The organism is Hydrogenophaga sp. IBVHS1, assembly GCF_002127265.1.
In the GTDB taxonomy this organism is placed as follows: domain Bacteria; phylum Pseudomonadota; class Gammaproteobacteria; order Burkholderiales; family Burkholderiaceae_C; genus Hydrogenophaga.
On the sequence record NZ_NFUU01000003.1, the window covers coordinates 108,451 to 221,228 of the forward strand.

The following is a 112,778-nucleotide window of genomic DNA, read 5'->3' on the forward strand; positions in this document are numbered from 1 at the left end:
ATGACGCGGGCACCGACTCCGTCGCCGCCCTGGTGATTCCCGCCGCACTGAGCCGCGAGCGCACCTTCGACCTTGATGCAACCCTGCTGGTGCATGTGCTGCCGGAAGCCCGGGAGAGCTGGCTTGAACTGAACGTGGAGGTGGACGGCAAGCGTGTATGGGCTCGCCGCATACCGAGCCACAACCTTGGCGAGACCGACAGCCTTGAGTACCACTGCCGCCTGGCTATCAAGCCAGATGTCGATTGCCGCGTGCGCGCCAAGGCGAACTGCAAGGGCGCCCGGGTTGCTTCGCTGATTCTGGAAGCTCGGGAGACGGATTTTTGAGTGCGGCTGCGGCCTCCCCGCCCTCTCACTGCAAATGGCAACTACGCAGCGAGAGCCGCCATCCGCGCTCGCAAAAAGCGCCAAGGTTCTTTGCCATAAAGCTGCCATCCGAACGGCGGCGCTCTTGTTGAATCAACGTCAGGTTTTGGGGGCGCTGCCGACATGGGGGAGAGCTGGGATGGCAATCGCATCTTCCGCCGCTGCTTGTTCAGGTTGGGATGCTCGCAGTGATGAACGCGTAGTCCCCAGCCTCCGAGGCGTATCGGGCCTTGATCGAGGCGAAGTCGCCACTAAGTACATCCGCCTCCAACTTGGCTAGCCCGTCTTGAACTTCTGCAGCGTTGGCCAGATTGGCGAAAGAGCTGATGTTGGCGCGAACGGCCGGCTCCAGGTAGAGCTCGGGACGATGTTTGCCCGAATAAAGGAACATATCTTCAAGCTGGCTGGTAACGAAAAATGGTGTGACCTCAACCGACTTGAACCCTGCCTCGTTCAGCGCCGCTCGAATCTGGGACTTGGATGGCATCTTCTTGATGGAACGAGCCATCATTTCCGGGAAGTAGTGGCAAAGCCAGTAGTCGCGCATCTGCTCTGCCAGGCCTGTGAAGATGACGAACGCACCCGAGCGAAGCGTTCTGCGAACTTCGCAGAAGGGCGATCTCAATGATGAGAAGTGGTGGATGGCCAGTGTGCAGATGGCGCCATCAAACGCAGCATCTGGAAATGGAATGGCGTCGGCACTCGACTGCACCCAGGCAATGTTCCTCGATTTTTCCCGTGCTTGACGCAGCATGGTCTCGGAGACATCGATGGCGCTCCACTCCCCGCCCAAACTGCTGAGGGCAACGGTGTAATTGCCAGTCCCACATCCCAGATCGAGGTAGTTGCCAGCAGGCGTCAGGCGCAGCTCTTGAGCGAGTTTCTGTGCAATGGACGGATCAGCCCGCCGTGATCTCTCGTATGTGTTTCCGATGGTGTCGTAGAGCGCGAGCACCTTCCGGCTCAAATCTGTCAAATCATTGCTGCTACGTTCCAGCGCGGTTGGCTTCCCGACCATGGCTCTGCTCCAAACGGATGTGCAATGTGGAAGCTAAATCACGAGCATGAGGACAGCTGTCGACAGAGCGACAGAAAAATACTTGGGCAGCCCGGCCCGTTCCGTGCCTACGGCGGGTGTTCCCATCTTGGTGGGTAGCAGCTTGCAAGCTGGAAGCTAGACTTCAGCAATCGGCCAGAAGCGGACATTCCAATATGAACGTCATGCTCTTGTTAGAGACTAGGGGCGGGAAAAATGGTGACTATGGGAGGTGGCAGATTGAGGCGAATGCTCAAAGTCTTATTGGCACTTGCCAGTGCTTCACTCTTGACCGGTTGCAGCAAGACAGCAAATTGGGAAGAAGAGGCACCCCTAAATACGGGTGAGACCATTTGGGTTAAACGATCGCAGGACTATTCAATATCGGGGGACTCAGGGAACCCTATGGATTTAGGTTGGCATCCGATTGATGAGCACGCTATTGAATTCGATTGGGCAGGCAAGAAGTATCGATATTCGGGTGATGCTCGACCGATGCTTCTTGCTATTGATAATGACGTGAATCAGCCTGTGCTAGTGTCAATATTTAGCATGTCTGGATCGTATTACAAGGCCAACTATTTTCGTTGCAATAGAGCGTACTACGTCGCCTTCATCTATGACCCGGAAAAAGCAACATGGTCGCCGCAAGCCGGAGACGCGCCTTGGCTAAATCAGCTTAAAAGCAATCTGACCATTGATTTTCATGATAGTTTAAGACTACAGGGAAGAATCACTGCTATAGCAAGAGAGCAAAGTTGGTCATCGGATCCGAGGCGCAAATCATCGTATAAGGTGGATCTCCAAAAAACGAATCTTCGTGACCCCGGCATTCAGTGCCAACAATGACTAAACCGCAAGGAACGCCACCGGCCAGTAGCCGACGTTCGAGGCATTCGACACAACGACTCTAAGGAGGCACGTATGAATAACGCCCTGAAGTTTGTGATGTGGACAATGGTTGCCTTTTCGCCCACCATCATTATCTTTCTGGGTGCCGGCGTGGGTCTTATTGACGACGGGGAAAGTTTTGCCGCTTTGTCCACCGGAGTCGCGTTCATACAAGCCTTTTTCATAGTTCCATACGCCGTTTGGATTGGGGGGTATTTCAAACGGAACCCAGAAAAGTACACAGCACCCGGCTGGCTTCTGAGAATTCTGGACGTGCTCCCAATAGGATTCATCGTGTTTGTGATTTTGTACATCCGTTTCAATGGGGACTGATCGTCGAAGTTGCATCTGAGAGTTGCTGAAATCATCACGCCAAGCAAACGTCTGCAAAGTGCTCACTGGGCCTGAGCCAGCATGACAGTCATCGGCCAAGAACGGACGGAGAAACTGTGCCTACACATCTCTTAATTTTCTTCGCGTTGGTAGGTACACCAGTCCTCATCTACGGGCTAGGCGCACTGAATATCATCAGTTCGCGCACGCGAGATGTTGCAATTGGCACGTTGCTGGCCGCTCTTTCACTTGCCTTTCTTGCCGCATGGGTCATCTTCTTTCTTGATTCGGGTGTACTGCCAGGCAACCCCAAGCGAGGTCCTTTAGCAATCTACTCCAGTGAGCCCACTTTCATCAGGCTTCTATATGGGGCACTCTGGCTATTCCTCAACGGGATGGGCTTTGTGGCGGCTTGCCGCATGGTGAGGTCTGCATATCGGCGTCGTTCTTGAGAGCAGTTGGACAGGCTACTTGGGGGGTTACGCAGGTCAGCTTAGGGCCCTGAGCGGACTGACGCCTTAGGACCTTACCTCGACTGGTCTTTCAGTACCCGCAGCGCAACGTAAGCCACGCAAGCGCCGAGGGCCGACCAAAGCAGGTGGTATGCAACATGGCCGGCAGGCTCACCAAGTGCTGTCTTCAAGACTTGCGCCAGACCGTTGCGGAGCGACGAGATGGTTGGCGACGGCGGTGCCAATGTGGCGGCCGCCCATGCGCTGAGCAGACTCACACCAGCTCCCACAACGAAAAAGAACCAAGCAGCAATCTTCGCTTCGCGCACGATGCTCCCTCCTCAAATGTCCAGTTCTGGCCGATCGACGACGCTGTCTATTACTGCCGATATTTTTTGGGGATAGGATGAGTTCGGCAGTCGAATGGGCCGTCTGATCCACTTCCGCGAATGCGAGTCTGAAAGAACTGACGCTTCGAGCTGGCTTGAAGTAGGCCCTGAACAGTAGCGGCATCAATTTCGCAGTAGTGGTAGTTCGTGGTCTTGAGCTGAATGACCATGTATCGCTCGGCTTTGTCGTAGCAAATTCGAGAAACGTCACTGCTCTCCCTGACGTCTGAACAGGCGAAAGCGTCCAGCACCACTGCACCGTGATACTTGACTTGGACGGTTTCCGCTGCAGCAACTTGGCAAAAAACGACAAGCGCAGAAAGAGCTAAGAATCTCAAGAGGGCCTCCCATGCCGTCAATCAGGTCGAGCACACCGCATAGTTTGCATCTCACACGGTGAGCGTGATCGTAGCTGGCTCCACCGCTGCGAGGAAGAACATCTTGGGTAGGCACGGCCATGATCTGTACGCGCTACACATGAGCATCCAGACCGTCTGAACTACGCCAAGTGCTGACCTTCAATCCGTGTGATTGCACCGGGCTGATTACCGCAAACTGAGGAGATAGTGCGGCGGTGACCGCGTCGTGAATGTCGTCAATCGTTGCACATCTGTCTCTTGCCCATTGGTGGGCCCAATGAGAGCTGTCTGTGCACTCTCTTTACGAGACGGTGGATCGTTCGCCCACTCGATGCTTACTTGGTGCTCGCTGCGCGCAGCTGTGCAAGGCGATCAGCTGAGGCCCGAATCTGCCGGGCCAGCTCAGCCGAACGCGCGGGGTTCGCGGGCAACGGCTGCCCCTTGACAATGTCGGATTCCATCGCCAGCGTTTCCTGAAAAGCGCGCGAAATGTTCAGTAGCTCGCGTCCCAGTTCGCCAGTCCGGCCGGGCAGGTACGGCACAGTGGTCTCCATGCGGCCCACGAGCTCTGCGAAGCGTGGCGCATGTATCTTGCGCGAGGCCTCATCGGCTTGAAGCTGGGTTATGCGCCCCGCCTTCACTTCCTCGGCTTCCTGGCGCAACGCCAACATCGCTGCGTCAAACTCGCTCGCCATAGCGGGAAAGTCGTTCATGGCCCGCACTTGCGCGCCCACGTTAACGACTGCGGGCGCGGTCTGGCCTACGCCCCAAAACAGCATAAGCGCCGAGCCAACCACCACTAGGGCCGAGCGTGACAGGCGCAGCTTCTGGTAGCGGTCGAGGTCGAAGCGCTCGGGCAAAGCCCAGGCCACTAAGGCGCCCGCGACTAAGCCACCTACATGCGCGCCGTTGTCGATGTTCGCCTGCGCCAAGCCCATCAGCAGCGAGTAGCCCAAAAAAGGGAGCATGCCGCTGATCAGGGGACGGCTGAAGTGTTTCGGCAGGGCGTGGCGGTGCTGGTACACGCCCACGATCAGTGCGCCTGCGATACCGAACACCGCGCCTGAGGCGCCAACCGAGACCTTGGTCTGCGCCGAGAACTGGAGGCTTGCTACGCTGCCGGCCAGGCCGGACACGAGGTAGATCAGCAGGAACTGCGTGTGCCCGTAGATGCGTTCAAGCAGCGCCCCGATGCTGTAGAGGCCAAGCATGTTGAAGGCTAGGTGTATCAGTCCAGCATGCAGGAAGGTGGCCGTAAGCAGCCGCCACCATTCGCCAGCCTGCACAGCCGAAGTGGCGTTGCCGCCCCAGGCGTAAAGCAGAGCAGGGTCACCGCGCAGGGCTGACGCGCCGAGCGCCACCATCGCCATCCAGACTAGGACATTGATGCCAAGCAGGCTCCAGGTGACCCAGGTGCGTGGAGCCAGGGCCTCAAGGCGCTCCTGCCATTCGCGAGCCTCTCGCAGTGGATTGGCTTCAGCCCGGGCGGCGGTGGGGGGGCCGTCGAGCAGGGCCATGCCGGTGGGGCGCAGGCGCGAGGCGATGGCGTCGAGAAGCGCTTCCTGGTTGGGAGTGGAGAGCGCGTGCAGTCCGGCCAACGGGCGTGATGGATTGCGCCCGTGGATGAAGTCGCGGCGATCGGGTAAGCCTAGGTGCGCACGCAGCCTGAGTTGCAGCATCTGAGCGCCGTTGGCGTTGCTTACTTCGGCGCTGTCAATGTCGGCCCATCGAAAGCGCTTGGTATCGCCAAGAAAGTAAGGCGACTCAATGACATCCGGGGTGAGAGTGAAGACCGGGCTGCCTTGCTTTGGAAGCTTGCGCATCACCAAGCCTTCGAAAGCCAGAACCACCAGCAAAAACACCCCCAGCACCACGGCTAAGGGGCCCATTCCGCCTCCGCTCTGCAGCCCGGGCGCCAAGCCGATGGGAATCCCAATGGTTAGGCTGCCATATAGCCACCAGCGCAGGCGCCTGGGTTGTTTGAGATCTGCAGAAAACGTGAGCGGTGGGTCGAACGGGCTGGATGTCATCGCCCCTCCCTGGGTGTGTGATGAAAGGTTGGGCGGCAATTTAACGCGCTGGCACTCGACGCGCGGCTTTCTCAGCCCCGACCAGTTCGACCAAGCTTAACAAGCTTAGGCTGATGGTCTCTGGAAGAAGATTGCAAGTAAGAGGCCGTCGGCGCAGATAAGTGTCTGGATGAGAGGTCCGGGAGATCCTGACCTCATGAGCTTGGCGACGGGGCTCCACCAGTTCCTAGACAGGAAGGACGTGACCGTGTTCCAGGAAGCCGTGCCTTCTCATGGGGGAGAGGCTTGGATACAGCGAGAAGCACAAAGTCGAGTGGAACTACCTGAACAATGGGACCCATGAAGAGGACCGGGCTGAAGAGTTTGATGCCGCGATCGTTCGGCGCATGCTCGAAACCGTCATCAAGCTCGACGAGGCGATTGAGGCTCCGCAGTCCTGATACTGGTCATCTGGACCCCTGACATGCTTTCCGGGCGACCCGCCCGGCGGCAAGCGGTCGATGGTCGGCGGATACTGGAGGGGAGCAGACGCGTTAGCGCTGGCCGCAGGATCAGCCCGAATGCCCGCTATTGCCGCCGACAGCAGGCTCTCGACATGAAGACCTGACGGACAGCAATCGCTGCACAGTCGACCTCTGGCCATTAGACGACCGCTGCAGACTGAAAGCAGCCGATGGGATGTTTCGAAAGCGGAGGTTCAACGTAGAGTCAGGCTTCACTCGCACGGCCACGCAGTCTGACGAACCGGAGATAGAGCGCAGCCAGTAGTCCTGCGGGAAGTGCTGCGTACGCAAAGGTGAACATCGCGAACTTGAGAGCGGCCATGGAAGAGTAGGCAATGGCCAGCATGGCTGGAAAGCGGGCTGGATCCGAGAGCATGACGAAAGAGATCGCGTTTTCTACTGCGTCGGCGAGCGGGGCGATCGTGGAGAGCGCCGCAGCTAAGACCATGTACTTCCGCGCCTTCGAACCTTCCGAGCAAGCCCGTGAGACGGCAAGCAGCGCTGAGGTGTGCAGTATCAAGACCGAGCCGATGAAGAGGAAGTCAACGAGCTGCGTGTAGACATACTGGTCAAGGGTGCGATTTGCTATCAGGAATGCGTACCAATCCTTGATCTTCTCGTGGTCGAATGACAACTGCGCCGTCCAGTACGGAACGGGGAACTTCGATGCGGAGTACGCGGCGTTCAGCAGGCCGGAGGCCCAGAGATTGAGCGCCAGTCCCGTAAGTGCCAAGACGACAAGTTGACGATTTGATGCGAGCGCCTGATAGCGGTCGAATGCCTTGAACATTGCTTCATCTCCTGGAGGTTGATACAGCAAATGATCTCAACGCAGTCTTTTCTCCGCTTCTCACCCAGGTCGCGATTTGTATCGATTCATGTCACAGCTCTTGAATGCGCGGTGCACGTGCAGCCCAGTGCTTGAACTGAGGGGCGACCAACTGGCGCAGCCAGTTGAGCATCCTCTCGATAGCCGGGTTGTGCGGACGACCTGCTGCTGGTCGGGCCTGATGGGCGACAGGTGCGCCTGGTGCGCAACTTCAAACGTGATCAAACCCTCTACGACTGGACGCGCTACATCGCTCATTGAGCGAAAGCCCGGTGCGCTGCACCAAGACGACCACCGCCTTGCTTGATCGACTCAAGTACTACTGCCACATCGTGGAGACGGGCAATGAGAGCTGTTGCTTCATGCATTCCTGTGCCGCTGGAGCAGCAGCACCAGAGAATCCATCAAACCAGTGGCTCAATATTCGACGTGATCAACTGCGCAGAGCCTGACAAGCCCGTCGGTTTGAAAACGAAACCGTTGTCAGGGCTCAAGGCATTGCTGCAGATCAGCCAAGAGGAGATTGATGAGCGGGTTACTGGGGCGATTGATCGGTTGGACGACATCCACTTCGTAGACGATGGATGGACTCAAGCTGACGCAAACCAAGCCTGAACCGCTTGAGAAACGTGGCGTGATCGGGTTCACCACCGCCAAGCCAATACCGCTGCGCACCAGCGCGCAAAGCGATGTTGCGCTGCTGGTTTCAGCCACAATCTGCCGCTTTATACCGTGCTGATCCAGCATGGCATCCAACCGACGGCGATAAGGATCACGTGAGCCGTAGCTCACAAATGCTTGGCCCGTCAAATCTTGCAGCCGAAGGTGTTTTTTTCGTGCCAGTGGATGCGTGGGCACCATGATCACAACTTCATTGCCTCTGAACAGCGAGGTGGTGACAGTTTGCGCTATCGGATGTTTATGCTCAACCAGACCCAGGTCAAAACGTTGCTCTGACAAAGCGCCATCAAGCTCGGGAGAGTCCAAGGCGCTGATGCGAATGAGCACATCGGGATGCCTGCTGTGGAACCGCTCACAAGCCTTGGGCAGCAGGGAATCGCAAAGCGCTGGCAGGGCTGCAACCGATAGCGTGCCGCTCTTGAATTGACGCAGAGCTTCGGCGCGCGCACCAAGCTCGACCAGCCCTGTAAAGCTGCGCTCGACCTCCTCATAAAAAGCCAGCCCCTGCGCGGAGGGCGCAAGCCGTCCCTTCACACGCTCAAAAAGTGCAAAACCCAGCACCTGCTTGAGTCGCGCCAGATCACGACTGACGGCGGGTTGTGACGTAAAGAGCAGTTCGGCTGCGCGCGTTGCGCTGCCACTCAAAACAACGGTACGAAAGGTTTCGATCAGGCGATGGTTGAGTCGCACAGAAATAACATATCAAAAATGAATGGTAGGCGCATAAAGAAGCATTGTACTGATATCAACCGCCAAGCCATAGTCGCTCTGTGTAGAAACTTCGGATTCAAATCATGAGCTCCTCTGCGAACATACCTACAGCTGCCGTCACCCAAACACACTTTGCGATTGACGCTGTCAATCAAGTACGGCGGATAGCTGAGCGTGGCAAGTACGACAAGGCGACGGTGTTTGATATCGTTGACCGTGCGCTTATCGCCCATGTTGCTTTCGTCGAAGACGGTCGTCCTGTCGTGATTCCGATGACCTGTGCACGCTGGGGCGACGAGCTGCTGATTCATGGCGCACGCAAATCTCGCATCCAGCAGGCAGTGGCAGACATGCCGGTGTGTATCACCGTGACGTTGCTGGATGCGCTGATCTATGCACGTTCAATCTTCCATTCATCCATGAATTACCGATCTGTCGTGGTCCACGGCATTGCACGAGTTATTCAAGACGAGGCTGAGAAACTGAGGGCACTGGAAGCGATGAGTGACCACTTGATGCCCGGTCGTTGGCAAGAGGTTCGGCCACCGCTGTCCAAAGAGTTGAAGGCGACCGAAGTGCAGCGTGTCGAAATCCTGTTTGCCTCAGCAAAAATCCGCGCAGTTGGCGTGCTGGATGACAAAGCAGACTACACGCCCGAGCAGTGGGAAAGCACCTGGGCAGGCGTTGTTCCGCTTGCGATGGGACGCGGACGACCGCTGACTGATTCGAGTGTTGTGAGCGGAGTCGAGCCGCCCCGCAGCGTTGTGCGCGCAAATTGAAAGTTTCACCTGAATGCGTTCCCGCTTGGGCCGGTGCGCGCGGTTGCAAACCAATCTCATTGACTCAATGGACGATTGCCGGTCTGCAACGCCCGTATTGATGTCAAGTTTAAGCATGAGGAGTATTGATGTCTGAGCTTGAATTTCGACCGGCACTGAAGAGTGATTGCACCCATTTGGCTTTGCTAGCAGACATGGCAACGCGGTGCCTCGCCTCTCATCTCTGGTCTCATGCTGCGACTGCGGGACAGTCTGCTTTCGAGGTGGGCAGATCGATCATTCGCAACGATACGCTGCACTTTTCACATTTCAGCAACTGGCGGGTTGCAGTGCTTGATGGAGAGGTGGTTGGTGCCATCAACACCTGCCAGCTACCGCCGTCGATGTGCGAACCGCCGACTCCGTCGCAAATCCTGCCAGACGTTACACGCGCGCCGAACGAACTCAAAGCGCTCGCCGCAGGTAGCTGCTATCTGTCTGCGGCAGCGCTGTATCCCGAACACCGAGGCTGTGGATTCGGCTCAGCACTGATAGAGGAAGCTTTGTCACAGGCTCGGGGTACCGGCGCTGGGCAACTCACGCTGTTGGTCGGCAGCTTCAACACCAAGGCCCACAGGCTCTATTTGCGGTGCGGCCTTGAAGAATGGGCCAGGCGCCCCTTTACAGCATTTCCAGGGTCTGACAGCCCGGGCGAGTGGGTGCTGATGCGTAAGGCGATACCGACATGAGCCGCCAATCCCAACGGATCATCACCTTGCGGGTCGTGCCAGGTCTCTATGGCATTGCAAGGCTGGCGCGGGATGCTCCGATCCCCAGCTGGGCGAGTGGGCCGGGTTTCAGTGCGAGTGTTCGCGCCGATGATGAGCTCACGCTGGTCTGTCTGCAACAACGCATCCCAAATGATGTCGAGTGTGTATTGCACTGGCGCTGTCTGCGCAGTGTCGGGCCATTTGCATTCAATGCAAGCGGTATTGTGTTGGCGATCATCGCGCCACTATCCGCACAAGGCATCGGCATCTTTGTTGTCTGCACGTTTGATGGCGAGCATGTCCTCGTCGCTGAACAGAACTGGGCGACATCGCTGAAATCCCTGAGAGACGCCGGTCATCTTGTTATTGACTGAGCTCGAACCAGAGCTCCGACACAAGAACTTCCCCATAAGGCACGCATGTATCCATCTGCAACCAGTGACAGCCTGCCTCAGTTCATGTCTGCACCCACCATGTGTCAGTTTGCGAAAGACGGTTTGTGGGAACAAGCTTGGTCTTTTCCTTCTGATCGTCCGCCGTCGCTGCCGGAGCTTGACGGCTACCTCGCTCATCGGACTGAGGTAGCGTTTGAAGCTTTTTTTGGCCCTGCGTTCTTCGGCGTGCGCCTGTCGGGCACAACCTCTGAGGTCAAAGCTTTCGGTATCAAATGCCTCAACGCATTGAGCGCGCAGTCATGGTTCTTCGATGCGTTGCGCCGCGAGATCGGCTGCCCGGGTTTGGGACAAAAACCTGACTTTGCCGAAATTGGCTGTGTCAACGCATGGCGAAGCATTGGCGCATTCCGAATGACCGAGTTGCCACCCACTGTGTCTGAGTTTGAGCTTCTTTGGAGTCTGGTCTGCGATAGCCCGGTCGGACGCGACACCGACCACGCCAAAGCCATAGAGTTCGCATTCAAACATCCCATCGAGCACTGGTTTGGCATCCCCATCTCCGTTGAAGGCGGCCCGAATCTGGTCTCCAAAACATTGCTTGCCAGCGCTGACCAAGCGCTGATCCGCTGGAGGCACGGACGATTTCTTTGACTACCTGGTGGTTGGTTCGCGTGGTCACACGACAACCGACTTCGAGCCATACGACTCGACATCAAGCTGGTCAAGCGAGTTCGCTTGACCATTCGCCACCGTGGTTACCTCACACCTCAGAGCTTCAAGCAGCACAATCACCCCATTCGCAACCGAGCGATCTTGCAGGAATAAATGGCTCGAAAAAATCGAGTAGGCCAGTCCCAGTCAACAGAGCCAGGGCAATGACAGGTTTCGATGGACTTGCCGTCGTTCGAGCGCTGCTTGCTTCTATGACCGGAAGTTGACGTCGCGACGAGTCCATGCCTCGATGACCAGCGTCCGAGTTCAGTCTGGAGCAGCCGGCCGATCTCCAGACGTCGGATGTGCAGCGGCAGCTGACTTTGGATGCCACCGAGCGAACTCACGCTGATCGCCGCAAAGCGGCTGTTCGGTATGGCTGTCTGCCGGTGTGACGGTGATCGCGAACACGCGGACCAGCACTTCCTGCCTGCGGGACACTTGCTTCTCAACGTCGCAAACCGTCAGAACCTATGGCCTTCCTTAGCTTAGGCAGACGACAGCGCACATGATTGTTCGATCCATCCAAGCAGGCTCAGTGGATCGATACATCTGCTCGGGCGAATCGAGCCATGCGGCGCACGGCATCGCGTCCCTCGGGCACCAGTGCGGCATGCATCTGGAAGTCGTGCCACAGGCCGTGCCACTCCTGCCAGGTCACGCTCGCGTGTCCCCCTAGCAGGGCCATGTACAGGCGCCTCGCTTCGTGACAGAACAACTCCTTGCTGGAGGACTGGATGAGGACTGGTGGCAAGTGGCGCAGGTCCGTGTAGATCGGGGACACCAGTGGTGAACTGCGCAATACGGGTGCCACATAGCCGTCGCGTGTCCACGTCACCCATTCAGGAGTAAGTAACGCGTCTGTGCTGGTGGCGGGTAGGCTGGTCAGTGTCCAGTCAACACAAGGTGAAATCAGGATCAACGATCGAGGCAGCGCCATACCCAGGTCTCTGCGCTGTATGGCCAGCGTCAGTGCCAGATGGGCGCCCGTGGAGTCACCGGCGAAGATCACGTTACGCACGTCTAGGCCTTCGCTCTCCAGCGTGGCCACTGCGGCCCGAGCATCGTCCAGTTGCGCTGGAAAGGGGTTCTCCGGCGCGAGCCGGTACGCCGGCACATGCACAGGCATTCCAGTCTCTAAGGCCAACATGCGCGTGAGACTTCGATGCGTGTTGGGAGAGCACACGGTGTAGCCGCCGCCGTGGAAATAGACGATGGCAGTGTCGCTTTCCGGGGAGTGCAGGGGCACATGCCGATCACAGGGTTGGCCATTCAGGTTCAGCCGTTGCGTCATCACGCCCCTGCCCTGGGGCAAGGTCCATCGCAGCAAACCCGAGAGGAGTCGTTGGAAATGAAGTGGTGTGCGTGGGCTCATCCAGGGCCGAACAAGCCAGCGCAGCTGGGCTCCGACCAGACTAGCCTGAAGAGAAAGTTTACGCCCGGCATTAACCGACTCGTGGCAACTTGCATCTTGCTGTTGCCAGGCATCACCCGGGGCCGAGCTGGATTCGAAGGTGCTGTGGATGGTCGTTCTCATGTTGGCGAATCAGTGTGTTGGACCAGTGATGTCAAAGCGGGCTGACGGGGCGGCAGATCAAGGTACCGCTGCAATTGACGGGCCTGATGTACAGATGGCGAGCGACGCCTGGTTGCGAGAAGCCACCCGGAAAGAACGTCACGGGTCCGTAGAAGACCGACCCCAGCTCACCCTCGGCGTTGGCCTGCGTCACCAGCGCCGTTGCGCTCGCGGTGGCGGGCAGTGCCTGGTATTCGAACGTGGCAGACTGCGCTGTGTCCCTCACATACACGTTTCGGAATGCGTCGTTTCCAGCGTTGCCAGAGAAAGAGTATTCCCCGATGAAACGGTAACCCTGCTGGCCCTGGGCGTTCGCCTGCGTCAGAAAGGCGTCGGGTGTGGCGGCGGACGTGCCGGTCTGCAACTCGTAGGTGTAGCGCGCGCTGCTGCTGTCCTTGCTGTAGATGGCAACCGTACTGCCGCCGATGGCGAATTCGCCTAAAAAGAAAAAGCCCCTATCACCCTGGCCGTTGGCCTGGGTCAGGAAGCCCGCGCTGGTGGTCTGGCTGGGCAAAAGCTCATAGCTGAATGGTGCAAATCCCGCGACGTCCCTGACATACACCACGCTGTCCACCAGGAAGGTGCTGTGCGCGAACCCGCGTGTTCCCTGTGTATTCAGCTGCGCCTGCAGCCCTGCAACGGTGTTCTGCGGGTCGAGCGCTTCCCAGGTGTAGGTGGTGGGTAGGTCTCTCACGTAGAGGTTGACGAAGTCGTTGGCGCTGGATGCAAAACCGGTGAGGTAGGCGTAGCCGTTGGCTCCCTGCGCATTGGCCTGTGCCAGCAGGCCAGCGCGGTCTTCACGGTAGGTGTCAGACAGGTACACAGGCCTGACGACGCCGGCCACCAAGTTGCGGCAGGTGAGTTCCACCGATGAAACGCTAGCGCTGGCCGTGCCGGAAGCTTGGGTCAGCACACAGTTCTGTCCCGCTGGTTGGGTCAGCACGGAAACAGCGTAAGCAGCATTGGCCGCCACATTCGTAGAGAAGGTGAATCCCCCGTTGGCACTGACCGTGAGGTCGTCGGCCCCATTGTTCTGCAGCACGACGACCTTGCCTGCCCCGAGGCCGCTGACATTTCCACCGATGGTGACCGTGTTGGGCACCAATGCTTCGCAACGCACTTCCACGTTGGCGACGTTGCCCGAGGCGTTGCCGCTGCCTTGGCTCACGTTACAGCGCTGGCCCGCTGGTTGCGCGCGAACGGTCACTGCATACGCCGCATTCGCAGGCACGGCCCTCGGGAAGTTGAACGCCCCGTTACTACCCAGTGTGAGGGTGTCGGTGCCGTTGTTCGAAATGGACACACTCTGCCCGGTGGCCAAGCCGCTGAGCTGTCCTTCAATGGTGTAGGTCACTGCCGACGGGGTATCGCCGTCTCCTCCACCACCGCATGCCCCCAGGAGGGCGACCAGAAGAATCAACGAGATGCCTTTGCAGAGACCTTGAGAGCGATGCATGAAAGCTTCCTTGCCTATTGAATGATCAATTCATTTTTGATCCTGCAAAAGAAACCGTGAACCCTCCTCAAGTAGGGACGCCACTATCTCAAACTCAAGACAAATCTCAATGTTTCCAGCATGCTCTGCAAAATCTGGAAACGACCAGAAAAGGTGTTGCACTGGAACCCTACTTTAGTAGGGATGGACTCATCAGGGTATCCAGAAGGAAAATCAAGTTGCAAGCACCATCAAGATGTCAACTTAAACCCAATCCAGAATCCTCATGAAGCCAATACTTTCCATCATTCTTCTATCTGCTCTAACCTTGATTGGTGGTTGTGCAAGCACAGCGAATCCAGTGTTCAGTTCAAAAACTGAGAAAGTCTATATCTACTCCCCAGGAGAGGACAGGATTCGAGGCATGACTCCAGGAGCAACTGGTGATGTCAGATTTTGTAGCGAAGGCATTCCAGGAGCGGCCAGGAGGCGCGAGGCTTTGAAGGCTATTGCAGAGGTGTGTGGTGGAGAAAAAAAGTATGCAATCACGGGTGAGCTGATGTCTGATGCAACCGGCTCGTTCATGGGAATTTCTGTTCAATGTGTTGGCAATTCAGGCCGACAGCTTGTTTTTAAGTGTTTGGGTAGTAAACCAACACCTACTGGCTTTGCAAAATAAACAAGCAGAAAATAGTTGAGGAGCAAAAAATGAAACTCGTTAGTGTTTTGACGCTATCGCTCGCTTTGAGCGGCTGCGGCGTGATGACTGTGAGCACGGATGAGCTGAGACCGGGCTCTGCAGATGGCATCGTCCTCACTACAAATGGACGTTCATATGATCAAGTCTGGAATGCTGCAACCAGCGCGATGAGCAATGGTATGTCTATTGTGGAAAGCCATAGGCCATCGGGCACTATCAAGTCGAGGGTTGGGTCTGCCCCAATGGGAAAAGTTGTTGCCATTTTCATAACGCCGACAACACCCGATGCGCGTGAATACAAGGTTCAACTTGTTAGCAAAACTCCACAAGGATTCAATGCACCAGAGCGTCGAACGTGGGAGCCCTCTGTTATAAGAGATTTCGAGGCTGCACTGATTAAGACCAAGTGATGCGATGAATCAATAAATGGTCAACGTAGTTATTCATTTCTAGATGTAACTTATTTGCTGCATTGAAGTCTGACACGGGGCGTAGTTTCTGAATCAGGCTGCGGAAAGCATGTTTCATGCGTGCAGCACGTGATTGAGCATGGACATCCTGTCAGTCACGTCAAAGTTTTGGGTTCTCTTTGACCACTGCAAAAGATGAGGCAATCCCGATCAATAAGATTGCACTCGGGCGACAACAGTTAATGTTGGCTGAGATGCGATAAGTTTTGTGCTTATTCGCTGAACGAGGTGAATAGAACCGACCAAAACTCTGTTGGGAAATGTACTGCTGAACTCTAAATGCCCCTCCCATGCAGGTGAATCTCTGTTTTGCATTTGATAAGTCTTCTGGCAAGTCCCGAACCGAGAAAGCAGGGGGTGCCGCCCACCCTCTTTGGAAATTGCTGGGCAGCATCAACGGCGTTTTTGCTGCGCTGCAGCCAGCAATCCGGGGATGGGCGCTAAGCTTTCGCTGAACCACCCGACTCCTCCATGCAGCCAAGTCCCTACGTCATCGTGCTCGACGACCACCCTCTGGTGGGCCGCGGCATGGCGCAGTACCTGCAGTCCATCCACCCCGCTCTGACGGTGTGCGTGGCCGCCAGCTGGGACGAGGTGCAAGCGCTCCTGCGATCAAGCGGCTGCCCGCTGATGCTGGTGGCCGACGTCTGGCTGGCCGATAGCAGCAGCCTGGGCTCGCTGGCGCAGTGGCGCTTGCATTGTGGTGAAACGCCGTGGCTGGCCATGAGCGGCGACGATGACCCCTCCGTGCAGCAACGCGTGCGGGATTCAGGCGCGCAGGGCTTCGTGCACAAACAGGCCACGCCCGAGTTGTTTGGTCGCGCATTTGCAGCCTTGCTGGCGGGTCAGCGCTGGTTCGAGTCCGATGCATCGCACTCCGGCTCTGCACCCCGCTCGCGCGAATGGGAAGTTACGCCCGCTGAACTGGGCCTGACGCCGCGACAGGGCGAGATCCTGGCCCTGGTGCTGCGCGGCCTGCCCAACAAGCGCATTGCGTTGACGCTTGATCTGTCTGAAAGCACGGTGAAAGAACACCTCACCGGCATTCTGGAACGCCTGGGGGTGAAAACCCGGGTCGAGATACTGACCCACCTGCGTGGACGGCGGCTGGTTCTGGAGCCACCGCCGTGCGCATGACCGAAACCTTCGGTCCAATGCTGCCCGTCGACACCGGCGATCTGTCGGCCACCGGCAGGGTCCAGATGCTGGATCTGACCTTCGCCCGTCACCGTCTCGGCATTGCGATCATGCCGTTCGTGGCTGTGCCGCTGGTGTGGTTCCTGTCGCGGCTGCAGGACGCCACATGGTTGGCCGTATGGGCCGGATTCTTCGTTGTGTTTGCGCTGGCGATGCTGGTCATCGGGCGGCGCTTTGCGCGCGACCTGAAAACGCTCGACGCCGGGTGTGTACTGCGCAAGTGGCAGCACCGCATCGAGCACATCGCGCTGTTGCATGGAGCGGGTCTGAGCGCGTCCGTGGTGCTCACGGCGGGGCGAGCTCCTTATGAGTTCGAGTTGTTGCTGTTTGCGTCGATGGCCTGCATCGCAGCAGCCAATGCCACCCATCAGAACGCGACGATGAGCGTCTTTCTGCGCTTCTTCTTCGCCGGCTGGGTCACATGCACCTTGCTAAGCGTCTGGGCGTTTCCGGCGCATTGGCCGTATGTATTACCGCTGTGTGTGCTGTTCACCTTTGGGGTGTACCGGGACGCCCTCATCGCCCACCGCTTCTTCGTGGACCAGGTGCGGCTGGAGGAACGCAGTCAGCAGCTGATCGAACAGCTCAAGGCAGCTCGGCAAGGCGCCGAGCTTGCACTGCAGGAGAAAAACCTCTTCCTGTCCACCGCCAGCCACGACCTGCGTCAGCCGATTCACGCCATGTCCTTGCTGGTGGAAGCCATTGCCCAGCGCAACCGGGAGCCGGGGCTCATGCCGCTGCTGGCCGATCTGAAGACCGGCATGGATTCGATGAATTTCATGTTCACCTCCTTGCTCGATCTGACCCGGCTGGAGAACGGCATCGTCGAGCAGCGTGCGGCCCCGGTGGCACTCAAGGGTTTGCTGCGCGACACCGCAACTCTGTTCAGGGAGCAGGCGGGCCAGCGCGGTCTGGCGCTGCGCATTCGGTTGCCGCGTCAGGAAGCCCACGTGTGGGCCGATCCGAGCCTGCTGCGCCAGGCGCTGGTCAACCTGGTGCACAACGCGCTGCGCTACACCGAGCGGGGTGGCATCCTGATCGGCTTGCGGCGGCGCGATTCGCATTGGCAGGTCGAGGTTTGGGATACAGGCGTGGGCATCGCAGAAGCCGACGGGCCACAGATCTTTTCCCCGTACTTCCGCAACGAGCACGCCTGGCGCCTGGACAGTGCAGGTCATGGCCTGGGGCTGGCGGTGGTGGCGCGCTGCGCGAGACTCATGGATGCGACCTTGGGTTTTCAGTCGCACCTCGGCCGGGGCTCGCGGTTCTGGCTGCGGCTGCCGGTGCATGTGGCGCCGGCCCATCGGAATCAGCCTGAAGTGGAGACATCGACACCGTTGCCACAGCTGGATGGTTGCTGCCTGGTGCTCGATGACGACCCTCAAGTGCTGACCGCCTGGAAGGCCTTACTGGAAGGGTGGGGCGTGAGCGGCCGATTCGCCACCACAGCCGGGGATGCGCTGCAACACTTGGACGCCGGCTTCATCCCCGATGCGGTGTTTTGCGACCAGCGACTTCGCTCGGGTGAAAGCGGGTTCGAGATCCTCAAGATGGTGCTGGCCCGCTGCCCACAGGCCGGGGGGGCCATGGTCAGCGGGGAGTTTTCATCACCGGACTTGCAGGAGGCCGAACGGGAGGGCTATCTGGTGCTATACAAACCCCTCGATCCTGTTGTGCTGCACGCCTTGTTATCAACGTGGCTCTGATCTGACTGGAGGACCTATGGATGGAGGCAACTGGAAAGAGATGTTTGCAGCCGCTGAAGAGGGTGATCTAGCTTTGCTCAAGTACCACGTCAGCCGCGGTGTCGATGTGAACTATGCCCATCCCGAATTTCTGTCCACGCCTTTGGTGGCGACCATCCTCGCTGGACAGGAGGAGGTTGCCCATTTTTTGCTGGCTGCCGGGGCCGACCCCACCTTGCATTCCGAGTTTGATGGCCTGACTCCTGTGCAAGCAGCGCGGCGTGTCGGCTGGACGGGGCTGGAGGACAAGCTGGTGGCTCTCGGAGCCCAGTCTCTTCCTCGCGCGGCGGCGGGCAAGAGTTGGTTCGGCAGGCTATTCAGCCGGTCTGACTCATGAAGACAACTTCGATCGAAAGGTTCAACTTGAAACCCATGACCTCACTCGAATGTGTCGGTGTGTGTCTGCTCGCGTTGGCCAGCACATCGAGCTTGGCCGCGGACGCCGGAGAACGCAGGTTCATTCGGAAAGGCATGGACGAGGGGGAGGTGGTGCTGAAGATCGGCAAGCCCGACCACGAAGCTTTCCAACGTGTTGTCAGAGGTCAACCCGAAGAAATAATCTGGACTTACTTTCCCCACGCGCGAGACCCTCAGACCATGACGATCATCACCTTTCATGGGGGCATGGTTACACGCGTCGACCGCAAGATTGCCAGGTGATGTGATAGTGCACACGGTGAGATGGTCAGCGAGTCCACCCCCACTCCCGCCAGTCTTCATTAGCCCATGTCCCGTGCTCCAACCCAGTGAGTCAAAACACGGCTTGGAGACCGGTGCGGTATGAGGTTGCCACAGCGCCAAAGGCCGCAGTCATCCTCGCGCTGCTGAACACATAAGGTCGCTCGAACTGGTACATCATTTCCTGGTTCTCCCGGAAGACGGGCTGGTACATCGCCATGATCTTCAAGATCCAGCGTGGCGCCACCTGTAGCCTGAAAGGCCGTCCTGTTGCATGGCATGCAAGGGCGACGAACTCGTTCCCTGTCAGGAGTTCGGCGCTGGTCAATGCGTGCCAGGTATGACCCCAGGCAGTGGGACTGTCGACCAACATCGCCAGCGAACGAGCAATGTCCGGCAGGTATGAAAACGAATGCAATCTGCCTGGATCACCCAGCCACTGTGGGGTTTTCCCTTGGCGCAGACGATTGAGTACGGCCGTGTCGAAGAACGCATGATTGGGTAAAGTCCCATCGATCCCGTAAAAATCAGCCGAGCGGACTATTTGCGCCACGATCTGATCGGTTCGCATCGCTGACAGCAGTGTGGTGGCAACCGTGGCACGTACCTCCCCCTTGCGACTGCACGGATTGAACGGTGTGTGCTCCGTCATCGGACCCTCGACCAGTCCGTAGGCATACACGTTGTCCAAGAACACCAGCCGGGCCTTGTGCTGGATACAGGCGTCAATCACATTGGCCATCACCCTTGGCCATTGCTCCTTCCACGTCCGCGTGTCGTAAGGCAGTCCGGCGACCAAGTAGGCAACGTCGCTTCCCTCGACTGCACGAGCAGTCGCGCGAGCGTCCAGCAAATCTGCTGTCATGCAGGAATCAGTGGCGTTCACTTTCCTGGGTGAGCGGCTAACCTGGCGAATCTGAATACTGGCAGAAAAGAGCTGCCGCGACAGTACGACAGCCAGCGGTCCATTGGCCCCAAGGATGGTGTGTAACGTCATGGAAATAATTGAAGCGCAACACTCGTATCTGCGCGGGTTGGAGAGTCAAACGCAAGCAGCTGGTACTCAGTTGCGATGACATTGAATCTTGCCCAGCCCGGTGCAATCCATGAACCCTCCTTAAGTAGGGAGAGATTGGGCACTTCAGCAGAGGCTCAGTTCGGGATATCGTTTCAGTTCTGGAAATGCACTTTTGGCCTCAAGACACACTGTCAGGCCGATTTCTTTCACAAGACGGCAATGACGAGCTCTAAGCTCAATGCCTCCAACCGGTCAGGATGCGGGTGCATGGCGGTTCGCACAGGTAGCCTGAGAACCCGCTCGATGAGCGGCACCACGCGCCGCCACTCTCATAGCCATTGGCAGAGGAACGGCGGCGACAATGCAAAAGACTTGAGCTGTTCGGGTCCTACAGCGACAGGCTTGCGGAATAGCGCCGGTGGCGCACTCTCGGCCCAGATGTCCATCACGAAAAACCGACCTCCGAACGCAGCCGTGGGCTGCCCTGAGGAAGACCATGAAGTCCGCTCCCTACTCCCCTGTCATCGACGGCTTCTCCCAGCGCGGTGCAGCGGTGCGCTACGCCGAGCAGCCGCCAACGCAAGACCTTGCCGACGTGGTACACGTTTTCTGGCAATTGCGCACGCTTGCTCCGTTGCCTGCTGACTTCTACTACCACGCAGTGCCGGACGCGTGCGTGAACCTGCTGTTCAACCAGATCGATACCGAAGTGGCCGGGGTCACGGCTCTGCACACCGAGGCCATCACGCTCAACCTGGGAACCGTTTTCCACTACGTCGGGGTGCAATTCTTTCCCGGTGCGTGGCAAGGTGATCGCGATGAGATCCAAGACCGCTACGTGGGGACCGCCTACCAGGGCGTCCTGCCCCTGGTGCGCATCAACCGGCAACTCGCGGGGCTGGACTTCGACGCAATGGGTCCGGTGCTGGCCGACCTAGTGAGGTGGTGCATCGCAAAGGGACTGGTAAGAGGCCATCCGCTGACGACCGCTATTCTGTCGCGGCTTGACGCCATTCGCACGGTGGCTGACATGGCGGCGCTGGCGGGCTTGTCGACGCGGCAGCTGCAGCGCACGCTGAGGCAGATCACTGGGTTTGCACCCCACGATCTGCTCAAAGTGCTGCGGCTGCAGCAATCCTTTCGGCGCCATCATCTCGACCTGTATGCCGATCAATCGCACTTCACCCATGCCTTCCGAGACGCCATCGGCTACACGCCTGGCCAATACCGTAAGGCCTTTGGCGTCCGATTTCTACAAGACGGCAACGAGCGCAGTGACTAGTCTGGCAGCTCCCTTTTCATTCAGGAGCATGCGATGCAAAAGCCCAACGCAATTGGCTGGTTCGACCTCTACGTAGACGACATGGGTCGCGCCACTACCTTCTACGAGACCGTCTTCCAGCGCCGGCTGGACCCCATCGGGGACCCGACCGGCGAAACGGTTATGCATAGCTTTCCAGCCGACATGGGCGTCTACGGCGCTGGCGGCGCACTGGTGCGTTCGCCGCATGGCCGCCCGGGCTCGGGGGGCACCATGATCTATTTCAGCGTGGACGACTGCGCGATAGAGGCTGACCGCGTGTCGGAGGCCGGCGGGCGATTGCTGCGCCCCAAGTTCTCTATCGGCGAATTCGGCTGGGTTGCCCTGTGCGCCGACACCGAAGGTAATCCGTTCGGGCTGAGCTCGATGCGCTGAGAGTCGGCGGCCTGATTCTTCACCGCCGCGGACTGCCTGCGGTAGGCTGCGGTGCAGCGGTCAATGAGGAGTACCCGCTCTTGGCCCAATCGAGAAGTCTAGCCATGCTCATCGCAGGTTGCTACCCATCAAGTGAGTAGCAACAAGGGTTGCCAGCTGGTTGGGTGGCCGGTCTTGGTGGTACAGCTGCCGTGCGGATGGAGGCAATTGAACGGCTGGTGATGGCCGCTGCGATCTTTCAAAGCGATGCGCCCGAATGACTCAGTTCAGTCTGAAGCAGCCTTCCGATCACCCCACCCCCGACACATTCCATCCGAAAATAAAGGCCCTGGAAGCATCACTTCCAGGGCCTTCGCTCTTCTCCCCCTACTCGTCAACCGAAGATCAGAACGGGTAGTGCCTCGGCGTCGTCTGCAACGTGATCCACCGCAGTTCGGTGAACTCGGCAATTCCCGCCTTGCCGCCGAAGCGGCCGATGCCTGAGCCCTTCACGCCGCCAAACGGCATCTGCGCTTCGTCGTGCACGGTGGGGCCGTTCACGTGGCAGATGCCGGAGTCGATCTTGCGAGCGACGTTGAAGGCGCGGGCGATGTCGCCGCCGAACACGGCGGCGCTCAGGCCGTATTCGTTGTCGTTGGCGCAGGCAATGGCTTCTTCCACGCCCTTCACGCGCACCACGCATTTCACCGGGCCGAAGGTTTCTTCGTGGTAGATGCGCATGGCGGGGGTCACATGGTCGAGCACGGTGGCGGGCATCAGGGTGGTGTCGGCCTTGCCGCCGCACACCAGCTTGGCGCCCTTGGCCAGCGCGTCGTCGATCAGCGCGTTGCAGTGGTCCACCGTGCTCATGCCGATCACGGAGCCGAGCACCACGGGCTCGGGCTTGCGCGGGTCGCCGAGCGGCAGGGCCTTGGCTTTGTCGCTGAACTTTTTCACGAATTCGTCGGCGATTTTTTCGTCGACGATGAGGCGCTCGGTGCTCATGCAGATCTGGCCGCTGTTGGCGAAGCAGCCGAAGGCCGCGCCGTTGACGGCGTCTTCAATGTTGGCGTCGTCCAGAATCACCATGGGTGCCTTGCCGCCGAGTTCGAGCACCACGGGTTTCAAGTATTTCGCGCAGGTCATGGCAATGATCTTGCCGACCTTGGTGGACCCGGTGAAGTTCACGCGGCGCACGGCCGGGTGCGCCACCATGGCTTCCACCACGGCACCAGCATCGGCCGGGGCGTTGGTGATGTAGTTCACCACGCCGGGCGGAAAGCCGGCTTCCTGAAAGGCTTCGATGATGAGCTGGTGCGTGCGCGGGCAGTTCTCGCTGCCTTTCAGAATGACGGTGTTGCCACACGCGAGCGGCACGCAGATGGCGCGCACACCCAGGATGATGGGCGCGTTCCACGGCGCAATGCCCAGCACCACGCCGGCGGGCTGGCGCACGCCCATGGCCAGAGACCCGGGGACGTCCGAAGGAATCACTTCGCCCGCCACCTGCGTTGTGAGCGCGGCGGCCTCGCGGATCATGCCGGCGGCAAGGAACACGTTGAACCCGCCCCACATGCCGGTGGCACCGGTCTCGGCAGACACGGCTTCAATGAAAGCGGGCGTCTTGGCTTCCAGTGCATCGGCCGCTTTCAGCAGCAGCGCGCGGCGTTCGCCGGGGCCGGTCTCGCTCCAGGTGCGGAAGGCTTCGGCGGCGGCTTCCACCGCCATCACGGCGTCGGCTGGCGAGGCGGCGGGTGCGCGTGTGGCCACGCTGCCGTCGAGCGGGTTGCGGCGTTCGAAGGTGGCGCCTTTTTCGGCGGTGACCTTCAGGCCGTTGATGAGCATGGACATGTCGGACATGGTGTTTTCTCCTTGGGATTTTTCAGGCGGTGGTGGCCAGAGCTTTTCGTCGATTCACGGCATCGGCCGCGCTGGTGGTGCCGGTGGCGGGGTCTTTGTCGGCGCCGAGGTAGGCCTCGCGAATCACGGTGGAGCGGGCGAGCAATTTCGCCGGGCCGCTGGCCACGAGCGTGCCGCGTTCGAGCACGTAGCCACGGTCGGCCACGGCCAGCGCCTTCTTCACGTTCTGCTCCACCATGAGCACGGTGGTGCCGGCATCTGCAATGCGGCGGGCAATCGCCAGCAGTTCGTCGACCATGCGTGGTGCCAGGCCCAGCGAAGGCTCGTCGAGCATGAGCAGGCGCGGCGCGCACATCATGGCGCGCGCCACGGCCACCATCTGCTGTTCGCCGCCGCTCATGGTGCCGGCCATCTGGGTGGCGCGTTCCTTGAGCTTGGGAAAATCGGTAAAGGCCTGTTCCAGCCGGCGCGCGCGCTCGGCCTTGGGCACCAGCCAGCCACCCAGCTCCAGGTTCTCGGCCACCGTCATCTGCGGAAACAGCTGCCGACCCTCGGGCACCAGCGCCACGCCGGCCTGCACGATTTCATGGGTCTTCTCGGCCAGTTCCTCGCCATCGAGCAGCACGGTGCCCATGCGCGGGATCAGCCCATTGAGCGCCTTGAGCAGCGTGGTCTTGCCGGCGCCGTTGGGGCCGAGCACCACGGTGAGGCCGGGCTGAATGTCGAGCTTCAGATCGCGCAGCACGAGGAAGGCGCCGTAGCCTGCAGAGAGGCCGTCTACTTTGAGGCGCGCGCGCGCACCGCCACCGAGCTCGAATGGGGTCTGGCGGTACCACATCATGCGGTGGCCTCTGCGTCTTCGCTGTCGTTCATTTCGTCGCCCAGGTAGGCCTCGATCACCTCGGCGTTGCGCACCACTTCGGCGGGTGTTCCATCGGCGATCTTGCGGCCCTGGTGCAGCACGATGACGCGCTCCACATGGCGCAGCAGCGTGGTCACGGCGTGTTCGATCCAGACCACGGTGAGATCCAGCTCGTCGCGCAGGCGGCGGATCAGGCGCGCCATTTCCTCCAGCTCGAATTCGGTGAGCCCAGCGGCCACTTCGTCGAGCAGCAGCAGGCGCGGGCGCGTGGCCAGCGCCATGCCAATCTCCAGCAGGCGCTGCTGTGAGGGCGTGATGGCAGCGGCCGGCAGATCCGCCTGCGCGCTGAGGCCGATGAGGTTCAGGATGCTCTCGGGCGTGCGCAGCACCCAGGGCACCGTGGTTTCTTCGCCCCAGAAGATGTACTTGCGCGGCCGCCGGCCGGCGAACTTGAGGCCGAAGGCAATGTTGTCGCGCACCAGCATGTCGCCAAAGGTGCGCGGCGTCTGGAAGGTGCGGGCCAGGCCGTTGGCCGCAAAGCGGTGCGGCGCCTTGCCGGCCAGTTCACGTCCCTGCACTTTCAGCGTGCCGCTGGTGGGTTTGGTCACGCCCGAGATGGCATTGAAGAAGGTGGTTTTGCCGGCGCCGTTGGGGCCGATGATGCCGACGAGTTCACCCGTCATGAAACGCGCGCTGACCGCGTCCACGGCGGTGAGGCCGCCGAAGCGCACGGTCACTTCGTGGGCGTCGAGCAAAGGCTGGGTTTCAGAAGACATTGCGGCGCTCCCGAAGTTGCTTCTCTCGCTGTTCGCGCCGCCTGGTTTCGCCGCTCAGGTCGTCCTTGATGTCCTTCCACCAGAGCTTGAAGCTGTCGCGCCAGGCGCGGAAGGTTTCGGTGCGCAGCGAAGCGAGGCCACCCGGCAGGTACAGCACCGAGAGAATCAGCAGCAGGCCGAGCGACATCATGTAGACCTGCGGCACCTGCAGGCGCAGCGTCTCGGCCAGCACGCTGAACACAATGGCCGCAATGAGCGGGCCCCAGAGCGTCATGGCGCCGCCAATCAGCGCGATCAACACAGTCTGGAAACCAATGAAGGGGTTGAACACGGTGTGCGGGTCGATGTAGGTCCAGCGCACCGACATGGCTGCGCCCACGGCACCGGCCACAGCGGCCGTCAGCGCGAAGCCGGCGATCTTCACCAGGCGCGTGTTCACGCCCAGCGTCTGCGCGCGCTGCTCGTCGGCCCCGATGCCGAGCATGGCCAGGCCGAAGCGCGTGCGGCGGATGCCGATGGACAGCGCCACGGTGACCACCGCGAGGGTGAGCACGGTGAAGTAGATGGTGTCGCGATCGGGCACCACCATGAGCACGCGGCCCACGGTGCCGGTGACGCTCTTCTCGAAGTAGCTGATGGCGTGGCGGATCAGCTCGGTCATGCCGAAGGTGAGCACCGCAAAGTAGGTGCCGCGCAGGTGCAGCACGGCCGCGCCCATGACCACCGCCACGGCAGCGGCGATGAGTGCGCCCAGCCCAATGGCCTGAACCCACGGCACCGTTTCCAGCAGCAGCGCGCTGGTGTAGGCGCCAATGCCGAAGAAGGCCGAGGTGGCCAGCGAGAGGTAACGCGTGGTGCCGCAGAACAGCGCCCAGCTCGACGACAGCGCCACATACATCAGGCAGGTGAGCGCCATCGACACGACGAACTCGCTGGCGAAGCCCGGCAACGCGATGCACCAGCCGGTGAAGCCGAAAAGGACCAACAGGTCGCGGATGAGGAATTGACGCGAGTTCATCTCAGGCTTTTCTTGTTTTTCTGGCAAAGAGGCCTTCGGGTCGAAGCAGCAACACGCCGATGAAGACCACGTAACTCAACAAGGCCTTGAGCGAAGGGTTGGTGAAATGCATGCCGATGGCTTCAATGACGCCGAGCAGCAGACCGCCAGCGAGCGCGCCACCCATGCTGCCGAAGCCACCGAGCGTGATGACGATGAGCGCGGTGACGGTGTAGGGCTCGCCCATGGATGGGCTGATGGTGTACGCCATCGAGAGCAGGCAACCCGCCACGCCCGAGAGGCCGAGGCCAATGCCGAACATGAGCGGATGCAGGCGTTTGGTGTCGATGCCCACAAGCTGCGCGCCGGTGGGCGACTGCATGAGCGCGCGCACGCCCTTGCCGAGCAGCGTCATGCGCAGCAGCACGATGAGTGCGCCGGAAAACAGCAGCGCCAGCGCAAACACCAACAGCTTGTTGACCGCGAACTGCGCGTCGCCGCCAGGCAGCGGGATGGCCAGCGGCTGCGTGAGGTAGTCGTAACCCCGCAGATCGCCGCCCCACACATACGAGATGAAGTTCTGCACCAGGAACATGAGTCCGAAGGCCACCATGAGGCCGCGCGCCTCGAACACATCGAGGTTGGGCGAAGTGGCCGTGAGCCGGCGGAAACACAGCCAGTGCACCGCCACGCCCAGCGCCATGAGCAGCCCGAACGACACCGGAATCATCCACAGCGGCGAGAGGCCGAAGGAGGTCTGCACCATCCAGGTGACGAAGGCACCCACCATCAAAAACTCGCCATGCGCGATGTTGAGGATGCGCATCAAGCCGTACTGCAGGTTCAGCCCGAGCGCGACGAGTGCGTAGATGCCGCCGGTGATGAGACCGGAGGCGATGAGTTCGAGCCAGGAGGAGAAGGACATGCGAGAGAGTGGGTGTTATCCAGGAGCACGGCGGAACCGGCTTTGCCGGGCCGCACGTGCTGCCCCCTTGAGGGGGTGACGCGCCGCAGGCGCGGCGCGGGGGTGGGTCAAATCACTTCCAGGCGGGCTTCGCGGGATTGAGTTTCGCCGTGGCCACCTTCTGCGGCCACACCACTTCAAACTCGCCGTTCTGCCACTGGCCCACCGTGCCCGGCGTGCCCACGTTCTCGCTGCCGCTGAACTTGATGTCGCCGATGATGGTCTTGTGCGTGGTGTTGGCCACGTAGTCGCGGATCGCCTTGCGGTCCAGGCCTTGCGCTTTCACCGCAGCGGTGAGAATCTCCAGGCCGGCCCAGCAGGCGCCGCTGGCCCAGCGATCGGGTTCCTTCTTCTGGCTCGCCACGTGGGCATCGAAGTAGGCCTTGGCGGCCGGGCTGGTCTTGCCGTTCCACGAGCCCATGCCGAGCACGCCTTCGGCGCCGGCCGGCGTCATCACGTTTTTGTACAGCGGGAAAGCGGTGCCCACCGAGGCGTAGAAGAATTTCGGGTTGAAGCCGATCTCCTTGCTCTGGCGGCTGGCCAGGATGGTGTCGGGCGGGTAGGTGAAGCCCACGAACGCATCGGGGTTCTTGTCCTTGATGCTGCGCAGCGTGGGGCCGAGGTCTTTCACGCCACCGGGGTAGCTGGTGTCCTGCACCAGGCTGATGCCGCTGCCCTGCAGCGCCACCTTGAGCGCGGCGTAGTTCTCCAGACCAAACAGGTCGTCCACGTACACCACCGCGAGGCTCTTGGCGCCGTTGGCCTTCAGCATGTCCACAAGCGCATCGCACATGGGCTTGGGCTGCTGCAGCAGCAGGAAGAAGTAGGGCAGCTTCATCTCGGCCAGGCGGCGCGAGAGCGCGGTGGGCGCGAGGAAGGGGTAGCCGAAACGGTTGGCGAGCGGTGCCACGCCGAAGTTGGCGTTGCTGCCCCAGGGCGGCAGCACCAGATCCACCTTGTCGCTGCCCATGAGTTTTTCGTAGGTGCGCACCACGGTTTCCATGTCGCTGCGGTCGTCGCTGCTGATGAGCTCGATCTTGCGGCGCGTGCCTTTCACATCCAGACCGCCCGCCGCGTTCTGCTGCTCGGCCCACAACAGGTAGTTGGGCTCCTGGCTCACCTGTGCGCCACCGGTCCAAGGCCCGGTGCGAGACATCGAATAACCGATGCGAACGGGCGCCGTCTGCGCCAGCAAGTGAGGAGCGACGGACATGGCGCCCACCGTGGCGGCGGCGCTCTTGATGACCAGACGTCGAGTGGGATGGACCATGGTTTGTCTCCTGGCGTTGTGGGTTGACCGAGCCCTCATGCTAAGCAGAACCGGCGCCGCACGCTATGCCGGCGGTGCACTGGGGGCTTGCCGGAGCGTGCACGGCGGTGCGGGTTAACCCTTGAAATCGCCCACTGCGCAGCTCGACCACGGCCCCGATAATTTGGTTTCCCCCTTCCAGGCACTCCACATGACTTCCTCTTCCGTGATGAGCACCGACATCGTCGCCCCGGGCGAGCGTGCGGCGATCTGGCGCGACTGGGTGTGGACGCATTTCGGCGGGCTGGAATCCGACCTGTACGGCGACACGCTGTTCGACGGGCACATGTCGGCCTCGCACGCGGGCGACGTGGTCCTGACCAAGCTGGAGGCCAACCGCCACCGCGTGCTGCGCAGCCAGAAGCTGGCGCGCGGCAGCGAGCGCGCCTACCTGAAGATCGTGGCACCGTGGCAGGGCAGTGCGGCGGTGCAGCAGCAAGGCCGCGAGGCCTGGGTGCGCCCGGGCGGCTGGGCCATCTACGACACCACGGGCAGCTACGAAATTGCCAACCCCGAGCGGGTGGAGCACCTGATCGTGATGCTGCCGAAGGACCAGCTCACCGAACGCGGGCTTCGGCTGGAGCCGCTGATGGCGCGACACGTGGGCGGCGTGAGCGGCATTGCGCGCGTGGCGCTGGAAACCATGCGCACCACCTACCAGGAGTTGCCGGGCATGAGCGAGAACGCGGCGCGGGGTGCGGGCGAGCTCATCGTGGAACTGGTGCGGCTTTCGCTGCAGGAGCTGGCGGGCAAGGGCAACGCCACCACGCAGCTCGAGGCGTTTCGCGACCGCATCCGCGAACACATCGGCCAGCACCTGCGCGACCCTTCACTGTCGCTGGATCACATCGCGCAAGCGCTGAATTGCAGCAAGCGCCACCTGCACAACGCGTTCAGCGCAGAAGACGACACGCTGGCCCACTACATCCAGCGCCAGCGCATCCAGGCCTGCATGCGCGAACTCTCCAACCCTGCACGTTCGCAGCGAACGATCACGGAGATTGCGTTCTCCTGGGGTTTCAACAACGGAGCACATTTCAGCCGGGTTTTCCGGGAGCACACCGGGCAATCGCCCAGCGATTTCCGGGAAGCTGCTTTGCGTCTGGTTTAGTCGCTGGTTTTCGCTCGCCGTCAGCGAACCGAGCAGGCCAGGGAAACCTTCAGCGCCAACTGCTGCAAAGCCTGCCAGGGGTCTGCAGGCCAGGTGGGCACCTTGAGACCCTTCACGATCCCATCCACGGTGTGAGCATCGTCCAGCCAGCGAGACAGCGTGGCCAGGTTCAACAAAGGCAAGGCCCGCTCCATGAGCTTTTCCTTCACGCCCCACACCCGGTTCTCGCGCAACGCCATTGGCAGCGGCCGGCCCGCGTCCAGCGCCGTGCGCACCCGGTGCAGCGTGCGAATGTCTTCCGACAGCGCCCAGTGCACCAGCACCGGCGCCTCGCCTTCGGCCTGCAAGCCCGCCAGCATGCGCTGCACCCGCTGCACCTGCCCGCCCAGCACCGCCTCGGCCAGCTTGAAGGCGTCGTAGCGCGCCACATTCAGCACCGCCGCCTCCACCTGATCGAACGACAGCTCGCCCGCCGGGTGCAGCAGCGCCAGCTTCTGGATTTCCTGGTGCGCGGCCAGCAGGTTGCCCTCCACCCGATCGGAGAAAAACTGCAACGTGCGCTGGCCCTCTTCACCCGCCGCCACGCGCTGGCCCTGTTGCTGCAGGCGTTGCGCGATCCAGGCTGGCAGTGCCTTGCGGTCCACGGGATCGAACTTGATGGTGGCGCCAAAACTCTCCAGCGCCGCAAACCACGCACCCTTCTGCGTGGCCATGTCCAGGCGCGGCAAGATCACCAGCGTGAGTGTGCTGTCGTTGTCCTGCGCGTTCTCGGCGATGCGCTGCAGCGCCTGCGAGCCCTCCTTGCCGGGCTTGCCGGAGGGCACGCGAATCTCGATGAGCTGCTTGTCGGCGAAGAGGCTCATGGAGCCGCCGCTGGCCAGCACCTCGCCCCAGTCGAAGTGGGCGCCGGCCACGGTGTGCACGGTGCGCTCGGTGTAGCCCTGCTCGCGCGCCGTGGCGCGAATGGTGTCGGCGGCTTCCTGCACCAGCAGCGGTTCGTCACCGTGCAGGGTGTAGAGGCTCCTCAGGCCACGCTGCAGCTGGGCGGCAAGTTGCGGCGCGGCAATCTGCATGGGCCTGCGGTCCTCAGAGCGATTTCACCGCCGCGAGCCGGCGCAGCACCTGCTGCACGATGTCGCCCTGCATGTCGCGGTACAGCATGGCTTCTTCGGCGTCCTTGGAGAGCACTGCCGTTTCGGTGAAGCTGATGTCGCGTTCGAGCAGCAGCTCGGTGTCGTCGATCAGGGTTTTTTCGTTGGCGGTGCGCAGGCGGAAAACGAAACGCGTGCGCAATTGCAGTTCGCGCACCTGGCCCGCCGCCGTCTGCCCCACCACGGCGCGCTCACGCTGGTCGGTCACCACCGTCAGCACCACCTGCGCCGGCTGGGTAGCCGGCGTGGTGGTGGAGGTCAGCACCTGCAGACCGTTGGCCTGCAGCGCCTCGCGCAGCTCACGCGCCACCGCCGTGCCTTCATTGCCTTGCAGGCGAATGGACTGAAAAGCAAACGTGGGCGCCTTGCGCAGCGCGAAGCCACAGCCCGTTAGCCCCACCGCAGTCAGGCCGGCAGCCACAAGCCGCAGGACGCGGCGCCGGGGCAGAGAGTCGGGGCGGGCAATGGCATTCATGGGTCGCACCTCAGACAACAATGTTGACCAGCCGGCCCGGCACCACGATCACCTTCTTGGGCGCGGCGCCTGCCGCCTGCTTGATGAAGGCATCGTTGGCCAGCGCGGCGGCCTCGATGGCGGCCTTGTCGGCCCCGGCGGGCACGGTCACGCTGCCGCGCAGCTTGCCATTGATCTGCAGCACGAGTTCGATTTCATCGCGCTGCAGGGCCGATTCGTCGGCCTGCGGCCACGGGGCATCGAGCAGCTCGCCGCTGTAACCCAGCTCGCTCCACAGCGTGTGCGTGACATGCGGAGTGGCCGGATAAAGCACGCGCAGCAGGATGCCGAAGCCTTCGGCCTGCGCGGCGCTGTCGCCTGCGCTGCCATCGCCCTTGAAATCTTCCAGCGCGTTGAGCATCTTCATGGCGCCCGACACCACGGTGTTGTATTGCATGCGCTGGTAGTCGTAATCCACCTGCTTGAGCACAGTGTGGATCTCCAGCCGTAAGGCCTTGGCGGGCTTGGACAGCGGTTGCTTCGCCACGCCCGCCGCCAGCGCCCCCATGCCACCGGCGGCTGAGAGCTTCACGCCGAACGCCCACACGCGGCGCAGGAAACGGTAACTGCCTTCCACCGCCGCGTCGTTCCACTCCAGCGTGGCTTCGGGCGGCGCCGTGAACATGGTGTACAGGCGCGCGGTGTCGGCGCCGTACTTCTCGATCAGGTCCTGCGGATCGACACCGTTGTTCTTGGACTTGGACATGGTGCCCACGCCCTCGTAGTCAATCGGGGTGCCCACGGGCAACTGGCCATCGCCACTGGTGGCCGGGTTTTTCAGCTTCGCGCCCACCACCTTGCCGGCTTCATCGAGCACGTTCTCCACGTCGTGGGGCCAGAAATAATCCTTGCCCCCCTTGGCCGTGCGGCGGCTGTAGATGTGGTTGAGCACCATGCCCTGCGTGAGCAGGTGCGTGAAGGGTTCGTCGATCTTCACCAGCCCGAGGTCGCGCATGACCTTGGTCCAGAAGCGCGCGTAAAGCAGGTGCAGGATGGCATGCTCGATGCCACCGATGTACTGGTCCATCGGCATCCAGTAGTCGGCGCCCTCGGCAACCATCTTCTCGCTGTTGGTCGGATCGCAGTAGCGCATGAAGTACCAGGCCGAATCCACGAACGTGTCCATGGTGTCGGTCTCGCGCCGCGCCGCCTTGCCGCACACGGGGCACACCACGCCGGCATGAAAGCCTTCGTGGTGGTTGAGCGGGTTGCCGGAGCCATCGGGAATGCAGTCCTGGGGCAGCGTGACCGGCAGGTCCTTTTCGGGCACTGGCACCGCGCCGTGTTCAGCGCAGTGAATGATGGGAATGGGCGTGCCCCAGTAGCGCTGGCGGCTCACGCCCCAGTCGCGCAGGCGGAAGGTGGTTTTCTTCTCGCCCATGCCCTTGTCGGCCAGCAGGGCAGACACCTTGTCGACAGCGGCCTTGTAGCCAAGGCCATCGAGAGCGCCGGAGTTCACGCAGACGCCGCGCTGCTTGTCGCCGTACCAGTCAGCCCAGACGGTGTTGCTGAAGGCCTCGCCTTCAACCGACACCACCTGCTGGATGCGCAGACCGTACTTGTTGGCAAACGCGAAGTCGCGCTCGTCGTGCGCGGGCACCCCCATCACCGCGCCGTCGCCGTAGCTCATCAGCACGTAGTTGCCCACCCACACCGCCACTTCCTCACCGGTGAGCGGGTGCGTGACGGTCAGGCCCGTGGTCATGCCCTTCTTTTCCTGCGTGGCCAGCTCGGCCTCGGTGGTGCCGCCGGTCTTGCACTCTTCGATGAACGCGGCCAGTGCAGGGTTGCTCGCGGCGGCGTGCGTGGCCAAGGGGTGCTCGGGCGCCACGGCGCAGAAGGTCACGCCCATGATGGTGTCGGCACGCGTGGTGAAGACATACATCCGGCCGCCACCGATCGGCGATCCGCCTTCGTCCTGGATCGTGTGCGGAAAAGCGAAGCGCACGCCTTCGCTCTTGCCGATCCAGTTCTCCTGCATCAGCCGCACCTTGTCGGGCCAGCCGTTGAGCGTGGCCTTGGGATTGCCGATCTGCACATGCTCCAGCAGTTCTTCGGCGTACGCGGTGATGTTCAGGTAGTAGCCCGGAATCTCGCGCTTTTCCACCACCGCACCGGTGCGCCAGCCCTTGCCGTCGATCACCTGCTCGTTGGCCAGCACCGTCTGGTCCACCGGGTCCCAGTTGACCACCTGGGTCTTGCGGTAGGCAATGCCCTTCTCGAGCATCTTGAGGAACAGCCACTGGTTCCACCGGTAGTAGTCGGGGTTGCAGGTGGTGACCTCGCGGCTCCAGTCGATGGCCAGCCCCATGGCCTGCATCTGCTGCTTCATGTAGGCGATGTTGTCGTAGGTCCACTTCGCCGGTGGCACACCGTTCTTGATCGCCGCGTTTTCGGCCGGCAGGCCGAAGGCGTCCCAGCCCATGGGCATGAGCACGTTGTGGCCCGCCATGCGCAACTGGCGGGCCAGCATGTCGTTGATGGTGTAGTTGCGCACGTGGCCCATGTGCAGCTTGCCGCTGGGGTAGGGCAGCATCGAGCAGGCGTAGAACTTCTTTTTGCCCTCGACTTCGCTCACCCGGTAGGCATCGGTGGCGTTCCAGTGGGCGTGCGCTGCGCGCTCGACATCTTGGTGGGCGTACTTTTCTTGCATGAACCAGGATCCGGACGGGCCGGGGACAGTGTGTAGAGGGGAGTCGGCGCGCAGCGGCGCGGGGAGATGCCGGATTTTAGGCCTTGGGCCGCTCGCCGACCCCGCAGTGGCTTTCAGCGCGCGGGAGCTGGCGAAGCCTCGGCCACGAACCCGATGCGCGAAAGCCCGACGGACTGCGCCAGACCGATGAGTTGCACCACCTGGCCGTAGGGGACGCTGGCATCGGCACGCAACTGCAGCTCGGTGGCGGGATTGCGCCGGGCGGTCTCTTCGAAGCGATCGCGCAAGGCCGCTTGAGACACAGGCTGACCGTCCCAGTGAATCTGGCCCCGGGCATCAACCTCGACCGACACAAAGGCCTCGCCGCCTGCCTGCGCGGTGGTGGGCGCCTCGGCCTGCGGCAAATCCAGCGCGAGGCGGCCCGCCATCACGGGCGCAGCGATGATGAAAATGACCAGCAGCACCAGCATCACGTCCACCAGCGGCGTGACGTTGATCTCGCTCATGGGCTGGTGCCCGACTGGTTTCTCCAACCCACCGAAACTCATGCCCCCACGCTCCGCCGCTGGCGCGGGTCGCTGCCCCCCGGGGGGGCTGACCCGCCTTGGGGCGGCCCGGCGGCGGGCCTCATTTCGCCGACTCCTTGTGCAGCAGCAACTCGCGCAGGTCCCGCGCGAAGCCTTCCAGATCGGCCTCGATGCGCGCGATGCTGCGGCCGAGCACGTTGTAGGCGAGCACGGCGGGAATCGCCACCGCCAGGCCGGCGGCGGTCATCACCAGGGCTTCGCCCACCGGGCCGGACACCTGTTCGATTCGAAAGCGGCCGTCTTGCCCGATGCCGGTGAGCGCGTGGTAAATGCCCCAGACCGTGCCGAGCAAACCCACGAAGGGCGAGGTGGAGCCCACAGTGGCCAGCAGAACCTGGCCGAACTGCAGGCGGTGCAGCACAGCATGCAGGGCGCCGCGGAGCACGCGCGTGAGTTGTTGTGATCGGTCGGCTGCGGTAGCCAGCGTGCGGGGTGCGGCGTCGTCCAGCCCACGCGCGGCCTGCAGCAGGGGCAGCACGATGCGCTGGGGATCGAAAGCCGCCAGGCGACGCTGCGCGTCGTCCAGATCGCTGGATTGCCAGAACGCTGCCGTGCTGAGGCCCACATCTTTCGCGGCGCGGCGCAGCAACCAGGCCTTCCAGACAATCACCACCCAGCTCGATACCGACATGGCCAGCAGAAGCAGCGCGACCACGCGGCCCAGCGCATCCGCCTGGGCCAGCGTCTGCAGGAGCCCCTGGCCCGCGCTGTCGGTCATTTCAGGTTGAGCACGTCGAACATGTCGTACAGCCCGGCCGGCTTGTCGGCCAGGAAACGCACCGCGCGCAGGCTGCCCTGCGCGTAGGTGGCGCGGCTGCTCGACTTGTGCGTGATCTCGATGCGCTCGCCCGTGCCGGCAAAAAGCACCGTGTGGTCGCCCACGATGTCGCCACCGCGGATGGTGGCGAAACCGATGCTGGAGGGGTCGCGCTCGCCGGTCACGCCTTCACGCGCGTACACCGCGCACTCCTTGAGATCGCGGCCCAGTGCGTCGGCGATCACCTCGCCCATCTTGAGCGCGGTCCCGCTGGGCGCATCCACCTTGTGGCGGTGGTGGGCTTCAATGATCTCGATGTCGTAGCCGGTGGACATCGCTTTGGCGGCCATCTCCAGCAATTTGAGCGTGACATTGACGCCGACGCTCATGTTGGGCGCCATGACGACGGGAATCTGCTTCGCGATCTGCGCGATTTCGGCCTTCTCGTCGTCAGAAAATCCCGTGGTGCCGATGACCACCGCCACACCCTGCCTTGCGCACTCGCGCAGGTGTGCCATGGTGCCTTCAGGGCGGGTGAAGTCGATCAGGAACTGGCTGCCCGCAAGGCCCTGCGACAGGTCGGCCGTGATGTTCACGCCCGTGGCATGGCCAGCAAAGGCGCCTGCGTCCTGACCCAGCGCAGGGCTGCTGGCGATGTCGAGCGCGCCCGAGAGCGCGCAATCGCCGCTGGCCCGCACGGCTTCCACCAGCATCTGGCCCATGCGCCCGCTGGCGCCGGCCACGCAGACCCGCAAGGGAGCGCTCATCGAGTAACTCCGGCGCCCTCCAGGGGCGGATAGTTCGCATTGGCGGGGGCGCTTGGCGGGGGCGTGACCGGGGTTCCGGGATTGCGCTCCTGAAACGCCTTGAGCTGCTCGGGCGTGGCCTCCAGTGGCAACACCTTGCCAGGCTTGCGGCGCGAATCGAGCGAGGCCACGAATTCGGTTTCGGAGGGCAGCTCATCGGCTTCGATGCGATCCAGCACGTCGCCCTTGAAGAAGGCAGTGAGTTTGCGGCGCTGCGGCTCCTGCCCCTGGCGCTTGTAGGTGAACACGTAATCCCAGCGTTCGGCGTGGAATACGCTGGTGAGCAGTGGCGAGCCCAGCACATCGCGCACTTGAGGGCGGGTCATGCCCGGCTTGAGCAGCTGCGACTGTTCGCGCGTGACCACATTGCCCTGAAGGATGTCGATCTTGTAGGGCGTGACCAGGCTGGTGAGGCCGTAGGTGCCGTCGCCGTAGCCGGAGCAGGCACCCAGGCCCACCAGTGCCAGCGCGCAGGCGAAGACCCGCAACGGGCGGGAGCGATTCTGGGCGGGGATGCCGTGATGACCGGATGGGTGCATGAGAACTGGCCTTGTGAGCGCGGCGCTCCATGTGCGAACCGACGGAAATTGCGGCGTGTGCAGGGCGCTGGCGATATGATCCGAACATTGTAGTCCCGGGCCTCCCACGCCCCGGATCAGCCCTTGCAACCGCTCGCCGTTCACTGCCATGACCAACATCGAAGAACTCAAGAGCACGGGGCTCAAGGCCACCCTGCCCCGGCTGAAGATTCTGGAGGTGTTCCAGAACGCGAAGCAACGCCACATGACGGCGGAAGACGTGTTCCGCGTGTTGCTGGAGGAGCGCTCCGACATCGGCCTGGCCACGGTCTACCGCGTGCTGATGCAGTTCGAGCAGGCCAGCCTGCTCACCCGCAGCAATTTCGAGTCGGGCAAGGCGGTCTACGAACTCAACGAAGGCCAGCACCACGACCACCTGGTCTGCCTCGACTGCGGCCGGGTGGAGGAGTTCTACGACGCGGAAATCGAAAAGCGGCAGCACATGGTGGCCAAGACCCGGGGCTTCGCCCTGCAGGAACACGCGCTTTCGCTCTACGCCAACTGCACCAAGACGGACTGCCCGCACAAAGGGCAGTCGCACAGGGCCTGAGCGCTTACTCGCCGCGCGACATGGCCGCGCGGTGGCGCGAAACGAATTCCTGGTAGGTGTCGATGCCGCGCAGTTGCAGGATGGTGTTGCGCACGGCCGCTTCCACCAGCACGGCGATGTTGCGACCTGCCACCACCTGAATCACCGCCTTGCGCACCGGCACGCCCAGCACGTCCTGGTACAGCGGCTCGTGGGGCATGCGCTCATAGTCGCGTTCCATGGTCTCCCGGCGCACCAGATGCACGATGAGTGAGAGCCGCATCTTGCGCCGCACTGCGGTCTCGCCAAAGATGGCCTTGATGTCGAGCAGGCCGATACCGCGCACTTCCAGCAGGTTCTGCAGCAGCTCGGGGCAGCGACCCTCGATGCTGGTCTGGTTGATGCGGTAAAGGTCCACGGCGTCGTCGGCCACCAGGCCGTGGCCGCGCGAGATCAGTTCCAGGCCGAGCTCGCTCTTGCCCAGACCCGATTCGCCGGTGATGAGCACGCCCATGCCCAGGATGTCCATGAACACGCCGTGCATGGAAGCACGGTCGGCGAAATGGCGCGAGAGGTAGGCGCGCAGCACGTCGATGACGAAGGCCGCCGACTCGTGCGTGGCAAACATCGGGATCTGCGCACGCTCGCACATCGCGGTAAGAGCGTCGGGCGCGGTCTGGCCATCGGCCACCACCAGCACCGGCGGTTCCAGCGTGACGATGCGCGAGACCCGACGTTTGTTGTCGTCTTCGCTCGGGCTGGTGAGGTAGGCCACCTCTCGCTCGCCAAACACCTGCACCCGGTAGGGGTGGATGTAGTTGAGGTAACCGACCAGGTCGGCACCCGAGCGTGCGGCGCGGATCGCGACTTCGTCAAAACGCCGCTCGGAAGCGCCCAGGCCAGCAATCCATTGCCACTTCAGGGCATCCCGATGGTCCTCGAAGAGGACATCGGCGCTGACGACGGTGGGTTTCAAACGGGACGACCGGCCGCAGGGCCGCCCCAAGGCTGGTCAGCCCCCTCGGGGGGCAGTGACCCGTGAAACGGTGGAGCGTGGGGGACCAAAATTTCAGGCGGCGGCGTGCGCCGATTGCCAGGAGGTGATGAGCTTGTGCAATGCAGCGGCATCGCCGGAGTTCTTCATCTGCTCGCGCAGCGCGCTGTCGCTCAGCAGCTCGGCGATCTCGGAGAGGATTTCCAGGTGCTTCTGCGTCGCCGCTTCGGGCACCAGCAGGAAAATCATGAGCTGCACGGGCTGCTCGTCGGGCGCATCGAAACCGATGGGGTTGCCCAACTGGAACACGGCAGCCAGCGGCTGCTTGAGCCCCTTGATGCGGCCATGGGGAATGGCGACGCCGTGACCCAGGCCGGTGGAGCCCAGTCGCTCGCGGGCGAACAGGCTGTCGGTGATGAGGGCGCGGTTGAGTCCGTGAAGGGTTTCGAAGAGCAGGCCCGCTTCTTCAAATGCGCGTTTCTTGCTGGTCGCGTCCACGCTGACGAGCACTTGCGCGGCGGGCAATATGGCGGAGAGTCGGTTCATGTGAGCCCTTTCGGACCGCAAATTATGCCGAGTTGGGCTGTCTTGAATAGACCGAAGGAACAAAAAAGCCGCTTGACAATTCAAGCGGCTTGCTGCATTGCAACATTCGTTACGGCCTGATCCAGGCAGGCCGTGAAGTGCTTCACATGACGCGTTTGACGGTCTCGTGGTGGTGGTCCTGCGCCTTGCCTTTGTAGGTCAGCACCTGACGATCCATGATGTCGGCCAGTTTGTCCACGGCCGCGTACATGTCGGCATGCACGGTCTCGGCAAACAGGTCGCGCCCCTTGACGTGAATCTTGCACTCGGCCTTTTGTCTCAGGTCCTTTTCTTTGAGCTTGTCGACGGATAGCAGCACCTTGATGTCGACCACCTGGTCGAAGTGTCGGGAGATGCGTGCGAGTTTGTCGGTGACGTAGCCGTGCATGGCGGGCGTGACATCGATGTGGTGACCGCTGATCGTCAAATTCATACTTGAACCTCCAATTGCTCCGGGTTGACAAAAGCCGCCGGGGGCGAAACCCCCTGCGGCCACGGGGATGTCTTGAACCCACTATGCCCATGAAAGGCGCCCGGCGCAAGCCGATACCCTGACAAAGAATGTAAAAAAATGGTGTTCATACCCCTGGGGGGAGCACGGGTTCAGGCGCGCCTGGCACCGCGCTCGCCTTGCCATCGTGCAGGTGCAACCGCCGCGCCATGAAGATGGCGGCGAAGCTGGCACACACACTGAACAGGCCGGCGACCCAGTAGTGCTGCACCTGACCGGCGGCATCGCGGCTGATGATGAATCCGCCCAGCAGCGAGGCCAGGCCCATGGCACCCGATTGCACAGAAGCGTTGAGCGCCATGAAGGTGCCGCGCAAAGGTGGGTATGCGGCGGACGTGACGAGCGCCATGCCCGGGATCATGCGGCCACTCAAGAAGACGAACAGGCAGGAGGCGATGATCAGCACCACCCACAACGGCAACCGGGGCGCCAGCGTGGTGGCCATGATGGGGAACATGACGGCGATGCCGAGCCAGTTGAAGGTGCGCACCTTGCCGTACCGATCGGTCATGCGCCCGAACAGGCGCGCGCTCACGAGCGTGGCCAGGCCGCCGCAGAGGTAGAGGTACGGAATCTGCTCGTCGACCAGACCCACATTGGCCTGCATGTAGATAGTGACGAAGGGAATGATGGTGAATCCGGTGAGCATGAGCATGGCGGTGAAACCGAACGCGCGCCGGTGATTGCGATCGGCCAGCACCATGCCGATGCCACGCCAGATGGAGGGGCGGTCGCGCTGAAGCAGGTGGTGGTCGAGCCGCGGCAGCGTCAGGCCTGCGCCCACCGCCAGCACCCCACTGAGGAAAGCAATGCCGATGAACGGGGCCTGCCAGCTCAGGTGCGAGGCGAGGAACAGGCCGATCGGCACACCGGCCACCGTGGAAAACGAAAATGACGACATCACAATGCCCATGGCGCGCCCGCGGCGCTCGAACGGCACCACGTCGGCCACGATGGTTTGTGAAAGGGCGGAGAGCACACCGCCGAACATGCCGGCCGCAATTCGGGCGGCCATGAGGAATCCGTAGCCCGGTGCGAGCCCGCAGGCCAGCGTGGCGAGGGCAAACAGCACATACAGCGTGAGCAGCAGGCGCTTGCGATCGAAGCGGTCCACATACGTGGCTGCAGCCAGACCAGACACACCAGCCGACAGCGTGTAGGCCGATACCAGCAGGCCAAACTGGGCGTCGCTGATGCCGAAGAGCCGCGTGAACTGCGGCCCCAGGGGCATCATGATCATGAAATCCAGGATGTGCGTGAACTGGATGCCAGCGATGGTGAGCAAGAGCCAGAGCTCGCGCCGAGGTGAGAGGGTGGGATGTGTCATGATTTTGGGCAGCCCGCCAATGTAAACGCAGCACTTCCCCTTGTCGCTCGACACCCTGATCACCCACAACACCCTGCTGCCCGCCACCCCCGATGCGCAGCCCGACGCCTGCGCCCTGGTGCTCATGGGGGGCGGCGCCCGCACGGCCTACCAGGTTGGCGTGCTCAAGGCGATCGCGGCGATGCTGATTGCGCGGCTGCCCGCCAAGGCACACCCGCCTGCGCCGCCACCGGCCTTTCCGTTTCAGTGGCTGTTCGGCACCTCGGCTGGCGCACTCAACGCCACCTACCTGGCCAGCCAGGCGGTGCATGGCCTGGAGGCGCTGCCGCGCCTGGCCACTTTCTGGAGCGCGCTGCGCTCGGAGAGCGTCTACCGGCTGGAGGCTCCGGGCTGGGTGCGGGCCAACCGCATCGTGGCGGGTCTCACGCTGGCGCGCCAGGTGCGGCGGCATCGCGCCCTGCTCGACACCCTGCCCCTGGTGGACACGCTGCACCGCGCCATCGATCTGGACGCGCTCGAGCGTGCGCTGGCGCAGCGGATCATCCACGTGCTGGGCGTCACCGCGTCGAGCTACACCACAGGAGAGCACTGGACTTTCTGCCAGACGCGCGCCAACCATCCGGTGCAGCCCTGGCACCGGCCTGGCCGCCGGTCCGAATTTCAGCCCATCACCATCGAACACCTGATGGCGTCGAGCGCGATCCCGTTCCTGTTTCCCGCCGTGCCGCTGTGGGTCGATGGACACAAGGAACATTTCGGCGATGGGTCCATGCGCCAGCTTTCGCCGCTGTCGCCCGCCATCCAGTTCGGTGCGCGCCGGGTGCTGGTGATCGGGGTGGGGCAGCCCCAGCGCTCGGGCATGAGCGCGCGCAACAGCGGGGACCCCACGGCCGGCACCATCGCGGGCCATGCCATGGCCAGTGTGTTCCACGACACGCTGCAGGCCGATGTGGAGCAGGCCCAGCGCGTGAGCCAGACACTGGCGCGCCTGCCGCCCGCCCTGGCGGCTGCGTTGCCCTACCGGCCCGTGGACGTGATGTCGATCCAGCCCAGTTTTTCCCTCGACGAGCTGGCCCACAAGCACATGCGCGAGCTGCCGGCGCCCACGCGCAACACGCTGGTTGGCCTGGGCGCACTGGACACAGCGCGCAGCGCCGCAGGCAGCGCAGCGGCACTGGCGAGCTACCTGCTGTTCGAACCGGGTTTCGTCAACGCGCTGATCGAGTTGGGCGAACACGACGCCTGGCGGAAAAAGGACGAATTGATGGGTTTCCTGGGCACGCCAGCGGCGCTCGGCCCGCAGGTCGCGGTGCCATAATCCGCCCAGTCCTTCACTTGGAGAGCCTCATGGAAAGCACGCCACCCAGTTGTGTGCTTTCAGCTGCCCCCGCGATCGTCTGACCGCCGCGCACCGCGCGGCACCTGGGTCGGGCGACCGGCCGGCTGAAAGCACCGCCCGAAACGCCCTTCGTCAGAACACCCAACCGCCGGGAGCGCTCCCATGCTCAACGTATTCACCCTGGCCAACGGCCGCCTGTTCCAGGAAGAAATCGAATCGCTCGAAGAACTCGCGCAATTCAAACCCATCTGGGTCGACCTGGAAGACCCCACGCCCGAAGAGCGCCGCTGGGTCAAACAACACTTCGGCCTGTCCATCCCTGAAGACGCGATGGACGAGGACATCGAGGAATCCGCGCGGTTCTTCGAGGAAGACAACGGCGAGCTGCATGTGCGCTCGGACTTCCTGATCGACGACGACGAGGACCCGCGCGCCGTGCGCGTGGCCTTCATCCTCAACGAGCACAACGACACCCTGAAAAGCCAGGGCGTGCTGTTCTCCATTCACGACGAAGACGTGCCGGTGTTCCGGCTGCTGCGGATGCGTGCGCGCCGCATGCCCGGGCTGATCGAAGACGCCAAGGACGTGCTGCTCATGCTGTTCGATGCCGACGCCGAGTACTGCGCCGACACGCTGGAAGACATCTACGACGAGATCGAGACCGTGAGCAAGCAGGTGCTCAACAGCAACGCATCGGACAACCTGCTGAGCGAGGCGCTCTCGGCGATTGCGCGGCACGAAGACATGTCAGGCCGCATCCGTCGCAATGTGATGGACACGCGCCGCGCGGTCAGCTTCATGATGCGCAGCCGCCTGCTGAATTCCGAGCAGTTCGAAGACGCGCGCCAGATTCTGCGCGATCTGGATTCGCTCGACAGCCACACCGCTTTCCTGTTCGACAAGATCAACTTCCTGATGGACGCCACGGTCGGTTTCATCAACATCAACCAGAACAAGATCATCAAGATCTTCTCGGTGGCCAGCGTTTCGCTGCTGCCGCCTACATTGGTGGCCAGCAGCTACGGCATGAACTTCGCTTTCATGCCCGAGCTGCAATGGCACTACGGCTATCCGCTGGCACTGGTGCTGATGGTGATGTCGGCGGTGGTGCCGATGCTCTACTTCCGCAAGCGCGGATGGTTGAGGTAACGCTTCAGCCTCGCAGCAGCGCCTCGACGATGGCCGCGCTGTAGCGGCTCGCCACCTCGCGCAGGAAGCGCGGAAAGTCCACGTGGGCCGCGTCGTCGGCTCGGTCGGAGATGGTGCGCACCACGGCCAGCGGTATCCCGTAGTCGTGACACACCTGGGCAAAGGCGGCGCCTTCCATCTCTACCGCCAGCGCTTCGGGCAAGGCTGCGCGCAGGGCTGCGCTTTCTGCAGTGGTGGAAACAAAACGGTCACCACTGACGAGCAAGCCCTGGTGGCAGCGCGGCGATTGCAGGCCGAAGGCGTGCACCACCTCATTGCCGAGAGCAGCCGGTAGCTCGCGCAGCACCTTGTCGCTCACCTGCGTGAGGTGCGCGGTCAGCGTAGCGTCGGCATCGAAGGTGGCGCGTCCATAGCCCGGCACTTCGTGGCGAGGGAAGATGGGCGAGGCGTCCATGTCATGCTGCAGGAACTGCCGCGCCACCACCACGTCGCCCACGCGCACGCCCGGTGCGAGGCCGCCGGCCACGCCGGTGAACACGATGCGCTGCACGCCGAAACGTTCGATGAGTGCCGTGGCGGTGGTGGCCGCAGCCACCTTGCCGATGCCCGAGAGCACCCCCACCACGTCGTGTCCATGCAGATGACCTCGCCAGAAAGTGCGTCCGCCGGACATCTGCTGTTGCTCGTCGGGCATGAGCCCGAGCACGGCGGCCAGCTCTTCGTGCAGCGCGCTGACGAGGGCGGTGGGGCCTGCCACTACTTCTTGTCGCGCAACTCGCGCCGCAGGATCTTGCCCACCGGCGTCTTGGGCAGCTCGGTGCGGAACTCCACCACCTTGGGCTGCTTGTAACCCGTGAGGTTGGTCTTGCAGTAGTCGCGCACCTGGGCTTCGGTCAGGGCCTGGTCTTTCTTGACGATGACCAGCTTGACCGCCTCGCCAGACTTGTCGTCCGGCACGCCCACCACGGCGCACTCCATCACGCCGTCGAGCTGGGCCACCACGTCTTCCACCTCATTGGGGTAGACGTTGAAGCCGCTCACCAGCACCATGTCCTTTTTGCGGTCCACGATGCGGAAATAGCCGCGCGGGTCCATCACGCCCACGTCGCCGGACTTGAAGTACCCATCGGGTGTCATGACCTTGGCGGTCTCGTCCGGCCGCTGCCAGTAGCCGGCCATCACCTGCGGCCCCTTGATGGCGATCTCGCCCGGCTGGCCCTGCGGCACTTCCACACCGTCGTCGTCCAGGCATTTCATCCAGGTGTTGGGCAACGGCACGCCGATGGTGCCGCTGTATTCGGTGCTGGTGGTGGGGTTGCAGCTGGCCGATGGGCTGGTTTCCGAAAGCCCATAGCCTTCGCAGATGGGGCAACCGGTCTTCTCCAGCCAGAGTTTCGCCACCGCGCTCTGCACCGCCATGCCGCCGCCCACAGACACCTTGAGGTTGCGCCAGTTCACGGTGTTGAAATCAGGGTGGTTGGCCAGCCCGTTGAACAACGTGTTGACGGCAGGGAAGCTGTGAAAGGTGTGCTTGCTCAGCTCTTTCAGGACCGCCGGCAGGTCGCGCGGATTGGGAATGAGAATGGTCTTGCCGCCGGTTCGCATGGACAGCATCATGTTCACCGTGAAGGCGAAGATGTGGTACAGCGGCAGCGCGCAGACGCTGGTGGGCTGCTCGCCAGCCGGCACCTGCTTCATCACGGGGTTGTTCCAGGCCTCGGACTGCAACACGTTGGCGATCACATTGCGGTGCTGCAGCACCGCGCCCTTGCTCACACCGGTGGTACCACCGGTGTATTGCAGAACCGCCATGTCGTCGGGCTTGATCTCGGGTCGCTTGAGCGTGCCTCGAGTTCCTTTGGCGATGGCGTCGTTGAAGCGCACAGCCTGCGGCAGATTGAACGCCGGCACCATCTTCTTGACGTTGCGGACCACATAGTTCACCAGCGCGCCCTTGAGCAGGCCCAGCTGGTCGCCCATGGCCGCGAGCACCACGTGCTTGACCGGTGTGTTGGCGATGCACTGCTCCAGCGTGTGCGCAAAGTTCTCGATGATGACAATGGCCTTGGCGCCAGAGTCTTTCAGTTGATGTTCGAGTTCGCGCGGCGTGTACAGCGGGTTGACATTGACCACCACCAGACCGGCCCGCAGGATGCCAGCCACGGCCACCGGGTACTGCGGCACATTGGGCATCATGATCGCAACACGATCACCCTTGACCAGGCCTTTGCCCTGCAGGTAGGCCGCGAACGCCTGGGACAGGCTGTCCGTCTGCGCGAAGCTCACGTCCTTGCCCATGAAGCTGTAGGCGGTGCGGCCTGCGTGCTTCTGGAAACTCTCTTCCATCAGATGAACGAGCGAGTCGTACTGGGCCACGTCGATGTCGGCCGGCACCCCTTCGGGGTACGCACTCAGCCAGGGACGTTGTGCCGTTGGGTCGGTCATTGGGTATCTCCTCGTCTTTGTGGTGGATGCGGTCACGCCCTGTTTGAGACAAGACGATCAAGCACCCCTATTTCTGACTGACGCGATTCTGACAGGCTGCAGCTGGCTTCGGCAGCCCGCCTACCGGCCCGCCCCCTGCGCATCGCCCACCATGGCATCCAGGGCTTCGTGGTGGAACAGATCCAGATAGGGCTGGTACCGCCAGAACCGGTTGCGACCATAGCCGGTCATTTCCTTCAGCCATCCGCGCGCTTCAAAATCGGTCACCAGTTTCGACGCCGTGGGAAAGGTGCATGACATCAGCCTGGCCACACTGCTGACCGAGACGCCAGGCTGCTTGAACAGATGATCCAGCAACACCAGCGCCTTGGCATTCCGGGCGACGGCCGACCGATGCTTGTCGCGCAGGGCCACAATGTTCTGCGCGGTCTTCGTCGCCGCTTGTGCGGTCGCGCTGACACCGCGCAGGAAAAACATCAACCATGGCTCCCAATGGCCTTGCGAGCGTATGGCGGTCAGTCGATCGTAGTACTCTGCACGGTGCGCCTTGAGATAGAGCGACAGGTACAGCAGAGGACGTGAGAGCGCACGCTCCTCGCAGAGCATGAGGGTGATCAGCAGCCTGCCCACCCGCCCGTTGCCATCCAGAAAGGGATGAATGGTTTCGAACTGAGCGTGAGCCAAGCCGCAACGAACCAGCAAGGGCACGCTCTCCCGGCCACTGTGCAGGAACGTCTCCAGCTGGCCCAACGCATTCATGAGTTCGTGCGGCGGCGGTGGAATGAACGCCGCGTCACGCAGCGTGCTGCCGCGCCCACCAATCCAGTTTTGCGACGTGCGGAATTCGCCGGGAGACTTCTCCCCGCCTCGCACGCCTTTCATCAGTTCGGCATGAATTTCGCGCAGCAAGCGCAGCGACAAGGGCAGTTCAGACAAACGCTCCAGACCATGGTTCATGGCGCGCACATAGTTGACGACTTCCTCCACATCCTTGGGAGTGTCATCGCGCGAAGCATCGGCTTCAAAGGCCAGCACATCCTCCAGGGTGCTCTGCGTGCCTTCGATCTGGGAAGAAAGGACGGCCTCATGCCGCACGTACATGGCGACGAAAAGATCCGGGTTGGGCAGCATGGATGCCAAGGCGTCCAGACGACCGATGTGGCGATCGGCCTGCGACAGCAGCGTCTGGAGCGGCCCGCTGTAAGCCACAGGCGGTTCCGGCGGGAGAGGGGCCGGAATGAAGGCTTTGTAGCCCGAGGACTGCTGAATGTAGCGGCCCGCGCGTTGAGCGTCGTCCATCAATGATTCCTTTAACAAGCCGTGTATTTTACGATCTTGTTAAAGGAATTTGCCGATTATTTTAATAAAATGGCGCGCGCTGGGCCATGTCAAAGAACGACCTGCCTCAGCGCCGTGTACGCACCAGCCTGCCCGGCTGGGAGATGAACGGGGCCGAGGCGGCTTACTCGATCGCTTTGGTCATGTCCTCGACGACCTTCTTGGCGTCACCGAACACCATCATGGTCTTGTCCATGTAGAACAGCTCGTTGTCCAGGCCGGCATAGCCTGCGGCCATGCTGCGCTTGTTCACGATCACCGTCTTGGCTTTGTAGGCTTCCAGAATCGGCATGCCGTAGATGGCGCTGCCCTTCTGCAAGGCGGCCGGGTTCACCACGTCGTTGGCACCCAGGATGATGGCCACGTCGGCCTGACCGAATTCGCCGTTGATGTCTTCCATTTCGAACACCTGGTCGTACGGCACCTCGGCTTCGGCCAGCAGCACGTTCATGTGCCCCGGCATGCGCCCGGCCACCGGGTGAATGGCGTACTTCACGGTGATGCCCTTCTCGGTCAGCTTGTGGGCCAGCTCCTTCACCGCGTGCTGTGCACGCGCCACCGCCAGGCCATAGCCCGGCACGATCACCACCGTCTCGGCGTTGCCCAGCACGAAGGCCGCGTCGTCGGCGCTGCCGCTCTTCACCGGCCGTGCCTCGGCCTTCGCGCCACCGGCGGCGGCGGCATCGCCACCGAAGCCGCCCAGGATGACGTTGAAGAACGAGCGGTTCATGGCCTTGCACATGATGTAGCTCAGGATGGCACCCGAGGAGCCCACCAGCGAGCCCGCGATAATCAGCATGGAGTTGTTCAGGCTGAAGCCGATGCCTGCGGCCGCCCAGCCCGAGTAGCTGTTGAGCATGGACACCACCACCGGCATGTCGGCGCCGCCGATGGGGATGATGATGAGCACGCCAAGCAGGAAACCGAGCGCGATCACCAGCACGATGTCGATCCAGCTCTGCGAATGCCAGAAGCCGAAAATGAAGAACACGGTGGCCAGGCCCAGCAACAGGTTGAGCTTGTGCTGGCCTGCAAAGGTGACCGGTGCGCCCTGGAACAGGCGGAACTTGTACTTGCCCGAGAGCTTGCCGAAGGCAATCACCGAGCCGCTGAAGGTGACCGCACCGATGAAGGCGCCGAGTGCCAGTTCGATGCGGTTGCCGCCCGGAATGGGTTCACCCTTGGCCACGATGGCAAACGCCCAGGGCTCGGCCACCACGGCCACGGCAATGCACACCGCCGCCAGGCCGATCATGCTGTGCATGAAGGCCACGAGCTCGGGCATCTTGGTCATTTCGACCCGGTTGGCCATGATGGCGCCAATGGCACCACCTACCACCAGCCCGCCCAGCACCCAGACCATGCCCAAGGCCTTGCCGCCAGAGAGCTCCACGATGAGCGCTGCGGTGGTGAGCACGGCAATCGCCATGCCGGTCATGCCGAAGACGTTGCCGCGGATGGACGTGGTGGGATGGCTCAGCCCTTTGAGGGCCTGGATGAAACAGACGCTGGCGACGAGGTACAGCAGCGTGACGAGGTTCATGCTCATTTGGCAGCCCCTTCGGAGGCCGCCGGTGCTTTCCGTTCCTTCTTCTTGAACATCTCCAGCATGCGCCGCGTGACGAGGAAACCACCGAAGACGTTCACCGCTGCCAGCGCCACGGCCAGCACGCCCATGGTCTTGCCCAGGTTCGTCTCGGTCAGCGCGGCGGCGAGCATGGCGCCCACGATCACGATGGCCGAGATGGCGTTGGTCACCGCCATCAGCGGCGTGTGCAGCGCAGGCGTGACGTTCCACACCACGTGGTAACCCACGTAGATGGCCAGCACGAAGATGATGAGGTTGAGGATGGTGGGGGATACGGCTTCCATGGCTTACTTCCTTTTCACTTCACCACTCTGGGTCATGAGGCACGCGGCCACGATGTCGTCGTCCATCGGCACCTGAACGGCCGTGGCGTCTTTGGGCAGCACGAGCTTGAGGAAGTCGAGCACGTTGCGCGCGTACAGCGCCGAGGCGTCAGCGCCCACCAGCGCGGCCAGGTTGGTCTCGCCAATGATCGTCACGCCGTGCTTGACCACGGTGCGATCGGTCTCGGTGAGCGGGCAGTTGCCGCCCACGCCGTTGGCGCCTTTGCCAGCTGCAATGTCCACGATCACGCTGCCCGGCTTCATGGACTTGACCATGTCTTCGGTGATGAGCACCGGCGCGGCTCGTCCGGGGATGAGTGCGGTGGAGATCACCACGTCGGCCAGCGCCACGCGTTTGGCCACCTCCAGCTTCTGGCGCTCAAGCCACGAAGGTGGCATGGGCCGGGCGTAACCGCCCACGCCCTCGGCGGCTTCTTTTTCCTCGGCGGTTTCGTAGGGCACGTCGATGAACTTGCCGCCCAGCGACTCCACCTGCTCCTTCACGCTGGGTCGCACGTCGCTGGCTTCAATCACCGCACCCAGGCGCTTGGCGGTGGCAATGGCCTGCAGACCCGCCACGCCCACACCCAGAATCACCACGCGCGCGGCCTTCACCGTGCCGGCTGCCGTCATGAGCATGGGGAAGAAGCGCTGGTACTTGTCGGCCGCCATCATCACGGCCTTGTAACCGGCGATGTTGGCCTGGCTGGAGAGCACGTCCATGCTCTGCGCGCGCGTGGTGCGCGGCGCGGCTTCCAGTGCAAAGGCCGTGAGGCCGGCGCTCGCCATGCGCTGCAGTCCGGCGGCATCGAAGGGGTTGAGCATGCCGACCACGGTGGCGCCGGGCTTCATGAGGGCGAGCTCGTTGTCGAACGGGGTGCGCACCTTGAGCACCAGATCGCAGCCCAGCGCGCCTGCGGCATCGGTGATCTCGGCGCCCACGGCCGTGTAGGCGGCATCGGGTGCGCTGGCGGCCAGGCCGGCACCGCTCTGCACCCGCACCGCATGACCCTGGGCCACGTATTTTTTCGCCGTCTCGGGCGTGACCGCCACTCGGGATTCGCCCACTGTCGTCTCAGCGGGAACGCCTATCAGCATGAGGGTCTCCTCACTCACGGGGTTGGTATGAAAGTCGGGGCGAGCTTACCTGAAACAGGCCCTTTGGCCCATGGGATGGCCACCGGCACAGATAATGCCCCGATGGACAACCGATGGAAACCCAGCGTCACCGTGGCCGCCGTCATCGAGCGCGAAGGGCGCTTCCTGCTGGTGGAAGAACACACGCCCGAAGGTCTGCGGTTGAACAACCCGGCCGGCCATCTGGACCCGGGCGAGAGCCCGGCCGAAGGCGTGGCCCGCGAGGCGCTGGAGGAAACCACCCATCGCTTCCAGCCGACCGCGCTGGTGGGGGTGTACCTCTCGCGCTTTCAGCGACCGGCGCGCGAAGGGCGGGCCGCTGAAGACGTGACCTACCTGCGCTTCGCCTTCTGCGGCGAACTGGGCGATGTGGTTGCGGGGCGAACCCTGGACACCGGCATCGTGCGCACGCTGTGGATGACACCCGATGAAGTGCGAGCCAGCGCGGCGCGGCACCGCAGCCCGCTGGTGGTTCGCTGCATGGAAGACCATCTGGCCGGGCAGCGTTTTCCGCTGGAGCTGATCCAGACCGACGCCTCGGTGCTGCAACCCTGGACTCCCACACCGTGACGCCAACCCCTGAACCCTCCCTGCGGGTGCTGCCACCCGACGACGTGCTGCGCGAGGACTTGCACAACGAGGTGCACGCACGGCCTTCGGCGCGCATCGATCTGCCGGCGCTGGTGGTGTTCGTGGCCGTGCTCAACGAGGGCGTAAGCCGCGAGCAGGAATGCGATCACCTGCGCCGCCTGCCCGGCCAGCAGGCGCTCAGCCCTGATCAGATGCGCGGCAACTTTCTCCGGCTGCGCTTCGATGAATACACCCTGAAATGGGAGCGCCACACCGAGTTCACCCGCTACTCCATCGTGCAGCCGCTGCCCGAGGGTTGCGGGCTTGGTGCGACCGATCCGCCCCTGCAGAATTTTCTGGTGACGCCACCGGGGTGGCTGGGCGAGATCCCGGGGCGCACCGTGGCCGCCATTCAGCTGGTGATGCTGCAGGCCGAACTGCCCGAGCCAACGCCCAAGGCACAGGCCACGCTGATGGCACAGGCGCAGCAATGGTTTGGCCATCGGACCGTGGTGGCCTCACAGCTCGGCGGCGGCCACTCCTGGGCGGCCACCGACTTCCTGATTCAGCCTTCGGGTTTCGAACACCTGCTGGTGATCACCCCACCGGGCACCAGCGACACGCGCGCCGGGCGCATTTCGCAGCGCCTGCTGGAACTGGAGACCTACCGCCTCATGGCCCTGCGCGGCCTGCCCGTGGCCAAGGCGCTCTCGCCCACGCTGGCCCAGGCCGAAGCACAGCTGGCCGGCATCACCGCACAGATGGAAAACAAGGCGGCATCCGAACAGGGCCTGCTCGATCAGTTGATTTCACTGGCTGCCCGCGTGGAACGCGCCACCGCAGAAAACACCTACCGCTTCGGCGCCACGCGTGCCTACGATTCGCTGGTGACACAACGCATTGCCGAGTTGCGGGAAAAGCCGATTCCCGGGACGCAGACGATCGGTGAATTCATGCAGCGGCGTCTGTCACCCGCCATGGCCACAGTGGCCGCCACCGAACAGCGCCTCACCTCGCTGTCGGAACGTGTCGCCCGCACCAGTGCCCTGCTGCGCACGCGGGTTGACATCGCCACCGAAGCGCAGAACCAGCAGTTGCTGGCCAAGCTCACGCGCGGCCAGGAACTGCAGCTGCACCTGCAGACCACGGTGGAGGGTCTGTCGATCGCGGCGATTTCGTATTACGTGATCAGCCTGCTGCTGTACCTGGGCAAGGCAGGCAAGGCCGCCGGCCTGCCCATCCACCCGGAAATCGCCGCCGGCGCAATGATCCCGCTGGTGTTGTGGGTGGTGTGGCGCGCCACGCGACGGATTCACGCGAAGCTGGACGCGACGACGCTCAAGCCACCCGTTTAGCGCGACGCCTGGTTCAGCTCGTCGCGCAGACGGTCTTCCTGCGCGCGCAATTCGGGCGTGTACGCCTCGCCAAAATCTTCGGCTTCAAACAGCGGGCGGATTTCGATCTCGGAGTCTTCCGGCATCGGGTTCGGGCAGCGCTTGACCCAATCCACCGCCTCGTCGAGGGACTTCACCTGCCAGATCCAGAAGCCGGCCACCAGCTCGTTGGTCTCTGAGAACGGGCCATCGACCACGGTTCGCGCTGCACCTGAAAAACGCACCCGTTTGCCCCGCATGCTGGGGTGCAGGCCGTCACCAGACACCAGCACACCCGCCTTCATGAGTTCTTCATTGAACTGGCCCATGGCCGCCATGTCCTCCGTGCGCGGCATCAAACCCGCTTCGGACGATGGGGTGGCTTTCACGATCACCATGACACGCATCTCGGTTCTCCTTCATGTGTGGGTTGAGGGAGCCGGCGACAACCGCCGGCTCTGCAGACACGACGAACCAGAAGCGCGGAAATCGACAGAATGCCGGTCAGGCTTGCAGCAGCGCGCCGCCCCGGCTGGTTGCTCGCGGTGACTCCGCGCTGGTGGTGATCACGCCGCCGCCCAGACACACTTCGCCGTCGTAGAGCACGGCGCTTTGTCCCGGCGTCACCGCCCATTGCGGCTCGGCGAAGTCCAGCGCGAAACCGGCATCGCCTTCGGCCTGGAACTGGCAAGGCGCGTCGGCCTGGCGGTAGCGGGTCTTGGCGGCCAGGTCTGCCGTGTCGGGTGCGTGGCCGGCCACCCAGCTGGCGTCGTGCGCGCGCAGGTGCGGTGTGAGCAACCAGGGGTGGTCGTGGCCCTGTACCACCCACAAGGTGTTCTTCTCGATGTCCTTGCGCGCCACGAACCAGGGCGCGTGTTCGTTGCCGCCCTTCTGCGCGCCCTTTTCCCGCACGCCACCGATGCCCAGTCCCTGGCGCTGCCCCAGCGTGTAGAAACTCAGGCCCACATGCTGGCCGAGCACCCGGCCCTTGTGGTCCTTGATGGGACCGGGCTCCTTGGCGATGTAGCGGTTGAGGAAATCGCGGAAGGGCCGTTCGCCAATGAAGCAGATGCCGGTGGAATCCTTCTTTTTCGCGTTCGGTAAACCGATATCGGCGGCGATGCGGCGCACCTCGGTCTTGGGCAGCTCACCGACCGGAAACAGGGTCTTGCTCAGCTGCGCCTGGTTCAGCCGGTGCAGAAAATAGCTCTGGTCCTTCAGTGGGTCCTTGCCCTTGAGCAGCTCGAAGGCGCCGTGGCGCTCGCGCACGCGGGCGTAGTGGCCGGTGGCGATCTTCTCGGCGCCCAGGCGCATGGCGTGGTCGAGGAAGGCCTTGAACTTGATCTCTGCGTTGCAGAGGATGTCGGGGTTGGGCGTGCGCCCGGCCTGGTATTCGCGCAGGAATTCAGCGAACACGCGGTCTTTGTACTCGGCGGCAAAGTTCACGTGTTCGATCTCGATGCCGAGCACGTCGGCCACGCTGGCCGCGTCCAGGAAGTCCTGTCGCGTCGAGCAGTATTCGCTGTCGTCGTCGTCTTCCCAGTTCTTCATGAAGATGCCGATGACCTCGTATCCCTGCTCCTTGAGCAGGTGCGCGCTCACCGCAGAGTCCACGCCCCCGCTCAATCCCACCACCACACGCTGTTTGCTTGCCATGGCGCGATTATCCCAGCGCCTTGCAGATTACAGTGCGGCACATGGGCTTTCACCACACCGTCGGCACGCAGCGCTTCGCGTTCGCCGACCTGCGCAGCCTTCTTGCGCGCGCCTCGCCCCGGCGCTCGGGCGACGAGCTGGCCGGCGTGGCGGCACACAGCAGCCAGGAGCGCGTGGCCGCGCAGATGGCGCTGGCCGATCTGCCGCTGGCGCACTTTCTGAACGAGGCGGTGGTGCCCTACGAAGACGACGAAGTGACGCGCCTGATCGTGGACACACACGATGCGGCCGCTTTTTCGCCGGTGGCTCACCTCACCGTGGGCGATTTCCGCAACTGGTTGCTCGGCGATGGTGCAGACACCGCAGCGCTCACGGCGCTCGCGCCCGGTCTGACGCCCGAGATGGTGGCTGCGGTGAGCAAGCTCTGCCGCGTGCAGGATCTGGCGCTGATCGCGCGCAAGTGCCAGGTGGTCACGCGGTTTCGCGGCACGCTTGGCCTGCCCGGGCGGCTGGCCACCCGCCTGCAGCCCAACCACCCGACCGACGACCTGGCCGGCATTGCGGCGAGCCTGCTCGACGGCCTGTTGCACGGCTGTGGCGATGCGGTGATCGGCATCAACCCCGCCACCGACAACGTGCCGCAGGTGATGCGCTTGCTGACGATGCTGGACGAACTGATCGCCCGCTACGACATGCCCACGCAGAGCTGTGTGCTCACCCACGTGACGAACACGCTGCAGGCGATCGAGCGCGGCGCGCCGGTCGACCTGGTGTTCCAGTCCATCGCCGGCACCGAGGCGGCCAACCGCAGCTTCGGCATCGACCTGGCGCTGCTGACGCAAGCGCGCGCGGCGGCACTCTCCCTGCAACGCGGCGAGCACGTGATGTATTTCGAGACCGGTCAGGGCAGCGCGCTGTCGGCCGGCGCGCACCATGGCTGCGACCAGCAGACCATCGAATCGCGTGCCTACGCGGTGGCGCGCCAGTTTCACCCGCTGCTGGTGAACACGGTGGTGGGGTTCATCGGGCCGGAGTACCTGTACGACGGCAAACAGATCCTGCGCGCCGGCATGGAAGACCATTTCTGCGGCAAGCTGCTGGGCCTGCCCATGGGCTGCGATGTGTGCTTCACCAACCACGCCGAGGCCGACGCCGACGACATGGACGCGCTGCTCACGCTGCTGTGCACCGCAGGCGTCAACTTCATCATGGGCGTGCCGGGGGCCGACGACATCATGCTGAACTACCAGAGCACTTCTTTTCATGATGCGCTGGCCATGCGCCAGTTGCTCGGACTGCGGCCCGCCCCCGAGTTTGAAGCCTGGCTGCAGCGCATGGGCGTTACCGAGCCGGGCGAAGGCCTTCGTCTGGCGACCAACTTGCCGGCTGCGTTTGCCCCCGCCATCGCGCGGCTGACAGCGTCATGAACGAGCCCGTGATTCCTGCCGGGTGGCAGGAACTCCGGCGCTTCACCGACGCGCGCATTGCCCTCGGCCGCGCCGGGCACAGCCAGCCCACGGCGGCGCATCTGGCCTTTCAGCTCGCTCACGCCCAGGCGCGCGATGCCGTGCACCTCGCCTTCGACCCGACCCACCTGGCCACGGAGCTCCAGTCGCTCGGCCTGCAGACGGTGCACCTGCACAGCGCAGCCGCCGACCGCGCCACCTACCTGCAGCGGCCAGACCATGGCCGGCGCCTGAGCGCCGCTTCGCGCGAGGCGCTGCAAGGCACGCCCAGGCCCACACCGCCGCCCGATCTCGCTTTCGTGATTGCCGATGGGCTCTCTGCGCTGGCGGTGATGCGCCATGCCGCCCCGCTGCTGGCGGAACTGCTGCCGCGGCTGAGAGACGATCCCCGGCAAACATGGCTCATCGCACCCGTGGCACTGGTCGAGCAAGGCCGTGTGGCCATCGGCGATGAAGTGGGCCATCTCCTTCAGGCGCGCACGGTGGTGGTGCTGATCGGGGAGCGACCGGGCCTCAGCTCGCCCGACAGTCTGGGCGTCTATTTCACCTGGGCGCCGCGTGTGGGACGCACCGACGCCGAACGCAATTGCATCTCCAACGTCCGAGACGCCGGCCTGCCGCCCGCGCGCGCCGCAAAGCGCCTGCACGCGCTGCTTTCGCAGGCGCGGCAGCGTCAGCAAAGCGGCATCGGCCTGAAGGACGAAACCGACGGCGCGCGCGACGCTCTCCCGAGCGACTGACGCGGCGCGTTACCTCTGCTGACATCGGTCACAACCCGGCTTAAGGTTCACTTCAAGCTGGAGGGTTGCAATGCCTTCACCCGCACTTTTCGCGGGGTTCATTGCACAGGACCTCCCTCATGAAATCACTCGTTGTCTCCGCACTGCTGATCGCCGCCGCTGGCGCTGCCATGGCCTCCCCCACCTGCACCGCCCCCAAGGACAGCTGGAAACCGGAAGCTTCCTTCAAGAAAGAACTTGAAGCCCAGGGTTACCAGATCAAGAACTTCAAAGTCACCAAGGGCAACTGCTACGAAATCTACGGCACCGACAAGGCAGGCAAGAAGGTCGAGATCTATTTCGACCCGGTCAGCGGCAAGGCGCTGGAACAGAAGTGAGCACACGCCCGGTCGCAGAATCGAGGCCGGTGTGGGACCCGCTGATTCGGGTCTTTCACTGGTCGCTGGTGGTCTGCGTGCTGCTGAACCTCTTCGTGGTGGACGACGAAGAGGCCTTGCACCAGTGGCTGGGCTACGCCGCCACCGCCTGGGTGGGCGTGCGTGTGCTGTGGGGCTTCGTTGGCCCGCGCCACGCGCGTTTTGCCGATTTTTTCCCCACCCCCGCGCGGCTGGCGCGCCACGTGCGCGCCCTGCTGCAGGGCAAGCCGGAGCACCACTGGGGTCACAACCCGCTGGGCGGCCTGATGGTGCTGGGCCTCATGGCCATGGTGCTCGGCCTGGGGCTCACCGGCTGGATGCAGACCACCGACACCTTCTGGGGCGTGGGCTGGGTGGAGGAACTTCATGAAGGTCTGGCCGAGTGGCTCCTGCCGCTGGTGGGACTGCACGCGGTGGCCGCGCTGGTGATGGGCCGCATTGAACGGACGCGCCTGGTGAAGGCCATGGTGACCGGTACCAAGGAACGCTACTGAATCGGCCGCGAGGAGCATGGCACACTGCCGCCATGTCCATCCAAGTCGATCCCGCCGAGGTGGAGTTCACCGCCATCCGCGCCCAGGGCGCGGGTGGGCAAAACGTGAACAAGGTCTCCAACGCGGTGCACCTGCGCTTCGCCATCCACAGCTCTTCGTTGCCCGAGCCGGTGCGCGCCCGCCTGCTGGCGCTGAGCGACCAGCGCATCACCACCGAGGGCGTGGTGGTGATCAAGGCGCAGACCAGCCGCAGCCTGGAGCAGAACAAGGCCGAAGCGCTGGAACGGCTGCAGGCGCTGGTGGACAGCGTGGCCACCCTGCCCAAAGCGCGCAAGCCCACCAAGCCCACCTTTGGGTCCAAACAGCGCCGGCTCGAAGGCAAGGCCACGCGCTCGACCGTCAAGCAGTTGCGAGGGCCCGTGCGCGGTCATGACTGAGCAAACCGCCATCTGTTTCGTTTAAGGTTTTTTTACGGTTCCTTTAAGCGCTATTTAGCAGCGCGCGCTGCACTGGATTTCTAGACTTGCCCTCCATGACTCGCAGCACATGGGGTGTTGCAGTCATCCAGAGTCTCGCCGGGCGCCGCCCGCCAAAAGGAATCACCATGCAATCCCACGCTCTCGAACTGGCCCAGGTGGCCGCCACCGCCCGCACCGGCCTCGGCCGCTTCAATCTGTACGCCGGCATCCACAAGGCCTTGCGCGCCTTCATGGCCGACACACTGCTCACGGTCGGCCGCGCCGACCCCACGGACGTTGCCGATGTGGGCCGTGCCATGGCCCAGGTGGATGAGCTCCTGGAGCTGTGTGCCGGCCATGTCGCGCATGAAAATACCTTCGTCCACCCCGCGCTTGAAGCCCGCTGTCCCGGCGTCGCTCAGCCGGTAGCGCACGACCACGAAGATCACTTGCGCCACATTGCCCACCTGCGCGATGCTGCCCGCGCCGTGACCACCCTGGAAGTCCGTGAGCGCGAGCCTGCGCTGCAGGCGCTGTATCTGGCGCTCGCCCTGTTTGTGGCCGACAACTTCCAGCACATGCATGTGGAAGAGACCGTGCACAACACCGCGCTCTGGTCCGCCTACAGCGACGTTGAACTGCTCCAGATTCACGACGCCCTGCTGGCCACCATTGCGCCGGCCGAGATGATGCTGGTGATGCGCTGGATGCTGCCGCAACTGAACGCACCCGAGCGACTGGACGTGATGCAGGGCATGCGTGCGGGTGCGCCTGCCCCCGTGTTCGAAGGCATGCTCACGGGCACCAAGGGGCTGCTCAAGCCGCGTGACTGGGCCAAGCTCGCGCGCGGCCTGGGTCTGCCGCCCGAGCCGGGCCTCGTGGCCGCTTAAGCCGCCACGTCCTCCAGCTCGACCGGGCCGCTCGCTTCGAAGCGAAAGCAACCGCGGCCGGTCTTCTGGATGCGCAGATGCGGGCACTGCTCCGCCAGCCGGCGGTGCAGCAGCAGCAGGCGGGCTTCAAGGTTGTCGGCCACGTCGGGCAGCCGAAGGGAGGCGTCCAGTCGCAATTCGCGGTTGGTGAACTCACTGCGTCCCTGGCGCTGTCGGTCCTGAAGCAGCTTCCACAGAATGGCGCCCGCCACGCCCTTGATGAGGTAGGTGTCGTTGACGAACACGCTGTGGTTGCTGCGGTAGTGGCGCACGCGCAGGGCCGGCCCGGCCTTGTGCGCCGCCAGCGCGGAGTCTGCGGGCGGCGGCGCCTGCACCGGTGGCTCGGCGCTTTCCTGCATCAGGTCGATGGCCGCCGCCAGCTGGCCCGCCAGGGTGACCAGCAGGTCTTCGTCTTCGAAACCAAAGCGCATGTCCTGCGGGCTTTCCACAAACAACACGCCGAGCAGCCGGCCGGCTGAGAGCAGCGGCACCGCGAGCTGGCTGTGCGGTTCGGCAAGGCCCGGGTAAGGGATGTCGGTGCCCGGCGGCGCGCCCTTGCCACCCGGCAGACTTTCCCGCATGGCGCGGCTGTAGAGGTAGGCGTTGGTCATGTGCATGATCCGCACCGGTGTTCGCTCTCGCGCGGCCACGCCGATGACACCGTCGCCCAAGGCAATCTCGGACCCCACGCCCGACCAGGGGTAGCCCCGGCTGGCCACCGTGTAGAGGCGCTGCGTGGCGGGGTCGAGAATGAGCAGCATCGCGTGGTCGATGCCCAGATCCCAGCCCAGCGTGGCCATGGTCGCGTCCAGCAGAGCGCCCAGCGAATCGCACTGGGCCAGCCTTGCACTGCCACGGCGCAACGCGCCCAGCATGCTGCAGCGCGGTGGCGGTTCAGGCAGCGGATCGCCGCTCACCCGCTCCACCTCCAGCACCTCGTGAATGTCCGAGCCGAGCAGGCGGAACACGCCGCTCATACCGCTGTGCGACGCAATGCTGGCGAGTTGCGCCTTCATGCTCTCGAAGACCGCGCCGGATTCTTCGGTGCGCCGGTAACGCAAGTGCAGGCGGTAGAAGCGGGCGGTCAACGGGTGCAGCAGCAGCACCGTGGAGCGCGGGTTGGCCATGAGGTTCTGGCGCGTCTTGTTGAAGAACTGGAAAGACAGCGCCACGTGCTGCTCATCCACGTAGAACACCTGCGAGATGTAGGCCACGTTCGGCGTGCCATCGGCTGCGCAGGTGGCCATGATGGCCGGGATCACGCCCTCCAGGCAGGGCCGCACCTCCGCCAGATCGGCCGTGTTCAAGCGGCCCTCGCGATCGGCTGACCCGCGCGTGGGCCTGGCGTCTGGTCGAAGGCTTCTTCCGGGCTGAACTCCAGCGCCACCACATCCTCGAGGCGGTAGGCCAGCATGGCGGCCACCAGCGTGGGTCCGATTCCGATCTTCCCCAGCTCGACGGTCATCGAGGCGAGGTATGCCTGCAGCGCAGGCACATCGGCATCACTGGCCTCGCGGACGCGCACACCCCGCGCCTTGAGCTGCACGGTGCGATGGGTACTGGGTTCGCTGAACACCACCGCCAGACGATCGGTGGTGGCCACGTTGCGGAGCAGTTGTTTCGACTGTGATCGATTGAGGTACACGGTGACGTGTTCGCCATCGGTTCGTACCTGGCTGCCGACGGCGCGCATCACGCTGGGCACGAGCTCGGCATCGCTCGCGCCCACAATCACCGAGACGCCCCGCACCATGATGGCCAGGAAGTCGGCGTTCAACTGAGGTCTGGTTCGGGGTTGGGCCACGGTCGTGAAGCTGAGCGCCTGCGATCATAGCCAGCGTCCCGCTTTCGGCCAATAGCCGAGAGCCTCGCGGGTGTCACGGCTTGCACTTTCGCACAATCGTGCTAAAGTGCAGCCCATGGACGCCCGCACACAGAAAAGCGAAATGACCCGCGCCGCCATTGTGGGCGCGGCGCTGGACCTGGCCGCATCGGATGGTCTTGAGGCCATCACGCTGCAGGCGGTGGCGGATCGCATTGGCGTTTCCAAGAGCGGTGTGTTCTCCCGCGTCGGATCGCGCGAGGCCTTGCAGCTGGCGGTCATCGAGGAGTTCGGGCGCCGTTTCATTGCCGACGTGTTTGTGCCCGCCATGCAGGTGCCCAAGGGCCTGCCGCGCCTGAGAGAAATCGTGCGGCGCTGGCTGATGCGCCTGCGCGAAGTGGAAGCCCACACCGGCTGCCTCTACACCTCCGGTGCCTTCGAGCTGGACGACCGCGAGGGCGAGCTGCGCGATCTGCTGCTGGGCGAGGTGACGCGATGGCGCGCGGCCTTGCGGCGCACGGTGCTGCAGGCCATTGAGGCCGGGCACCTCCAGGCCGATACCGACCCCGAACAACTGGTGGGTGAAATCTGCAGCCTGATGATCGGGCTGGTTCACGACGTCCGTTTTCTGCGCGACCCCCGGGCCGCCGAGCGGGCCGAGGCCACCTGGACACGCCTGGTCAGGACGTACGAGACCTGAACACCTGTCCACCGCCTTTTTTTGCCCTCATTTCGCACAGTTGTGCGATTACCGGAGAAAGACATGAGCACCGTCCCCCTTCACACCGCCTCCACCTACTACCAGGCCAGCCCGGGCACGCGCTGGCTGCGCTGGGGCCTGGGGCTTTCTGAACGCCTGTGGCCGGCGCTGGCCGTGCGCGGCGCCTATCGGCTGTTCGGCACGCCTTTGCCCCCCAAGTGGATCCACCGCAACTCGACAGCGCTGGCAGGCTGGCAAGCCACGCCCTGGGCGTTCGAGCAGGCCAGCGTGACGCTCTACCAGCCACCACCCGGCCCGCACGGCCCCGTGGTGCTGCTGCTGCACGGCTGGGGAGGCCACGCCGCGCAGCTGCTGCCGCTGGCGCAGGCGCTGGCAGCGCAGGGGTTTCGCCCCATGCTGGTGGATCTGCCGGCCCACGGCAACAGCCTGGGCAGCACCAGCAACCTGCCGCAGTTCGCTCGCGCCATCGAGTACCTGAACGCCCGCCTGCAACAGCAGGGCCACGAAGTTCGAGCCGTCGTGGCGCACTCGCTGGCGGCCAATGCGCTGGCCTTCGCCGCCGCGCGTGGCCTGCCGGCGAAGCGCCTGGTGTTGCTGGCGCCACCCGCCTCGCCGCACGAATACACGCGCCTGTTCGCTCAGGTTTTCGGTCTGAGCGAACACACCCGCATCCGCATGCAGCAAAGGGTGGAGGCGCGCGAGGGCATCCTCATGCGCCAGTTTGAACCCGATGCGGTGGGGCCGCGCGTGTCGGCAGCCACCCTGATCGTGCACGACCGGGAAGACCGCATCAACCGCTTCGCCGATGCCGAAGCCTACCGGGATGCCATCGCTGGCGCGCGCCTGCTCGAGACAAGCGGCCTCGGCCACACCCGTCTGCTGCGCGACGGCCAGGTGCTGGCGGCGGTGGTGGCGCATCTGCGGGACTGAGCAGGCGCACTCACTTCACTTCATCGATTCGCTGGGCGCGCGGCTGTGTTCGTTGTTGGTGTTGACCAGCAGGCGCAGCAGCTTCATGAATTCGGTGCGCTGGCGCTCGCTGAGCGGGCCCAGGATCTGGTCCTGCGCGCGCAGCATGGCGGGCACGGCCTCCAGGAGCGCCTTGTGGCCATCGTCGGTGAGAAAGAGCTGGCGGGCGCGCCGGTCTTCGGGTGAGGTCCGGCGCTCCACACAGCCGCGCGCTTCCAGTCGATCCACCACGCCACCGGTGGTGGACGTGTCGAGTGCGATGGTGCGCGCCAGCGTGCGCTGGTCGATGCCCGGATGGTTGGCCACGGTCTGCAAGGCAGCGTACTGCACCGGGGTAATCCCCATTTCGCCGAGTTCCTGAAGGAAGATGCCAACCGAAATCTGGTGCAGGCGGCGGATGTTGTGTCCGGGCTGGTCGTCGATGTCGATGGCCGGGGTCTGACTGCGTTTCATGGTGGTCGATGGGCTTGGCGAGTGACGAACGGAGCTTGCCGGGATGCTAGCACCCGACCTACAATCAGTACACTGATCATTAGCATACGGCTGATAAAGGAGACAACATGGAAGCGACAGCATCCGGCCTGCCCGTTCTGGTGGCGGGGGGTGGCATCGGTGGCCTGGCGGCGGCGCTGGCGCTGGTGCGCCAGGGCTTTCGTGTGAAGGTGATGGAGCAAGCGCCCGAACTCGGCGAAATCGGCGCCGGCATGCAACTCGGCCCCAACGCTTTTCATGCCTTCGACGCGCTGGGTGTGGGCGAACAGGCGCGCAAGCGCGCGGTGTACACCGACTTCATGGTGATGCACGACGCGCTGGACGAATACCAGGTGGGCCGGATTCCCACCGGTGAGGCGTTTCGGCAGCGCTTCGGCAACCCATACGCGGTGATCCACCGGGCCGATGCGCACCTCTCTTTGCTGGAGGGTGTGCAGGCGAGTGACCAGGTGGAATTTCTCACCTCCACGCGTGTCTTGCGCATCGAGCAGGACGCGCAGGGCGTCGCCGTGCACGACCAGCATGGCAACCTCCACCGCGGGCTCGCGTTGATCGGCGCCGACGGCGTGAAATCGGTGGTGCGCCAGCAGTACGTGGGTGACGAAGCGCGCGTGACCGGCCATGTGGTCTACCGCGCGGTGGTGGACAAAGCCGACTTCCCCGAGGACCTGCAATGGAACGCGGCCAGCATCTGGGTGGGGCCGAACTGCCACCTGGTTCATTACCCGCTGCGCGGCGGCGAGCAGTACAACGTGGTCGTGACCTTCCACAGCCGGCAGGCCGAAGAATGGGGCGTGACCGAAGGCAGCAAGGAAGAAGTGCAGAGCTACTTCCAGGGCATCTGCCCCAGGGCGCGCCAGCTCATCGACCTGCCCAAGAGCTGGAAGCGCTGGGCCACCGCCGACCGCGAGCCCATTGGCCAGTGGAGCTTTGGACGCGTCACGCTGCTGGGCGATGCGGCCCACCCGACCACGCAGTACATGGCACAGGGCGCCTGCATGGCGATCGAGGACGCGGTGACGCTGGGCGAGGCCTTGCGCGTGAACGGCAACCAGTTTGAAAAGGCGTTTGATCTGTACCAGCGCTCGCGCGTCGCGCGCACCGCGCGCATCGTGCTCAGCTCCCGCGAGATGGGCCGCATCTACCACGCGCAGGGCGTGGAGCGGCTGGTGCGCAACGACCTGTGGCGCGGCCGAACGCCCGAGCGTTTCTACGACGCCATGGAATGGCTGTACGGCTGGAACGTCGAAAACTGCCTCGCCAGGCATTGAAAGATCTCCCATGAACGACCTCGGAAGAATTGAAGACCTGCCGGCCGACTATGTGGCCGAGCTGCGCGCGCAGAACCTGGTGCCGCTGTGGCCCAGCCTGCGTGGCGTGCTGCCGCCCACCATCCCCACGCGCCAGACGCAGGCCACGCACTGGCCCTACAGGACCATCAAGCCGCTGCTGCTGAAAGCCGGCGAACTCACGCCCATCGAAAAGGCGGAGCGCCGCGTGCTGGTGCTGGCCAACCCGGGCCACACGCTGGAGAAGATGCAGGCCAGCGCCGCCATGTACCTGGGCATGCAGCTGCTGATGCCGGGCGAATGGGCGCCCAGCCACCGCCACACGCCCAACGCGGTGCGCATGGTGGTGGAGGGCGAGGGCGCCTGGACCACGGTGGACGGCGAGAAGTGCCCCATGCAACGGGGCGACCTGATCCTCACGCCCACGGGCCTGTGGCACGAGCATGGCCACGACGGCACCGAGCCGGTGATCTGGCTCGACGTGCTGGACCTGCCGCTGGCCTACTACCTGGAGGTGAGCTACCACCTGAATGGCTCGCGTCAGGACGTGAAACCGGGGCAAGGTGAACGCGCCTACGCGCGCGGCGGCCTGGTGCCCACGCCGGTGTTCGGCCGCAGTGGCAGGCGCTACCCCATGCTGCGCTACCCGTGGGCCGACGCAAAGGCTTCCCTGGAATCGCTGGCTGCAGACCGCCCCGACATCGATGCCGTGCAGATGACCTACGTGAACCCGGAGACCGGCGAGGACGCGGAAAACATCCTGGGTTTTCACGCCCTGATGCTGCGCCCGGGTCAGACACTGAAACTGCCCGCCCGCTCACCGGCCGTGTTGTTCCACGTCATTGAAGGCGGCGCGCGCGTGGCCACCGCTGCGCAGCCATTCGATCTGGTGGAAGCCGACACCTGCTGCATCCCCGGCTACACCGCCACCACGCTCAGCAACGCTTCGGCCAGCGCGCCGGCGTTTCTCTTCATCGCCGACGAATCGCCGCTGCACCGCAAGCTCGGCGTCTACGAAGTGCGCCCCGACAACCAGCCCCACATGCCCTGACCGCCCATGCCCACCTACCTCTTCCCGCCCGCCCCCGTCGCTGCCCTGCCCATCCGGGGGCAGACCGAGCAGTTCCCCATTCATCGCCTGTTCTTTGTCGGCCGCAACTACCACGCGCACGCGGTGGAAATGGGCAAGCCGGTGGACAAATCGGCGGAGCGGCCGTTCTACTTCACCAAGGCGCCACAGACGCTCACGCTCTCGGGCGCCACCACGCCCTACCCGAGCGAGACGAACAACTACCATTTCGAGATGGAACTGGTGCTGGCTATCGGCAAGCCGGGTTTTCGCGTGAAGGCCGAGGATGCGCAAGACCTCATCTACGGCTATGCGGCGGGCCTGGACATGACGCGGCGCGACCTGCAACTGGTGGCGCGCGACAAGGGCCGCCCCTGGGACCTGGGCAAGGACGTGGAGCACAGCTCGGTGTGCAGCGAGATCGTGCCCATGCCGGGTGTGGTGATCGAGCGCGGCGCGATCGAGCTGTCGGTCAATGGTGCGGTGAAGCAGAAGTCTGACGTGGACATGCTGATCTGGAACATCCGCGAGATCATCGCGGACCTCTCGCTCTTCTACCACCTGCAACCCGGCGACCTCATCTACACCGGCACGCCCGAAGGCGTGGGCGCGGTGCTGCCGGGCGACCGGATCACGGGCTCGGTGGAAGGTGTGGGCAGTGTCGCGCTGACCGTGGGACCGAAGGCCTGAGCACAACGGCGCTTCAGCCGGGGTCGAGCCCGCGCCGACGCATCATGTCGGCGCTCATGGCCCGCAGTGCGGCGGGCGACAGGCCCGCCAGCGCGGCCGGGTAAACGAGCCCGTCCTCATCGCGCAGGTGGCGGTCGTACAACTCGGCGAAACCGGTGAGTGTGGCCGTCTCCTGCGGGCTGAAGTGCACCCATCCCCGGGGCGGCGCCTGCGCCACCGACGCGAGCACACCGCGCGCCGCCACCCAGGCCGCTTCCATGTCACGGTGGTCCTGCTGCAGGCTCTGCACCAACCGTCGCAGCACGGCATCACCGCCCTTCAGCAGGGGCGGGAACACGTGCCGTTCCTCGTCTTCATGGTGCAACGGCGCAGCCAGATCGAAATAGCGCATCACGTCGCGCGCTGCGCTGGCCACGCTTTCGTCCCAACCCTGCGCCTGCACATGCTGCTGCAGGCTGGCCAGCAGGCGCAGCATGCGTTCGACGCGCTCGTGGCAGGCACCCAGCATCTCGAACGGCGCCTCGAAGCCCGCCGCAGGCGCTCGGTGCCCGGGCATCGTGATGGAGGTGAGCGGGACCGAACTGGCCATCTCAGCCAAGGGCCACGGCCTGGCCTTGAGGGTCGAACGGAATGAAGGCGTGCAGCTGGCCCTGGCGGATCGCTTCCACCATGTCTTGCAGCGGCTGCTCGGCCTCGGCGCTCCCGGGCTCGCGGCCCGGTGTACCGGCCAGCGCAGCGGCAAACACCATGCCCCAGGGCTGACCAAACGCTTCGGCCTCCTGCAACAGTTGATCGAACGAGTGGAGCTCGTCCAGACCCTTGTCCACGCACATCTGCGGCACCAGCGCACCGCCCTCGCCGCGCTCGAATTCGAGGCGCTGGGTCGGTGTGGCGTCGTCGGGCAGCTCGACGCCGGCGAACACGAACAGCAGGCGCTGCGGCAGCGGCTGGCTGCGCGCGGCGCTCAGCAGGTCGTCAAAGGTTTGTATGTTCACAGGGTCTCCAGGGTCAGTTGGCGTTGGGTGCCGGCGCGGGGCCGAGCGTGCTGCAGTAGTCGGCCACGGTGGGGCGCGTGCGCGCAGGCCGCCGCGCGGCCACCGTGCCCACGCTCATGAAACACAGGGCGTGTTCGCCCGCGTGAAGGCCGAAGCGGTGGCGCAGGGCCCGGGAGCCGAGCGCCTTGCCACTTGTAAGCGCCGAGCCGTAGCCCATGGCGGTGGCCATGAGCAGCATGTTCTGCACCGAGCAACCGGCCGAGAGGATGCGCTCGTGCAGATCCACCGCCGGATCACCGCGCTGCCCGTCGACCACCACCAGCAGCAGCAAGGGCGCGCGGTGCGCTTTCTCGCGCGCCTGGTCCAGTTGCTCGGGTGTGGCGCTGGCGTCGCGCTCGCGCAGGGCTTGCGCGAACACCTCAGCCAGCGACGCACGCTCGGTGCGGGGCACGATCACGAAGCGCCAGGGCAGCAGCTGCCCATGGTCGGGCGCGGCGGCAGCCGCACCCAGCAGGGCCTGCAGTTGGTCTGCATCAGGACCAGGTGCCAGCAGGCGTTTGGGCAACACAGTCTGGCGCGCGTGGATCAGGTCGGCCGCGGCACGGGCGCATTCGCGCTCCACCGCATCTGCCTCGCAGGCCATCGGCGGCATTCGCGTGAGCAGGGCGGTGTTCATCCACACACCCCGAGATGGCCGCACTGCGTGCAGTAGTCGCAGCCATCCTTGCGGATCACCGCGTGCGCACCGCACTCGCTGCACTTCTTGCCCGGCATCATGCCGGGCGTGGCCTGCACCAGCACCGGTGAAGGTTGTGTCGACGCGGTGGTCACACCGGCGCGCTGGGCAATCAGCGTCTGCACCGCATAGGCAATGGCCGCCACCACCGAGTCGTGCCACATCGGCACGTGCGTGCCGTCGGCCTTCTGGTGCGTGCCCATGCGCACGGGGCCACGGTCCCACACCACCTTGCGCATGTCGCGCAGGGCACGCTCCAGAAAGCCCCCGCGCGCGGCCAGCGAGAGCAGCCGCATGCTGGACGACACCCACTGCTGTGATTCGCCGCTCTGCCCCACGGGCATGAAGAACTCGATGGCGCGCTCCACCGTGCCCGAACCGTCGGCCGTGGGCACCGGCATGAAGGACACCAGCAGGTACAGCGTCTGGTGGCCTTCCTGTGTCCAGTACTCGATCTTGTCGGCCACAGCGGGCAACGCGCCCTTGGGCCGGCTCTCGATCACCGTGCGCATGGGATCCACGGTGGCCACGCTGGCCGTGGTTTCGGGGGTGGGCCCGGTGTCGAGCACCGACCCCAGGATGGCGTTGGGCCGGTAGGTCGCCAGGCCCTTGAGCTGCGCGCGCCAGGCCTGCTGGTACAAGCCCTTGAAGTCGTCGTACGGGTAATCCGCCGGCACGTTCACGGTTTTGGAGATCGCCGTGTCCACGAAGGGCTGCACCGCCTCCATCATGGCCAGGTGATCGACCGCCGGCATGGACAGCGCGCTCACAAAGTACTCGGGCAACTGAGCCATGTCGCCACCCAGCTCGCGGTACAGCCGCCAGGCGTGGTCTTCCACCGCGTAGTCGGTGGTGGTGCCGTCGGCCTCGCGCTTCTTGCGCCGGTACATCCACGAAAACGGGGGCTCGATGCCGTTCGATGCGTTGTCGGCAAAGGCCAGACTGACCGTGCCGGTGGGCGCGATGGAGAGCAGGTGGCTGTTGCGGATGCCGTGTGTGCGGATCGCCGTGCGCAGCGACTCGGGCAGGCGACTGGCAAACGTGCCCTCGGCCAGGTAGCCGTCGGCGTCGAATTTCGGGAACGCACCTTTCTCCCGCGCCAGCGCCACCGAGGCCGTGTAGGCCGCGTCGCGCAGGCGCTCGGCGATCTGTGCCGCCAGCGTTCGGCCTTCGGCTCGGTCGTAGCGCACGCACAGCATCGCGAGCGCATTGCCCATGCCGGTGAAGCCCACGCCGATGCGCCGCTTGGCCGCCGACTCTTCGCGCTGCTGCGGCAGCGGCCAGTAGGTCACGTCAAGCACGTTGTCGAGCGCACGCACCTGCAGGGCCACCGCCTGCTCGAAGGCCTCGAAGTCGAAGCTGGGCAGACCACCGAAGCCGAACGGGTGGCGCACGAAGCGCGGCAGGATCACCGGGCCGAGGTCGCAGCAGCCGTAGGGGGGCAGGGGCTGCTCACCGCAGTTGTGCACCACCAGCCCGTTGGCATCAAAGGCGTGCACGTCATTCACCGTGACGTCATACACCGTCTCCTCACCATCGGCCTGCAACGTGTCCACGGTGGCAACGAAGCGCTCCCGGTTGGGCGTTCTCTTGTAGTCGCTCAGCATCTGTGCCAGCCGGGCAGCTTTGTCGTTGTCTCGAAAGCCAACGCGTTCTGCAAACACATGCAGGTTGTCTCCGCTGATCACGAGTTCATGCTGGGCCTGCGTCGCGTAGTCGCTTGAGGCACCTCGACCATTGGGCAGCCTGCTCAGGCCGGCAGGGCGACGCTCCCGGTACAAGGTCGAGGCGACGCCCAGACGCAGCAGCATGCGCTGTGCGGTTCGCAACAAGTCTTCGTTGCTTTGAGACAGCCGCACGCTCACGCCTTTTTCCTGCGAACCCTGCGCACTGCCATCCGCATCAAACAGACCCCCCAGCAGACCTTCCGCGAAGCCGGAGGACTGCCGCTCCATCGCGGGCGTGATCATCTTGTTGCCGGGCGACATGCCCAACGAAAACGCGAGGTCGCGCAACGCCGCGCTGGAGAGACGGGCCTCACCCCGTCCGGCCACCGGGCGCTGGAAGCCACCAAAATCGGCCCGATGCGGCAGGCTTGCCGCTGCGGACTCAGCCGCCTGCACGATGCCAGCCGCGCCGGTGGCTGCAAATGCCACGGTGTTCTGCCCCACCACCCGCAACTCAGGTGCCCAGACGGACAGCACAGCCTTGTCTGACTTGAGGGTGCCGTCACCGATCAGCAGACCCAGCAGATAGCCCTCTGCACGGGTGCCTTCACCGTCCCAGCCTCGCAGGGTGCGGTGGTCGCCGATCACGATTTCGTCACCAGGCGTCAGGCGCGCCGCCTCGGTCCAGTCCAGCTCCATGCTGTAGCGGGTCTTGCGCGCCACCCTGCGCACACGATGATCGGCGGTGAGGCGCAACTCGTGGCCCTCGCGCGTGGTCAGGCGCCACACCGGTTTGATTCCTGTGGCGAAAAAACCGGCGCTGCGCACGGCGTAGCTCTTGCCATCGACCACCGCATGAAAGGCTTGCCCCACAAGCTCTCCAACCAAGCGTGGTCCATCTTCCGTCATGACCCACGTGTCCGCCGTCACACAAGGATTCGTCGCCTCGATCGACTCGCAGTAGCGCAGGTTGTTGTCCTGCTGGATGTGGTCCAGGAACAGGATGCCCGGCTCGGCGAAGTCGTAGGTGGAGCGCATCACCGTGTCCCACAGTTCGCGCGCCTTCAGGCTGCGGTAGACCCACAGGCCGTCGGCGCGCTGGTGGGCGCCCTGCGCCAGCAGCGCCTCGCCCGGGCGGGCGCGGTGCACCAGGTCCCAAGGCTGGTCGTCGGCCAGCGCGCGCATGAAAGTGTCGCTCACGCCCACCGACACGTTGAAGTTGTTCCAGCGCCCCGGTGTGCGTTTGGCGGTGATGAATTCGAGCACGTCGGGGTGGTCGATGCGCAGCACGCCCATCTGCGCACCGCGGCGCGCGCCCGCGCTCTCCACCGTGGCGCAGGACTGGTCGAACACATTGATGTAGCTGCACGGCCCCGAGGCCAGCGAGGCCATGGTCTTGACCGCCGCGCCGCGCGGGCGGATGCGCGAGAAGTCGTAACCCACACCGCCACCCCGGCGCATGGTTTCAGCGGCTTCGCGCAACGCTTCGTAAATGCCCGGGTAACCCTCGTCGTCCACGCCCTGAATGCAGTCGCCCACCGGCTGCACAAAACAGTTGATGAGCGTGGCCTGGATGGAGGTGCCGGCCGCGCTCATGATGCGGCCCGCGCCGATGGCGCCGGCCTGCAGGTTGTCGAAGAAGCGCTGTTCCCAGAGAGCGCGGTCCGCTTCGGGCTCCACCGAGGCCAGGGCGCGGGCCACGCGGCGGTAGATGTCGTCCTCGCTGGCCTCGCCCTCCTTGAGGTACTTTTCTTGCAGCACGTCCAGGGTGATGGGCTGCTGGCCGATGGCTGTCTGGGCGGATTTCAGGGCGTCGCGTTTCATGGTCGGGGTTACTCCGGTGGGCGGGCAGGGTCGGGGTCGATGGATGCCATGGTGCACCTTTTCCGGGGGCACGCAAGCGCCTGCCATCGCCGCCGACGCGGGCTTTCAATCGACCAGGATCTGACCATCGTGTTCCACATAAGGGGCATACGGCCCTGTGCCGCTGTTGGAGGCCAGCGAGGCGGCGATGAAATCACCCTGCTGCGCGTCGAACACGTGCACTTCGCCGTCCTCGATCACGTAGTGCCACCCGTGCAGGGTGAGCGCGCCGGCTTCCACCTCACGCCGCACCATGGGGTAGCCCATGAGACGTTCGAGCTGCAGCACCACCGCCCGTTGCTCGGTGCGGCGCATCGATTCGGCGCAGGGCTGAACGGGCAGCAGGGCCTCGTCGATCAGCTTGAGCCACGCGGTGAGCGCCACGGCCTCGGCGGGCGCGCCTTCGTAGGCGGTGCGGATGGCGCCGCAATGGCTGTGGCCACACACCACGATGCGTTCTACATGCAGGCTGAGCACGGCGAATTCGATGGCGGCCATGGTGCCGTGAAGTCCGTGCGATTGGTCGTAGGGAGGAATCAGCGCCCCGACATTTCGCACGATGAAGAGCTCACCCGGGCCAGCGCCGGTCAGCAGGTAGGGCACGAGGCGCGAGTCGGAGCAGCCGATGAACAGCGTCTTGGGGTGCTGGCCCTCGGCCACCAGATCCTGGAAGCGCTGCTGGTGGCGCGGGAAATAGTCGGAGCGGAAATGCCGCAGGCGCAACAGCAGGTCGTCCGCTGCCGTGACGACGGCGGGGTCACTCATTGAACCAGCGGGGTGTCGGCCCCTTCCAGCTCCACGCCCTCCAGCCGCGCCTGCCCCACCAGCAACTGCATGTACTGGCGCAGCGCTGTGGCTTCAGACTGAAGGGTCAGTCGCGCACCGATCTGCGCCTGCAGCTCGGCGAACTCGGGCAGACGGCCAGGCTCGCGCTCCAGCACTTCAATGATGTGCAGGCCAAAGCGGCTGTGCACCAGGCGCGGGTGCAGGCCCACGGCCTGGATGGCATCGTTCTGCAGGAACAGCGCCTTGGCCAGTTCGGGCGCGCAGTCCTGCGGCGTGATCCAGCCGAGGTCGCCGCCCTGGGCGCTCGATGGGCAGTTGGAGAGCTCCCCCGCGAGCTGCGAGAAACGATCGCCGGACACCCCCTGACGCGAGAGCTCGAGCAGCGCGGCCTCGGCGCGCTGGGCCAGTGCGTTGACCGGCACGCCCGGCGTGACCGCGAACAGGATGTGCCGCACGTGCAGCGCCTGACCCACCACAAAGCGCGGCTTGTGGGCCTCGTAGTGGCGACGGCATTCCTCGGTGCCCGGTTCAGGGGAGTGCACCTCGGCTTCGAGCAGGGCCTCGATCGCGCGGCGCGTATCGTCGCCAGGCTCGGGCGCATTCAGGCCGGTGAATCGCGGCAGCAAGCCCGCGCTCACCGCCTGCTGGCGCAACAGCTCGGTGCAGGCGCGCTCGCGCAGGGTCTGCGGGTCGAGCACCTCGCCGGCTTCGTGCAGGGCGATGCCGTTGACGCTGGCGACCGCCACCGGTGCCGCAGCGGCCTCCGGGCCTTTGCAGGCGCAGGCGCCGCTGCCGCAACCGGTGGAGGACGGTTGGGAAAGTTCCTGGTTCATGGGGGCTCCCGAGATTGAGTTGGGTTCAGCGAGGCTTGGTCGGCACACCCAGACGGCGGCTGCGCACCACCTGGTAGGGCCGCACCAGGTAGGCCGCGCTGGCAAATCCGCTCCACACGTGCACAAGGCGCGAGAACGGGAACAGCAGGAAGATCGTCATGCCCAGCACCAGATGCACTTTGTAGGGCCAGTCCATGTTGACCAGCCCCGAGGCGTCGGGGCGGAAGGTCACGATGCGTTGCGCCCACTCGGCCAGCACCAGCATGGCGCTGCCGTCGGCGTGCGAATACGAGTACGGCAATGTGATCAGACCCAGCGTGAGCTGCACCCAGAGAATGATCAGGATGGCGAGGTCGGTGCGGTGGCTGGTCAGGCGGATGCGCGGATCGAAGATGCGCCGGTGCAGCAGCAGCGACAGGCCCACGAAGCAGATCACACCGGCAGTACCGCCCGCGTAGATGGCGAGCCGCTGCTTGACCGCCGCATCCATGAAGCCTTCATAGAAAAAGTGCGGTGTCAGCAGGCCCACGGCGTGGCCAAAGAACAGGAACAGGATGCCGACGTGGAACAGGTTGCTGCCCCAGCGCAACTGGCCCTTGCGCAGCAGCTGCGAGGAATCGCTTTTCCAGGTGTACTGGTCGCGGTCGAAGCGGGCCAGGCTGCCCATGAGGAAGACCGCCAGGCAGATGTAGGGATAGACGCCGAAGAGGAAGTGGTGCAGTGAGGTCATGCCTGTGCTCCTGAAGATGAGGAAGGGTGGCGGCCAGGGGTGGTCTTCACGATGCGGATCGGTTGTGGCTGGCCGGGCCGGGCCTGACCTTCGGTGGAGCAGCCGCCGAACACCGCCGGCTCGGCCCAGCTCTCGTCGATACCGGGGTCGGCGGCCACCGGTACCGGTTCGGCTTTCTCGCCCGCGAGTTCGAGCACGGCGGCCAGCACGCTGGCGTAAGGGCTCTGCCGCTTCTGCAGCGCGCTGAAAATCACCCGCACGATGTGCGCGCTCTCGCCCAGAAACTCGCGCGCCACCGCAGCGGGCTGGGTGGAGGCGAATTCAAGCAACACGCTCAGGTGGTCGGGCAGCTCGGCCGGGCCGAAGAATAGGCCTGCCTTCTCGTAGGTCTGGATCAGGTCGATCATGGCCGGGCCGCGGTCGCGTGAATCGCCGAGCACGTGTTCGAACAGGTGCAGCGCGGTGCTGCGCCCGCGGTCGAACAGCTCGACGTAGTCCGCTTCAACATCGAGCGCCGGCTGCTGGCTCAGGTGCACCAGCAGCGCGTCGAGCTCGGTCAGGCGCATGGCCGACAAGGCGGCTTCAGTGCGCAGCGCGTCGCGCAGTTCACCGGCGTGCTCGCGCAGCTCAGCGGTGGGGTAACGAAGCAGGTGGGCGAGCACGCGCAGGGTGTGCACGGCGGGCTTTGGGGTGGTGGAAAACAAGCCCATGTCAGACCCCCGCCTTGATGGGAATCGTTCGTTTCTTCTCGCTGCCGAACAGGCTGGTCTCAGTCTGGCCCTCGGAGCAGCCGTTGCCGAAGCTGAAGCCGCAGCCGCCCTTGATGTTGAAGGTGTTCTCGGCGTATTCGCGGTGGGTGGTCGGAATCACGAAGCGGTCCTCGTAGTTGGCGATCGCCATGGTCTGGTACATGTCCTCGACCTCGCGCACGCTCATGCGAACCTGGTCGAGCACGTCCTGGTTGATCACGCCGTCCACGTGTTTGGCGCGCTGGTAGCTGCGCATGGCCAGCATGCGTTCGAGCGCGCGCACCACCGGCACCGTGTCACCCGCGGTGAGCAGGTTGGCGAGGTACTTCACCGGAATGCGCAGCTGGCTCACGTCCGGGATCGCGCCGTTGTCGCCGAGATGCCCGGCGTTGGCCGCGGCGGTGATAGGTGAGAGCGGGGGCACGTACCAGACCATGGGCAGCGTGCGGTACTCGGGGTGCAGCGGTAACGCCACCTTCCAGTCCACCGCCATCTTGTAGACCGGGCTGCGGCGCGCGGCCTCCAGCCAGTTGTCGGGGATGCCGTCGGCGCGCGCCTGCTCGATCACGGCCGGATCGTGCGGATCCAGGAAGAGGTCAATCTGGGCCTTGTAGAGGTCCATTTCGTTGGGCACGCTCGCCGCTTCCTGGATGCGGTCCGCGTCGTACAGCAGCACGCCCAGGTAGCGGATGCGGCCCACACAGGTCTCGCTGCACACGGTGGGCTGGCCGGCCTCGATGCGCGGGTAGCAAAAAATGCACTTCTCGGCCTTGCCGCTTTTCCAGTTGTAGTAAATCTTCTTGTAGGGGCAGCCGCTCACGCACATGCGCCAGCCGCGGCACTTGTCCTGGTCGATCAGCACGATGCCGTCTTCCTCGCGCTTGTAGATCGAGCCCGAGGGGCACGAGGCCACGCACGCCGGGTTGAGGCAGTGCTCGCACAGGCGCGGCAGGTACATCATGAAGGTGTTTTCGAACTCCCCCACCATGGCTTTCTGCGCGGCCTCGAAGCCGTTGAAGTTGGCGTCCTTGCTTCGCTTGGCGAACTCGCCGCCCAGGATCTCTTCCCAGTTCGGGCCCCACTCGATTTTCTCCATGCGCTTGCCCGTGATCAGGCTGCGCGGGCGCGCGGTGGGCGTGTGCTTCATCTCGGGCGCCGACTGCAGGTGGTCGTAGTCGAAGGTGAAGGGTTCGTAGTAGTCGTCAATCTCCGGCAGGTGCGGGTTGGCGAAGATCTTCATGAGCAGCTGCCACTTGCCGCCCTGTTTGGGGACGATGGAACCGTCGGCGCGGCGCGTCCAGCCGCCCTGCCACTTCTCCTGGTTCTCCCACTCCTTCGGGTAACCGATACCGGGCTTGGTCTCGACGTTGTTGAACCAGGCGTACTCCACGCCGGGGCGGTTGGTCCAGACGTTCTTGCAGGTGACGGAACAGGTGTGGCAACCGATGCACTTGTCCAGGTTGAGCACCATGCCGATTTGGGCGCGGATCTTCATGATGCCTCCCGCAGAGCCGCCTCAAGGGAGGCATGTACCCCCTTGGGGGGCAGCGAACGAACGTGAGCGTGGGGGATCATGGGTTCTCTCCTTGGGATTGGTAGGCACGGATCAGGTGGTCGTCGGCCGGTGTGTCGAGCCAGTCCACCTTGTCCATCTTGCGCACCACAACGAATTCGTCGCGGTTGGTGCCGATCGTTCCGTAGTAGTTGAAGCCGTAGCTGAGCTGCGCGTAGCCGCCGATCATGTGGGTCGGCTTGAGCACGATGCGCGTGACCGAGTTGTGGATGCCGCCGCGCACGCCGGTGATCTCCGAGCCCGGGGTGTTGATGATCTTTTCCTGCGAGTGGTACATCATCACCATGCCCGGGTTCACACGCTGGCTGACCACCGCGCGCGCAGCCACCGCGCCATTGATGTTGAACAGCTCAACCCAGTCGTTGTCCTCGATGCCGGCGCTCTTCGCGTCGTCTTCGCTCAACCAGACCACGGTGCCGCCCCGGTTGAGGGTGAGCATCATCAGGTTGTCGCTGTAGGTCGAGTGGATGCCCCACTTCTGGTGCGGCGTGATGAAGTTCAGCAGGATCTCGGGGTTGCCGTTGGACTTGATGTTGTGGATGCCTGAGGTCGCCTTCAGGTCCACCGGTGGGCGGTAGCTGCCCAGGCCTTCGCCGAAGGCAATCATCCAGGGGTGATCCTGGTAGAACTGCTGGCGGCCCGTGAGGGTGCGCCATGGGATGAGTTCGTGCACGTTGGTGTAGCCGGCGTTGTAGCTCACCGTCTCGCTCTCGATGCCACTCCAGGTCGGGCTGCTGATGATCTTGCGCGGCTGCGCCTGGATGTCGCGGAAGCGGATCTTCTCGTCCTCGCGGTGAATCGCGAGGTGCGTGTGATCGATGCCGGTCTGTTTGCCGAGCGCGGCCCAGGCTTTCACCGCCACGTGGCCGTTGGTCTCGGGCGCGAGCTGCAGGATCACCTCGCAGGCGTCGATGTCGGTCACGATCTTCGGCATGCCTTTGGTCACGCCCTCGTCCAGCGTGGTGCCATTGAGCTGGCCCAGCTGCTCCACCTCGGTGCCGGTTTTCCAGCCGATGCCCTTGCCGCCGTTGCCCAGCTTGTCGAGCAAGGGGCCCAGCGCGGTAAAGCGCTTGAAGGTGTTGGGATAGTCGCGCTCCACCACGGTGATCTGCGGCGCGGTCTTGCCGGGGATGAGTTCGCAGTGGCCCTTGCGCCATTCCTTCACGTCGAACGGCTGCGCGAGTTCGCCGGGGGTGTCGTGCATGATGGGCGTGAGCACCACCTCTTGCTCCACCCCCAGGTGGCCCACGCAGACCTCGCTGAAGGCCTGCGCAAAACCCTTGTAGATCTCCCAGTCGCTTCGGCTCTGCCACACCGGGTCCACCGCCGCCGAGAGCGGGTGGATGAAGGGGTGCATGTCGCTGGTGTTGAGGTCGTTCTTCTCGTACCAGCTCGCGGTGGGCAGCACCACGTCGGAGTACAGGCAGGTGGTGCTCATGCGGAAGTCGAGCGTGACCAGCAGGTCGAGCTTGCCTTGGGGCGCGTGCTCGTGCCACACCACCTCTTCGGGTTTGGCTTCGTCCTTGCCCAGATCCTTGCCCTGCACGCCGTTCTCGGTGCCCAGCAGGTGCTTGCAGAAGTACTCGTGGCCCTTGCCGCTGGAGCCCAACAAGTTGCTGCGCCACACGAACATGTTGCGCGGCCAGTTCTGCGGCGCGTCCGGGTCTTCGCAGCTCATGGCCAGCGTGCCATCTTTCAGCGCGCGCACCACGTAGTCCTTGGCGTCGAGCCCGGCGGCGGTGGCGTCTTTCACCACCTGCAGCGGGTTGGTCTTGAGCTGCGGTGCGCTGGGCAGCCAGCCCATGCGCTCGGCGCGCACGTTGAAGTCGATCATGCTGCCACCGAACGCGGTCTTGTCGGCCAGCGGGCTCACGATCTCTTCCATGCCAAGCTTCTCGTAGCGCCACTGGTCGGTGTGCGCGTAGAAGAAGCTGGTGCTGTTCATCTGGCGTGGCGGGCGTGACCAGTCGGTGGCAAACGCCAGCGGCACCCAGCCGGTTTGCGGTCGAAGCTTTTCCTGGCCCACGTAGTGCGCCCAGCCACCACCGCTCTGGCCGATGCAGCCGCACATCATCAAGAGGTTGATGACGCCGCGGTAGTTCATGTCCGCGTGGTACCAGTGGTTCATGGCCGCGCCGATGATCACCATGGACTTGCCGTGTGTCTTGTCGGCGTTGTCGGCGAACTGCTGCGCCACGGTGATGACCTGGTCGCGCGGCACGCCGGTGATGCTCTCCTGCCAGGCGGGCGTGTAGGCGGCGTTGTCGTCGAAGTTCTTCGCGCCACTGCCCAGACCCCGGTCAATGCCGTACTGCGCGACCTGCAGGTCGAACACGGTGGCCACCATCGCATGGCGCTCTTCGCCGGCCTTGCCCAGGCGCAGGCGCACGGCCGGCACGCGGGCGTGGTTGATGGCGCCGCTCTGCGCGTTGGCGGTGAAGTGCGGCGCGGCGTTCCCACCGAAGTAGGGGAAAGCCACGTCCACCACCTGGGTGTCCTGCACGCCGTCCTCGATCACCGAGAGCTTGAGCTTCACGTCGGTGTCGCTGCGCGCTTCTTTCGCCTGCAGATTCCACTTGCCTTCATCGGCGCGGCCGGCCTCGCCCCAGCGGAAGCCGATCGAGCCGTTGGGCAGCACGGCCTTGCCACCGGTGTCGAAGGCCACCGTCTTCCACTCGGGGTTGTTCTTCTGGCCGAGCTGGCCGTTGAAGTCGCTGGCGCGCAAATAGCGGTCGGGCACCAGGGTCTTGCTGCCGTCGGCCAGCGTGTGTTCCTTCAGCATCACCAGCAGCGGCAGATCGGTGTAGCGGCGCGCGTAGTCGTCGAAGTAACTGCTGCGCGGCTTGCCGCCGTCGGGGAAATAGAAGTTCTTCAGCACCACATGGCCCATGGCCATGGCGAGTGCGGCATCCGTCCCTTGCTTGGGGTGCAGCCAGAGGTCGGAGAGCTTGGCGACCTCGGAGTAGTCGGGCGTCACGGCCACCGTCTTGGCGCCCTTGTAGCGCACCTCGGTGAAGAAGTGGGCGTCGGGGGTGCGCGTCTGTGGCACGTTGGAGCCCCAGGCGATGATGAACGAGCTGTTGTACCAGTCGGCCGATTCGGGCACGTCGGTCTGCTCACCCCACACCTGCGGGCTGGCCGGCGGCAAGTCGCAGTACCAGTCGTAAAAGCTCATGCACACGCCGCCGATGAGCGAGAGGTAACGCGAGCCAGCGGCGTAGCTCACCATGCTCATGGCGGGGATGGGGCTGAAGCCGATGATGCGGTCGGGCCCGTGCTGCTTGATGGTATAGACGTTGGCGGCGGCGATCAGCTGGTTGACCTCGTCCCAGGTGCTGCGAACGAAGCCGCCCATGCCGCGCACCTGCTGGTAGTCGCGCCGGGCCTCGGGGTTCTCGACGATGCTGGCCCAGGCGTCCACCGGTGTCTTGGCCACATTCAATGCAGCGCGCCAGCGCTCCAGCAGACGCCCGCGCACCATGGGGTACTTCACGCGGTTGGCGCTGTAGAGGTACCAGCTGTACGAAGCCCCACGCGCGCAGCCGCGCGGTTCGTGGTTGGGCATGTCCCAGCGCGTGCGCGGGTAGTCGGTCTGCTGGGTTTCCCAGGTGACGATGCCGCCCTTGACGTAAATTTTCCAGGAGCAGGAACCCGTGCAGTTCACGCCGTGGGTGCTGCGCACGATCTTGTCGTGCGCCCAGCGGTTGCGGTAGGCGTCTTCCCAGGTGCGGTCTTCGCCGGTGGTCTGGCCGTGGTTACCTGAGAAGGTTTCCCTGGGCAGAGAGAAGTGGCTCAATCGGTCCAGAAAATGGCTCATGGGATGCTCCGGTTGGGGTGTGTTGTTGGGGTCATCTGCCGTCGATTCGGTTGTTGGTTCGGCTCGGATTGCAGGCCTGCTTTTGTGGGGGCCAATGGCAGTGGGGTGGATGCTTCCGTTCGTGTCCCCCGGCCTGCGGCCTCCTCCTTTACCTCACTGCAGCATCCACCCCACTGCCATCGGCTGGCTGCACGGCTGGGCGCAATGACTGAAGGCTTTTGCGCGCCGACATCGTCTCCAGACTCAGGCCGGCGTGGCGCGCCGCTTCGGTAGGTAAAAGGAGGAGCCCGAAGGGCGGGGGACACGGACGAAGCGGCGCGCCACGCCGGCCTGAGTCCTGAAGCAACCGTGGAGCGAAGTGACTTCATGGGTTCTTGATCTCAGCGCCGGCACGCAGGTAGAACCACCAGTTCAAGACCAGGCAGACGGCGTAGAAGATGGCGAAGCCGTACATGGCGTATTGCGGGGTGCCGGCCTTGATCTGCGCGCCGATCACCACCGGCGCGATGAAGGCACCGTAGGCGGCCACGGCCGAAGTCCAGCCCAGCACGGGGCCGGCCTGCTGGCGGTCGAAGATGACGCCGATGGTGCGGAAGGTCGAGCCGTTGCCGATGCCGCTGGCAAAGAACAGCACGATGAACAGGCCGATGAAGGCGGGGAAGTACTGCTCGGGTGTGGCCGAGCCGTAGGCCTGCATCATCACGTAGCCCACTGCGGCGGAGGCCAGCACCATCACCGCCGAGATGACCTGGGTGACGATGGAGCCCCCGACCTTGTCGGAGATCCAGCCACCGAGGGGGCGCACCGCGGCACCGACGAAGGGGCCGATCCAGGCGTAGGTGAGGGCCGAGGGCGCGTTCGGGTTTTTGAGCGTGTGCGTCATCAAGCCAGCCGCGTCCGCCACGTGCTGGAACCCGAAGATCACCGTGATGGCCAGCGGCAGCACCATCGAGAAACCGATGAAGGAGCCAAAGGTGACGATGTAGAGCGCGGTGAGCGACCAGGTGTGCTTGTTGCCGAAGATCGCGAACTGCTTAGCCACGTTCTCCTTCATGGCACCGAAGGCGGCCACGCGCATCATGAGCAGCGCCAGCACGATGTCCAGCGGGATGGCGATCCACATGTTCAGGATGCCCAGCCCGGTGGGCGCTGGCAGGTACAGCCAGAGCATGAAGATGGCCGGGATGAAAGCCAGGGTGTAGAGGTAGGTGACCTTGGCGAACGCGACGATGGGGTTGCCGGTGTCGGGCGACACGGTCTTCAGGTTGTTCATGCCGAACCAGGCCAGGATCGACAGGGGAACGAGCGAGATCACCCAGGCGAAGCCGGCGTTCTGGATCCAGGTCGGTGTGCCTGCTGCGATCTTGCCGAAGATCCAGCCGCTGTCCTTCACCAGCGTCATCGGGTCGCCGCCAAAGGCCCCGAGCAAGGGCAGCGTCATCACGAGCGGGATGACGATCTGCATCGTGGTCACGCCGAAGTTGCCCAGCCCGGCGTTGAGGCCCAGCGCCGTGCCCTGCAGGCGCTTCGGAAAGAAGGTGCTGATGTTGGACATCGAGCTGGCAAAGTTGCCGCCGCCCACGCCGGACCACAGCGCCAGCAGCTGGAACGACCACAGCGGCCACTCGGGGTGCTGCAGCGCAAAGCCGGTGCCGATGGCCGGGGCCAGCAGCATCGCCGTGGTGAGAAAGATGGTGTTGCGTCCACCCGCCAGCCGCACCAGGAAAGACGCCGGGATGCGCATGGTGGCGCCCGAGATACCCGAGATGGCGGTGAGCGTGAACAACTCTGCCTGGGTGAAGGGAAAGCCCAGGTTGAGCATCTGCACCGTGATGATTCCCCACATGCCCCAGACGGCGAAACCGCACAGCAGGGCCGGCACGGAAATCCAGAGGTTGCGGTAGGCGATGCGTTTGCCGGTGGTGTTCCAGAAGGTCTCGTCTTCCGGGCGCCAGTCCACGATGTCGGGGCCGATCTTGTGTGTGTTGCTCATGGTGTTGTGAACCGACGCGTGGGGTCAGCTTTGAAGAGAAAAGGGTTTGGCGTTGGCGCCCATGACCTCGGTCTGGCGCACCTCGGTCCAGTACATCCAGATGAGCGAGACCCAGACCACGCCGTACATCAACATGAAGGCGCTGGAGCGGATGCCCGTGATGTCCATCAGCGCGCCGAACAGGATGGGCAGCACGAAGCCGCCGAGGCCACCGGCCAGGCCCACGATGCCGCTGATGGCGCCGATGTTCTTCGGGTAGTCATCGCTGATGTACTTGAAGACGCTGGCCTTGCCGAAGGCCCAGGCGATGCCCAGGATGAACATCAGCGCGGTGAAGAGGTAAACGTTGAGTCCGATGTGGAAGGTCTTCGGACCGTCCACGGTGGCCACGGTGAAGTCGGTCTGCGGATACGACAGCAGGAACAGGCAGATCCAGCTCACCCACAGCACCCACCACGTGACCTTGTGCGCGCCGAACTTGTCCGACATCACCCCGCCGACCGCACGCAACACGCCACCGGGCAGCGAGAAGCAGGCCGCCAGCAGCGCGGCCACGCGGATGTCCAGACCGAACTCGCCCACGTAGTACTGCACCATCCACAGCGAGAGCGCCACGTAACCACCAAAGACGATGCTGTAGTACTGGCAGTACTTGAGCACCTTGGGGTCTTTGAGTGCCTTGAGCTGGTCCATGAAGGACACGTTGCTCGGCACCAGGTGGTCGGGGTTGCTGTAGGTGAAGAGCCAGAACAGCACCACGGTTCCCAGCATGATGGCCGCGTACACCTGCGGCACCATGGTCCAGCCGAAGGCCACCAGCAGCACCGGTGCCACGAACTTGTTGACCGCCGCGCCCGAGTTGCCCGCGCCGTACACGCCCATGGCCATGCCCTGACGGCTCTTCGGAAACCAGCGCGCCACATAAGGCGTGCCGACCGAGAAGGATCCGCCCGCAAGACCCACGAACAGGCCGATGGTGAGGAAATGCCAGTAGGCGGTGGCGTAGCTCATGAGCCAGATGGCCGGCACGGTGATGGCCATGAGGATGGTCATCACGATGCGGCCACCGTAGCGGTCGGTCCAGATGCCCAGCGGCACGCGCACCAGCGAGCCGGTGAGCACCGGCGTGGCCATGAGCAGGCCGAACTGGGTGGCGTTGAGGTCGAGCGCCTTCTTGATCGGGATGCCGATGACGCCGAACATCATCCAGACCATGAAACACACGGTGAAGGCCAGCGTGCTGACGATCAGCACGGACCACGCTTTTTTGTCGTTGTTCAGTTCAGAAGCCATGTTGTCTTTCTCCACGCGGGGCATGGCAAGACTTTCGGCGCTGGGCGCCTGCGTGGCTATCCGCCTCCCGGGCGCCCGGGGCGGCTCTGAAGAACGATGGTGGCGGGACGCGGTGCGTCCGGAAGAACTAGGCCGGCCGGTTTGCGGCCATCACTTGATCTGGATCAATGCGAAAGAACGATCGTGACCAGCACGCTGGCGTCTTCCACCGCGAACAGGCTGTGGGGCACACCGCCATGCAGAAAGAGCAGTTGGCCGGCCTGCAGGCACTGCACGCCTTCGGGCGTCTCGAAATCGATCACACCTTCGAGGCACTGCACGGTGATCTCACCCGGGACCTGGTGCATCGGCATGGATTTGCCCAACGGCAAGCGCAGGCGGATGACCTCGAGCTGCTCGGACTTGAACAAGGCGATGGACTGCGTGCTCAGCGCGTCACCTCCAAGGTGGCGCAGGTTGGCGATTTCGCCGGAGTCGAGGTGGTGCAAGGCCATGGCGGTTACCGATCCTGAAAAGCATGTCGGGCAGCGAACACCGCTGCCTGCACACGCGAGGTGAGGTGGAGTTTGCGCAGAATGTGCTGCACGTGGATCTTGACGGTGGTCTCGGCGATGTCGAGCTGGCGGGCAATGTGTTTGTTGCTGTCGCCGCGCGCGATCAGATGCAGGATTTCGAGCTCGCGCGTCGATAACGACGCCAGCTCGACATCGGCGCTGCCTGCAGGCGGCTCCTCGCCCGTCTCGCCGCTGGCCGGCGGCTGCGCACGCAGCGCCGCGACCAGTTTGGTGGTCATTTCGGGGCTGACCACCGACTCGCCGTCCATCACCTTGACGATGGCCTGACACAGGTGGTGCGACTCGACCGTCTTGAGCAGGTAGCCGTCTGCGCCGGCCTTGAGCGCGGCCACCAGGTCGGCCTCGTTTTCGCTCACGGTGAGCATGAGCACCCGGCTGCCGGGCGCGGCTTCGCGCAGCGCGGGGATGGCATCGACCCCCAGCACGCCGGGCAGGTGGTTGTCGAGCAGGATCACATCGGGCCGCTGGCGTGCCAGACAGCGCAGCGCCTCGCCCACGTCGCCCGCCTCGCAGCTCACCTCAAAACGCGGGTCCTGCGAGAGCAGCGCCATGAGACCGCGGCGAAACAGGGAGTGGTCGTCGACCACGAGCAACTGGATCGGGCGGCGAAGGGCGGCGGTCATGGGATGGTGTGCTCGATGGCAGGTGCAGCAATGGGACTGGCCGCCACCGGATGCTGTGGCAGGGTCAGGGACACGGTGGTGCCGTGGCCCGGCTCGGAACTCACGTCGACCTGCGCCCCGATGAGGGCAGCGCGCTCGCGCATGATCTTCAAGCCCACGTGGGAATCGTCGGGCGTGTCCAGCGCATCGAAGCCCGCGCCGTCGTCCCGTACGCGAAAACGCCAGCGCGCGCCCTTGACCACGTCGAGCTGGATGTGGCTGGCCCCGGCGTGCTTGCGCACGTTGGAGAGCGCTTCCTGCAGCACATGCAGCACCTGAATCTGCACATCGGCCGGCAAGGGCAGGCCGTGGCCTTCCACATGCAGCTTCGCCGGCAGACCGCTCTGGTGCTGGAACTTCTGCAGCGTCTCCTGCAATGCACGCTCGATGTCGTCGGTGTTGGTTCGGGTGCGGAAGTGCACCAGCAGCTCGCGCACGTCGTTGATGCTTTCGCGCAGGCCTTCGTCGAGTTCGTCGAGCGTGCTCATAACGCGTTCGTCCTGGCCCTTCTGCGTGGCGTTGCGCAGCAGCTGCACCTGGATCTTGAGGAACGCGAGCGACTGGGCGATGGAGTCGTGCAGTTCACGCGCGATCAGCGCGCGCTCCTCGCCCACCGCCGCTTCACGCTCCAGCGCCGAGGCGCGCAGGCTCTCCAGCGCGTTGGCCAGATGACTGGCCAGAGCGTCCAGCAGCTCGGTCTCGCCCGCACTCAGGCTGGTCTGCGATCGGTAGAAAAGATTGATCTCGCCAATGATCCGCTGCTGCAGGCGCACCGGCACGCTCACCAGCGTCTCGAAGCCGGCGCGCACGCAGTGGCGCACCTCCATGTCGTCATGGCTGCGGATGGGAATCACGCGGGTGCGCGCATCGGCCTGCAGGTTGCCGCAGGCGCACGCCCCGGCGAGCAGGCTGCGTTCTTCTTCCAACATGTCCTGGGGAAAACAGTCGGAGGCCAGCATCAGGTAGCGCTGGCTGGCCTCGTCGCTCCAGCGCACCGCCACCGCGTCGGCCTTCACCACCGCGCGCACACGCTGGGCAAACCCCCGCGAGAGTTCCTCGATGCTGCCGGCACGGGCCAGGAAGGCGCTGACCTCGTACAGCGTCTCAAGCCGGGCGCGCTGCGCCTCGATGTGGCGGGTCTTGGTCTCCACCTGGGTCTCCAGGCCAGCGTACATCGACTGCAGCGTGGCCGCCATGCGGTTGAATCCAGCCGCCACTTGTCCGAATTCGTCCAGCGTTTCGGCCTCTACACGCGCCTTGAAATCGCCCGACTCCAGGCGGCGCAGGCCCTGGCGCAGGTGCGCCAGCGGGTGGATCACATACATGTAGCCGGTGTAGAGCATGACCACCGCGCCGCCGATGGCCAGCGCCATCATCAGGAACTGGAACAGGTTGAGGATGGCGGTGAATCCGGAGAGCTGCTTCTCGATTGCCAGCACCAGAGCGTCGATGGCTTCAACAAAGGCGTCGGCGGTGGCCAGCGCCTGCGTGGGTTCGGGCGGGCGATCCTGCAACCACAGCGGGCGCTGGTTCTGCCACAGCGCCTCCACGGTGGCAAATTCGCGGCCCACCGCATCGTCCCAGGGCACAAACAGCGGGCGGCTGGCGTCACCGTGGCGCAGCAATTCCAGGCTCTGGTCGAACTGCTGCACCAGTGTCGCCACCTCCTGCGGTGCGCGCCCGGCCTGAGCCACGCTGGTGAGCCGCCAGGTCTGCATGCGCATGCGACCCGCCTCATTCACCGCCGCCGCACCGCCTTCAAGCTGCCATGTCACCCACAGCGTGAGCCCGATGGACGCGAGCGCGACGAGCAGGAGCCCGGCGCCGATGCGCACCAGCTTGGTCGAGAGGGAGGCGGTGGACACCATGGGCACAGGTTAGCGGCTTTCGCCTCCGGCAGATACCCGGGAGCGACGGACTGCTGCCTCGGGCGGTCGCGGCAGGCCGGGCACCAGGCGCACCCGCTGGGCGCCGCGTGCACCCGGTGCTGGCGCAACCAGGTCGGCCAGCGTCACGCCGTCGAGCACTTCCAGGCAGCGGTCCATGGCCTCGCGCAGCGCGCTTTTCAGGCGGCAATGGCCGTCGAGGCGGCAGGTGTTGTGTTCGGCGTCAAAACACTCCACCAAGGTGAAATCGCTCTCGGTCTGGCGCACCACCTCGCCCAGCACGATGGTGTGCGCAGGCTTGAGCAGGCGCAGACCACCGCCCCGTCCGCGCGTGGTTTCCAGCAGGCCCTGGCCGGAGAGCGTCATCACGATCTTGGTCAGGTGGCTGCGCGAGATGCCGTGCGCCTCAGCGATTTCGCCCACGGTGGCGGGTTGCTCGCGCTGTTCGCTGGCGGCGCAATACATCAGCACGCGCAGGCTGTAGTCGGTCCATTGGGTCAATCGCATGGTGCATCCTCCTTCAGGCCGATGTCCTTCTGGACGGCTTGAATGTTCATATGGCGTGCATTTTATGCGCTAATATATTCATTCCATATGAATATTAAAGGACCCTAGCCATGGACACCACCTTTGCCCCGGCAGACACCGTCAACCGCGCCAGCCAGCCCATTGGGCAAATCGCCGTCGACCTGCCCGGTTCCACCGCCATCTTCCGCCGCCTCAAGCTCGATTTCTGCTGTGGCGGTCAGATCGCCCTGCAGCAGGCCTGCGACAACAAAGGCCTGGCTGTGGATGCGGTACTGGCCGACCTGGCGGCGCTGGAGCGGCCAGAGAACGCGCCCGTACCGCAAGCACCCGCCGAGATGATCGACCACATCCTCACGCGTTACCACGCGGTGCACCGCGAGCAGTTGCCCGAGCTGATCCGCATGGCGCGCCGTGTGGAGGCCGTGCACCGCGAGCACCCCGATGTGCCCGCCGGTCTGGCCGGGCACCTGGAGGCCATCGAGGCCGAGATGCTGGAGCACATGGCCAAGGAAGAGAACATCCTGTTCCCGATGCTCAAGGCCGGCGGGCGTGGCATGACCGTGCACCCCATCGGCGTGATGCGCGAGGAGCACACCAGCCACGGTGAGCAGCTGGAGCGCCTGCTGTCCATGACCCACGACGCCACACCCCCCCAGGGCGCCTGCAACACCTGGCGGGCGCTGTATGCCGGCATCACCCAGTTCTCGGACGATCTGATCGCCCACATCCACCTCGAGAACAACCAGCTGTTTCCGCAATTCGAACCGGCACGTCCCAGCTGCTGCTGATGCGGTAGCGGCGCCACCGCCCGGGGGAGCGGCTATGCTGACGGCGATCTTCACCGACCGACTGCACAACCTTCCCCATGCCAACGCCGGACATCGCCTGGACCTACCCGCTGCTGCTCAAGACGCACCTGGCGCTGGTGGTGGGCAGTGTGGGCGTGTTTGCCGTCCGCGGACTGGGTGTGCTGCAAGGCCAGGGCTGGCCCTTGAGCCTGGGCTGGCGACGCTTGAGCGTGGTGCTCGACAGCGCACTGCTGACCGCAGGCGCCAGCCTGTGGTGGCTGCTGCAGCTCAACCCGCTGCACACGCCCTGGCTCGGCCTCAAGCTCGCCCTGCTGCTGGTCTACATTGCCCTCGGGTCCATGGCGCTGCGGCGCGCGCCCTCCCTTCGGGCGCGTGCGCTGTTCCTGGCGGCTGCCTTGTTGTGCGTGGCCTTCATGGCCTCGATCGCGCTGGCGCGCCATCCACTGGGATGGTGGGCACCATGACGCTGCACCGCTCGCGCACGGTGCGCTGGCTGTTGTGGACCGCTGGCAGCATCTCGCTCGCGCTGGGCATCATTGGCGTGGTGCTGCCTGGCCTGCCCACCACCCCTTTCGTGCTGCTGGCTGCGGCCTGCTATGCCAAGGCTTCCCCGCGCCTGCACGGCTGGCTGCTCAACCACCGCTTCATGGGGCCGATGATTCGCGATTGGGAAACGCACCGCAGCCTGACCCGGCGCACCAAGACCGTGGCGCAGGTCAGTATGGTGCTGATGGTGGGCCTGTCGGCCTGGGGATTCCGGCACCAGCCGGTGGTGCTGGCCGTTCTGCTTATTGCGGCACTGATCGGGGTGTGGGTGGTGGCCCGCATCCCGACCCGACAGCGCTGACTCAGCCTGCGGCCCGGCGCTGCAGCACTTCAAACGCCGGCAGCGTCTTGCCCTCCAGCACCTCGAGGAACGCGCCGCCGCCGGTGGAGATGTAGCCCACGTCTTTTTCGATGCCGTACTTGGCAATCGCCGCCAGCGTGTCGCCCCCACCCGCAATGCTGAAGGCGCTGCTTTTGGCGATCGCCTCGGCGATGACTTTGGTGCCGTTTTCAAACGCCGCGAACTCGAACACACCGACCGGGCCGTTCCAGACGATGGTGCCGGCCTTCATCAACTGGTCGGCCAGCTTCTTCGCGGTTTCGGGGCCGATGTCCAGAATGAGGTCGTCGTCGGCCACCTCGGTAGCCTTCTTCACCGTGGCCGGCGCGTCCGCCGCGAAGGCTTTGGCGGTCACCACGTCGGTGGGAATCGGCACCTCGGCGCCACGCGCCTTCATGGCTTCGATCACGGCTTTGGCTTCGCTCACCAGGTCGGCCTCGGCCAGGCTCTTGCCGATCTTCAGGCCAGCGGCGAGCATGAAGGTGTTGGCGATGCCGCCGCCCACGATGAGCTGGTCGACGTTGGCCGCGAGGCTTTTCAGAATGGTGAGCTTGGTGCTGACCTTGGAACCCGCGACGATGGCCACCAGCGGGCGCTTCGGTGCGGCCAGAGCCTTGCCGATGGCGTCCATCTCGGCGGCCAGCAACGGGCCGGCGCACGCAATGGGTGCGGTCTCGGCGATGCCGTAGGTGGTGCCCTCGGCGCGGTGCGCGGTGCCGAAGGCGTCGTGCACGAAGATGTCGCACAGCGCGCCGAGCTTCTTGGCCAGTTCCGGGCTGTTCTTCTTCTCGCCCACGTTCAGGCGGCAGTTCTCCAGCAGCACCACCTCACCGGGGGCGACCGAGAAGTCGCCGTCGATCCACTGGGCGACCAGGCGCACCGGGCGGTCCATGAGCTCGCCCAGGCGAGCGGCCACGGGAGCCAGTGAATCCTCGGGCTTGAAAGCGCCTTCGCTGGGGCGGCCCAGGTGGCTGGTCACCATCACGGCGGCGCCGGCGTCCAGTGCCATCTGGATGGCCGGAATGCTGGCGCGGATGCGGGTGTCTTCGGTGATGTGGCCGGCGTCGTCCTGCGGCACGTTCAGGTCGGCGCGAATGAAGACGCGCTGGCCCTTGGCGCGGCCCTGGGCACAGAGGTCGGAGAAACGGATGAATTGCATGGTGGGCGGGCGCTGGCGCGGCTGGGGAAAAGCCGCATTGTAGGAAACAGAAACCCGTCAATCCCACATACCCCACGGACCATGCTCAAAGGGATCGGCAAGGCAGCAGCGCGTCCAGCGCCGGGTCGTGCGCGCTGGTCTGCACATCCATCAGGCCCAGCACCGTGTGAAAGAAGTTGTCGTGCGAGATCGCCTGGTCCGCTTTGGAGCGCACGCAGTCCAGCGAAATGCCATCGCGCGACTGCAGCCCCAGTGACAACCAGGTGACCATGGGCACGCGGGTTTGCTGGCTCGGCGCCAGCGCGTAGGGCACACCGTGCAGGTACAGGCCGTTCTCGCTCAGCGATTCACCGTGGTCGGACATGTAGATCAGGCCCGTGTCATTCACACCACCATCCGCCCGGGCCTTGAGCCACTGCAGCGCAAGGTCCAGGAAATGGTCGGTGTAGGCAATGGTGTTGTCGTAGGCGTTCACCAGTTGCTCGTGCGGGCAGTCGGACAAGGTGTTGCTCGTGCATTCGGGCTGGAAGGGTTTGCGGTCGGCGGGTGTGCGCTTGAAGTACGCCGGGCCGTGGCTGCCCATCTGGTGCATCACCAGCACCACGCCCCGCGCGCTGCGCGCCGGGTCGAGCTCGGCAAGGCGTTCGTCCAGGCCGTGCAGCATGGCCGGGTCCAGACACTCCCCGCCATCGCAAAGGCCGGGCACCGGCTGGTCTCCCGCGCTGGCGTGGGGCACGCGGTTGCACACCCCCTTGCAACCGGCCTGGTTGTCGATCCACAACACCGCCAGTCCGGCGCGTTGCAAAACATCGAGCAGGTTCTCGTGCCGCGGTGTGCGGTCACCACCCTGGGCGCGCGTGAGCGGCGAAAAAATGCAGGGGACCGACACCAGGGTGTTGGTGCCACAGGAACTCGCCTGGCTGAAGTTCACCAGGCCTTCCTCGGCCTGCCAGCGCGCCAGCGCCGGCGTGGTGGCCCGTTCGTAACCGTTCAGGCCAAAGTTCTGCGCACGCGCCGTTTCACCCACCACCACCAGCAGCAGCGGCGGCCTTGCCTGACGGGCGTAGGTGGCGCCGAGTTTCGCGTCTTCCCCCACCGGCAGGAGCGCGCTCGTCTGGCGGGGCAACAGGTCGGTGGCCAGCCGCGTACCGGCGTACACGGTGTTGAGCGGGTTGACCATGTACCGCAGGTCCTTGTGGTTTCGCATCAGCGAGGCCAGGTCCTGGTAGCAGAGCAGGCCCATGGCCACCACCAGCGCAAGGCCGGCGAGATGCCCCAGCAGGTTGCGCCCGGTCTGTGGCAACCAGCCGCGCGTGGCCAGCGGCCGGTGCCAGATCCACCACAGCGGTGGCCCCGCCAGCAGCAGCACCGTCACCAGCAGACGCGCAGACAGCAGATCGCGGACCTCGCGCGCATCGGTGTGCACCACGTTGGCGAACATCGTGGGATCGATCACCGCGCCGTACTGCCACATGAAGTGGCTGTTGAACGCGCCAACGAGCACCAGCGTGGACGCCACCACCTTGAAAACGCGGGGCCAGGCCAGCAGCGACAGCAGGGCCACCATGGCGCCCACCATCAGAAGACCGAATCCGGCGAGCAGCGGCAGCCGATGCGCCTGGGCTGCGGTCAGCAGATCGACGCGTTGCCACAGCGGCAGGTTGCTCACCACGGCCATCCACAAGGCCAGCGGCCACACGGTATGGAAGGGTTGCGCCTTCCAGCCGGCAGGCAGGCCGAGGCGCGGCAACCGCAGGGAAGTAAGACGAACGAGAGGGTAGACCGACATCGACAGCTCGCAGGGTCCAGCACACGCTGGCGCCCGGAGCATCGGCGGCCCGGGTTAAACGAGCCTTATGTGAGCGGCCAGCGCAAGGTGAACCGCGTCGTCATGGGCGCCTCGCCTGCGTTGCGCTCCAGCGTGGCGCCCAGTTCTTCGGCGATGCGCGCCACCAGGCGCAGGCCCAGGCCGAGGCCGCTCGCGCCTGCTGTCGCCGCCACGACAGGTGCACCGGGACGCTGGCCATCGTCGCTGACGGAAACGCCCACCGCGTCGGCGGTGCGCCAGACCTGCACCCCCACCTGCGTGCCCGGCGGCGTGTGGGACAGCGCGTTCTCGATCAGGTTGCGCAGCGCCAGCTCGAGCAGCAGCGGCTGGGTGCGCACGGTGACCACGTCTTCGGGTTGGTCGAGCGAGAGTTCGTGGCCGCTCTGGAAACCAGCGGGCGCATGGCTGGCCACGAGGTTCGCCACCAGGTCACCCAGAGCGACCGGTTTCCACGCCGGGTCCTCGCCTTGCGACCCGCCGCGCTGGGCGCGCGCCAGGTCCAGCAACTGCGCGAGGATGTGCCCAGCCCTCAGCGCGGTGGCCTCCAGCTGAGCCAGCCGCTCCGGCGAAGGGTCGTGCCGCGCCGCGCCCGCCTGCAGGGTGAGCGCGGCCAGCGGGGTGCGCAACTCGTGCGCCACGTCGGAGGCGAACCCGCGCTCGCGGCGCGCGCGGGCCTGCAAAGAGTCGACCAGCGAGTTGATGGCCGAGACGGTGCTGGAGAACTCGCGGAAACGGTGGGCCGTGTCCAGCCGCTGACCGGCCAGACCGTCGAGCGCGGCCACGTCGCTGGAGAGGCGGTCCAGCGGGCGCAGGCCACGCTGCAATGCCCACCACAGGAGCAGCGCCACCAAAGGCAGTATGAACAGCGCCGGGCGTGCGAGCTTCAGCGCCATGTCGCGCGCAAGATCGAGCCGCTGGTCCATGTTCATGATCACCGCCACGCGCGCATCGCCCTTCTCGGCCACATACAGACGCCAGTGCGCCTGCCCGGCCGGCGTGTCTTGCAGGCGCTGGGAAAAGCCCGCTGCCGGGGGCTGCTCCAGCCCCAGACTGGTGGCGAGGCCGTGGGTGTCGGTCAACAGTTGGGCGCCTTGCCAGCGGATCACGGCCACGTCCTGCACGTAGGCGCGCGCCCGGTTTTCGCCGATGGCCTCGGGCGCGGCCTGGGTAGGGCCTGTCACCACTGGAAGCCACAGGCGCGCGACCGCCACCAGCTGGCCGTCGGTCACTTCTTCGGCCTCGTGGTGACCGGTGTACCAGGCCACCATCAGCAGCGTGGTCCACACCACCAGCAACACGCCGACCACCCAGCTCCAGAGGTGGCGCCACAACGGAGGCAGGCGGCCCGCGGGCTGCGCAGGATCCACCATCACGCGCCGGCTTCCTGCCGGGGCACGAAGTAACCGACGCCGCGCACGGTCTTGATGAGTTGCTCGCCCAGCTTGCGGCGCAGGTGGTGGATATGGACTTCGATGGCGTTGCTCTCCAGCGGCTCACCAAAACCATAGAGCGAAGACTCCAGGCGCGACTTGGACAGCACCTGAGGGCACGCCTGCAGCAGGGTCAGCAGCAAAGCGAATTCCTTGCCGCCCAGGGCCACCGGCTGGCCCGCGCGCAACACGGAGTGCGTGGCGGGATCGATCACCAGTTCGCCGTGCTCGATCACCGGGTTGCTGCGCCCGCCGGCGCGTCGAAGCATGGCGCGCAGGCGGGCCATGAGTTCGTTGGCATCGAAGGGTTTGACGATGTAGTCGTCGGCGCCACCGTCGAGCCCTTCGATGCGGTCGCTCACCCCATCGCGCGCGGTCATGATCAGCACCGGCATGTCGTTGCGCGGCAGGCTTTGTCGGCCCGCCACCGGCGCAGCCTGGCGGCGCAGGCGGGCCAGCAGGTCGATGCCGTCGCCATCGGGCAGGCCGAGATCGAGCACCATCACATCGAAGGGTTCCACGGAAAGCGCGAGCCAGGCCGCGTCCAGCGTGGTGCACAGGTCCACCGCATAGCCAGCGCGGCGCATGGAGGCCTGAAGGCCGCTGGCGATGTCGGGGTCGTCTTCCACCACGAGTGCGCGCATGTTGCTGAGGTCCTGGGTCGTTGAAAAAGCTCGATGGCCATTATGGCGAGTCCACTTAAGGGGGTCTTAATCCAACCCCCGCATTCTGTGGGCGATGAATCCCGCAACATGTCGCCCTCTGCCGCCTGGGCGGCTTGCAGCCTGGTGGGCCGTAGCCGCGATGCTCACCCTGCTCTGGGAATTGAGCGGTCTGGACAAGGTTGTGATGCAGCTCATCGGCTCCCCGGCCGGCTTCCCACTGCAACACGACTGGTGGCTGGAACGCGTGCTGCACGAAGGCATGCGCCAGGCCGCCACGGGAGTGTTTGCTGCCCTCTGGGTGTGGGCCCTGTGGCCCTCTCGCGCAAGCTGTCCGCCGCGGCGTGAGCGTGTGGCGGTGATGGTGCTGGTGTCGTTGTCGTTGCTCGCGGTGAACCTGATCAAGAACGCCAGCCTCACCAGTTGCCCCTGGGACTGGCGCCAGTTCGGTGGCATGGCCGAGCCGGTGGCGCACTGGCGCTGGGGCGTGGCCGATGGCGGACCCGGGCGCTGCTTCCCTGGCGGGCACGCCTCCAGCGCCTTTGGCTTCGTCGCGCTGTGCCTCCCCTGGCTCGCTCCCCCCTCTGGCGTGTCACGGCGTGCCGGAGTGGGCTTTCGATGGCTGCTCGGGGTGCTGGTGTTCGGCCTGCTGGCAGGCGCCGTGCAGACCGTGCGCGGCGCGCATCCGCCGAGTCACACCCTCTGGACGCTGCTGATCTGCGGCGGTGTGTCGCTGGTGGGCTGGCGCTTGCTGCAACCCTGGTTCACCAGCCCAGACCGAGTCGCAACGGCAGGTACACGAGCATCCCTGTGACGATGGTGCCGAGCACGCCGCGCTTCCAGAAGAACCATGCCATGCCGGCGGCGGCTGCAAACAGCCGCGCATCCCGCCAGGTGGCCACCAGTTCGCCCTGAGCCATCACGATCTCGGGAATCACCACCGCCGCCAGCGCGGCAATGGGCGCGTACTGCAGGCCGCGCTGCGCCCAGTGCGGCAGCGTCCAGGGCTTGCTGGAGATGAAGAAAAAGCCGCGCGTGATCACCGTGATGCAGCCCAGCAGCACGATGGTGACCAGCGTCATGAGGTCCACGTCAAGCATGGCTCGCTCCCGTGCCGGGTTCGTGTGGCCGCAGCTTTTCCAGCACCAGGCAGATCGCCACCGCACTCGCGATGGCCACGAGGATGTTGAGCTTCAGGGGCAAGGCCCAGGCCGCGACCGCCGCCGCTCCCGCCACGCCGGCCGAGACCACGCGCAGCTTTGAAGACGCCAGCGAGCACAACACGCCCAGCAGCGCCAGGATGCCGGCGAAGCCCAGCCCCCACGCCAGCGGGATCGCATTGGCCAGCGCGATGCCGAGCATGCTCATGGACATCCAGGCCACGTAGTTCACCGCGCAATTGCCCATGAGGTAGGCCTGCTGCCGCGCGAGTTCGTCGGGCGTGGCACCCACGTGGGGAAATCGGCGCGCGAAGAACACGTAGCTCAGGTCGCCGGTGACGTAACCGGTGACGAGGCGCTGCCAGCGCGGCAGGTGCATGACGTAGGGCCGCAGGTGGGCGGAGAACACCACGAAGCGCAGGTTCACGCAGAACGCCGCCGCCAGAATCACCCACATCGGCGCGCCTGCGGTGATCATGGGCACGGCCGCCAGCTGGGCGCTGCCTGCGTAGACGATGAGCGTCATGAGCACGGCCTCCAGCACCGACAGCCCCGACTGCACCATGGCCACGCCGGTCATGAGCGCCCAGGCGCCAATGCCCATGGCCACGCTGGACTGGTCGCGCACGCCTTCCCAGAACTCCTCGCGGGCGCGGTGTTCACGCAGGTGGAACATCAGGCGGTCTCCCCGGCAGACGAAGCGGCGTCGAACACCTGCCCTTCGCGCAAACCGAAGCCACGCAGAAATTCAGACACCGGCAGCCGCTTGCCGCCCGCGCGCTGCAGCTCGGTGAGCACCAGCACGCCCTCGCCTGTCTGCACGCGGATGCCGTCTTCGCCCACCGACAGCACCGTGCCCGGGGGACGGCTGTCGGCGCTGGTCTCGGCGTGCGCGCACCACACTTTCACCGCCTCGCCGCCCAGGGCCGTGGCCCCGCCTGGAAAGGGGTTGAACGCTCGCACACGCCGTGCCAGCACCAACGCGGGTGCCGTCCAGTCAAGTGCCGCCTCGGACTTCTCGATCTTGTGCGCGTAGGTCACGCCCTCGGCAGGCTGCGGTTGCGCCTGCAGGCCGCCACAAGCGGCGATCTCCAGCGCCTCAACGATCAGGCGCGCGCCCAGCACCGCCAGGCGGTCGTGCAGGCCGCCGGTGGTGTCGTCCTCGCGGATCGGCAGGGTCTCACGCAACAACATGTCGCCAGTGTCCAGCCCCGCGTCCATCTGCATGATGGTCACGCCGGTCTGCGCGTCGCCTGCTTCAATGGCGCGGTGAATCGGCGCCGCGCCGCGCCAGCGCGGCAGCAGCGAGGCGTGAATGTTGAGGCAACCCAGCGCACGCCCGTCCTGCTTCATCTGGTCCAGCACCCACTGCGGCAGGATCAGCCCATAGGCCGCCACCACCATGGCGTCGGCACGCGCGGCCACGATGGCCTCGCGCGCGGCGGCGGCATCTTGCGGGTATTTGCCGTCGAGTTTCAGGCTGCGCGGCTGTGCCAGCGCCAGGCCCTGTTCCAGCGCGAGCTGCTTCACCGGCGAGGCCTGCAACTTCATGCCCCGCCCGGCAGGCCGGTCGGGCTGGGTCAGCACCAGCGGTACCTCGAAGCCCGCCGCCAGCAGGCGCTGCAAGGCGGCGCGCGCGAATTCCGGCGTGCCGGCAAAAACCAGTTTCATGAGGTGCGTCGAAAGAAGGGGCTGCGCTCTACAGGCGATCCGGCGGATCGTCGCGCATGAGTTCGTCGGTGAACATCAGTCGCCGGACCACGCCCTCGGGGTCGATATGAAGATGCGCCTGGCGGGGTGAGTTCATTTCCAGAAAACGGTAACTCCAGACCTCGCCCCGAAAGCTGACCACGCGCTCAATCAGGGCGGGACGCCCGAGGTTCCGCAGCACGTCGGCTCGGGTCCATCGGTCCAGGGCAATGTTTCGCTGCAGCCAGTTGAAGTCCATCACCTGTTCGAGCCGGCGCAGGCGTCCGCCGGCATCGAGGTCCAGGTTGTAGACCTGCTGCCCGCCTGGCTGGCGCGAATACTGAAGGCGCCGACCATCGGGCAACGCGTATTCCGCCGTCGGCAAGCCCAGCCGCTCTTCAATCTGAGCGCGCGGTGTGCCGGGCTCGATGCGTTCAGGAATGCCCATGCAGCCAGCCAGCACCCACGCGACGAGAACGTGCAGCGACCCGCGAAGGAGGCGCCCGATCGTCGTCGTCGTGGATGGCGTGGTCATGCGCGCAACGCCTCTCGTTGGGCCTTGACCATCTTGGACTTGATGCGCCCCTGCTTCAGGGGAGACAGGTATTCCACGAACACCTTGCCGAGCAGGTGGTCCATTTCGTGCTGAATGCACACGGCCAGCATGCCCTGTGCTTCGGTCACACGTTCCTTGCCCTCACGGTCGAGCGCGCGCACACGCACGGCAATGGCTCGCTCCACACCGTCGTAAATGCCCGGCACGGAAAGACAGCCTTCCTCGCCCTTGCGCTTCTCGCTGCTCATCCATTCGATCACCGGGTTGATCAGCACCAGCGGCTGGTCGCGCGATTCGCTGACATCAATCACGACCAGACGCTCATGCACATCCACCTGCGTGGCCGCCAGACCAATGCCGTTGGCGTCGTACATGGTGGCGAACATGCGGTCGATCAGCTCGCGGATGCGTTCGTCCACGGCCTGCACCGGTTTGGCCACGGTGTGCAGGCGCGGATCGGGGTAGCTCAGGATGGTCAGAAGCGGCGGCGGGTTCATGAATGCGAAGGAAATGGTCCGGGGGGTAACGAGCCCATCCACTGTAGCCGGGCGACGGCTGGCGGCAAGCCGGGGACAAGCGGAAAACGCTGTCGCTATTTTCGCCACTTTTGCGACGGAGCGTGAAATGCCACCGCCATTTACATTGCCTAATCAAGGGCTTGGGCGCAAAATCAAATGCGACTTGTCAAGACACGAGCACCGTCGGCGATCGGTTGCCAGCCCCTTCGGGGAAGGCATCCCGACCACCGGAGGTTGCCGCCCCAGGGGCCACCACATGCCATCGAACACCCGCCTGTCCGCCAACATCCGTCCTTCGCGCTCGCTGCGCCCGCTGGCCTTTGCCACCGCCGCTGCGCTGGGCATTCTGCTGGCCGGTGGCGCATCGGCTCAGAATTTCCCCATCACCCCCGGCCAGCGCGCCACCGCCGACCAGGTGGCCCAGGCCGGCGTACCGTTGTCCGAGCTGGCGCCGAACGCACCCGACAGCTACACCATCAAGCGCGGTGACACGCTCTGGGCGATTTCCGGCATCTTTCTCAAGACGCCGTGGCGCTGGCCCGAACTCTGGGGCATGAACCGCCAGGACATCCAGAACCCGCACCGCATTTACCCGGGCCAGGTTCTTTACCTCGACAAGTCAGATGGCCGCGCGCGCCTCCTGACCTCGCGACCCAATGGCAGTGGCGAAGTGGGCACGGTGCGCGTGACGCCACGCACACGCTATGAAAGCCTGGGCGAATCGGCCATCCCGCCGGTGTCGCTGCAAGCCATCGAGTCTTTCCTGACCGAGCCCATGATCGTGGACGAGGCCACCTTTTCTCGCGCGCCTCGCATCGTGGCCACGCAAGAGAATCGCGTGCTGCTGAGCCGCGGCGACCGTGCCTACGCCCGGGCCCTTTACGGCGACAGCCCGCAGGGCGAGCCGCTGGCCGTGGTGGATGGCAAGTCGATCGACTACCGCGTGTTCCGCAACGCCACACCGCTGAAGGATCCCACCACCGGGGAGGTGCTCGGCTACGAAGCACAGTACGTGGGCAAGGCCCAGCTGGTGAGCAGCGAGACACGCCGCAACTCGACCGCCTCCAATGGCACGGTGACCAGCGAGCTGGTGCCTGCCGCCATCGACATCGTTGCCGCCAAGGAAGAGATGCGGGTGGGCGACCGCATGCTGCCCGAACCCGAGCGCGAGCTCAGCAACTACGTGCCGCGTGCGCCCGAGACAGCGCAGAACGGACAGGTCGTTTCGGTGTACGGCAACGCGGTGAACTACGCGGCGCAGAACCAGGTCGTGACCATCAACCGGGGACGCGCGCACGGCCTGGAACGCGGCCATGTGCTGGCGCTGCAACGCGAAGCCAACAGCCTGACCGACACCACCGACCAGGCGCGCCCCCAGATCCGCCTGCCCGGCGAACGCAACGGCCTCATGATGGTTTTCCGCACCTTTGACAAGGTGTCCTATGCCCTCGTGCTGCAGATCAGCACGGGCGTGAAGGTGGGCGACCGCTTCGGCAACCCCTGACCCTCGCATGACGAGGGAAGAACTGGCCGCCTGGCTGCGGCTGATGCTCACGCCGGGCGTGGGCACCGAATCCGCAAGGAAGCTGCTGGCCGCCCTGGGGCTGCCGCAGGAAATCTTTGAGCACGATCCCGCCGCGTGGCAAGCCGTGGTGGGTACCCGGGCCGCGCGCGCCTTGAGCACGCTGCCTGAAAATCTAAACGCAGAAGTCGATCGACTGCAAGCCTGGCTGGCCGAAGATGCGCGGCGCCACGTGCTCACCCTGGGCGATGCGCTCTACCCCATCGAACTGCTGCAGATGGCCGATCCGCCGCTGATGCTTTACGTGCAGGGCGACGTGCAGGCGCTGCACCATGCACGTCGTCTGGCCATCGTGGGGAGCCGCAACCCCACTCCGCAAGGGGAGGCCAATGCCAGACAGTTTGCCCACGCGCTGGGCGAAGCTGGCGTGTGTGTGGTCTCAGGCCTGGCGCTCGGCGTGGACGGCGCGGCGCACGAGGGTGCCCTGCAGGCCGGCGCGCCCACCATTGCCGTGGTGGGCACCGGGTTGGACCGGGTCTACCCCAAGCGGCACCTTTCACTCGCTCATCGCATCGGCGCGCAAGGTGCGATCGTCAGCGAATACCCACTCGGCACGCCTCCGCTGGCGGCCCACTTTCCGCAACGCAACCGCATCATCGCCGGCCTCTCTCAAGGCACGCTAGTGGTGGAGGCAGCGGTGCAGTCAGGTTCGCTCATCACGGCACGGCTGGCCGCAGAGCAGGGCCGCGAGGTGTTCGCCATTCCCGGCTCGATCCACTCGCCACAGGCGCGCGGCTGTCATGCGCTGATTCGTCAGGGTGCCAAGCTGGTTGAATCGGCGCAGGACATTCTGGAAGACCTGCGCATCGTCGAGGGGCGATCGGCGGATGGCGGACCCGACGCCGACATCGAGGGTGAAGACACCCTGCTCATGGCCATGGGTTACGACCCGGTGAGCCTTGATGCCCTGCAGGCCCGCACGGGGCTCGGCACGGCCCACCTTCAGGCGCGCTTGCTCGAACTGGAACTGCAGGGAGACGTGAGCCGTTTGCCGGGCGGGCTGCTTCAACGCCTCGGTCGAGGCTGAAACACCGGCAGCTTCAGTTCAGCAGACGCTCGGGATTCGCGTCGAGCTTGGCGAGTGCATCGCGCGTGGCGCGCACGGTCAGCGCCTCTTCCTCGCTCGGCACCAGCAGGCCGGCCTGCAGATAGGCCGCCACGCGATTGGCCTGAATGAGGAAGCAACGACCCCCATTGGTAACGAACAGGTAGAGCTGGCCGCGCTCGCTGCGCCAGGCGAGCTGCACGCTGTTGAGCTTGCCGTTGTGGTCCAGGCCAAACCAGGAACCAATCTGCAGCTCGACAGCCCACGAACGCATGGCTTCGTTGGGCTGGCTGCCACCCTGGTTGATCACCTCGATGTTTCCGGCGTCCACACCGGTGATCATTTCGATGCTCTCGCTGTCGAGCTCCAGGTCGCCGACACCGTTGGCTGGGAGGTAATCCTCCAGGTTGGCCAGGCGCTCGGAGAGGTTGTCCAGGCTTTCCTGCGAGATCGCCTCGGTGCGCGACATGAAGGCATCGGCCAGGGTGTCGCTCACCGACTTGATGTGCTGGTCCTGCATGCCGGCGGGGAAACCCAGCAGCCCCATGCCCTGACGCAGGCGCTGCAACAACCCCGGCAATTGCTGGATCACGCGGGCGCGGTCGTTGCGGTTGGGCTTGGCGCTGGCCGCCCAGAGCAGGTCGGAGGCGACCTGCTTGAGCGCGGCGGTCTCTTCGTGACGCAAGCCGTACTTCACGCTGGCCACGGCCAGCACGTCGACCCAGACCTTGAAAAGGAAATCGCGCACTTCGTCGCGCACCGGCACTTCGTCGAGCAACTTGCGCAGCTCGATGGTGTACTGGACCGACAGCGTTTCCTTCTGCTCCACCTGCTGCGCCACGCTGACGAAGCGGCTGGCGCTGCCCTGCTCGCTGAGGTAGGTGGACAGGAATTTCTGGAACTCGTCGAACACGAGCTGGAACACGCGGCGGCCAGTTTCGGGGTACTGCTCGATCACCTGCACCACGCGCTTGATCTCGGATTCAAGCGCGGCCGAGCTGACGTTGGACTCAAAGCCCATCACGCAGGAACCCATGCGGTCGATCAGGCGGCGGGCCGGGTGCTGCAGCGGGCTGAAGAATTCGGGCTCGGCCAGCGCCACCCGCAACACGGGAATCTGCAGGCGGGCGAACCACACGCGCACGCTGGGCGGAATGCGTTCCTCGGCCAGGATGCTCTGGAACATGAGTGCCACCACCTCGATGGTGGCTTTTTCAGTCGGGGTGCTGGCGGCCTGTTTGAGCTCGACCGTGCGCTGGCGCAGCACGGTGGCGGCCCTCTCGACGTGGGTGGCATCCACATAGACCGGCGCCGGGCCCGAGCCACCGGTCACATAGAGGCCCGCATTGGCGCTGGAAGAGGCGACCATGGAACGCTGCATGGCCTGCTGCAAGCCGGGCGAAGGTGGCATCACCTGGGTGGCCTCGAAGTCACCGCCCACCCGGTCCATCAACATGCGCTTGAGGCGCCCCACCACGCCCTGCGCTCGCATGCGCGCACGGGCCAGCGGAGAGGTGCCGGTCATGAGCCGCGTTTCTTCGTTCACGCCCAGGCCGGATGAATGCGGCCCGCTGCGACCTGCACCCGCTCCCTGCTCGCTGCCGGCGGCGCCGGCCGCCTGGCCATTGGCGCCTGCGCGTGCGCCAGGACCTTGCGCCGGCACGGGTCGCATGCCGGGTGGCAGGTCGCGTCGAGGGGGGGCAGCAGCGGCGGCAGGGCCTTCGGAGCGGGAGCCTGGCACCCGCTTCACCAGCGATTGCAGGTCGATCTCCTTCATTACTCCGCTGGCAACCAGGAATTCGTTGGCCGCCTTGTAGGCTTCGTGCAGTTTGCCGGCCAGGATGGGCGACATGGCGTCGTGCACCAGCGTCCAGGCTTCGCGGGTCATGTGGGCGTCGAGCCACTGGTCGACCAGAATGCGGGCGATCACATCGGGCAGCAGAACGTCGCCGCGGGGCAGTTCCTGGCGACCCTCAAGGTGCTGAACCCGCAAACGAAGTTCGTTGAGCTCGGTGGAGGAGCGGTCCAGCACCTGCATGGCCAGTCGGGAGGCCAGGATCTGGTCGTCGATGGCACCTTCAGCCACGAGTTCGAGCTGGCCCGAAACGCTGACGGGATTGCCGGAATTCGAGAAGCGGGGCAGCAGCGTGCGCTGCAACGACTTGCGGCTCTGGTTGAGCCAGGTGGTCTGGTTTTTCTGGAAGGCGGTCCAGGCGTCGCGCCGGGCCTGGATTTCTCGTGCGGGACCGGCCTGGTCCAGCACCGAGGTCAGCCGCGTGTCGCAGGCCTTGACGATTTCGGGAAGGGCACGTCCCACATGAACCACGAAGAGTTCACGTGCCTGTTTGGCCAGGGAAGAAACGTGCTGATCGGGTGGCGACACAATGCGTTCAGTATGACACGAATGGCTTCATCGGCACCCCGCCCGCAGCCCTCGCCAGGGCCCCGGAGACCCGATGTTGGCGCTTAAACGACAGCGCCGGCGTTCGGATCGCCGGGGTCGCCATCGTTCTTCGTGCCGGAGGACTTGATCAGGTCTTCGCGCTTGATGCCCAGCCACATGGCAATGGCCGCAGCCACGAACACGGATGAATAGATGCCGAAACAGATGCCGATGGTGAGCGCCAGCGCAAAGTAATAGAGCGTTGGCCCGCCAAACAGCAGCATGGACAGCACCATGATCTGGGTCGAACCGTGCGTGATGATGGTGCGGCTGATGGTGGAGGTGATGGCGTGGTCGATCACCTGCGGCGGCGTCATCTTGCGCTGTCGGCGGAAGGTTTCGCGAATGCGGTCGAAGATCACCACCGACTCGTTGACCGAATAGCCCAGCACGGCGAGCACCGCAGCCAGCACGGCCAGCGAGAACTCCCACTGGAAGAAGGCGAAGAAGCCCAGGATGATGACCACGTCGTGCAGGTTGGCGATGATGGCCGACACGGCGTACTTCCACTCGAAGCGGAAGGCGAGATAGATCATGATGCCCACGATCACCAGCCCCAGCGCCTTGAGTCCGCTGGAAACCAGCTCCTGGCCGACCTGCGGCCCGACAAACTCGGTGCGACGCAGCTCGACGCTCGGGTTCTGGGCCTTGAGCGCGGCCAGCACGGTTTCGCTCTGCTGCCCTGCACTCTGGCCCTGCATGGCGGGCAGGCGCAGCAGCACATCGCGCGAGGTGCCGAAGTTCTGGACCGGCACTTCCTGATAACCCAATCCCTCGATGACCTTGCGAACGGATTCGAGATCGGCCGGCTGTTCGTAGGCCACCTCCATCACGGTGCCACCGGTGAATTCCACCGAGAGATGCAGGCCGCGGGTGGTCAGGAAGAAGATGGCGGCGGCAAAGGTGATGAAGGAGATCGCGTTGAGCAACAACGCATTCTTCATGAACGGGATGTCGCGGCGAATGCGGAAGAATTCCATGGTGCGTGATCTCGTTCAATCGCCCTTGACGGCGGGGGTCTGACCGTCGGCGCGCCAGACGGTGCCGATGGAGACGGTCTTGAGTTTCTTCTTGCGGCCGTACCAGAAGTTCACCACCCCACGCGAGAAGAACACCGAGGAGAACATGCTGGTGACAATACCAAGGCAGTGCACCACGGCGAAGCCGCGCACCGGTCCGGAGCCGAAGATCAGCAGCGCGACGCCGGCGATCAGCGAGGTGACGTTGGAGTCCAGGATCGTGCCCCAGGCGCTGTCGTAGCCGGCGTTGATCGCCACTTGCGGTGAAGACCCGCGCCTCAACTCCTCGCGCACCCGCTCGTTGATCAGCACGTTGGAGTCGATGGCCATGCCCAGCGCCAGCGCCATGGCCGCGATGCCCGGCAGCGTGAGCGTGGCCTGCAGCATCGACAGCAGCGACACCAGCAGCAGGAGGTTGAATCCCAGTGCGAGGCTGGAAAACGCGCCGAACAGGGCGTAATAAGCGCACATGAAGAGCACGATCACCGCAAAACCCCAGGCCACACTGTTGAAGCCTTTGGCGATGTTTTCCGCGCCGAGGGTCGGGCCGATGGTGCGCTCTTCGACGATCTCCATAGGAGCAGCGAGCGAACCCGCGCGCAGCAGCAGGGCCGTGTCGGTGGCCTCCACGCTGGTCATGGCGCCCGAGATCTGCACGCGACCGCCACCGATCTCGCCCCGGATCACAGGCGCGGTGACCACTTCACCCCGGCCCTTCTCGAACAGGATGATGGCCATGCGCTTGCCGACGTTCTCGCGCGTGATGTCGCGGAAGACGCGCGAGCCCTTGGCATCCAGCGTGAGGTGAACCGCCGCTTCCTGGGTCTGGCTGTCGAAGCCGGCCTGGGCGTCTGTGAGGTTCTCGCCGGTCAGCAGGACTTCTCGCTTGACGATGACGGCGCGGCCGTTGCGCTCCAGATAACGCTCGGAACCGAAGGGCACGGCGCCGGCGCCGCGCTCGGCGCTCAGGCCATCGGCGCTTTCGTCCACGAGCCGAAGCTCCAGCGTGGCGGTGCGCCCAAGAATGTCTTTGGCCTTGGCGGTGTCCTGCACGCCGGGCAACTGCACCACGATGCGGTCGATGCCCTGCTGCTGGATCACGGGCTCGGCCACACCGAGTTCATTGATGCGGTTGTGCAGCGTGGTGATGTTCTGCTTGAGGGCCTGTTCCTGGACACGCCTCGCGGCTTCAGGCGCCATGGTGGCGAGCAGACGGAAATCGGGTGTCTGCTCGACCTGAAGGTCGGGAAACTGGGCGCGGATGAGGTCGAACGCGGCTGCCTGCGTCTGCGCGTCACCGGCGCGCAGCTCAATGGTCACTCCGTTGCGACCGATGCCGCCGTGGCGCACACTCTTTTCCCGAAGCAGGGTGCGCAAGTCGGCTGCCAGCACGTCGATGCGACGTTGCAGGGCTGCAGCCATGTCGACCTGCAACATGAAGTGCACGCCACCGCGCAAGTCCAGCCCCAGGTACATGGGCGAGGCACCCAGCGAAGCCAGCCAGGCGGGCGTGCGTGGCAACAGGTTGAGGGCGACCACATGCCCGGCGTCGGCCGGATCGGGGTTGAACGCTTTTTCCAGCGCATCGCGCGCCTTGAGCTGGGTGTCGGTGTCATCGAAGCGCACCTTGACCGAATTGGCGTCGAACTGCACCAGGGAAGGCTGAATGCCTTGTGCCGCCAGCGTCTGTTCCACCCGCGTCACCGTGCCTGCGTCGACACGCACCGAAGAACGCCCGGCCGAGACCTGCACAGCGGGAGATTCGCCAAACAGGTTGGGCAACGCGTAGATCGCGCTGACCAACAGGGCAACGACGATGATCGCGTACTTCCAGATCGGGTATCGGTTCATGAGCAAGGTGCCAGATAGGCGTGAGGGGTAGCAGTCGTGAAACGCGGCGGAACCGGCTTAGCCGGGCTGCACGCGCTGCCCCCTAGAGGGGGAACGGGCCGGCAAGTGCCGGCCCGTGCGGGGGTGCTTATTTAATAGTGCCTTTGGGCAAAACCTGGACCACAGCGGTGCGCTGCATCTGAACCTCCATACCGTCGGCAAGTTCCACGCCGACGTAAATTTCACCGATCTTGGACACCTTGCCCAGGAAGCCACCGGCGGTCACGATTTCGTCACCCTTGGCCAGCGCCTCGACCAGGGCCTTGTGCTCTTTCTGGCGTTTGAGCTGGGGGCGGATCATCACGAAATAGAGCACCACGAACATCAGAACCAGCGGCAGCAGGCCCAGCAGGGTGGATTGGGTGTCGCCACCGGCAGCGGCTTGGGCGTAAGCAGAGGAAATGAACACGGGAGGTCTCCAACAGATTCAGGGTCACGAAAATGCCAATGGCCCGGAGCGCCTGCTAGGCGCCGCCGGGCGGCCTGGACTCAACCGAAGATTGTATGCGGCAGGGCGCGGGGGCGCGGTATACCCCCCGCGCTCAGGCCGCCCGGGCCATGGCCTGGGTCGAGCTGGCTTGGCGCCACTGGGTCTGCAGTGCCTCGCGCCGGCTGCGAGAGGCGGCCAGGTTGCGTTCCTTGACGTGCCCGAAGCCCTTGATCTGCTCGGGAAGCCGTGCCAGATCCACGGCCAGGTCGTGGTTGAAGGCATTCAGGCCGCCCAGCAGGGCTTCCATATCGGCCCGGTACTCGACGATCAGCGCTCGCTCGGAGCGACGCTCTTCGGTTCGCCCGAAGATGTCCAGCGCGGTGCCGCGCAGGCCCTTGAGCTTTGCAAGCACGCGGAACACGGTGAACATGAAGGGGCCAAACGGTTGCTTGATGAGCTCGCCGCGCTGGTTCTTCTTTGCGATCAGCGGCGGCGCCAGATGGACCTTGAGCTTGAAGTCGCCTTCAAACTGCTGGGCCAGGCGGGCATGGAAGCTGGGATCGCTGTGCAGGCGGGCCACTTCGTACTCGTCTTTGTAGGCCATGACCTTGAAGAGGTTGCGTGCCACCGCATCGCTCAGCATGGTTTTGCCCAACGGCGCCTCGGCCGCGCGCACGCGAGCCACGAAGTGTTCGTATTCGCTGGCGTACGACCTGTTCTGGTAGTCGGTGAGAAATGCCACCCGGCGCGCAATCAGGTCGTCGAGCGAGTCGCGTTTCTTGAACTGGATGACCTGCTCACCCGCCCCGGCCTTCTGCCAGAGCGCCTGCGTGGCGTTGGGGTCGTGCGCGGCGCGGCGGCCCCACTCGAAGGCGACCTTGTTCTTTTCGACCTGCACCGCGTTGAGCTCCATGGCGCGCATGAGCGCGTCGAGGCCCAGCGGCACCCAGCCACGCTGCCAGGCGTAACCCAGCATCATGGGGTTGGTGTACAGGCTGTCGCCCATGAGGCGGGTGGCCGCGGTCTCGGCGTCAAACACGCCAACGGCCTCGGCGCCCAGGTTGGACACCAGAGCGTCCACGCAAGCCTGCGCCGGGTTCTGCCAGTCGGCGTTGCGCACGAAGGCTGCCGTGGGCGTGGCGTTGGCGTTGAGCGCCACGTGCGAACGGCCTGCGCGCAGGCGCTGCCAAGTCTCCTTGTGGGCACTGACGATGGGGTCGCAACCCAGCACGAGGTCGGCCGACGCGGAGGCCACGCGCGTGGTGCGGATGTCGTCCTGGTGCGCACCAATGATCACGTGGCTCCAGGTGGCGCCGCCCTTCTGGGCCAGACCGGCCGCGTCCTGCGTGACGATGCCCTTGCCTTCCAGGTGCGCGGCCACGCCCAGCAGCTGGCCGATGGTGATGACGCCCGTGCCGCCCACACCGGCAACGATCACGCCCCAGGGCTCGGCGCCCAGCGTGGGCAGCACCGGGTGGGGCAGCGCGCCACCGGTCCACTCGATCTTGGCGCTCTTCTTGTCCTGCTTTCGCAACTGGCCGCCTTCGACCGTGACGAAGCTCGGGCAGAAGCCCTTGACGCACGAGAAATCCTTGTTGCAGGTGCTCTGGTTGATGGTGCGCTTGCGGCCGAATTCGGTTTCAAGCGGCTCCACCGAGAGGCAGTTGGATTGCACACCGCAATCGCCGCAACCTTCGCAGACCAGTTCGTTGATGACGACGCGCTTCGCAGGATCGACCAGGGTGCCGCGCTTGCGGCGGCGGCGCTTCTCGGTGGCGCAGGTCTGGTCGTAAATGATGACGGTGGTGCCCTTGATCTCGCGGAACTCGCGTTGCACGGCATCGAGCGTGTCGCGGTGCTGGATGGCGATGCCCGAGGGCAGGCCTGTCACGCTGTCGTATTTTTCGGGCTCGTCGGTGACGATGGTGATCTTCACGGCGCCTTCGGCGCGCATGCTCTGCGCGATCTGCACCACGCTGTGGCCTTCAGGCCGCTCGCCCACCTGCTGGCCACCAGTCATGGCCACGGCGTCGTTGTAGAGGATCTTGTAGGTGATGTTCACACCGGCCGCGATGCTCTGGCGCACCGCCAGCAGACCGCTGTGGAAGTAGGTGCCGTCGCCCAGGTTGGCGAACATGTGCTGGTCCTTGCTGAACGGTTGCTGGCCCACCCATGGCACGCCCTCGCCACCCATCTGCGTGAAGCCCACGGTGGCGCGATCCATCCAGATCGTCATGAAATGGCAACCAATACCGGCCATGGCGCGCGAACCCTCGGGCACCACGGTGCTGGTGTTGTGCGGGCAACCTGAGCAGAACCAGGGCTGGCGCTCGGCACCGGCCACGCCCTGCGTGAGCAGGGTCTGCAGCGATTGTTCCTGGGCGGTGAGGATGGCGAGCTGCGAGTCGATGCGCGCCATCACGTCCTCGGGCACACCACCCATCTTCTTCAGGCGCTTGGCGATGGCGCGCGAAATGATCGCGGGCGAGAGGTCGGCGTTGGCGCGCAGCAGCGTGCGCGCGCTCGGGTTGGGCATGGACCACTCACCACCGCTGAAGTCGCCTTCGACTTCTTCAAATTTGCCGAGCACATTGGGGCGCACATCCGGACGCCAGTTGTAGAGCTCTTCTTTCAGCTGGTATTCGATGACCTGGCGCTTCTCCTCCACCACCAGAATCTCTTTCAGGCCGGTGGCGAATTCGCGCGTGGTCTGCGCCTCGAGCGGCCACACCACAGCCACCTTGTGCAGGCGCAGGCCGATGCGACGGCAGGTTTCGTCGTCCAGGCCAAGATCGAGCAGGGCCTGGCGGGTGTCGTTGTAGGCCTTGCCGCTGGCGATCAGGCCGAAGCGGTCGTTCGGGCCAGCGATCACGTTGTGGTTGAGCTTGTTGGCGCGGATATAGGCCAGCGCGGCATACCACTTGAAGTCGAACAGGCGGGCTTCCTGGTCCAGCGCGTGGTCCGGCCAGCGAATGTGCAGGCCGCCCGGGGGCATTTCGAATTCGGGGATCACGATGTTCACGCGATCGGGGTCGATGACGGCGGTGGCGCTGGACTCGACGATTTCCTGAATCGTCTTCATGCCAGCCCAGACGCCACTGAAGCGGCTCATGGCGATGGCGTGCAGGCCGAGGTCAAGAATGTCCTGCACCGAAGTGGGAAAGAACACCGGCAGGCCGCAGGCCTTGAAGATGTGGTCGCTCTGGTGAGCGGCGGTGGAGCTCTTGGCCACATGGTCGTCGCCGGCCACTGCAATCACGCCGCCCCAGGCCGTGGTACCGGCCATGTTGGCGTGCTTGAACACGTCGGAGCAGCGGTCCACGCCCGGGCCCTTGCCGTACCAGATGCCGAACACACCATCGAACTTGTTGGTGCCGGCGGGTGCAAAGCCGAGTTGCTGGGTGCCCCAGAGCGCGGTGGCGGCCAGTTCTTCGTTCACGCCCGGCTGGAACACGATGTTCTGGGACTTCAGGTACGGCGCTGCCTTCTGCAAGGCCTGGTCGTAGCCGCCCAGTGGCGAGCCCCGGTAACCGCTGATGAAGCCGGCGGTGTTCTTGCCCTGCAAGGCGTCGCGCTGGCGTTGCAGCATGGGCAACTTCACCAGGGCTTGCACGCCACTCATGAAGGCTCGGCCAGCGTCCAGTGCGTACTTGTCGTCCAGCGTGACGGTTTCCAGTGCGCGACGGATGTGTTCGGGCAGGGGGGCGTTCATGGTTTTTTGTCTCCGGGTTGGACGGATCGCTTCGTGGGCGCGTCGGCTCAAGTCGTGGGAAGGGGCGGGCATCGGGTAGATGTCCGCCCCCAGTGTGGCGCACAGTGTATGCCCGAGTCGCTGACAGGTGTTTGCTTTTGATGCTCGATTTCCCGACCATTCAGAAAGAATCTTTCTAAAATCGCTCAATTATGGGAACACTCGACAAGTTTGACATTGCCATCCTGCAAGAACTGCAAACCGATGGACGCCTGACCAATGCCGAACTGGCACAGCGGGTGGGCCTCTCGGCCGCGCCCTGCTGGCGTAGGGTGCGCGCGCTCGAGGAGGCGGGCTTCATCCGCGGCTACCGGGCGGAGATCGACCGCGAGAAGATCGGCCTGGGCGTGCTGGCCTTCGTGCGGCTGGACGCCGACCGCAACAGCGGCGACGTGACGCGCACCATGGAAAACGCGATACGGGGCATTCCCGAGGTGGTGTCGTGCCACTACATCAGCGGTTCCGGCACCTTCGAGCTGCAGGTGGTGAGCCGCGACCTCAACCACTTCAGCCAGTTCGCCCGCGAGGTGCTGCTCAACCTGCCCAACGTGAAGGACCTGCACACCAGCTTTTCCCTTGGCGAAGTGAAATCAGGAAGTGCACTTCCGTTGTCTCACCTGTTAACCGGAAGTACGACCACGGCAAAGGCGCCGTGAACTTGAGCACTTTTTTGTACCGCCCATCCGCGACTTTTAACCGTTGATTAACAAAGTCGCCGTAAGTGCTTGAAAAGTGTGAGATTTTTCCGTCAATAAGCCTTGCGGGGGTGGGTATCTTTCCGTAACATCCGCTCCGTCATCCACTGTGGAACGGGTACCGGAAAGTGCTCAACCCACCTTCCGCACCACTTACTGAAGGAAACGTCGTGAAAACCTCCTCGCTGCTGCTCAAGTCCGCCCTGGCCCTGGCCATGGCCACTCCGTTCCTGGCTTCGGCCGAATCGCAACTCGTGGTCGGCGGCACCGGCGGTGCCACGGCCCGCCTGGACTTCCAGGTGATCGTGCCCCGTGTGCTGTTCCTCGGCGTGGGCACCGGCGCCGCCGGCCTGGCCACCAACACCACCATCGACACCGTCACCTTCGACTACACCTCCAACCCGGCTGCCGTCGGTGGCGGCGGCGCCGCCGTTGCTGGCACCATCACCGGCAACGTGGTTCCGGTTCGCGTGTTGGGCAACAACGGCCAGATCGTGCTGACCGCTACCACCACCGGCGCCCTGACCAATGCGACCGCTGACACCATTCCCTGGACGCAGATCACCGCCGTCAGCAGCCTGGCTGCGCTGCCCAGCCCCGCCATTCCGCTGACCGGCACCGGCGCCGGCAGCAACGTGACCCTGTCCTCCGGCACCTGCGTCACCGACCGCTCGGCCAACTGGACCTTCAGCTACGCCAACGCCGCAGTGGTGGCCCCGGGTACCTACGGCACGACCAACGGCCGCGTGACCTACACCGCTTCGATGCCCTGATGTCGAACCGCGTGGCCCGCCAGGCGGCGCGCGCCTGTCTCGCTTCGCTGCTATTGCTTGAACTGGCAGCGGCCCATGCGTGGTCGCTGTCGATCACGTCGGGCAGCCGCCGCCTCTTCCTGCACGTAGGAAATGGTGCGCTGAGCGGCTCAAGCGGTACCTTGAACGGGACCGCCGGCACCAGCGGCGCCATCAACCTTGTCCAGGTCACCGTGCCGGTGACGCAGGTCGGCAATGGCACGCCGCAAGCCATGACGACCAACACCACGCAGTCGGTCAGCCTGTACGGCGACGGCAACAACACCTGCCCCACACCGGCCAGCGCGATCATGGTGGGCGCAGGCTACCGGCGCAACAGCGGCGCCACCAGCGCCACCCTCAGCGTGAGTTCGGTGGGTGGGCTCACCAACGCCAATGGCGACAACATTCCGTTCAGCGAGATCAGCTGGACCGTGTCCGCACCCGGCAGTGGCGTACCGAACGTGATTCCTGCCGGCACCTTCAACGGTGCCTCGCAGACACTGGCCACCGTGCCGGGCAACACCTACATCGAAAACTGCCATGCCTTCAGATACGCCAACAGTGCGGTGCGGGCGGCGGGCACCTACAACGGCCGCGTGACCTACACGCTGAGCAGCCCATGACGAAGGCCCAGCGTTTATTCGCCCTCGCACTCGGCGGCGCACTTCTGTGCCCGCCGTTGTGGGCCAATCCGCATCGGCTCGACGATTCGCTGAGCTACACGGTGCCGCCCAATGTGCAGATGCAGTGGCTGCCGATCCGCTCGGGCCAGGCCTACGCCGGCGGCATGGAAGCCTGGGTGCGCGTGAACATTCGCATCGACACCCGCAGCTGGGTCGGGCGCAGTGGCCGCATCTACATGGTGCTGCCGCGAGATCAGGCTTCCGACGTCGAGGCGACCTGGTCTTCACAGGGGCGCCTGCAACCCGGGCGCCTGTTGTCGGGCGAGCGCGCGCTGGTGTTCGCAGGCGCGATCACCGGTGCCACACTCGAGGACCAGCTGCAGGTGCGGCTGCGCTCGAACGCCGACTGGCAGTCGAACTCGCGGCGCCTGAACTTTCATTTCGAACTGGATGTGGACTGAATGCCCATGCCGATGCGTTTTCTTGCCACCCTGTATCGCACGCTGACACTCCGAGCAGCGGCCTGTCTGCTGATGGTCGCCCCATTGGGCGCACTCGCCCAGGGCTTCGCCGCCTACATCACCCCGCCACGGTTCGAGGTCCAGGTGGACGCTGGCCAGACCTTGCGCCAGGTCCTCGAGATCCAGCACGTGGGTCTGCAGAAAGGCATGTACCGCGTCTACACCAACGACTGGTCGTTCCTGCCCGACAGCTCGGTCGCCTTCAGCGACACGCTGGCGCCCGACAGCTGCCGCCCCTGGGTGGCGGTGGAGCGGCGCGAGCTGACAGTGGAGCCCAATGCGCGTTACCGCTACCGCTTCGAGATCACGCCCCCGCCGGGCACGCCCGCGCGTGAATGCCGCTTCGCCATCATGGTCGAAGGCCTGGAGCCGGCGCGTGTTCAAGGCGCCCTGAACTTCCCGGTCGGCGGCCGCATCGGGGTGATCGTCTACGCCACCGTGGGCGACGCACAGCCCCGGCTGGACATTGCACGCACGCGCGTGGTCACGGTCGACGGCACGCCCACCGCCGTGATCGACGTGCGCAACACCGGCAACGCCCATGGTCGCCTGGAGGGCTTCGTCAATGGCACCGATGCCAGCGGCGCCCGCCTGGAAATGGCCCCCGCGGATTTGCCCATCCTGCCAGGCGAGACCCGAAGCATCGGCCTGATGCCGGTGGTGGAAGACGGCAAGAAGGCGCCCGAGGTGCGCTTTCCGCTGAAGGTGAAGGGCAACCTGGAATGGGGCAAGAACCGCCTGCCGCTGGACGCGAGCTTCGCCCCATGACGGGAGCGGCGGCCCGCTCTGCCCACTGCCTGCTGGCCTTACTGGGTTTCTCCGCTCCGCTCACGGCCTGGACGCAAGCCGCTGCGCCGCCCGCCAGCGGCTACGTGGACCGGGTGATCGAAAACCTGCCGCCCGAGCCCATCGAGGCAGACGATGCCGCCGAGTACAACCGCGAGGGCTGGCCGCGGTTCCTGCGGCTCGAGACCCGCCTGGGTACGCAGCCTTTCGATGCGACGAACCGCGCGCGCATCGGCTACGGCATCTACGGCCTGCTGGAGACGCCGAACCACGGCACGCTGTCGATCGATGGCACCTATGCGCCGAGCGACAGCAGCGGGGCGGTGACCTTGCGCCAGCGCGCCATGCCGCTGGCCGGCGGCTGGCTGGCCAACCACGAGCTCGGCGTGATCAATCCGCCGGCACCCAGCATCACCCGCCTGCCCACCCGCATCTTCGTGCCCTCGGCCATCGTGCAGGGCATCAGCGGTGAATGGGAAAACACCGGCAAAGGGCTGCAACTGCAGGCCAGCACAGGCGAGGCCGGCCGGCTCGACTTTCTGCCGGCGAGTGGCTTTCGCAAGATTCCTGGCCAGCGCAGCACGTTCGGCGGCCAGTGGCGCTTGAATGCCAGCGACCCTTCACCCCTGGCGAACCAGGGCTGGACGGTGGCGGTGCAACATGAGGACGCGCGGGGCGTGTCCAACCTCGACGTTCCGACCCAGGCGAGCGACCTGATCGACGCCAACTCCACGCTGTTCGCGCTGCGGCACGAGGGCGCCGAAC

The 112,778-nt window shown here is 64.6% G+C and carries 111 protein-coding genes (2 of these 111 only partly in view); 45 read left to right on the forward strand and 66 right to left on the reverse strand.

Translation table 11 applies throughout. The annotated features are described in order from the left end of the window. Positions 1-326 carry the 3' portion of a hypothetical protein gene (locus CAP37_RS18430; protein WP_086125704.1) on the forward strand. It extends 22 nt beyond the left edge of the window, so only the last 326 of its 348 coding nucleotides appear in the window; its start codon lies beyond the left edge, outside the window; the stop codon is at positions 324-326. A gap of 208 nt (positions 327-534) precedes the next feature. Here the strand turns inward: CAP37_RS18430 and CAP37_RS18435 are convergent, their stop codons facing one another. Beyond that, a complete protein-coding gene (locus CAP37_RS18435) occupies positions 535-1,383 on the reverse strand; it encodes a class I SAM-dependent methyltransferase (RefSeq protein WP_086125705.1) in 849 nt (282 codons plus the stop codon). Between the two features lie 267 nt (positions 1,384-1,650). Here CAP37_RS18435 and CAP37_RS21605 point away from each other — a divergent pair, with 267 nt between their 5' ends. Then, positions 1,651-2,250, forward strand: a complete 600-nt coding sequence (locus tag CAP37_RS21605; RefSeq protein WP_143435979.1) for a hypothetical protein — start codon at positions 1,651-1,653, stop codon at positions 2,248-2,250. 75 nt (positions 2,251-2,325) lie between these two features. Continuing rightward, positions 2,326-2,625: a hypothetical protein gene (locus tag CAP37_RS18440; protein ID WP_086125706.1), complete on the forward strand. Its 300-nt coding sequence runs from the start codon at positions 2,326-2,328 to the stop codon at positions 2,623-2,625. An 831-nt stretch (positions 2,626-3,456) separates the two neighbouring features. On the opposite strand, the gene CAP37_RS18445 is transcribed toward CAP37_RS18440, so the two are convergent. Both CAP37_RS18445 and CAP37_RS18450 read right to left on the reverse strand, forming a co-directional pair. Continuing rightward, positions 3,457-3,720, reverse strand: a complete 264-nt coding sequence (locus CAP37_RS18445; RefSeq protein ID WP_306297845.1) for a KTSC domain-containing protein — start codon at positions 3,718-3,720, stop codon at positions 3,457-3,459. Positions 3,721-4,160: 440 nt separating this feature from the next. Further along, positions 4,161-5,855, reverse strand: coding sequence for a rhomboid family intramembrane serine protease (locus CAP37_RS18450; protein WP_086125707.1), 1,695 nt, complete (start codon positions 5,853-5,855; stop codon positions 4,161-4,163). 272 nt (positions 5,856-6,127) lie between these two features. Between CAP37_RS18450 and CAP37_RS21765 the strand changes: the two genes are divergently transcribed. After that, the gene (locus tag CAP37_RS21765) at positions 6,128-6,295 is read left to right on the forward strand and encodes a hypothetical protein (protein WP_179190280.1); all 168 of its coding nucleotides are present in this window, start codon (positions 6,128-6,130) and stop codon (positions 6,293-6,295) included. Between the two features lie 268 nt (positions 6,296-6,563). Here CAP37_RS21765 and CAP37_RS18455 read toward each other — a convergent pair whose 3' ends face one another. Then, positions 6,564-7,148 carry a hypothetical protein gene (locus tag CAP37_RS18455; protein WP_086125708.1) on the reverse strand — a complete coding sequence of 195 codons (585 nt, stop codon included), beginning with the start codon at positions 7,146-7,148 and terminating at the stop codon, positions 6,564-6,566. A gap of 522 nt (positions 7,149-7,670) precedes the next feature. Then, positions 7,671-8,558, reverse strand: a complete 888-nt coding sequence (locus tag CAP37_RS18465) for a LysR family transcriptional regulator (protein ID WP_179190281.1) — start codon at positions 8,556-8,558, stop codon at positions 7,671-7,673. Between the two features lie 104 nt (positions 8,559-8,662). On the opposite strand from CAP37_RS18465, the gene CAP37_RS18470 reads away from it, so the two are divergent. From CAP37_RS18470 to CAP37_RS21610, 4 genes are all read left to right on the forward strand, one after another. Continuing rightward, on the forward strand, positions 8,663-9,358 hold the full coding sequence (locus CAP37_RS18470; RefSeq protein WP_086125711.1) for a pyridoxamine 5'-phosphate oxidase family protein: 696 nt from the start codon (positions 8,663-8,665) through the stop codon (positions 9,356-9,358). Between the two features lie 128 nt (positions 9,359-9,486). Then, entirely contained in the window at positions 9,487-10,086 is a 600-nt protein-coding gene (locus CAP37_RS18475; protein ID WP_086125712.1) for a GNAT family N-acetyltransferase, read from the forward strand. After that, the gene (locus tag CAP37_RS18480) at positions 10,083-10,481 is read left to right on the forward strand and encodes an ACT domain-containing protein (RefSeq protein ID WP_086125713.1); all 399 of its coding nucleotides are present in this window, start codon (positions 10,083-10,085) and stop codon (positions 10,479-10,481) included. Before CAP37_RS18475 ends, CAP37_RS18480 begins: the two co-directional genes overlap by 4 nt. A gap of 45 nt (positions 10,482-10,526) precedes the next feature. Further along, positions 10,527-11,153: a hypothetical protein gene (locus CAP37_RS21610; protein WP_218776883.1), complete on the forward strand. Its 627-nt coding sequence runs from the start codon at positions 10,527-10,529 to the stop codon at positions 11,151-11,153. A gap of 595 nt (positions 11,154-11,748) precedes the next feature. On the opposite strand, the gene CAP37_RS18490 is transcribed toward CAP37_RS21610, so the two are convergent. Both CAP37_RS18490 and CAP37_RS18495 read right to left on the reverse strand, forming a co-directional pair. Beyond that, complete coding sequence (locus tag CAP37_RS18490) at positions 11,749-12,750, reverse strand: alpha/beta hydrolase (RefSeq protein ID WP_086125715.1); 1,002 nt, start codon at positions 12,748-12,750, stop codon at positions 11,749-11,751. A gap of 31 nt (positions 12,751-12,781) precedes the next feature. Then, a complete protein-coding gene (locus tag CAP37_RS18495) occupies positions 12,782-14,245 on the reverse strand; it encodes a hypothetical protein (protein WP_143435982.1) in 1,464 nt (487 codons plus the stop codon). A gap of 265 nt (positions 14,246-14,510) precedes the next feature. On the opposite strand from CAP37_RS18495, the gene CAP37_RS21615 reads away from it, so the two are divergent. The 6 genes from CAP37_RS21615 (at position 14,511) to CAP37_RS18515 (ending at position 18,996) form a co-directional block, all read left to right on the forward strand. Next, positions 14,511-14,903 carry a hypothetical protein gene (locus tag CAP37_RS21615; RefSeq protein WP_143435983.1) on the forward strand — a complete coding sequence of 131 codons (393 nt, stop codon included), beginning with the start codon at positions 14,511-14,513 and terminating at the stop codon, positions 14,901-14,903. Between the two features lie 29 nt (positions 14,904-14,932). Then, entirely contained in the window at positions 14,933-15,334 is a 402-nt protein-coding gene (locus CAP37_RS21620; protein ID WP_143435984.1) for a hypothetical protein, read from the forward strand. A gap of 531 nt (positions 15,335-15,865) precedes the next feature. Further along, positions 15,866-16,531, forward strand: coding sequence for a response regulator transcription factor (locus CAP37_RS18500; protein WP_086125717.1), 666 nt, complete (start codon positions 15,866-15,868; stop codon positions 16,529-16,531). Next, the gene (locus CAP37_RS18505; RefSeq protein ID WP_086125718.1) at positions 16,528-18,297 is read left to right on the forward strand and encodes a hybrid sensor histidine kinase/response regulator; all 1,770 of its coding nucleotides are present in this window, start codon (positions 16,528-16,530) and stop codon (positions 18,295-18,297) included. The genes CAP37_RS18500 and CAP37_RS18505 overlap by 4 nt, the downstream gene beginning before the upstream one ends. A gap of 16 nt (positions 18,298-18,313) precedes the next feature. Beyond that, positions 18,314-18,673, forward strand: a complete 360-nt coding sequence (locus tag CAP37_RS18510; protein ID WP_143435985.1) for an ankyrin repeat domain-containing protein — start codon at positions 18,314-18,316, stop codon at positions 18,671-18,673. Between the two features lie 35 nt (positions 18,674-18,708). Next, complete coding sequence (locus tag CAP37_RS18515; RefSeq protein WP_086125720.1) at positions 18,709-18,996, forward strand: hypothetical protein; 288 nt, start codon at positions 18,709-18,711, stop codon at positions 18,994-18,996. 91 nt (positions 18,997-19,087) lie between these two features. Here CAP37_RS18515 and CAP37_RS18520 read toward each other — a convergent pair whose 3' ends face one another. After that, positions 19,088-20,011, reverse strand: coding sequence for an NAD-dependent epimerase/dehydratase family protein (locus tag CAP37_RS18520; protein ID WP_086125721.1), 924 nt, complete (start codon positions 20,009-20,011; stop codon positions 19,088-19,090). Between the two features lie 517 nt (positions 20,012-20,528). Here CAP37_RS18520 and CAP37_RS18525 point away from each other — a divergent pair. Both CAP37_RS18525 and CAP37_RS18530 read left to right on the forward strand, forming a co-directional pair. After that, positions 20,529-21,314 (forward strand): AraC family transcriptional regulator, encoded by a 786-nt coding sequence (locus tag CAP37_RS18525; RefSeq protein ID WP_086125722.1) that lies wholly within the window; start codon positions 20,529-20,531, stop codon positions 21,312-21,314. A gap of 33 nt (positions 21,315-21,347) precedes the next feature. Beyond that, positions 21,348-21,728 (forward strand): VOC family protein, encoded by a 381-nt coding sequence (locus CAP37_RS18530; RefSeq protein ID WP_086125723.1) that lies wholly within the window; start codon positions 21,348-21,350, stop codon positions 21,726-21,728. 384 nt (positions 21,729-22,112) lie between these two features. Here the strand turns inward: CAP37_RS18530 and CAP37_RS18535 are convergent, their stop codons facing one another. The 6 genes from CAP37_RS18535 to CAP37_RS18560 all read right to left on the reverse strand — a co-directional run bounded on the left by CAP37_RS18535 (position 22,113) and on the right by CAP37_RS18560 (position 28,436). After that, positions 22,113-23,567: an aldehyde dehydrogenase gene (locus CAP37_RS18535; RefSeq protein WP_086125724.1), complete on the reverse strand. Its 1,455-nt coding sequence runs from the start codon at positions 23,565-23,567 to the stop codon at positions 22,113-22,115. 22 nt (positions 23,568-23,589) lie between these two features. After that, positions 23,590-24,408, reverse strand: a complete 819-nt coding sequence (locus CAP37_RS18540; RefSeq protein ID WP_086125725.1) for an ABC transporter ATP-binding protein — start codon at positions 24,406-24,408, stop codon at positions 23,590-23,592. Continuing rightward, on the reverse strand, positions 24,405-25,205 hold the full coding sequence (locus tag CAP37_RS18545; RefSeq protein ID WP_086125726.1) for an ABC transporter ATP-binding protein: 801 nt from the start codon (positions 25,203-25,205) through the stop codon (positions 24,405-24,407). The genes CAP37_RS18540 and CAP37_RS18545 overlap by 4 nt, the downstream gene beginning before the upstream one ends. Continuing rightward, positions 25,195-26,223, reverse strand: a complete 1,029-nt coding sequence (locus CAP37_RS18550) for a branched-chain amino acid ABC transporter permease (protein WP_086125727.1) — start codon at positions 26,221-26,223, stop codon at positions 25,195-25,197. Before CAP37_RS18550 ends, CAP37_RS18545 begins: the two co-directional genes overlap by 11 nt. 1 nt (position 26,224) lies before the next feature. Continuing rightward, positions 26,225-27,127, reverse strand: coding sequence for a branched-chain amino acid ABC transporter permease (locus CAP37_RS18555; RefSeq protein ID WP_086125728.1), 903 nt, complete (start codon positions 27,125-27,127; stop codon positions 26,225-26,227). A gap of 112 nt (positions 27,128-27,239) precedes the next feature. Beyond that, a complete protein-coding gene (locus tag CAP37_RS18560) occupies positions 27,240-28,436 on the reverse strand; it encodes an amino acid ABC transporter substrate-binding protein (protein ID WP_086125729.1) in 1,197 nt (398 codons plus the stop codon). Positions 28,437-28,626: 190 nt separating this feature from the next. On the opposite strand from CAP37_RS18560, the gene CAP37_RS18565 reads away from it, so the two are divergent. Beyond that, positions 28,627-29,586 carry a helix-turn-helix domain-containing protein gene (locus CAP37_RS18565; RefSeq protein WP_086125730.1) on the forward strand — a complete coding sequence of 320 codons (960 nt, stop codon included), beginning with the start codon at positions 28,627-28,629 and terminating at the stop codon, positions 29,584-29,586. A 20-nt stretch (positions 29,587-29,606) separates the two neighbouring features. On the opposite strand, the gene holA is transcribed toward CAP37_RS18565, so the two are convergent. The 7 genes from holA to CAP37_RS18600 all read right to left on the reverse strand — a co-directional run bounded on the left by holA (position 29,607) and on the right by CAP37_RS18600 (position 36,593). Continuing rightward, positions 29,607-30,659 carry a DNA polymerase III subunit delta gene (gene holA, locus CAP37_RS18570; protein WP_086125731.1) on the reverse strand — a complete coding sequence of 351 codons (1,053 nt, stop codon included), beginning with the start codon at positions 30,657-30,659 and terminating at the stop codon, positions 29,607-29,609. A gap of 13 nt (positions 30,660-30,672) precedes the next feature. Continuing rightward, complete coding sequence (lptE, locus tag CAP37_RS18575; RefSeq protein WP_086125732.1) at positions 30,673-31,212, reverse strand: LPS assembly lipoprotein LptE; 540 nt, start codon at positions 31,210-31,212, stop codon at positions 30,673-30,675. A gap of 10 nt (positions 31,213-31,222) precedes the next feature. After that, positions 31,223-33,904 (reverse strand): leucine--tRNA ligase, encoded by a 2,682-nt coding sequence (leuS, locus tag CAP37_RS18580; protein ID WP_086125733.1) that lies wholly within the window; start codon positions 33,902-33,904, stop codon positions 31,223-31,225. A 113-nt stretch (positions 33,905-34,017) separates the two neighbouring features. Then, positions 34,018-34,452, reverse strand: coding sequence for a biopolymer transporter ExbD (locus tag CAP37_RS18585; protein WP_086125734.1), 435 nt, complete (start codon positions 34,450-34,452; stop codon positions 34,018-34,020). 79 nt (positions 34,453-34,531) lie between these two features. Next, entirely contained in the window at positions 34,532-35,209 is a 678-nt protein-coding gene (locus CAP37_RS18590; protein WP_086125735.1) for a MotA/TolQ/ExbB proton channel family protein, read from the reverse strand. Continuing rightward, on the reverse strand, positions 35,206-36,015 hold the full coding sequence (gene dapB, locus CAP37_RS18595) for a 4-hydroxy-tetrahydrodipicolinate reductase (RefSeq protein WP_086125736.1): 810 nt from the start codon (positions 36,013-36,015) through the stop codon (positions 35,206-35,208). Before dapB ends, CAP37_RS18590 begins: the two co-directional genes overlap by 4 nt. Beyond that, a complete protein-coding gene (locus tag CAP37_RS18600; RefSeq protein WP_086125737.1) occupies positions 36,012-36,593 on the reverse strand; it encodes an outer membrane protein assembly factor BamE in 582 nt (193 codons plus the stop codon). The genes dapB and CAP37_RS18600 overlap by 4 nt, the downstream gene beginning before the upstream one ends. Positions 36,594-36,741: 148 nt before the next feature. On the opposite strand from CAP37_RS18600, the gene fur reads away from it, so the two are divergent. After that, positions 36,742-37,182 carry a ferric iron uptake transcriptional regulator gene (gene fur, locus CAP37_RS18605; protein WP_086125738.1) on the forward strand — a complete coding sequence of 147 codons (441 nt, stop codon included), beginning with the start codon at positions 36,742-36,744 and terminating at the stop codon, positions 37,180-37,182. 4 nt (positions 37,183-37,186) lie between these two features. Here fur and hprK read toward each other — a convergent pair whose 3' ends face one another. From hprK to CAP37_RS18625, 4 genes are all read right to left on the reverse strand, one after another. Continuing rightward, positions 37,187-38,137, reverse strand: a complete 951-nt coding sequence (gene hprK / locus CAP37_RS18610; RefSeq protein WP_086125739.1) for an HPr(Ser) kinase/phosphatase — start codon at positions 38,135-38,137, stop codon at positions 37,187-37,189. Between the two features lie 93 nt (positions 38,138-38,230). Next, positions 38,231-38,701 (reverse strand): PTS sugar transporter subunit IIA, encoded by a 471-nt coding sequence (locus CAP37_RS18615; protein WP_086125740.1) that lies wholly within the window; start codon positions 38,699-38,701, stop codon positions 38,231-38,233. A gap of 142 nt (positions 38,702-38,843) precedes the next feature. Then, on the reverse strand, positions 38,844-39,173 hold the full coding sequence (gene hpf / locus CAP37_RS18620; protein ID WP_086125741.1) for a ribosome hibernation-promoting factor, HPF/YfiA family: 330 nt from the start codon (positions 39,171-39,173) through the stop codon (positions 38,844-38,846). A gap of 145 nt (positions 39,174-39,318) precedes the next feature. Next, a complete protein-coding gene (locus CAP37_RS18625) occupies positions 39,319-40,578 on the reverse strand; it encodes an MFS transporter (RefSeq protein ID WP_086125742.1) in 1,260 nt (419 codons plus the stop codon). A 40-nt stretch (positions 40,579-40,618) separates the two neighbouring features. On the opposite strand from CAP37_RS18625, the gene CAP37_RS18630 reads away from it, so the two are divergent. Together CAP37_RS18630 and corA are read left to right on the forward strand one after the other, a co-directional pair. After that, positions 40,619-41,896, forward strand: coding sequence for a patatin-like phospholipase family protein (locus tag CAP37_RS18630; protein WP_086125743.1), 1,278 nt, complete (start codon positions 40,619-40,621; stop codon positions 41,894-41,896). A 183-nt stretch (positions 41,897-42,079) separates the two neighbouring features. Further along, on the forward strand, positions 42,080-43,066 hold the full coding sequence (corA, locus tag CAP37_RS18635; RefSeq protein ID WP_086125744.1) for a magnesium/cobalt transporter CorA: 987 nt from the start codon (positions 42,080-42,082) through the stop codon (positions 43,064-43,066). A gap of 4 nt (positions 43,067-43,070) precedes the next feature. Here the strand turns inward: corA and CAP37_RS18640 are convergent, their stop codons facing one another. The 6 genes from CAP37_RS18640 to CAP37_RS18665 form a co-directional block, all read right to left on the reverse strand. Then, on the reverse strand, positions 43,071-43,823 hold the full coding sequence (locus CAP37_RS18640; protein WP_086125745.1) for a 5'-methylthioadenosine/adenosylhomocysteine nucleosidase: 753 nt from the start codon (positions 43,821-43,823) through the stop codon (positions 43,071-43,073). Further along, positions 43,823-45,511, reverse strand: coding sequence for a long-chain-fatty-acid--CoA ligase (locus CAP37_RS18645; RefSeq protein WP_086125746.1), 1,689 nt, complete (start codon positions 45,509-45,511; stop codon positions 43,823-43,825). The genes CAP37_RS18640 and CAP37_RS18645 overlap by 1 nt, the downstream gene beginning before the upstream one ends. 120 nt (positions 45,512-45,631) lie before the next feature. Further along, a complete protein-coding gene (locus CAP37_RS18650; protein ID WP_086125747.1) occupies positions 45,632-46,810 on the reverse strand; it encodes a Fic family protein in 1,179 nt (392 codons plus the stop codon). Positions 46,811-46,973: 163 nt separating this feature from the next. Next, a complete protein-coding gene (locus CAP37_RS18655; RefSeq protein WP_086125748.1) occupies positions 46,974-48,398 on the reverse strand; it encodes an NAD(P)(+) transhydrogenase (Re/Si-specific) subunit beta in 1,425 nt (474 codons plus the stop codon). Further along, complete coding sequence (locus CAP37_RS18660) at positions 48,395-48,721, reverse strand: NAD(P) transhydrogenase subunit alpha (protein ID WP_086125749.1); 327 nt, start codon at positions 48,719-48,721, stop codon at positions 48,395-48,397. Before CAP37_RS18660 ends, CAP37_RS18655 begins: the two co-directional genes overlap by 4 nt. Before the next feature lie 3 nt (positions 48,722-48,724). Further along, the gene (locus CAP37_RS18665) at positions 48,725-49,858 is read right to left on the reverse strand and encodes an NAD(P) transhydrogenase subunit alpha (RefSeq protein WP_086125750.1); all 1,134 of its coding nucleotides are present in this window, start codon (positions 49,856-49,858) and stop codon (positions 48,725-48,727) included. 102 nt (positions 49,859-49,960) lie between these two features. On the opposite strand from CAP37_RS18665, the gene CAP37_RS18670 reads away from it, so the two are divergent. Together CAP37_RS18670 and CAP37_RS18675 are read left to right on the forward strand one after the other, a co-directional pair. After that, complete coding sequence (locus CAP37_RS18670; RefSeq protein WP_086127103.1) at positions 49,961-50,467, forward strand: NUDIX hydrolase; 507 nt, start codon at positions 49,961-49,963, stop codon at positions 50,465-50,467. Continuing rightward, complete coding sequence (locus CAP37_RS18675; RefSeq protein ID WP_256927053.1) at positions 50,464-51,822, forward strand: DUF3422 family protein; 1,359 nt, start codon at positions 50,464-50,466, stop codon at positions 51,820-51,822. Before CAP37_RS18670 ends, CAP37_RS18675 begins: the two co-directional genes overlap by 4 nt. Here the strand turns inward: CAP37_RS18675 and CAP37_RS18680 are convergent. After that, positions 51,819-52,247, reverse strand: coding sequence for a YciI family protein (locus CAP37_RS18680; RefSeq protein WP_086125752.1), 429 nt, complete (start codon positions 52,245-52,247; stop codon positions 51,819-51,821). The two genes, CAP37_RS18675 and CAP37_RS18680, sit on opposite strands and share 4 nt — an antisense overlap. Positions 52,248-52,344: 97 nt before the next feature. Further along, positions 52,345-53,496, reverse strand: a complete 1,152-nt coding sequence (mnmA, locus tag CAP37_RS18685; protein WP_086125753.1) for a tRNA 2-thiouridine(34) synthase MnmA — start codon at positions 53,494-53,496, stop codon at positions 52,345-52,347. Positions 53,497-53,537: 41 nt separating this feature from the next. Between mnmA and CAP37_RS18690 the strand changes: the two genes are divergently transcribed. The 6 genes from CAP37_RS18690 to CAP37_RS18715 all read left to right on the forward strand — a co-directional run bounded on the left by CAP37_RS18690 (position 53,538) and on the right by CAP37_RS18715 (position 57,960). Next, positions 53,538-54,923, forward strand: coding sequence for an ethanolamine ammonia-lyase subunit EutB (locus CAP37_RS18690; protein ID WP_086125754.1), 1,386 nt, complete (start codon positions 53,538-53,540; stop codon positions 54,921-54,923). Next, positions 54,920-55,702, forward strand: coding sequence for an ethanolamine ammonia-lyase subunit EutC (gene eutC, locus CAP37_RS18695; RefSeq protein WP_086125755.1), 783 nt, complete (start codon positions 54,920-54,922; stop codon positions 55,700-55,702). Before CAP37_RS18690 ends, eutC begins: the two co-directional genes overlap by 4 nt. A 119-nt stretch (positions 55,703-55,821) precedes the next feature. Next, positions 55,822-56,079, forward strand: coding sequence for a PepSY domain-containing protein (locus tag CAP37_RS18700; RefSeq protein ID WP_086125756.1), 258 nt, complete (start codon positions 55,822-55,824; stop codon positions 56,077-56,079). After that, positions 56,076-56,612, forward strand: a complete 537-nt coding sequence (locus CAP37_RS18705) for a cytochrome b/b6 domain-containing protein (protein WP_086125757.1) — start codon at positions 56,076-56,078, stop codon at positions 56,610-56,612. Before CAP37_RS18700 ends, CAP37_RS18705 begins: the two co-directional genes overlap by 4 nt. 32 nt (positions 56,613-56,644) lie before the next feature. Then, positions 56,645-57,049, forward strand: a complete 405-nt coding sequence (gene arfB, locus CAP37_RS18710; protein WP_086125758.1) for an alternative ribosome rescue aminoacyl-tRNA hydrolase ArfB — start codon at positions 56,645-56,647, stop codon at positions 57,047-57,049. 167 nt (positions 57,050-57,216) lie between these two features. After that, a complete protein-coding gene (locus CAP37_RS18715; protein WP_086125759.1) occupies positions 57,217-57,960 on the forward strand; it encodes a hemerythrin domain-containing protein in 744 nt (247 codons plus the stop codon). Here CAP37_RS18715 and CAP37_RS18720 read toward each other — a convergent pair. Further along, a complete protein-coding gene (locus CAP37_RS18720) occupies positions 57,957-59,306 on the reverse strand; it encodes a GAF domain-containing protein (RefSeq protein WP_086125760.1) in 1,350 nt (449 codons plus the stop codon). The genes CAP37_RS18715 and CAP37_RS18720 overlap by 4 nt on opposite strands. Continuing rightward, on the reverse strand, positions 59,303-59,776 hold the full coding sequence (locus CAP37_RS18725; protein ID WP_256927054.1) for a hypothetical protein: 474 nt from the start codon (positions 59,774-59,776) through the stop codon (positions 59,303-59,305). The genes CAP37_RS18720 and CAP37_RS18725 overlap by 4 nt, the downstream gene beginning before the upstream one ends. A 142-nt stretch (positions 59,777-59,918) precedes the next feature. Here CAP37_RS18725 and CAP37_RS18730 point away from each other — a divergent pair, with 142 nt between their 5' ends. After that, positions 59,919-60,521, forward strand: a complete 603-nt coding sequence (locus tag CAP37_RS18730) for a TetR/AcrR family transcriptional regulator (RefSeq protein ID WP_086125761.1) — start codon at positions 59,919-59,921, stop codon at positions 60,519-60,521. 63 nt (positions 60,522-60,584) lie between these two features. Then, a complete protein-coding gene (locus CAP37_RS18735) occupies positions 60,585-61,472 on the forward strand; it encodes an alpha/beta fold hydrolase (RefSeq protein ID WP_086125762.1) in 888 nt (295 codons plus the stop codon). A gap of 15 nt (positions 61,473-61,487) precedes the next feature. Here CAP37_RS18735 and CAP37_RS18740 read toward each other — a convergent pair whose 3' ends face one another. Next, positions 61,488-61,964 carry a MarR family winged helix-turn-helix transcriptional regulator gene (locus tag CAP37_RS18740; protein ID WP_086125763.1) on the reverse strand — a complete coding sequence of 159 codons (477 nt, stop codon included), beginning with the start codon at positions 61,962-61,964 and terminating at the stop codon, positions 61,488-61,490. Between the two features lie 107 nt (positions 61,965-62,071). Here CAP37_RS18740 and CAP37_RS18745 point away from each other — a divergent pair, with 107 nt between their 5' ends. From CAP37_RS18745 to CAP37_RS18755, 3 genes are read left to right on the forward strand one after another with little or no spacing between them, the layout of a single operon-like run. Next, positions 62,072-63,274 (forward strand): 3-hydroxybenzoate 6-monooxygenase, encoded by a 1,203-nt coding sequence (locus CAP37_RS18745; protein ID WP_086125764.1) that lies wholly within the window; start codon positions 62,072-62,074, stop codon positions 63,272-63,274. A gap of 10 nt (positions 63,275-63,284) precedes the next feature. Beyond that, on the forward strand, positions 63,285-64,343 hold the full coding sequence (locus CAP37_RS18750; RefSeq protein ID WP_086125765.1) for a cupin domain-containing protein: 1,059 nt from the start codon (positions 63,285-63,287) through the stop codon (positions 64,341-64,343). Positions 64,344-64,349: 6 nt separating this feature from the next. Further along, positions 64,350-65,051, forward strand: a complete 702-nt coding sequence (locus CAP37_RS18755) for a fumarylacetoacetate hydrolase family protein (protein ID WP_086125766.1) — start codon at positions 64,350-64,352, stop codon at positions 65,049-65,051. A gap of 13 nt (positions 65,052-65,064) precedes the next feature. Here CAP37_RS18755 and CAP37_RS18760 read toward each other — a convergent pair whose 3' ends face one another. From CAP37_RS18760 to CAP37_RS18835, 16 genes are all read right to left on the reverse strand, one after another. Next, positions 65,065-65,607, reverse strand: a complete 543-nt coding sequence (locus CAP37_RS18760) for a hemerythrin domain-containing protein (protein WP_256927055.1) — start codon at positions 65,605-65,607, stop codon at positions 65,065-65,067. 34 nt (positions 65,608-65,641) lie between these two features. Beyond that, entirely contained in the window at positions 65,642-66,046 is a 405-nt protein-coding gene (locus CAP37_RS18765; protein WP_086125768.1) for a ribonucleotide reductase subunit alpha, read from the reverse strand. 13 nt (positions 66,047-66,059) lie between these two features. Then, positions 66,060-66,722: a nitroreductase family protein gene (locus tag CAP37_RS18770; protein WP_373271105.1), complete on the reverse strand. Its 663-nt coding sequence runs from the start codon at positions 66,720-66,722 to the stop codon at positions 66,060-66,062. Beyond that, entirely contained in the window at positions 66,719-70,273 is a 3,555-nt protein-coding gene (locus CAP37_RS18775; RefSeq protein WP_086125769.1) for an LAGLIDADG family homing endonuclease, read from the reverse strand. The genes CAP37_RS18770 and CAP37_RS18775 overlap by 4 nt, the downstream gene beginning before the upstream one ends. Positions 70,274-70,378: 105 nt before the next feature. Then, positions 70,379-71,077, reverse strand: a complete 699-nt coding sequence (locus tag CAP37_RS18780; protein WP_086125770.1) for a carbonic anhydrase — start codon at positions 71,075-71,077, stop codon at positions 70,379-70,381. After that, on the reverse strand, positions 71,074-71,931 hold the full coding sequence (locus tag CAP37_RS18785) for a peptidylprolyl isomerase (protein ID WP_086125771.1): 858 nt from the start codon (positions 71,929-71,931) through the stop codon (positions 71,074-71,076). Before CAP37_RS18785 ends, CAP37_RS18780 begins: the two co-directional genes overlap by 4 nt. Positions 71,932-71,956: 25 nt before the next feature. Further along, positions 71,957-72,661: a respiratory nitrate reductase subunit gamma gene (gene narI, locus CAP37_RS18790; protein ID WP_086125772.1), complete on the reverse strand. Its 705-nt coding sequence runs from the start codon at positions 72,659-72,661 to the stop codon at positions 71,957-71,959. Next, positions 72,658-73,371, reverse strand: coding sequence for a nitrate reductase molybdenum cofactor assembly chaperone (gene narJ / locus CAP37_RS18795; RefSeq protein ID WP_086125773.1), 714 nt, complete (start codon positions 73,369-73,371; stop codon positions 72,658-72,660). The genes narI and narJ overlap by 4 nt, the downstream gene beginning before the upstream one ends. A gap of 1 nt (position 73,372) precedes the next feature. Then, positions 73,373-74,905: a nitrate reductase subunit beta gene (gene narH, locus CAP37_RS18800; RefSeq protein WP_086125774.1), complete on the reverse strand. Its 1,533-nt coding sequence runs from the start codon at positions 74,903-74,905 to the stop codon at positions 73,373-73,375. Between the two features lie 76 nt (positions 74,906-74,981). Continuing rightward, entirely contained in the window at positions 74,982-78,800 is a 3,819-nt protein-coding gene (locus tag CAP37_RS18805; RefSeq protein ID WP_086125775.1) for a nitrate reductase subunit alpha, read from the reverse strand. Positions 78,801-79,164: 364 nt separating this feature from the next. Further along, a complete protein-coding gene (locus tag CAP37_RS18810) occupies positions 79,165-80,793 on the reverse strand; it encodes an MFS transporter (protein ID WP_086125776.1) in 1,629 nt (542 codons plus the stop codon). Positions 80,794-80,817: 24 nt separating this feature from the next. Beyond that, positions 80,818-82,086: a nitrate/nitrite transporter gene (locus CAP37_RS18815; protein WP_086125779.1), complete on the reverse strand. Its 1,269-nt coding sequence runs from the start codon at positions 82,084-82,086 to the stop codon at positions 80,818-80,820. Positions 82,087-82,250: 164 nt separating this feature from the next. Next, a complete protein-coding gene (locus CAP37_RS18820; protein ID WP_086125782.1) occupies positions 82,251-82,580 on the reverse strand; it encodes a hypothetical protein in 330 nt (109 codons plus the stop codon). A 5-nt stretch (positions 82,581-82,585) separates the two neighbouring features. Further along, complete coding sequence (locus CAP37_RS18825; protein ID WP_086125784.1) at positions 82,586-83,284, reverse strand: response regulator; 699 nt, start codon at positions 83,282-83,284, stop codon at positions 82,586-82,588. Then, on the reverse strand, positions 83,281-85,191 hold the full coding sequence (locus tag CAP37_RS18830) for a type IV pili methyl-accepting chemotaxis transducer N-terminal domain-containing protein (RefSeq protein ID WP_086125787.1): 1,911 nt from the start codon (positions 85,189-85,191) through the stop codon (positions 83,281-83,283). The genes CAP37_RS18825 and CAP37_RS18830 overlap by 4 nt, the downstream gene beginning before the upstream one ends. Positions 85,192-85,200: 9 nt before the next feature. Next, entirely contained in the window at positions 85,201-85,716 is a 516-nt protein-coding gene (locus tag CAP37_RS18835; RefSeq protein ID WP_086125790.1) for an Rrf2 family transcriptional regulator, read from the reverse strand. 110 nt (positions 85,717-85,826) lie between these two features. Here CAP37_RS18835 and ytfE point away from each other — a divergent pair, with 110 nt between their 5' ends. From ytfE to CAP37_RS18850, 3 genes are all read left to right on the forward strand, one after another. Then, positions 85,827-86,525, forward strand: a complete 699-nt coding sequence (gene ytfE, locus CAP37_RS18840) for an iron-sulfur cluster repair protein YtfE (protein ID WP_086125793.1) — start codon at positions 85,827-85,829, stop codon at positions 86,523-86,525. Between the two features lie 77 nt (positions 86,526-86,602). Further along, complete coding sequence (locus CAP37_RS18845) at positions 86,603-87,010, forward strand: SirB2 family protein (RefSeq protein WP_086125796.1); 408 nt, start codon at positions 86,603-86,605, stop codon at positions 87,008-87,010. Next, positions 87,007-87,393, forward strand: a complete 387-nt coding sequence (locus CAP37_RS18850) for a YbaN family protein (protein ID WP_086127111.1) — start codon at positions 87,007-87,009, stop codon at positions 87,391-87,393. Before CAP37_RS18845 ends, CAP37_RS18850 begins: the two co-directional genes overlap by 4 nt. A 1-nt stretch (position 87,394) precedes the next feature. Here the strand turns inward: CAP37_RS18850 and CAP37_RS18855 are convergent, their stop codons facing one another. The 4 genes from CAP37_RS18855 to CAP37_RS18870 all read right to left on the reverse strand — a co-directional run bounded on the left by CAP37_RS18855 (position 87,395) and on the right by CAP37_RS18870 (position 92,493). Further along, entirely contained in the window at positions 87,395-88,591 is a 1,197-nt protein-coding gene (locus CAP37_RS18855) for a phosphoglycerate kinase (RefSeq protein WP_086125799.1), read from the reverse strand. Positions 88,592-88,676: 85 nt separating this feature from the next. Further along, the gene (locus tag CAP37_RS18860) at positions 88,677-90,380 is read right to left on the reverse strand and encodes a phosphoethanolamine transferase (RefSeq protein WP_086125802.1); all 1,704 of its coding nucleotides are present in this window, start codon (positions 90,378-90,380) and stop codon (positions 88,677-88,679) included. Positions 90,381-90,445: 65 nt separating this feature from the next. Beyond that, on the reverse strand, positions 90,446-91,789 hold the full coding sequence (locus CAP37_RS18865) for a HAMP domain-containing sensor histidine kinase (RefSeq protein WP_086125805.1): 1,344 nt from the start codon (positions 91,787-91,789) through the stop codon (positions 90,446-90,448). Beyond that, the gene (locus CAP37_RS18870; protein ID WP_086125808.1) at positions 91,789-92,493 is read right to left on the reverse strand and encodes a response regulator transcription factor; all 705 of its coding nucleotides are present in this window, start codon (positions 92,491-92,493) and stop codon (positions 91,789-91,791) included. The genes CAP37_RS18865 and CAP37_RS18870 overlap by 1 nt, the downstream gene beginning before the upstream one ends. 160 nt (positions 92,494-92,653) lie before the next feature. Between CAP37_RS18870 and CAP37_RS18875 the strand changes: the two genes are divergently transcribed. Continuing rightward, the gene (locus CAP37_RS18875; protein ID WP_086125811.1) at positions 92,654-93,325 is read left to right on the forward strand and encodes a phosphatase PAP2 family protein; all 672 of its coding nucleotides are present in this window, start codon (positions 92,654-92,656) and stop codon (positions 93,323-93,325) included. Here CAP37_RS18875 and CAP37_RS18880 read toward each other — a convergent pair. The 5 genes from CAP37_RS18880 to def are packed head-to-tail and all read right to left on the reverse strand — an operon-like array spanning position 93,276 to position 96,413. Then, positions 93,276-93,611: an AzlD domain-containing protein gene (locus CAP37_RS18880; RefSeq protein WP_086125814.1), complete on the reverse strand. Its 336-nt coding sequence runs from the start codon at positions 93,609-93,611 to the stop codon at positions 93,276-93,278. The two genes, CAP37_RS18875 and CAP37_RS18880, sit on opposite strands and share 50 nt — an antisense overlap. After that, positions 93,604-94,347 (reverse strand): AzlC family ABC transporter permease, encoded by a 744-nt coding sequence (locus CAP37_RS18885; RefSeq protein ID WP_086125817.1) that lies wholly within the window; start codon positions 94,345-94,347, stop codon positions 93,604-93,606. The genes CAP37_RS18880 and CAP37_RS18885 overlap by 8 nt, the downstream gene beginning before the upstream one ends. After that, complete coding sequence (fmt, locus tag CAP37_RS18890) at positions 94,347-95,342, reverse strand: methionyl-tRNA formyltransferase (protein WP_086125820.1); 996 nt, start codon at positions 95,340-95,342, stop codon at positions 94,347-94,349. The genes CAP37_RS18885 and fmt overlap by 1 nt, the downstream gene beginning before the upstream one ends. Positions 95,343-95,370: 28 nt before the next feature. Then, a complete protein-coding gene (locus CAP37_RS18895) occupies positions 95,371-95,895 on the reverse strand; it encodes a hypothetical protein (RefSeq protein WP_086125822.1) in 525 nt (174 codons plus the stop codon). After that, the gene (gene def / locus CAP37_RS18900) at positions 95,892-96,413 is read right to left on the reverse strand and encodes a peptide deformylase (RefSeq protein WP_086125825.1); all 522 of its coding nucleotides are present in this window, start codon (positions 96,411-96,413) and stop codon (positions 95,892-95,894) included. The genes CAP37_RS18895 and def overlap by 4 nt, the downstream gene beginning before the upstream one ends. Positions 96,414-96,690: 277 nt before the next feature. On the opposite strand from def, the gene CAP37_RS18905 reads away from it, so the two are divergent. Continuing rightward, positions 96,691-97,938, forward strand: coding sequence for a LysM peptidoglycan-binding domain-containing protein (locus tag CAP37_RS18905; protein ID WP_086125828.1), 1,248 nt, complete (start codon positions 96,691-96,693; stop codon positions 97,936-97,938). A 7-nt stretch (positions 97,939-97,945) separates the two neighbouring features. Further along, a complete protein-coding gene (gene dprA / locus CAP37_RS18910; protein ID WP_086125830.1) occupies positions 97,946-99,043 on the forward strand; it encodes a DNA-processing protein DprA in 1,098 nt (365 codons plus the stop codon). Between the two features lie 13 nt (positions 99,044-99,056). Here the strand turns inward: dprA and CAP37_RS18915 are convergent, their stop codons facing one another. The 5 genes from CAP37_RS18915 to CAP37_RS18935 all read right to left on the reverse strand — a co-directional run bounded on the left by CAP37_RS18915 (position 99,057) and on the right by CAP37_RS18935 (position 108,555). Beyond that, positions 99,057-101,444, reverse strand: a complete 2,388-nt coding sequence (locus CAP37_RS18915) for a DUF1631 family protein (protein ID WP_086125833.1) — start codon at positions 101,442-101,444, stop codon at positions 99,057-99,059. Positions 101,445-101,527: 83 nt separating this feature from the next. After that, on the reverse strand, positions 101,528-102,484 hold the full coding sequence (gene secF, locus CAP37_RS18920) for a protein translocase subunit SecF (protein ID WP_086125835.1): 957 nt from the start codon (positions 102,482-102,484) through the stop codon (positions 101,528-101,530). A 15-nt stretch (positions 102,485-102,499) separates the two neighbouring features. Continuing rightward, a complete protein-coding gene (gene secD / locus CAP37_RS18925) occupies positions 102,500-104,374 on the reverse strand; it encodes a protein translocase subunit SecD (RefSeq protein ID WP_086125839.1) in 1,875 nt (624 codons plus the stop codon). Between the two features lie 127 nt (positions 104,375-104,501). Beyond that, positions 104,502-104,822, reverse strand: a complete 321-nt coding sequence (gene yajC / locus CAP37_RS18930; protein WP_086125842.1) for a preprotein translocase subunit YajC — start codon at positions 104,820-104,822, stop codon at positions 104,502-104,504. Between the two features lie 133 nt (positions 104,823-104,955). Next, a complete protein-coding gene (locus CAP37_RS18935; protein WP_086125845.1) occupies positions 104,956-108,555 on the reverse strand; it encodes an indolepyruvate ferredoxin oxidoreductase family protein in 3,600 nt (1,199 codons plus the stop codon). A 191-nt stretch (positions 108,556-108,746) separates the two neighbouring features. Here CAP37_RS18935 and CAP37_RS18940 point away from each other — a divergent pair, with 191 nt between their 5' ends. From CAP37_RS18940 to CAP37_RS18965, 6 genes are all read left to right on the forward strand, one after another. Further along, a complete protein-coding gene (locus tag CAP37_RS18940) occupies positions 108,747-109,250 on the forward strand; it encodes an Lrp/AsnC family transcriptional regulator (protein ID WP_086125847.1) in 504 nt (167 codons plus the stop codon). Positions 109,251-109,459: 209 nt separating this feature from the next. Beyond that, positions 109,460-110,062, forward strand: coding sequence for a hypothetical protein (locus CAP37_RS18945; protein WP_086125849.1), 603 nt, complete (start codon positions 109,460-109,462; stop codon positions 110,060-110,062). Further along, on the forward strand, positions 110,062-110,706 hold the full coding sequence (locus CAP37_RS18950) for a hypothetical protein (protein ID WP_086125851.1): 645 nt from the start codon (positions 110,062-110,064) through the stop codon (positions 110,704-110,706). The genes CAP37_RS18945 and CAP37_RS18950 overlap by 1 nt, the downstream gene beginning before the upstream one ends. Then, positions 110,703-111,167 carry a hypothetical protein gene (locus tag CAP37_RS18955; protein WP_086125854.1) on the forward strand — a complete coding sequence of 155 codons (465 nt, stop codon included), beginning with the start codon at positions 110,703-110,705 and terminating at the stop codon, positions 111,165-111,167. Before CAP37_RS18950 ends, CAP37_RS18955 begins: the two co-directional genes overlap by 4 nt. Next, entirely contained in the window at positions 111,168-111,995 is an 828-nt protein-coding gene (locus CAP37_RS18960; RefSeq protein WP_086125856.1) for a hypothetical protein, read from the forward strand. Beyond that, positions 111,950-112,778: the start of a hypothetical protein gene (locus tag CAP37_RS18965; protein WP_179190283.1), read on the forward strand. Its footprint extends 1,181 nt past the window's final position; only the first 829 of its 2,010 coding nucleotides appear in the window; it begins with the start codon at positions 111,950-111,952; its stop codon lies beyond the right edge, outside the window. The genes CAP37_RS18960 and CAP37_RS18965 overlap by 46 nt, the downstream gene beginning before the upstream one ends.

Coding starts and splice junctions, on each gene's coding strand:
- secD (WP_086125839.1), bottom strand. CDS start 104,374: ATGAACCGATACCCGATCTGGAAGTACGCGATCATCGTCGTTGCCCTG.
- CAP37_RS18645 (WP_086125746.1), bottom strand. CDS start 45,511: ATGACCGACCCAACGGCACAACGTCCCTGGCTGAGTGCGTACCCCGAA.
- CAP37_RS21765 (WP_179190280.1), top strand. CDS start 6,128: ATGGGGGAGAGGCTTGGATACAGCGAGAAGCACAAAGTCGAGTGGAAC.
- CAP37_RS18565 (WP_086125730.1), top strand. CDS start 28,627: ATGACTTCCTCTTCCGTGATGAGCACCGACATCGTCGCCCCGGGCGAG.
- CAP37_RS18770 (WP_373271105.1), bottom strand. CDS start 66,722: ATGAACACCGCCCTGCTCACGCGAATGCCGCCGATGGCCTGCGAGGCA.
- CAP37_RS18845 (WP_086125796.1), top strand. CDS start 86,603: ATGCCAACGCCGGACATCGCCTGGACCTACCCGCTGCTGCTCAAGACG.
- CAP37_RS18560 (WP_086125729.1), bottom strand. CDS start 28,436: ATGGTCCATCCCACTCGACGTCTGGTCATCAAGAGCGCCGCCGCCACG.
- CAP37_RS21615 (WP_143435983.1), top strand. CDS start 14,511: ATGAAGCCAATACTTTCCATCATTCTTCTATCTGCTCTAACCTTGATT.
- CAP37_RS18715 (WP_086125759.1), top strand. CDS start 57,217: ATGCAATCCCACGCTCTCGAACTGGCCCAGGTGGCCGCCACCGCCCGC.
- CAP37_RS18660 (WP_086125749.1), bottom strand. CDS start 48,721: ATGGAAGCCGTATCCCCCACCATCCTCAACCTCATCATCTTCGTGCTG.
- CAP37_RS18895 (WP_086125822.1), bottom strand. CDS start 95,895: ATGACCACGCCATCCACGACGACGACGATCGGGCGCCTCCTTCGCGGG.
- CAP37_RS18735 (WP_086125762.1), top strand. CDS start 60,585: ATGAGCACCGTCCCCCTTCACACCGCCTCCACCTACTACCAGGCCAGC.
- CAP37_RS18875 (WP_086125811.1), top strand. CDS start 92,654: ATGCTCACCCTGCTCTGGGAATTGAGCGGTCTGGACAAGGTTGTGATG.
- CAP37_RS18450 (WP_086125707.1), bottom strand. CDS start 5,855: ATGACATCCAGCCCGTTCGACCCACCGCTCACGTTTTCTGCAGATCTC.
- CAP37_RS18435 (WP_086125705.1), bottom strand. CDS start 1,383: ATGGTCGGGAAGCCAACCGCGCTGGAACGTAGCAGCAATGATTTGACA.
- CAP37_RS18700 (WP_086125756.1), top strand. CDS start 55,822: ATGAAATCACTCGTTGTCTCCGCACTGCTGATCGCCGCCGCTGGCGCT.
- CAP37_RS18835 (WP_086125790.1), bottom strand. CDS start 85,716: ATGCGATTGACCCAATGGACCGACTACAGCCTGCGCGTGCTGATGTAT.
- CAP37_RS18810 (WP_086125776.1), bottom strand. CDS start 80,793: ATGAGCAACACACACAAGATCGGCCCCGACATCGTGGACTGGCGCCCG.
- CAP37_RS18780 (WP_086125770.1), bottom strand. CDS start 71,077: ATGAGTGACCCCGCCGTCGTCACGGCAGCGGACGACCTGCTGTTGCGC.
- CAP37_RS18540 (WP_086125725.1), bottom strand. CDS start 24,408: ATGATGTGGTACCGCCAGACCCCATTCGAGCTCGGTGGCGGTGCGCGC.
- CAP37_RS18515 (WP_086125720.1), top strand. CDS start 18,709: ATGACCTCACTCGAATGTGTCGGTGTGTGTCTGCTCGCGTTGGCCAGC.
- CAP37_RS18820 (WP_086125782.1), bottom strand. CDS start 82,580: ATGGCCTTGCACCACCTCGACTCCGGCGAAATCGCCAACCTGCGCCAC.
- CAP37_RS18670 (WP_086127103.1), top strand. CDS start 49,961: ATGGACAACCGATGGAAACCCAGCGTCACCGTGGCCGCCGTCATCGAG.
- CAP37_RS18455 (WP_086125708.1), bottom strand. CDS start 7,148: ATGTTCAAGGCATTCGACCGCTATCAGGCGCTCGCATCAAATCGTCAA.
- CAP37_RS18470 (WP_086125711.1), top strand. CDS start 8,663: ATGAGCTCCTCTGCGAACATACCTACAGCTGCCGTCACCCAAACACAC.
- CAP37_RS18600 (WP_086125737.1), bottom strand. CDS start 36,593: ATGCACCCATCCGGTCATCACGGCATCCCCGCCCAGAATCGCTCCCGC.
- CAP37_RS18815 (WP_086125779.1), bottom strand. CDS start 82,086: ATGGCTTCTGAACTGAACAACGACAAAAAAGCGTGGTCCGTGCTGATC.
- CAP37_RS18480 (WP_086125713.1), top strand. CDS start 10,083: ATGAGCCGCCAATCCCAACGGATCATCACCTTGCGGGTCGTGCCAGGT.
- CAP37_RS18590 (WP_086125735.1), bottom strand. CDS start 35,209: ATGACCGACAGCGCGGGCCAGGGGCTCCTGCAGACGCTGGCCCAGGCG.
- CAP37_RS21610 (WP_218776883.1), top strand. CDS start 10,527: ATGTATCCATCTGCAACCAGTGACAGCCTGCCTCAGTTCATGTCTGCA.
- leuS (WP_086125733.1), bottom strand. CDS start 33,904: ATGCAAGAAAAGTACGCCCACCAAGATGTCGAGCGCGCAGCGCACGCC.
- def (WP_086125825.1), bottom strand. CDS start 96,413: ATGAACCCGCCGCCGCTTCTGACCATCCTGAGCTACCCCGATCCGCGC.
- CAP37_RS18830 (WP_086125787.1), bottom strand. CDS start 85,191: ATGGTGTCCACCGCCTCCCTCTCGACCAAGCTGGTGCGCATCGGCGCC.
- lptE (WP_086125732.1), bottom strand. CDS start 31,212: ATGAATGCCATTGCCCGCCCCGACTCTCTGCCCCGGCGCCGCGTCCTG.
- fur (WP_086125738.1), top strand. CDS start 36,742: ATGACCAACATCGAAGAACTCAAGAGCACGGGGCTCAAGGCCACCCTG.
- CAP37_RS18545 (WP_086125726.1), bottom strand. CDS start 25,205: ATGTCTTCTGAAACCCAGCCTTTGCTCGACGCCCACGAAGTGACCGTG.
- CAP37_RS18615 (WP_086125740.1), bottom strand. CDS start 38,701: ATGAACCGACTCTCCGCCATATTGCCCGCCGCGCAAGTGCTCGTCAGC.
- CAP37_RS18850 (WP_086127111.1), top strand. CDS start 87,007: ATGACGCTGCACCGCTCGCGCACGGTGCGCTGGCTGTTGTGGACCGCT.
- dapB (WP_086125736.1), bottom strand. CDS start 36,015: ATGAGCGCTCCCTTGCGGGTCTGCGTGGCCGGCGCCAGCGGGCGCATG.
- CAP37_RS18760 (WP_256927055.1), bottom strand. CDS start 65,607: ATGCCCGGGCACCGAGCGCCTGCGGCGGGCTTCGAGGCGCCGTTCGAG.
- mnmA (WP_086125753.1), bottom strand. CDS start 53,496: ATGGCAAGCAAACAGCGTGTGGTGGTGGGATTGAGCGGGGGCGTGGAC.
- CAP37_RS18650 (WP_086125747.1), bottom strand. CDS start 46,810: ATGGACGACGCTCAACGCGCGGGCCGCTACATTCAGCAGTCCTCGGGC.
- CAP37_RS18855 (WP_086125799.1), bottom strand. CDS start 88,591: ATGCAATTCATCCGTTTCTCCGACCTCTGTGCCCAGGGCCGCGCCAAG.
- secF (WP_086125835.1), bottom strand. CDS start 102,484: ATGGAATTCTTCCGCATTCGCCGCGACATCCCGTTCATGAAGAATGCG.
- CAP37_RS21620 (WP_143435984.1), top strand. CDS start 14,933: ATGAAACTCGTTAGTGTTTTGACGCTATCGCTCGCTTTGAGCGGCTGC.
- hpf (WP_086125741.1), bottom strand. CDS start 39,173: ATGAATTTGACGATCAGCGGTCACCACATCGATGTCACGCCCGCCATG.
- CAP37_RS18495 (WP_143435982.1), bottom strand. CDS start 14,245: ATGCATCGCTCTCAAGGTCTCTGCAAAGGCATCTCGTTGATTCTTCTG.
- CAP37_RS18935 (WP_086125845.1), bottom strand. CDS start 108,555: ATGAACGCCCCCCTGCCCGAACACATCCGTCGCGCACTGGAAACCGTC.
- CAP37_RS18530 (WP_086125723.1), top strand. CDS start 21,348: ATGCAAAAGCCCAACGCAATTGGCTGGTTCGACCTCTACGTAGACGAC.
- fmt (WP_086125820.1), bottom strand. CDS start 95,342: ATGAAACTGGTTTTTGCCGGCACGCCGGAATTCGCGCGCGCCGCCTTG.
- holA (WP_086125731.1), bottom strand. CDS start 30,659: ATGCAGATTGCCGCGCCGCAACTTGCCGCCCAGCTGCAGCGTGGCCTG.
- CAP37_RS18750 (WP_086125765.1), top strand. CDS start 63,285: ATGAACGACCTCGGAAGAATTGAAGACCTGCCGGCCGACTATGTGGCC.
- narI (WP_086125772.1), bottom strand. CDS start 72,661: ATGACCTCACTGCACCACTTCCTCTTCGGCGTCTATCCCTACATCTGC.
- CAP37_RS18870 (WP_086125808.1), bottom strand. CDS start 92,493: ATGCGCGCACTCGTGGTGGAAGACGACCCCGACATCGCCAGCGGCCTT.
- CAP37_RS18505 (WP_086125718.1), top strand. CDS start 16,528: ATGACCGAAACCTTCGGTCCAATGCTGCCCGTCGACACCGGCGATCTG.
- CAP37_RS18510 (WP_143435985.1), top strand. CDS start 18,314: ATGGATGGAGGCAACTGGAAAGAGATGTTTGCAGCCGCTGAAGAGGGT.
- CAP37_RS18520 (WP_086125721.1), bottom strand. CDS start 20,011: ATGACGTTACACACCATCCTTGGGGCCAATGGACCGCTGGCTGTCGTA.
- CAP37_RS18775 (WP_086125769.1), bottom strand. CDS start 70,273: ATGAAACGCGACGCCCTGAAATCCGCCCAGACAGCCATCGGCCAGCAG.
- CAP37_RS18680 (WP_086125752.1), bottom strand. CDS start 52,247: ATGCGTGTCATGGTGATCGTGAAAGCCACCCCATCGTCCGAAGCGGGT.
- CAP37_RS18905 (WP_086125828.1), top strand. CDS start 96,691: ATGCCATCGAACACCCGCCTGTCCGCCAACATCCGTCCTTCGCGCTCG.
- CAP37_RS18550 (WP_086125727.1), bottom strand. CDS start 26,223: ATGAACTCGCGTCAATTCCTCATCCGCGACCTGTTGGTCCTTTTCGGC.
- CAP37_RS18825 (WP_086125784.1), bottom strand. CDS start 83,284: ATGACCGCCGCCCTTCGCCGCCCGATCCAGTTGCTCGTGGTCGACGAC.
- CAP37_RS18960 (WP_086125856.1), top strand. CDS start 111,168: ATGCCCATGCCGATGCGTTTTCTTGCCACCCTGTATCGCACGCTGACA.
- CAP37_RS18500 (WP_086125717.1), top strand. CDS start 15,866: ATGCAGCCAAGTCCCTACGTCATCGTGCTCGACGACCACCCTCTGGTG.
- narH (WP_086125774.1), bottom strand. CDS start 74,905: ATGAAGATCCGCGCCCAAATCGGCATGGTGCTCAACCTGGACAAGTGC.
- CAP37_RS21605 (WP_143435979.1), top strand. CDS start 1,651: ATGCTCAAAGTCTTATTGGCACTTGCCAGTGCTTCACTCTTGACCGGT.
- narJ (WP_086125773.1), bottom strand. CDS start 73,371: ATGGGCTTGTTTTCCACCACCCCAAAGCCCGCCGTGCACACCCTGCGC.
- CAP37_RS18865 (WP_086125805.1), bottom strand. CDS start 91,789: ATGGTGGATCCTGCGCAGCCCGCGGGCCGCCTGCCTCCGTTGTGGCGC.
- CAP37_RS18955 (WP_086125854.1), top strand. CDS start 110,703: ATGACGAAGGCCCAGCGTTTATTCGCCCTCGCACTCGGCGGCGCACTT.
- CAP37_RS18475 (WP_086125712.1), top strand. CDS start 9,487: ATGTCTGAGCTTGAATTTCGACCGGCACTGAAGAGTGATTGCACCCAT.
- CAP37_RS18785 (WP_086125771.1), bottom strand. CDS start 71,931: ATGAACCAGGAACTTTCCCAACCGTCCTCCACCGGTTGCGGCAGCGGC.
- CAP37_RS18625 (WP_086125742.1), bottom strand. CDS start 40,578: ATGACACATCCCACCCTCTCACCTCGGCGCGAGCTCTGGCTCTTGCTC.
- arfB (WP_086125758.1), top strand. CDS start 56,645: ATGTCCATCCAAGTCGATCCCGCCGAGGTGGAGTTCACCGCCATCCGC.
- CAP37_RS18655 (WP_086125748.1), bottom strand. CDS start 48,398: ATGAGCATGAACCTCGTCACGCTGCTGTACCTCGTCGCCAGCGTCTGT.
- CAP37_RS18665 (WP_086125750.1), bottom strand. CDS start 49,858: ATGCTGATAGGCGTTCCCGCTGAGACGACAGTGGGCGAATCCCGAGTG.
- CAP37_RS18745 (WP_086125764.1), top strand. CDS start 62,072: ATGGAAGCGACAGCATCCGGCCTGCCCGTTCTGGTGGCGGGGGGTGGC.
- CAP37_RS18880 (WP_086125814.1), bottom strand. CDS start 93,611: ATGCTTGACGTGGACCTCATGACGCTGGTCACCATCGTGCTGCTGGGC.
- CAP37_RS18440 (WP_086125706.1), top strand. CDS start 2,326: ATGAATAACGCCCTGAAGTTTGTGATGTGGACAATGGTTGCCTTTTCG.
- CAP37_RS18690 (WP_086125754.1), top strand. CDS start 53,538: ATGGGCTTTCACCACACCGTCGGCACGCAGCGCTTCGCGTTCGCCGAC.
- CAP37_RS18940 (WP_086125847.1), top strand. CDS start 108,747: ATGGGAACACTCGACAAGTTTGACATTGCCATCCTGCAAGAACTGCAA.
- CAP37_RS18755 (WP_086125766.1), top strand. CDS start 64,350: ATGCCCACCTACCTCTTCCCGCCCGCCCCCGTCGCTGCCCTGCCCATC.
- corA (WP_086125744.1), top strand. CDS start 42,080: ATGCTCAACGTATTCACCCTGGCCAACGGCCGCCTGTTCCAGGAAGAA.
- CAP37_RS18730 (WP_086125761.1), top strand. CDS start 59,919: ATGGACGCCCGCACACAGAAAAGCGAAATGACCCGCGCCGCCATTGTG.
- CAP37_RS18950 (WP_086125851.1), top strand. CDS start 110,062: ATGTCGAACCGCGTGGCCCGCCAGGCGGCGCGCGCCTGTCTCGCTTCG.
- CAP37_RS18585 (WP_086125734.1), bottom strand. CDS start 34,452: ATGAGTTTCGGTGGGTTGGAGAAACCAGTCGGGCACCAGCCCATGAGC.
- CAP37_RS18860 (WP_086125802.1), bottom strand. CDS start 90,380: ATGTCGGTCTACCCTCTCGTTCGTCTTACTTCCCTGCGGTTGCCGCGC.
- dprA (WP_086125830.1), top strand. CDS start 97,946: ATGACGAGGGAAGAACTGGCCGCCTGGCTGCGGCTGATGCTCACGCCG.
- CAP37_RS18555 (WP_086125728.1), bottom strand. CDS start 27,127: ATGTCCTTCTCCTCCTGGCTCGAACTCATCGCCTCCGGTCTCATCACC.
- CAP37_RS18535 (WP_086125724.1), bottom strand. CDS start 23,567: ATGTCCGACATGTCCATGCTCATCAACGGCCTGAAGGTCACCGCCGAA.
- CAP37_RS18525 (WP_086125722.1), top strand. CDS start 20,529: ATGAAGTCCGCTCCCTACTCCCCTGTCATCGACGGCTTCTCCCAGCGC.
- CAP37_RS18805 (WP_086125775.1), bottom strand. CDS start 78,800: ATGAGCCATTTTCTGGACCGATTGAGCCACTTCTCTCTGCCCAGGGAA.
- CAP37_RS18740 (WP_086125763.1), bottom strand. CDS start 61,964: ATGAAACGCAGTCAGACCCCGGCCATCGACATCGACGACCAGCCCGGA.
- eutC (WP_086125755.1), top strand. CDS start 54,920: ATGAACGAGCCCGTGATTCCTGCCGGGTGGCAGGAACTCCGGCGCTTC.
- CAP37_RS18490 (WP_086125715.1), bottom strand. CDS start 12,750: ATGAGAACGACCATCCACAGCACCTTCGAATCCAGCTCGGCCCCGGGT.
- CAP37_RS18885 (WP_086125817.1), bottom strand. CDS start 94,347: ATGTTCCACCTGCGTGAACACCGCGCCCGCGAGGAGTTCTGGGAAGGC.
- ytfE (WP_086125793.1), top strand. CDS start 85,827: ATGGACACCACCTTTGCCCCGGCAGACACCGTCAACCGCGCCAGCCAG.